Origin of the sequence: Crossiella sp. CA198 (assembly GCF_052078295.1) — a bacterium.
Classification (GTDB): Bacteria; Actinomycetota; Actinomycetes; order Mycobacteriales; family Pseudonocardiaceae; genus Crossiella.
In genome coordinates, this window is the sequence record NZ_JBQJIM010000005.1 from 1 (window position 1) to 109251 (window position 109251).

The following is a 109251-nucleotide window of genomic DNA, read 5'->3' on the forward strand; positions in this document are numbered from 1 at the left end:
GGCCACTGGCACGCCAGCGTCGATCATCCTCAGCAGCGTGTCACGGTGCTGGTGAAGGTCCTCCGAAAACGACATGGTCGTTGCAACCCCTCAGATCGAGGTGTTGCAACGACCACGTGAACCCGCCAACGTTCCCCGGGGCCTTCTTCATGTCACTGCTTGTCGGGATCGATCACCGGCTCGAACAGCGACCGGGACCGCTCACCCTGCGGCGGCGCGGGCGGTTCGGCAGGCGCCACCGGGGGCGGCGGCTGCTCGGCCGGGGTCACCGGCCGCGGCGGCGCGGGCGGCACCGGCGGCATCTGACGCGGTGGTGCGGGCACCGAGGGCGGCACCGGCTGCGGGTTGCCGGGCCCGCCTGCTGCGGCCAGGTGCTGGAAGTAGGCGGTGTCCCTGGCCTTGAGGTCCTGCGGCGGCAACGGCCGCGGCGGGAACTGCGGCGGCGCCACCCGCTGGGCAGGCCGCGGCGGCCGGGCCGGCCGGTGATCGGCCAGCTCGGTGTCGGTGACGTCCAGCTCCGGCGGCGCGCTCACCTGCGGCGCGGGCGGAGCCGGCGCCGGGACCGGGCGCTGCGCCTGGCGGGGTTCCGGGTCCTCGTCCAGGGCGTTGAGGATCTCGTTCTGCGGGATGCCGTAGGCCGGAGTCTCGGCCTCGAAGAAGAGCGGGCGGTCGTCCTGCTCCGGCTGGGACTCGGATTCGGCGGGCCGGGCTTCGGCGGCGGGCTCGCCGACCGGGGCGAAGAGCGCGGTGGTCGGCTGGTCCGCGCCGCGGGTGACCGGGGCCGGGGGTTCGGGGTGGGAGACGGACCAGGGCTGCTGGTCGTCAGCCTCCAGGTGGGACGGGGCGGGCTCGTCGGCCGGGGGCTGGGCGGACCACTGCTGGGTGGGCGCGGGCTCGGACCGGCGGAAGTCCTCATCAGCGCGCTGGGCCGGCCACTGCTGGGTGGCGGCCGGTTCCGGGCGGCGGGAGTCCTCGGCGCGATCCGCGGACAACTGCTGGGTGGGTGCGGGCTCCGCGTGACGGGAATCGTCGGCGCGATCGACGGACCACGCCTGCGTCGGCGCGGGCTCCGCGCGGCGGGAGTCCTCGACCTGGTCGGCGGACCACTGCTGCGTGGCGGCGGACTCCGCGCGGCGGGAATCCTCGGCGCGCTCGGCCGTCCACGCCTGGGTCGGTGCGGGCTCGGACCGACGGGAGTCCTCCGCGGACCGCTGCGGGGCGGGCTCCGCGCGGCGGGAGGAGGTGTCCTCGTGCCACTGCAGGGCGGGTTCCTCGTCCTCGGCAGGCGGGGCCGACCACTGCTGGGTGGGGGCCGCCGGTTCCGGGCGGCGGGAGTCTTCCGGGCGCGGAGCGGACCACTGCTGCGTTGGCGCGGGTTCGGCGGGCTGGGACCAGGTGGGTTCGCGGCGGCGTTCCCACGGGGCCTCGGCCTGGGTGGTGGGCTCGTCGGCCGGGGTGAAGATCGAGGTGCGGGGTTCCGGGGTGGACACGGGGGTGAACAGGGCGGTCTTGGGCTGCTCCGCCTTGGGCTGGGCAGGCAGGACCGTGGTCTCCTCGCCGGTGGCGATGGGGCGGACCGGCTTCGGAGCGGGGAGGGGCTCGAAGACGATCTCGTCGTCCTCGTCGTGGCGGATCACGGTCGGGGCGACCGGGTCCGGGCGGCGGGTGGCGCGCTCGTCCTCCAGCGCGGCCAGCTCACGGCGGGCCGGGGTGACGAAGAGCACCCAGGTGGCCAGGCCACCGATCACGAATGCGAGCAGGCTCCACAGCCAGACCTGCCCGAACAACGACGACACCGCGACATCCCTCCGGCCTTTTCCACTTTCTTTGGCGCTTTCCGCGCGCAGGTGAAACCTTGCCGAACCCTAACCCGCAGGGCCGTCCGCCGCGTCCGGTTGACGAGGTAGCGGAAGTTGATGTGACGAAGTTACTTGTCGAGCCGACAATGCCGCGGCGTAGGCTCGATCCGTGCCGTCGTCGCCTTCCTCCTCGGCCGGCGCGGCCGGCCTGGCGTGCGGGGCGGGCGCGTACGTGCTCTGGGGTTTCTTCCCTGCCTTCTGGCCCCTGCTGGCACCCGCCGGTCCACTGGAGATCCTGGCACATCGCCTGGTCTGGACCCTGGCGGTGATGGCGTTGGTCACCCTCGTGCTCCGCCGGGGCAAGATCCTCTGGCGGCTCTCCCCCGGCGGCTGGCTGATGGCCGGGACCGGGGCGGTGCTCATCGCGATCAACTGGGGCGTCTACATCTACGGGGTGACCAGCGGGCAGGTGGTGGAAACCTCGCTCGGCTACTTCATCAACCCGCTGGTCTCGGTGCTCTTCGGGGTGCTGGTGTTCAACGAAGGCCTGCGCCGGGCGCAGTGGGCCGCGGTGGCCGTTGGCGGCGCCGCGGTGTGCGTGCTGACCTTCGAGCACGGCAACGTGCCGGTGATCGCGCTGGTGCTGGCCGCCAGCTTCGGCACCTACGGGCTGATCAAGAAGACCTCGAAGCTGGCCGCGGTGGACTCGCTGACCGCGGAAAGCCTGGTGCTGGGCCTGCCCGCGATCGGGTTCCTGCTCTGGCTGGGCGGGCAGGGCACCTTCAGCACCGGGCTCACCGGCCACGACCTGCTGCTGATGGCCTCCGGGCCGATCACCGCGCTGCCCTTGCTGCTGTTCGGGATCGCCGCGCGGCGGGTGTCCATGACCACACTGGGGATCCTGCAGTACCTCGCGCCGATCCTGCAGTTCGCCTGGGGCGTGCTGGTGCTGCACGAGCCGATGTCGCCTGCCCGCTGGGCCGGGTTCGCGCTGGTCTGGGTGGCCGTGATGGTCTTCACCGTGGACGGCGTGCTGGCCGCCCGGCGGGTGCTGCGGAGCCGGGCCGGGCCGGCTCCGCAGGTCATCGCGGGCTCCTGAGCTACTGGGAGCGGGCCACCACGAAGTTCGCCAGTGCGGACAGCGCGGCCCGGGCCGGGCAGTCCGGCAGGTCCACCAGGGCGGCGTGCGCGCGCTCGGAGTACTCGCTGAGGGTCTTGCGCGCCTCTTCCAGGCCCGAGGACGCCCGGAGCAGTTCCAGCGCCTCCTCGACCTCGGTGTCGGTGTCCAGCGGCCGGGACAGCAGCTCACGCAGCCGGGCGCCGGAGACGTGGCCCTCGGCCAGCGCGTAGAGCATCGGCAGCGTGCGCACGCCCTCACGCAGGTCGGTGCCGGGGGTCTTGCCGGACTCCACCGCAGGTGAGGCGATGTCGATGATGTCGTCGGAGATCTGGAAGGCCGCGCCGATCACGTCGCCGTACCGGCACAGCGCCTCGACCTGCTCAGCGGGCACCCCGGCGAACATGCCGCCGAAGCGGCCCGCGGTGGCGATCAGCGAACCGGTCTTCTCGTCGATCACCGACAGGTAGTGCGTGACCGGGTCCGCGCCCTCGGCCGGGCCCACGGTCTCCCGCATCTGCCCGGTGACCAGTTCGGCGAAGGTGTTGGCGATGATCCGGGCCGCGTCCGTGCCCAGATCGGCCACCAGCCTGGAGGCGTGCGCGAACAGGAAGTCGCCGGTGAGGATGGCCACCGAGTTGCTCCAGCGGGCGTTCGCGCTGAGCGCGCCGCGCCGCATCGGGGCCTCGTCCATCACATCGTCGTGGTAGAGCGTGGCCAGGTGGATCAGCTCCACCACGACGGCGGAGGTGAGGACCTCCTTGCGCCCAGGGTCGCCGAAGTGGGCGGCCAGGAGGGCGAAGAGCGGGCGGATTCGTTTTCCGCCCGCCTCCATCAGGTGCAGGGATGCCTCGGTCGCGAAGTCGAGGTCGCTGCGGACCGAGTCCTGCAGCAGCTCCTCGACCGCGGCCAGCCCGGCCAGAACCGTGGCCTCCAGGTCGGGGTCTGCCAGCACGATGCCGGCGCCCCGACCGGCCTGCTCACTCGTCGTCACACTTGCAGCCTACGTAGCACTCAGAAGGCGAACACTCCGAGGTCCGCCCAGTCGAGGGCGAACTGCGGCACGACTCCGAGCAGCAAGGTCACGGTCACACCGAGTGTGATGGCCATGACCGTGAACGCCCCCGGCACGGTGACCGTGGGACCGTCCTCCGCGGGCTCCTGGAAGTACATCAGCACGATGATCCGCAGGTAGAAGAACGCCGCGATCGCGCTGGTGACCAGGCCGACCACGACCAGCGGGGCGGCCCCGTCCTCGATCGCCGCCGCGAACACCACGAACTTGCCGATGAACCCGCTGGTGAGCGGGATGCCGGCCAGTGCGAGCAGCAGGAAGGAGAACACCGCGGCCACCAGTGGCGACCGCTTGGCCAGACCGGCCCACTGGGAGATGTCGGTGGCTTCCCCGTGTGAATCCCGGACCAGGCTGATCACGCCGAAGACCGCCAGCGTGGTGAAGCCGTAGGCCAGCAGGTAGAACATCGTGCCGGACAGGCCCTGCGGGGTGAGCGCGATCGAGCCGACGAGCAGGAAGCCCGCGTGCGCCACCGAGGAGTAGGCGATCATCCGCTTGATGTCGCTCTGCGTGAGACCGAGCACAGCGCCGATGACCATGGACACGATGGCCACCGCCCACAGCACGTACTGCCATTCCCAGCTGCTGGACTTCAGCGCCACCTGGAACACCCGCAGGATCGCGCCGAAGGCCGCCACCTTGGTGCAGGCGGCCATGAACGCGGTCACCGGGGTGGGCGCACCCTGGTAGACGTCCGGACTCCAGGTGTGGAACGGGCCGACCGCGGCCTTGAACAGCAGGCCGACCACCAGCAGGCCGACCCCGGCGAAGAGCAGGGTGTCGGAACGGTCGTTGCCAGCGGCCGCGTTGGCGATCGCGGCCAGGTTGACCGAACCCGCGTAGCCGTAGAGCAGCGCCAGTCCGTAGAGGAAGAAGGCCGAGGCGAACGCGCCCAGCAGGAAGTACTTGACCGCGGCTTCCTGCGAGATCAGCCTGCGACGGCGGGCCAGCGCGCACAGCAGGTACAGCGGGAGGCTGAGCACCTCCAGCGCGATGAACATGGTCAGCAGGTCATTCGCCGCGACGAAGGTCATCATGCCGCCGAGGGCGAACAGCGCCAGCGGGAAGACCTCGGTCTGCATGCCGGTGGTGGCCGCCTGCGCCCGGTCCTGGATGGTGCCGGGGCGGATCGCGGCGTGCGCCACGAAGTAGCCGCCGCGTTCCACCGAGCGGTCCGCGATCAGCAGGATCGAGCCGAAGCCCAGCGCCAGCAGGGTGCCCCACAGGAACAGCGTGGGGTAGTCCACCGCCAGCGCCTTGGCCATCGGCAGCACACCGGTGCCCGCCTCGCCAAGGCCCTTGGTGACCAGCACCGCACCGGCCGCGGCGATCGCGAACAGGCTCAGGAACACCTGTACCGACCAGCGCAGATGCCGAGGCAGCAGCGCCTCGAAGAGCACCGAGACACAGGCCGCGCCGAGGATGATCAGCACCGGCACCATGTGCTCGAGCAGGAAGTCCGGCAGTTCCAGCAGCGGTTGTTGCTGCGGCTGCGCCAGGTGAATCAGGGACACCACGTCACTTGCCTTCCTTCACCAGGTCCTGCTGCCCGGCCTCGGTCATCGTCGCCGTGACGGACGGGTTGATCACGTCGAGCACCGGCTTGGGGTAGACCCCGAGCGCGATGATCAGCACCACCAGCGGAGTCAGCACCGCCAGCTCGCGCTTGGACAGGTCGGCCACCTTGGTCTTGGCCGTCTCCGAGGCGGGATCCACCGCGGAGCCGGGACCACCGGCCAGGCCCACCAGCGCGTTGCCGCGCACCGGGCCCTGCATGACCCGCTGGTAGGCCCACAGCACGTACAGCGCGGCCAGCACCATGCCGACGGTGGCGATGATGGTGAACACCGGCTCCCTCGGGAACGACCCGATCAGCACCAGGAACTCGCTGACGAAGGAGTTGGTGCCGGGCAGGGCCAGCGAGGAGAGCCCGGCGATGAAGAACATGCCGCCGAGCACCGGGGTGAGCTTGGCCATACCGCCGTAGTCGCTGAACAGGCGGGACCCACCACGCGCCATGACCATGCCGACCACCAGGAACAGCATGCCGGTGGAGAGGCCGTGGTTGACCATGTACAGCACCGCGCCAGAGATCGACTGGGTGCTGAAGGCGAAGATGCCCAGCGCGATGAAGCCGAAGTGCGCGATCGAGGTGTAGGTGACGAACCGCTTCATGTCGGTCTGTCCCGCGGCCAGGATCGCGCCGTAGATCACGCCGATCACCGCGAAGGTGAGCACCCAGGGCGCCAGGATCCGGCTGGCGTCGGGGAACATCGACAGGCCGTAGCGCAGGAACCCGAAGGTGCCGACCTTGTCGAGCACGCCGACCAGCAGCACGCCGACGCCCACCGGGGCCTCGCCACCGGCATCGGGCAGCCAGGTGTGCAGCGGCACCAGCGGCGCCTTGATCGCGAAGGCGATCAGGAAGCCGAGGAACAGCCAGATCTGGGTGCCCTGCGGGATGTCCTTGGCGATGCTGACCAGGGTCGCCCAGTCGAAGGTACCCTTGCCCAGCTTGCCGCTGGCCACCACGTACACCCCGATCACCGAGGCCAGCATGACCAGGCCGCCGAAGAGGGAGTACAGGAAGAACTTGACCGCCGCGTACTGCCTGCGCGGTCCGCCGAAGCGGCCGATCAGGAAGTAGGCGGGCACCAGCATCGCCTCGAAGAAGACGTAGAACAGGAACACGTCGGTGGCGGCGAAGACCCCGATCATGAAGGTCTGCATCACCAGCAACAGCGAGAAGAACCCGGCGACCGTGCGGCCCTCGGGCAGCTTCTCCTCCCAGGAGGCGCCGATCACGATCGGCACCAGCACCGCGATCAGCGCGATCATCACCAGCGCGATGCCGTCCACGCCGAGGGCGAAGCGCACCCCGAAGGCCGGGATCCAGTCCACCCCGAAGGCGAGCTGGATCCGGTCGCCGCCGGGGGTGAACCCGGCCCAGGCCACCGCGGCGAGCACCAGCTCGGCCAGGGCGAACCCGAGCGCGGTCAGCTTCGCCGCGCGGTCGTTGCCACGCAGGAACGCCACCACCAGGCCGCCGAGAAGCGGCAGCAGCAGAAGTGCGAGCAGCACGAGGCCGTTCATCCCGCCAACCTCACCATCAGCAGGGCGGCGATCAGCAGAACCGAACCGCCCAGCATGCTCAGCGCGTAGGAGCGCACGAAACCGGTCTGGAGCCGGCGGACCCGGCTGGAGACGCCCTGGAGCAGCACGGCCGTGCCGTTGACCACCCCGTCGACGCCCTTTTTGTCGAAGAAGAGCAGGAACCTGGTGAGCAGGAAGCCCGGGTTCGCGATGAGCCCCTCGTTGATCGCGTTGGCGTAAAGGTCCTTGCGCGCGGCCCGCACCGGGAAGGAGACCTTCTCCGGGCGTTCCACCGGGACCGGCTTGCGGCCGAAGATCAGCCAGGCGGTGAGCGCGCCGAGCGCGGCCAGTGCCACGGTGAGGATCGGCACCAGCGAGTGCGGCAGCACGCCGTGCTCGGACTCGACCAGCTTGCCCAGCGAGGGCTCCAGCCATTCCGCGAGCCGGTGGCCCTGGCTGAAGAAGAAGCCCGCCCCGACCGAACCGACCGCCAGCACGATCATCGGCACCGTCATGCTGGCCGGGGACTCGTGCGGGTGGTAGTCGCGACCGTCGGCCGACTTGAGCTTCTGCCAGCGCTTCTCACCGAAGAAGACCAGCAGCATCAACCGGGTCATGTAGAACGCGGTCAGCCCGGCGCCCAGCAGGGCCGCGCCGCCGAAGACCCAGCCGCGCCAGCCGCCCTGGCCCAGCGCCGCCTCGATGATGGCGTCCTTGGAGTAGAAGCCGGACAGCAGCGGGAAGCCGATCAGGGCCAGGTAGCCAAGGCCCCAGGTGACGAAGGTGACCGGCATGTGCCTGGCCAGGCCGCCCATCCGGCGGATGTTGCCCTCGTCGTTCATCCCGTGCATCACCGAACCGGCCCCGAGGAAGAGCCCGGCCTTGAAGAAGCCGTGGGTGAGCAGGTGCATGATGCCGATCGCGTACCCGGCCGGGCCGAGGCCGACGGCCAGGATCATGTAACCGATCTGGCTGACCGTGGAGTAGGCCAGCACCTTCTTGAAGTCGTCGTAGGCGCAACCGATGATGCACCCGATCACCAGCGTGATGGCGCCGATGATGACCACGACCAGGCGGCCGTCCTCGGTCAGGTTGTAGATCGGGTTGGACCGGGCCACCAGGTAGACACCGGCGGTGACCATGGTCGCGGCGTGGATGAGCGCGGAGACCGGGGTCGGGCCCTCCATCGCGTCCGGCAACCAGGCCTGCAGCGGGAACTGGCCGGACTTGCCGCAGGCGCCCAGCAGGAGCAGCACCGCGATCGCGGTGACCACACCAGGGGACAGCTCGCCCGCGCGGGCGAAGACCTCGGTGTACTGGGTGGTGCCCAGGTCCCGGAACATCAGGAAGATGGCCAGCGCCAGGCCGACGTCGCCGACCCGGTTCATCAGGAAGGCCTTCTTCGCCGCGGTGGCCGCGGCCGGCTTGTGCTGCCAGAAGGCGATCAGCAGGTAGGAGGCCAGACCGACGCCCTCCCAGCCCAGGTACAGCGTCACGAAGCTGTTGCCCAGCACCAGGACCAGCATCGCCGCGACGAAGAGGTTCAGGTAGGCGAAGAACTTCCGCCGGTCCGCGTCATGGCTCATGTAGCCGATCGAGTAGATGTGGATCAGCGAGCCCACACCGGTGATCAGCAGCACGAAGGTCATCGACAGCGGGTCGATGCGCAGGCCGAACTCGACCTTGAGCGCGGCCACGTTGAACCACTCGAACACCGGCAGGTCGGCGACTCGCGAGCCCGCGTCCTTGCCGATGGTCTGCACGAACAGCACCGCGCCGTAGACGAAGGACAGGATCGCCACCGCCGAGCCGAGCAGGTGACCCCACCCGTTGACGCGCTTCCCGCCGACCAGCAGCACGGTGGCGCCGATCAGCGGGAGCAGGATCAGCAGCCAGGCGTACTGGGCCGCGCCGGTAGCCTCCACCACCTCGGCGGCGGCCATTACATTTCCCTTCACCGTCTGCACCTCAGTACTTGAGCAGGTTGGCGTCGTCGACCGAGGCCGAGCGGCGGGTGCGGAAGATCGACATGATGATCGCGAGTCCGACGACCACCTCGGCCGCCGCGACGACCATCACGAAGAAGGCCATCACCTGGCCGTCCAGCGCGCCGTTGATCCGGGAGAAGGTCACCAGGGTCAGGTTCACCGCGTTGAGCATCAGCTCGATGCACATGAACACGACGATGGCGTTCCGCCGGACCAGCACGCCCACCGCGCCGATGGAGAACAGCAGCGCGGACAGCAGCAGATAGTAGGTGGGGGTCATGCCTTCCCCTCCTCAGCACCGGGCTTGGTGTCGTCCTTGTCGGACTGCCCGGTGAGCGCGTGCGCGTCCGGCTGGGCGCCGGTGCCCGCGACCTCGGTGATGTCGTCGGCGAGGCGCTCACGCGAGGTGGCCTCGATGATCTTGGACAGCGATTCCGGCGCGACCGAACCGTCCGGCAGCAGTGCCGGGGTGGCCACCGAGTTGGCGGTGGCGAACACACCGGGACCGGGCAGCGGCGAGGGGCGGTCGTGCTCGCCGCGCAGGCGGGCGCCGACCAGCTCGCGCTGGCTGCGCTTGGTGGAGTGTTCCTTGTCCACGAAGGCCAGCAGCATCGCGCCGAGCGCGGCGGTGATCAGCAGCGCCGAGGTCAGCTCGAAGGCGAAGACGTAGTCGGTGAACAGCTTCTGCCCAATGCCGACCACGTTGCCGGGGCCGCCCTCGCCGTTGACCTTGCTCAGGCCGACCGAGGGCACCGAGGTCAGCGCGCGGGCCAGCGCGGAGACGATCAGCGCGGCGAAGCCGAGGCCGAGGAAGGTGGCCGCGAGCCGTTGCCCGCGCAGCACCTCCACCACCGAGTCCGAACTGTCCCTGCCGACCAGCATCAGCACGAACAGGAACAGCATCATGATCGCGCCGGTGTAGACGATGATCTGCACCACGCCCAGGAACGGCGCCTGCTGCGCGATGTAGAGCACGCCGAGGCTGAGCATGGTCAGCACCAGGAACAGCGCCGAATGCACGGCGTTGCGGGCGAAGAGCATGCCCAGCGCGCCGGCCAGGGCGACCGGCCCGAGCACCCAGAACAGGATCTGCTCACCGAGGAACATGGTGTCCGGCGCCGCCGGCGGGGCCTGGGCGAGGAAGGCGATGACGGAACTCAACGCACGGCCCCCTCGGCGGGCTTCTCGGCGGGCTTCTCGCCGCGAGCCAACTGGGGCCCGTTGACGTAGTAGTCCTGCTCGTTCTCACCAAGGCGCATCGGGTGCGGCGGCTGCTCCATGCCTTCCAGCAGCGGCGCCATCAGCTGTTCCTTGGTGTAGATCAGGTTCTGCCGGTTGTCGTCGGCCAGCTCGAACTCGTTCGTCATGGTCAGCGAACGGGTCGGGCAGGCCTCGATGCAGAGACCGCAGCCGATGCAGCGCAGGTAGTTGATCTGGTAGATCGCCCCAAAGCGCTCGCCCGGCGAGAAGCGGGCCTCCTCGGTGTTGTCACCGCCCTCGACGAAGATCGCGTCCGCCGGACAGGCCCAGGCGCACAGCTCGCAGCCGACGCACTTCTCCAGGCCGTCCGGGTGCCGGTTGAGCTGGTGGCGACCGTGGTACCGCGGCGCGGTGACCTTCATGACCTCGGGATATTCCTCGGTGACGACCTTCCGGAACATGGTCGAGAAGGTGACGCCGAAGCCCTTGATGGGATCAAACAGTCCCATCGCCAGCCTCCTTTCCGCCTTCGGTGCCGATCGCGGCCGGCGTGGAACTCTGCTGCGCGGCGGCCACGGGGGTCCGGCGCTTGGGGGGCTTGGGCACCGCGAGGTCCAGCGGCGGGATCGGGTAGCCGCTGCCGGCCACCTGGATCCGTTCCTCCGGCACCTCGCGCTCCGGGATCAGGAAGACCAGCAGGATCAGCACTGCCAGGCCGGCCCCACCGAAGATCAGGTACTGGGTGGTCGAGATGTCCGGGGTGGTGTTGATGTACTTCACCACGGTGACCGCGACGAACCAGACCAGCGCGCTGGGGACCAGCACCTTCCAGCCCAGCTGCATGAACTGGTCGTAGCGCAGCCGGGGCAGGGTGGCGCGCAGCCACACGAAGAAGAACAGGAACGCCAGCATCTTGCCGAGGAACCACAGCACCGGCCACCAGCCGGTGTTGAGGAACCCGTCGCCGATGAGGTGCAGCCCGAACGGCGCCTGCCAGCCACCGAGGAACAACGTGGTGGCCAGCGCCGAGACGGTGGCCATGTTGATGTACTCGGCGAGGAAGAACATGGCGAACTTCAGCGAGGTCGAGTACTCGGTGTGGAAGCCACCGACCAGCTCCGACTCGGCCTCTGGCAGGTCGAACGGGGCCCGGTTGGTCTCACCGACCATGGAGATCACGTAGATCACGAAGCTGGGCAGCAGGGTGATCACGAACCAGACGCCGTGGGACTGCGCGGCCACGATGTCGGCGGTGGACAGCGATCCGGCGAACAGGATCACCGAGACGATGGACAGGCCCATCGCGATCTCGTAGGAGATCACCTGCGCGGCCGAGCGCAGCGAGCCGAGCAGCGGGTACGGCGAGCCGGAGGCCCAGCCGGAGAGCACGATGCCGTAGACGCCGACCGAGGCGCAGGCCAGCACCACCAGGATGCCCACCGGCACGTCCGCGATCTGCAGCGCGGTCTCGTAGCCGAACATCTCGACCTTCGGCCCGAACGGGATCACCGAGAAGGCCAGGAAGGCGGGCACCGCGGACAGGATCGGGGCCAGGAAGTAGACCCACTTGTCCGCCATTACCGGCCGGATGTCCTCCTTGAAGGCCATCTTCAGCGCGTCGGCCAGGGACTGCAGCATGCCGAAGGGGCCTGCCCGGTTGGGGCCGGGCCGCTGCTGCATGAACCCGACCACCCGGCGCTCGCCCCAGACCAGGCCGATCACCAGGACGACCAGGAAGATGAAGACGGCGAGCACCTTGATCAGGCTCAGCCACCACGGATCGTCGGCGAGCAGCCGTCCGACTTCGCCCGGGTTCATGCGTTTCCTCCGTCGGTGACGGTGACGAGAGCGCCGTGACCGGCGCCAAGGGTGCGGCGCACGGTGGCGGTGCCCGAGTTGCCGGGCAGCCACACGACCTGCTCGGGCAGATCGGCCAGTTCCAGCGGCAGCGTGATCGAACCGGTTTCGGTGGCCACGCTGACCGGGGCGCCCTCGGTCAGGCCGAGCTTGTCCGCGGTGGCCGGGGCCAGCCGGGCCACCACCGGACGGGCGGTGCCCGCCAGCGCGGGTTCGCCGTCCTGCAGCGAGGAGTTGCCCAGCATCTGGGTCCAGCTCGCCAGCACCAGGTGACCGTTGCCCAGCACCGGGGCGCCGGGGTCGGCGGCCGGGGTGAACACCGGGCGGGCGCCGCGGTGCGTGCCCAGCCGGGCCAGGTCCGCGGCCGCGGCGGCCGGGGTCTGGGTGAACAGGTCGGAGTCCATCTCGATCGCCAGGGTGTCCAGCACCCGGCAGTCCGGGACCACGCCGGCCACGTCCAGCGCCGCCTTGAACTCGCGGCGGCGGCCCTCCCAGTTGAGGTAGCTGCCCGCGCGCTCGACCGAGGCGGCCACCGGCAGCACCACATCGGCGTGCTCGGTCACCGCGGAGTGCCGAAGCTCAAGGGAGACAACAAATCCGGCTGCCTTGACGCCGGCCAGCGCGGCGGCCGGGTCACCGAAGTCACCCGGGTCGACGCCACCGACGAGCAGCGCGTCCAGCGCACCGTCGGCCGCGGCGGCGAGGATGCCCGCCGCGTCCCGGCCCGCGGTCGCGGGCAGCGAACCCGCGTCCACGCCCCAGGCCAGCTCGATCTCGGCGCGGGCGTCCGCGTCGGTGACCGGGCGGCCGCCGGGCAGCAGGGTGGGCAGCGCACCGGCCTCGACCGCGCCGCGCTCACCGGCGCGACGGGGGATCCAGGCCAGCGTGGCGCCGGTGGCGGTGGCCAGCTCGACCGCGGCCGAGATCAGGCCGGGCACCTCGACCGCGCGGGCGCCGAGCAGCAGCACCGCGCCCTTGTTGCGCAGCGAGGTGTCCGCGTCGGCGGGCAGCGAGCGCAGCGCGGCGGGTTCGCCGCCGGGCACGGCGGGGATCAGCGTGCCGAAGGTCTTGCGCACCGCGGGGGTCGTGTACTGGCCGAGGTGGAAGACCTTGGTCCGGCCCGTGCGCGCCGCCTTGCGCAGGCGCAGGAACAGGATCCCGGCTTCCTCCTCGGGCTCCAGGCCGACGCAGAGCACCGTGGGCGCGGCCTCGACCACGCTGTAGGTGACCCCGGTCTCCGGGGTGACACCCACGATCGAGGAGGACAGCAGCGCCAGTTCCTCATCGGAGTGCGGCCGGGACCGGAAGTCGATGTCGTTGGTGCGCGCGGCGACCCTGGCGAACTTGCTGTAGGCGTAGGCGTCCTCGACGGTCAGCCTGCCGCCGGGCAGCACGCCGACGCCCTTGCCGTCCCTGGCCTTGGCCAGGCCGTCGGCCGCCACCCGCAGCGCCTCGGTCCAGGACGCCTCGACCAGCTCGCCGCTCTCATCGCGGACGAGCGGGCGGCGGATCCGGTCGGGCAGGGTCGGGTAGACGAAGGCGAAGCGACCCTTGTCGCACAGCCATTCCTCGTTGACCTCGGGGTCGTCCCCGGCCAGCCGGCGCATGACCTTGCCGCGCCGGGTGTCCACCCTGGTCGCGCAGCCACCGGCGCAGTGCTCGCACACGCCGGGGGTGGAGACCAGGTCGAACGGCCGGGAGCGGAACCGGTAGGCCGCGCTGGTGAGCGCGCCGACCGGGCAGATCTGGATGGTGTTGCCGGAGAAGTAGCTCTGGAACGGCTTGCCCTCGGCGATGCCGATCTGCTGCTGCGCGCCGCGTTCGAGCAGTTCGATGAACGGGTCGCCGGCGATCTGGTCGGAGAAGCGGGTGCAGCGCTGGCAGAGCACGCAGCGCTCGCGGTCCAGCAGCACCTGGGTGGAGATCGGGATCGGCTTGGGGAAGGTGCGCTTGGTCTCGACGAAGCGGGACTCGGTGCGACCGTGCTTGAGCGCCTGGTTCTGCAGCGGGCACTCGCCGCCCTTGTCGCAGATCGGGCAGTCCAGCGGGTGGTTGATGAGCAGCAGCTCCATCACGCCCTGCTGGGCCTTGTCGGCCACCGGCGAGGTGTGCTGGGTGCGGACCACCATGCCGTCGGCCACCGTGAGCGTGCAGGAGGCCTGCGGCTTCGGCATCGGTCGGCCGCCCATCTCCACGTCCACCAGGCACTGGCGGCAGGCGCCTGCCGGCTCCAGCAGCGGGTGGTCGCAGAAGCGCGGCACCACGATGCCCAGCCGTTCGGCGGCGCGGATGACCAGCTCGCCCTTGGGCGCGATGACCTCGCGCTCGTCGATGGTGAGCCGGACGTGCCCGGCTGGCACCGGGGTGGTCTCGGAGTTCTTCTCGGGTGCGACGGTCATGTCAGTGCGCTCCTGCTCCGGCCAGTGCGGCCTGCGCGTTGCCTGCGTTGCTCGCACACAGTTCGAGGAACTCGTGCCGGAAGTACTTGATGGCGCTGGTGATCGGGCTGGTCGCGCCGTCACCAAGGGCACAGAAGGACCGGCCGAGGATGTTGTCGCAGATGTCCAGCAGGGTCTCCACGTCGGCGGGGGTGCCCTCGCCGCGGACCATCCGCTGCAGGATCTGCACCAGCCAGTAGGTGCCCTCCCGGCAGGGGGTGCACTTGCCGCAGGACTCGTGCTTGTAGAACTCGGTCCACTTCATCACGGCCCAGGGCACGGACACGGTCTCGTTGAAGATCTGCAGCGCCTTGGTGCCCAGCATCGAACCGGCCTCGGCCGCGCCCTCGAAGTCCAGCGGCACATCGAGGTGCTCGGTGGTGAACAGCGGGGTGGAGGAACCACCCGGCGTCCAGAACTTCAGCGGGATGCCGTCCTTCATGCCACCGGCCAGCTCCAGCAGCTCGCGCAGCGTGGTGCCCATCGGCGCCTCGTACTGGCCGGGGTTGGTGACGTGCCCGGACAGCGAGTAGATGGTCGGCCCTGGAGAACGCTCGCGGCCCATCTCGCGGAACCAGCCGGAGCCGCCGTTGACGATGTAGGGAACCGAAGCGATGGTCTCGACGTTGTTCACCACGGTGGGCGAGGCGTACAGACCCGCGGTGGCCGGGAAGGGCGGCTTGAGCCGGGGCTGGCCGCGCTTGCCCTCCAGCGAGTCCAGCAGGGCGGTCTCCTCACCGCAGATGTACGCGCCCGCGCCCGCGTGCACCACGATGTCGAGGTCGAACCCGCTGCCCAGGATGTTCTTGCCGAGGTACCCGGCGGCGTAGGCCTCCTGCACCGCGGCGTTGAGCCTGCGGATGCAGTGCAGGACCTCGCCGCGCACGTAGATCGCGCAGAAGTTGGCCCGGATCGCGTAGGAGGTGATGATGCAGCCCTCGATCAGCGAGTGCGGATCGGCCATCATCAGCGGGATGTCCTTGCAGGTGCCCGGTTCGCCCTCATCGGCGTTGATCACCAGGTAGTGCGGCTTGCCATCGCCCTGCGGGATGAAGCCCCACTTGAGGCCGGTGGGGAAGCCGGCGCCACCGCGACCGCGGAGACCGGAGTCCTTGCACAGCTGGATGAGCTGGTCCGGGTGCGCGGTGAGCGACTTGCGGAGGGCGGTGTAGCCCTCCAGCTGCTCGTAGGTGCGCAGCGTCCAGGATGTCGGCGAGAGCCAGCGCTTGGTGAGCACCGGCGTCAACGGCTCGGGCATGCCACCCTCACTTCTTCTCTGGGACGGCAGGCAGCGGGACGTCCTCCGGCATGACCGGAGCGGTCCAGCCGCGCTCGTGGGCGATCTTGGCTCCGCGCAGGGTCTCCACCGCGGCCGACGGGCCTGCCACGTCGGGCTCGCGGCCCTCGAAGAACCCGGCGAGCTGGAGTTCGGCCTGCTTGAAGTCGGTCAGCGGGGCGCCGCGGGTGGGGTTGGGCTTCTCCCCGCGCTGCAACGCCTTGACGAGTTCCAGTGCCGTTTCGGGCGTCTGGTTGTCGTAGAACTCGTAGTTGACCTGGAGCACCGGGCCGAGGTCGCAGGCGGCCAGGCATTCGGCGTGCTCGATGGTGACCGAGCCGGGAGTGCCGGGTTCACCGGCGGTCTCCTCGTGGCCGACGCCGAGGTGCTCGCGCAGCTTGCCGTAGATCGCGTCGCCGCCAAGGGCCGCGCACAGGGTGTTGGTGCACACACTCACCAGGTGCTCGCCGCAGGGCTTGCGCTTGTACATGGTGTAGAAGGTCGCGACCGCGCTGACCTCGGCCTTGGCCAGGTCGAGCTGCTCGGCGCAGAAGGCGATGCCAGCCTGGCTGACGAAGCCCTCCACCGACTGCACCAGGTGCAGCATGGGCAGCAGCGCGGACCGGCTCTGCGGGTAGCGCGCCACGATCTGCTGAGCCTTGTCAACGATGTCCGCGAACAGCGAGGTATCAGCACTGTCCACTTCGGACACTCGTTCCGGGGTTGTCGTCATCGGTCCACACCACCCATCACCGGGTCGATCGAGGCCACCGCGGCGATCACGTCGGCGACCAGGCTGCCCTCGCTCATCGCGGGCATCGACTGCAGGTTCACGAAGCTGGGTTCGCGCACGTGCACGCGCAGCGGGCGGGTGCCGCCGTCGGAGACCAGGTGGTAGCCCAGTTCGCCGCGCGGGGACTCCACCGGCACGTACACCTGCCCGGCTGGCACGTCGAAGCCTTCGGTCACCAGCTTGAAGTGGTGGATGAGGGATTCCATCGACTGGCCCATGATCTTGCGCACGTGTTCGAGGGAGTTGCCCATGCCGTCGGAGCCGATGGTCAGCTGCGCGGGCCAGGCGATCTTGCCGTCCGCGACCATCACCGGGCCGGGCTCCAGCTTCGCCAGGCACTGCTTGACGATCTTGAGCGACTGATGGATCTCCTCCACCCGCAGCAGGTAGCGGGCGAAGCAGTCGGCCTCGGTGGCGGTGGGGACCTCGAAGTCGTATTCCTCGTAGCCGCAGTAGGGCTCGACCTTGCGCAGGTCCCATGGCAGCCCGGCCGAGCGCAGGATCGGCCCGGTGATGCCCAGCTGCATGCAGCCGTCCAGGGGCAGGTAGCCGACGCCTTCGAGGCGGCGGCGCCAGATCGGCTGGCCGGTGAGCAGCTTGTCGTACTGGGGCAGCCGGGAGTCCATCACCTTGAGGAAGTCGGTGATCTTCTCGTGGTAGTCATCCGGCAGGTCCTGGGACAGCCCGCCTGGCCGGATGAACGCGTGGTTCATCCGCAGGCCGGTGAGGTGTTCCAGCAGGTGCAGGACTTCCTCGCGCTCGCGGAAGCCCGCGGTCATCGCGGTCAGCGCACCCAGTTCCATGCCGCCGGTGGCCAGCGCGACCAGGTGCGAGCTGACCCGGTTGAGTTCCATCAGCAGCACGCGGATGGTCTGCGCGCGCCGGGGCGCCTCGACGCCGAGCAGCTTCTCGATGGCCAGGCAGTAGGCGGTCTCGTTGTGCAGCGGGGCCAGGTAGTCCATCCGGGTCACGAAGGTGACGCCCTGGGTCCAGTTGCGGTACTCGACGTTCTTCTCGATGCCGGTGTGCAGGTAGCCGATCACCGAGCGGGCCTGGGTGACGGTCTCGCCCTCCAGTTCCAGCACCAGGCGGAGCACGCCGTGGGTGGAGGGGTGCTGCGGACCCAGGTTGATGACGATGCGCTCGTCGTGGGTGGCGTCTTCGAGCACCTCGTCCCAGTCACCGCCGCTGACGGTGTAGACCGGGCCTTCGGTGGTGAGACGGCTGTCCGCGGCGTACGGATCGTTTGCACCGGCCTTGGTGTCGGCGCTGTCGCTGCCTGCGGGGCTGGTGTCGGTGCCGTCGGTGACGTCGGCGAGACGTTCGTGGCTCATGAGTAAGACCGCCTCTGGTCCGGCGGAGGAATTTCCGCGCCCTTGTACTCGACCGGGATCCCGCCGAGCGGGTAGTCCTTGCGCTGGGGGTGGCCGTCCCAGTCGTCCGGCATGAGGATCCGGGTCAGCGCGGGGTGGCCGTCGTAGACGATGCCGAACATGTCCCAGGCCTCGCGCTCCTGCCAGTCCGCGGTCGGGTAGACCTCGACCACGCTGGGCAGGTGCGGGTCCTCGATGTCCATCGCCACTTCGAGCCGGATCCGGCGGCGGTAGGTCATCGAGGTCAGGTGGTAGACCGAGTGCAGCCGCTGTGGCACGTCCACGCCGTAGTCCACGCCCGAGACCGAGCTGCACAGCTCGAAGCGCAGCGCCTGGTCGTCGCGGAGCAGCCTGCACAGTTCGAGCAGGTGCTCGCGGCGGATGTAGAAGGTGATCTCGCCGCGGTCGACGGTGATCTGCTGCACCGCGTCGGCCGGGATGCCCTTCTCCGCCATGGCCATGGACAGCTCGTCGACGAACTCGTCGAACCAGCCGCCGTAGGGCCGCTCGCTGGGCGCGGGCGCGTAGGCGGGCAGGACGAGACCACCGAAACCGGAGGTGTCGCCCGAGCCGCTGACGTTGAACATGCCCTTGCGGTTCTTGCCGGCCACGACACCGCCTGCGGCCAGGTGCTCCTCGTGCTCGGCCTGGGTCATGTCCGCCGAGCTGTGGGCGCTGCCCTTGGGCTCGGGAAGATTCGCGTCAGTCACTGCCGATCACTTCTTCTTGGCGTACCGGACGGAGGACGGGATCATCTCGGTGCGCGCGCCGCTGGCGGCACGCAGCGCGGCCCGTTTGGGCCCGAGCGGCTCGTCCATGATCTTGGCGTGGATCTTCAGGATCGCGTCCAGCAGCATCTCCGGCCGCGGCGGACAGCCCGGCAGGTACATGTCCACCGGCACGATGTGGTCGACGCCCTGGACCACGGCGTAGTTGTTGAACATGCCGCCGGAGGAGGCGCACACGCCCATCGCCAGCACCCAGCGCGGTTCGGGCATCTGGTCGTAGATCTGGCGCAGCACCGGCGCCATCTTGTTGGTGACCCGGCCCGCGACGATCATCAGGTCGGCCTGGCGCGGGGAGGCGCGGAAGGCCTCCATGCCGAAGCGGCCGAGGTCGTAGCGCGGGGCGCCGGTGGTCATCATCTCGATCGCGCAGCAGGCCAGGCCGAAGGTGGCGGGCCACAGTGAGGACTTGCGCGACCAGTTGACCAGTTTCTCCACGCTGGCCAACAGGATTCCGTTGGGCAGCTTCTCCTCAAGACCCATGACTCAGCTCCAGTCCAGGCCGCCGCGCCGCCACACGTAGACGTAGGCGAAGCCGACCGTGCCGATGAAGAGGGCGATCTCTACCAGGCCGAACAGACCGAGCTGGCCCGCGGTCACCGCGAAGGGGTAGAGGAACACCATTTCGATGTCGAACAGGATGAACAGCATCGCCGTCAGGTAATAGGCGACTGGCATCCGCCCACCGCCGACCACTGGCTGGGGCGAGGGCTCGATTCCGCACTCGTACGCGTCGAGCTTGGCCTTGTTGTACCGACGGGGCCCGATGTAGGGCGCCACGGTCACCGAGCCCAGGGCGAAGACCAAGGCCAGCAAGAACATCAGCACGAGGGGGAGGTATGGGTGGAGCACTGTCCCGCCGCCGTCCTTTCCACATCCGCGCTCGTCAGCAGCCTTCACGGCCGCCGTCCGATGGCACCCTAGGCACCCGGTGCGGCACCCCTTGTAGTAAGGTTCACCTAACTACTTCGGGAGCCGCTGCCGGAGCTTGTGAACTCGTTCACTAACTCCAATGGGCAAGTGTATGACCTGTCCCACCGCTCTCGCGCGCCGGGACCACGCCGTCAACCCCGCTCGCCAGGCCTACTCCGTCAAGATCAGTAGGTACCACCGAACGGCCCACCCCGCAGCGCAAGTTGGCCCAACTCGTACGGCCACTTGGGCACAGTGGGCGTACGAGTTGGGCCAACTCGGCGGGTGGGTCAGGCGCTGGGCGCCAGCTTGGTGGCGGCGTTGATCACGCGGTCCATCGCGTCGCCGTCCTTGGGGTCGTACAGGCCGGCCAGCAGCTTGAGCACGAAGCGCATCAGCGGCTTGATCGGCATGCCGTACTTGGTGGCGGTGCGCATGATCGTCGGGTTGCCGATGAGCTTGCTGAAGATGTTGCCGAGCCGGTAGTAGCCGCCAAGGGCCTCGGAGACGGCCACCGGGTAGCGGTGCAGGGCCCGCTCGCGGCTGAGCCCCTCCGGCCGGGCCAGGGCGTGCACCACGCATTCGGCGGCCAGCCGGGCGCTTTCCATGGCGTAGCCGATGCCCTCGCCGTTGAACGGGTTGACCATGCCGCCGGCATCGCCCACCAGCAGCAGGCCGTTGCGGTAGTGCGGGGTGCGGTTGAAGCCCATCGGCAGTGCGGCGCCGCCGACCTTGCCGATCGCGTTGGCCTCGCGCAGGCCCCACTCCTCGGGGGTGCCGTCCAGCCAGGAGCGCAGCAGCTGGCGGTAGTCGACCTTGCCGTAGGCCTTGGAGGTGGACAGGATGCCCAGCCCCACGTTCACCGTGCCATCGCCCATGCCGAAGATCCAGCCGTAGCCGGGCAGCAGCTTGGGCTCGCCGGGCGTGGCCTTGTCCCACAGCTCCAGGTGCGATTCGAGGTAGTCGTCCTTGCTGCGCGGGGAGTCGTAGTAGCGGCGGACCGCGATGCCCATCGGGCGGTCGTCCCGCTTCTCCAGGCCGACCGAGAGGGCCAGCCGGGCGGAGACGCCGTCGCAGGCCAGCACCAGCGGAGCGCGGTAGGTGACCGGGGTCTTCTCCTTGCCCGCGTTGGCGGTCACGCCGATCACCCGGCCGGTGCGCTCATCGGTCACCGCGCCGGTCACGTGCGTGTTCTGCACCAGCCGGGCGCCGGCCAGCTGCGCGGTCTGGGCCAGCATCTCGTCGAAGTCCTGGCGCGGGCGGACCACGCCGTAGGGCGGGAAGGTGGCCAGGTCCGGCCAGTCCAGCTCCATGGTGACGCCGCCGCCGACCACCCGCAGGCCGCGGTTGTGCAGCCAGCCTGCCTCTTCCCTGGTGTCGATGCCCAGGTCGATGAGCTGCTTCACGCCACGCGGGGTGAGGCCGTCGCCGCAGACCTTCTCGCGCGGGAATTCGCTCTTCTCCAGCAGCAGCACGTCCAGGCCCGCACGGGCCAGGTAGGTGGCCGCGGTGGAGCCGGCGGGACCGGCGCCGACCACGATGACCTCGGCGTCCTCATGGGGCTGACGTCGGCTGGTCGCGGTGGTCATCGAGGCTCCTCAGTCATTCGGGGCAAGCTTGTGAACTTCTTCACGAAGTCCTGATCGGAGTGTAGTCGGTGGTCAGGGCTTGACCGCGCGGTGCAGTGCGACCACCCCGCCGGTGAGGTTGCGCCAGGCCACGTCCTCCCAGCCCGCCGCCGAGATCAGCTCGGCCAGCGCGCGCTGCTCCGGCCAGTCCTTGATGGACTCGGCCAGGTAGGAGTACGCGGTGGAGTTGGAGGAGAACCGGCGCGCGATCACCGGGAAGGTGCGCAGGTAGGTGTGGTAGCCCAGCCGCATCGGCGCCCAGGTCGGCCGGGAGAACTCGCAGATCACCATTCGCCCGCCGGAGCGGGTGACCCTGGCCAGCTCGGCCAGCGCGGTGGCGGTGTCCTGCATGTTCCGCAGCCCGAAGGAGACGGTGACCGCGTCGAAGACCCCGTCGGCGAAGGGCAGCCGCAGGCCGTCGGCGGCCACCATCGGCAGCCCGCGCCGCTTGCCGCGCTGCAGCATGCCGAGGGAGAAGTCCGCGGCCACGCACCAGGCCCCGGTGCTGGCCAGGTCCGCGGTGGAGGTCGCGGTCCCGGCCGCGAGGTCCAGCACCCGGTCGCCCGGCTGGAGATCCAGCGCGCGGGTGGTCTTGACCCGCCAGCGCCGGTCCATGCCCATGGCGAGCACGGTGTTGGTGATGTCGTAGCGCCGCGCGACGCCGTCGAACATCTCGGCTACTTCGCGCGGGTTCTTGTCCAAACCAGCCCTGACCATGAGGGCAGCCTAGGGCCTGTCCGCGGAGCCCCGTCTGTGAGAGTCGGGATCGAGGTGGTTCCTGGTGGCGCGGCCGGGCCGCCCCCATACCGGGCGTATTCGGGCGGTCCGGCCGTGTCACCAGGGGCCGCCTCGGCGCGGCTATCGCGGGCGGGGCTTTGCGGACAGGTCCTCGCTTACGGGCTTACCTGCATCGCCGCCAGCATCCCGTCGACCGCCCTGGGCCAGGGGAACTGCTCGGCTCGGGCGCGGGCGGCGGCGCGGCGGCCGTCCTCTGGCTTGTCCAGCAGTTCGGTGACCGCGCCGGCGAAGGCGCGGGCGTAGTCGGGCACGGCCGCGCCGCAGTTCGGGCGGACGATCTCGCGCAGCGCGGAGGACTGGGAGACCACCACCGGGGTGCCGGAGGCCAGCGCCTCCAGGGCGGCCAGGCCGAAGGTCTCGTGCGGGCCGGGGGCCAGCGAGACGTCCGCGGTGGCCAGCAGGTCGGCCACGTCGGTGCGCGAGTTCACAAAACCCAGGAAGGTCACCGGCAGGCCGGCCGCCCTGCGTTCCAGGGACTCCCGGCGCGGGCCGTCCCCGGCGATCACCAGGCGCACGTCGTGGCCGGACTCGTGCAGCTCGGCCAGGGTGTCCACGCTGCGCTCCACGTGCTTCTCCACCGACAACCGTCCACAGTGGACCAGCAGGCTCTCCGCGCCGCCCGCCAGCTCGGTGCGCAGCGCGGCGTCGTGCCGGGCCGGGGTGAAGGTCTCCAGGTCCACGCCCAGCGGCACCCGCAGCACGTTGTCCGCGCCGATCCGGTCGAACTCCTCGCGGGCGAACTCGGTGGTGCACACCACGGTCTCGTAGCCCGCGGCCATCCGGGTGTTGGCCCAGTCGGCGACCCGGCGGGCGGCCGGTCCCGGCAGGAAGAACTGCTCCAGCAGCCGGTCGAAGCGCTCGTGCGAGATCACCACGTTGGGCACCCCGCGCTTGCTGGCCCAGCGGCCCATGCCGCGCAGGGTGATCCGGTCGGAGACCTCCAGCCGGTCCGGCCGCAGCCTGCTCAGCAGCGACTGCACCCGGACCGGGTCGACCACCCGGTAGCCGCCCATGAACGGCACCTTCGGCGCGGGCAGGGTGATCCTGCGCACGCCGGAGGCCAGCAGCTCGTCGTCCCGGCGCGGGCCCGGCACGATCAGCACCACCTCGTGCCCCGCGGCCACGTACCCGGCGCCCAGGTGGTTCAGCGCGGTGCGCAGGCCGCCCGAACGCGGGCCGTAGAAGTTCGCGAGCTGCACGATCCGCATCGGGCACCGGTCCTTGTTAGTCGGGAGCTGAACCCCTCCAGGGTGCCCTACGCGGCGTGGCTGTCCGCCGCCGGCAGGGATGTGACCTCGGCGTAATGGCCGAGGAGTTCGTCACACACGGCCGGCCAGGTGCGCCGGAGCACCGATTTCCGGGCCTCCGCGCCGTACTTGGCGCGCAGCACCGGGTCCCGCAGGGTGTTGATCGCGGCGCACATCGCCTCGGCGTGCGCGTCGGCGTCGAAGGGCGGCAGCAGGAAGCCGGTGCGGCCGGGGGTGACCAGGTCGCGCGGTCCGCCCGCGTCCGGCGCCAGTGCGGGCACGCCGGAGGCCAGCGCCTCCTGCACGGCCTGGCAGAAGGTCTCATACGGTCCGGTGTGCACGAACACGTCCAGGCTGGCGTAGGCGGTGGCCAGTTCGTCGCCGCCGCGGAAGCCGAGGAAGTGCGCGTCCGGCAGCAGCTTGCGCATGTGTCCCAGTTCGGGACCGTCGCCGACCACCACCACCTGCACACCCGGCATGTCGTGCAGCGGGCCCAGCCGGTCAACGCACTTCTCCAGCGCGACCCGGCCGACGTAGCCGACCAGCAGCTCGCCGTTGGGGGCCAGCCGCGCGCGCAGGGCGTCATCGCGCTTGCCGGGGTTGAACCGGACCGTGTCCACGCCGCGGGCCCAGCGGTGCACCCGGGGGATGCCGTGTTCCTCCAGGGCCTGCACGGCCCAGGTGGAGGGGGCCAGCGTGCGGTCGGCCATGGTGTGCAGCCACTTCGTCCACTTCCAGGCGGCGCGGGCGGTGAGCCCGAGGCCGTAGGAGGAGGCGAAGCCTGCCACGTCGGTCTGGTAGACCGCGACCGCCGGGATGCCCAGCTTGCGCGCGGCCACCAGGCCGCGGGCGCCGACCACGAACGGCGAGGCCAGGTGCACGACATCCGGCCGGAAGTCCTGCAACGCCTTGAGGATCTTGCGGCTGGGCCAGCCGATGGGCTGGGCCTTCAGCACGGGCAGCTGTAGTTCGGGCACCCGCACGACCGGGTAGCCGCAGTATTCGGTGACGCCGTTGCCGGGCGCGATGACCAGCGCCTCATGCCCCGACCGACGCAGATGTTCCAGTACCCGCATGACGGAGTTCGTCACGCCGTTCACCTGCGGCAGAAAGCTCTCGGTCACGATCGCGACTCGCACGGGACTCACGGTGCCGCCAGCTCCGGCCCATGGGCCGACACCGGCATGACGCCCCGCGGAACTGTTGTCGAACTCCTCGTTGTCCTGCTCGCTCACGGTGCCGCCACCTCGCCTGCTCAGTCCCTTCCGAACTACCCGCCGGCAGAAGGCCGAATCGCAGTCTTGACCTGGTGATCCCCGACACGTCACCTTCGCTTCGCGTCACTGACACCGTACGCGGTCAGGCTAGGTCGGCATGACCGTCGTGCCCCCAGCGCCACCACACCCCGTCGAACCAGGGCTTTTGTCCCGGGCGCTGGAGGTGGCGGGCCGGCTGGCCAATGACGCGGCCGACGTGATCACCGCCACCGCGGGCCGCGGCGCGCATCCGGAGACCCTGGCGAATCCATTCGACTGGGTGACCGACACGGATCACACCCTGGAGCGGCACACCCGCCGGGTGCTGGCCAAGGAGTTCCCCGGCATCCCGGTGATCGCCGAGGAGTTCGGCGCCGAGGCGCACCCGCCCGGCGCGGAGTACCGCTGGCTGGTCGACCCGGTGGACGGCACCGCCAACTATGTGGCTGGCATCCCCTGGTGCGCTTACAGCCTGGCGCTGATGGACAGCGCGGGCCCGGTGGTCGGCGTGGTGGCCGATCCGTACCGGGGCCAGATCTACGCGGCGGCCAGGGGCCGGGGCATCCGGGCCAACGGCGCGCCGGTGCGGCTGGACCCGCACGCCGGGGTGGCAGGCGGGATCGTCTGCGCCGAACTCACCCGCGCGGGCCCCTGGCCGGGCATGGGCGAGTTCATCACCGCCGCGGCCCAGGCGCACACCGGGGTGCGGGTGCTGGGCTCGGCCGCGCTCGCGGTGGCCCAGGTCGCGCTCGGGCACGCGGTGGCCGCGGTGCTGGACAGCTACCGCGAGTGGGACGTGGCAGGCTCGATCGCGCTGGCGCTGGAGTCGGGGGCGGTGATCCTGGACCGGCACGGGCGGCGGCGCTCGCTGCCAGCGGACGGGATGCTGGTGGCCACCCCGGCCGCGGCCGCCGAGGTGCTGTCCTGGTGGCAGGCGGGTGTCAGTCCTTCGAGCCGCCCTGGCTGACGCCGCCGCCGACGTCCCTGGCCTGCACCGACTTGCCGTCCACGTTGCCGCCGACGAAGTTGAAGCTGCCGCCGGTGTTGTCGATGTGGTTGTTGATCACCTGGTTGGCCCTGGCCTGGAACTCGACCACGGACAGGCCGCGGGCGGTGAGGAACTCGCCGACGGCGCGGAAGGCGCGGCCCTCCAGCAGTTGGAGGTAGCGCTCCAGGTCCTTGCGCTGGAAGTAGTTGGCCAGGTCCTCATCGGCGGTGAGTTCGCGCAGGCTGGCCGCGGCGCCATACTTGTCCGGCACCAGCATGCCGTGTGGTTGCGGCAGTGGGCGCAGGGTGCGGAACAGGGCCTGGACCCGGCGCGGGGCGGTCACCGGCAGGCTGAGCAGGCTGCCGATGGCGTGCCGGATCGGGGCCCACGGGGTGGCCGGGCGGCGGTCGGCGATCCGGTAGTGCTCGGCCACCGGGCGCAGCACGCACGGGGTCCACTCCAGGTAGAGCATCCGGTCGTCCGCGCCCAGGTGCAGGTAGATGGAGACGACCAGGTTGCGGTCCCAGGTCTCGACCTGGAAGCAGCGGTAGTAGCGCATCCACTCCAGTGGGCGTTCGCGTAGTTCGGCGACCTCCTCGGCGGTCAGCGTCCGCTTCGGGGCGGCGTCCACATCGGGCAACACCCAGCCAGCGCGCTCGTCGTGCAGGTGGTCCAGGAGGGTTTCCGCGGAGACCACGACCTGGTGCCGGGGGGTGAGGCCGCCGAGGCGGCGTTCCGGGGACAGCGAGGCCGAGCCGCCGAGTTTGCCCAGTTCGGTGGTGACGTGCTCGTACAGCTCGGTGAGGGTGAACGCGGCGGGCACGGTCTGGCCTGCCGGGTCCAGCGGCAGCGCGATGGACCAGGGCTGGAACGGGACGCCGCTGCCGACGAAGGGGTGGTAGTCCCGGTACACCAGCACATCGCTGTCCTGCTCGGCCTGCTCGAACCTGGCCAGTTCCCGGCGCATCCGGCGCGAGCCGAGGCCGCGGAACAGCTTCTCCCCCGCCCAGGTGTCCCGGCTGGGGCTGGCCTGGAAACCAGGTCCGGCGCGGAAGCTACGGCTGAGCAGCGCGGCCAGCACGAACTCGTCGGCGAGCACCACCAGCAGGCCGGTCAGCACGAAGAACCAGGGCAGCAGGCCACCGTCGAGAAGCTCCGGGGTGGCCGCGGCCCGGCGGGTCTGCGTGGAGGCGAACTGGTTGGCCGCCAGCAGCGCGGCCAGCACCAGGAACAGGATCAGCACCCAGCGCCGGGTCCGGCGCACCACCTCCAGCTTGACCACCCCGCTCCACTCGCGCAGCAGGGTGGAGCGCTGGCCTGCGGCGTGCCGGGGCGCGAGGTAACTCCAGGCGATGGCGTAGAGCAGCCACAGCACGAACAGGTAGGTGCCGGTGTAGAGCACGCCGAGCAGGCAGATCAACAGGATGGCGTCCCGGATCCGGCGGCGCATCCTGGCCGCCACCGCCTCGCGCAGCACCGCGCCGAGGTTGACCCCTGGGGTCGGCGGCACCGCGCGCAGCGGCTCCACCAGCGTCTCCCGGATGGCCTGATCGGCGAACTCCTGGTCCAGGTGGGCGGCCGAGCACAGGTAGCGGGTGGTCTCGTCGGCCCGCCGCCAGGGCGCCCGGTCCGCGTGGCGGGTGGCGGCACTGGCCCAGGGCAGCACGCTCTCGGTCACCGCTGACCTCCGAATCCACCGAACGGGCCGGTGGTCGTGGTGGGCTCACCCGAGGTGGTGCTGAACCAGCCGGGGGTGGTGGGCGTCGTGCGGCGGGTGGTGGTCCGGCTGGTGGTGCGGAAGGTGGTCGGGAACGGTTCGGTGGTCCGCACCGAGGTCTCCACCGGATACTCCTCGTAGCTGTCGCCGGTCAGCGTGACCAGCGCGATCGCCGCACCGCTCGCGGTGAGCCAGCCGAGCGCGAGTAACGCGCCCAGCGCCAAGGAACTGAGCTGCCTGGGCTTGCCGTCTGGAGGCACTCGTGGAAGCTAGCCCCGGCGGAGCAGCCCCACTGCGTCATAGGTCACAGAACATTCGACCGTTATCGCGACACTTCACCCATGACCACCGAAGTCCAGGCGGACCGGCTGCGGACCATCGTGCACAGCAAGTGGCGACCGGGCGGGTCAGCTGACTCGCCCGCGCGGGAGCAGGTGCTGGCGGCCGACGAACTGGCCATGGCCGGGGACCACGAGGGCGCGCTGACCGGCTACCGCACCGCGCTCGCCCAGGACCCGGGCAGCGAGGTCGCGGCGCTGGGCGAGGTGGTGGCGCTGCTGGCCACCGGCGCCACCCAGCCAGCGCTGTCCATCATGGAGTCCCGTTTCGCCCAGCAGCACGGCGATCCGGTGACCCGCTTCCATCTCGGCCTGGCGTTGTGGGCGCACAGTCTTGATGTCCGGGCGCACACCCGCGGCGGCGCGCCGATGATCATCTCCCGGTCGCAGGCGGCCACCTGCCGGGCACTGGCCGACCGGATCCTCGGGCTGGGCCTGGCGGACGCGCCGCTCACCGAGGCCGCCACCGCCCTGCGTGCCGAGGCCGAGGCCGGCGAGTCCTGGGTGTGGAGCCCCGGCGTGCGCTACGCCCCGGTGGTGCTCGGACTCGGGGTGAGCCTGCTGTTGCTGGCGCTGGGCAGCTGGGCCGAGGCGGTCGGCCCGATGGTGCTCGCCGGAGTGCTCGGCGCGGTCACGCTGTTCCTGCACGTGCTGCTGAACCGGCGGCAGCGCCTGGAATTGCGCGGCCGCCGGTACGCACGTCTGCTGACGCACAAGGGGACCTAGATCCCGGAGAGCACCAGCTCGGTCGCCTGGTTGACCGGTCCGCACGGGGCAGGCGGCACCGGTTTGCCGGTGGCAGGCTTGCTGAAGTCGATGGTCAGGTCGGCCTCCACCTGGACCAGGTGGGCGCTGAACTTCACGTCCTTCTCGCCCGGCTTCACCGTGAGCGAGGTGAAGCAGCTGCCGCCCCGGCCCACATCGGCGGAGGTCCGCCGGATCCCGGACAGGCCGCCCATCTCGATCTTCTCCACACGCTGGCTGCCAAAACTGGTCAGGCTGGGCTCGTCGTCCCGGTCCCAGCTCACGCTGACCAGCAGCTTCAGCGGTTCATCGCCCTTGACGAAGCGGATCCGGCAGTCGTAGGGGCTGACGTACTCCACGGCCTGCAGCTGATACTCCGGGTACAGGCCGACGATCTGGTCCTTCTTCGCGCACGGGTCCTTGCCCAGCAGCCTGCCGTCCGCGGCCGCGGTGCGCGCGGGCGGGGACTCCAGCTTCGGCGCGAGCAGGGCCAGGTAGGCGCCTGCCTGCTGGCAGCGCTCCGGCCAGGGCGCGGGCTTGCCGGTGTTGGGCACCATCCGGGCGCGCAGGGTGGCGCCGAAGTCGGTCTGGCCGAGCTGGATCTTGGCGTGGCAGGTGTCGTCGTTGGTGCCGCTGATGGTCGGGAAGTAGATCTTGCGGCCGCCGACGTCCTCGGACTTGTCCTTGTTCCGGTCCTTCGGCTCATACGGTGCGCCGAGCACCAGCTCGAACAGCCAGAAGTGCTCGGCGTTGGGCGTGCCGCCGATCCCGGCGCAGCCGTTGAAGCCAGGCCCATTGGTGCTGACCACCTTGGGCCCGAACTTCTTCAGGAACTCCTGGTCGTGCAGGGCGCAGATGTCGGTTTCCTGGATCTTCTTCATCAGCGCGACCACGGTTTCGGAGGACTTGTCCGCCTCCGGGGGCGCGCCCGGCCGACCGGTGCTGCTGGGCCGGGCGGCGCTGGTGGGCGCCTGCGCACCCGCCGTCGGGGTGCCGGAGACGGTGGTGGTGCACCCGGCCGCGAGCACGGCTAGTGCGAGCACTCCGGTGAGCAGGCGAAACTTGGCTGACATGAGGTCCTCTGACGCACTCGGTCCGGTCCTCCCCCCATTCGGCCGAACCGTAACAGCGGGACCGGGCCTTGCGCCGGGAAACGAACTGATCAGGCGACGCCTGCTCAGTCGGCCGGACGCAGGTGCGGGAGCTGCTGCTCCAGCAGCTGGAGCTGGTTGTCCACCCGCTTGAGGTCGGGCTGGGCGAGGAGCTGGGTGATCACCTCGCCGATCCGCCGCTCGGTGGCGGCGAACTCCTGGGTCGCGGCGTAGAGCCTGCGGTAGAGCGGGTGCTCGTTCAGCCGGGGCTGCCGGTCCGGGTGCAGCCTGCGGCCGGTCTCGGCCAGGCCACGCGCGGTGGGCAGCTCGGCCCGCATGGTGGCCACGATCTGGCCAAGCCAGTCCTTGGCCGGTGACGGCGGCACCGCGGCCAGTGCCTGGTCACAGCGTTGCACCGGCTGCTCGCAGGCCTCCAGCAGCCGGGACCAGGCGTCGTTGACCCGCGGCGGCGGCAGCGGCATCCGGTAGGGCTGCTGCGGCGGCGGGGGCAGTGCCGGACGGTTGCGGTCGGAGATCGAGGTGACGCCCATGACCACGCCGCCGATGAGCAGCCCGGGCAGCCCGCCGACCAGGGCCGGGCCGAACAGCAGCGACAGCACCGCGATGACCGCCGTGCCGCCCGCGAAGGACCCGCTGACCACCAGCAGCAACAGGAACGGCAGGAACACCACGCCGTAGCCGATGAGGAATCCGATCAGGACCGGATTGCTCGGCCGGCGATTCCGGTCAGTCATGGTGGTTCTGACGCAGCAGCGGGAGCTGTTGTTCCAGCATGCGCAGCTCATCACCCACCCGATGTAGCTCGGGTGCTCCGGCCAGTTTCACGATGATCTCCCCCAACTGCCGTTCGGCGGCGGCGAACTCCTCGACCGCCGTGGCCAGCCGCACCCTGGCCGGATGGTCCTCGCCTGCGTGCAGCCGCCGCCCGGTCTCAGCCTGGGCGCGGGCATCGGTTCGAGTTCGGGTTCCGCTTCGAGTCCGGGTTCGGCCGGGCCCACCGGGACCGGGCCGGTCAGGCCGAGCAGACCCAGCGTGGCCCCCGCCAGCATGCCAGCCCCCGCGCCGATCAGCCCGGCCAGGAACAGCATCGCCAGCACCGAATCCCCGACCACCGAGACGGGCATCAGCAGCACCGTGGCCAGCACGCAGATCAGGGCGCCGCCGCCCGCGCCGAGCAGCATCGGGGACCGCAGCCGCGGGTCCCGCGCCTGGGCCAGCGGACTCGGCGAGACGCGCTCGGGCAGCCCCGGGATGCCGGGCAGTGTGCTCACCCTGCCAATTTACGGCCGCGCGCAACCCGGTCAGGCGTCGAAGTCCACCGTCACCTGATCGGTCACCGGCAGCGCCTGGCAGGTCAGCACGAACCCGGCCTCGACCTCGTGCCGCTCCAGCGCGAAGTTGCGCCGCATCCGGACCTCGCCGACGGTGACCTTGGCCCGGCAGGTGCCGCACACCCCGCCCTTGCAGGCGAAGGGCAGATCGGCCCGCACCCGCTGCGCGGCGTCCAGGATCGGGGTGTCGCGGGGCAGCGCGAGCACCGTCTCCCTGCCGTCCAGCAACACCACCACCTCGGCCGCGTCACCGTCCACAATGGACTCTTCCACCCGGTTCAGCTCGGGCGGCGGCTCGTCGACGTAGAACAGCTCCTGGTGCACCCGCTCGGCGGGCACCGCCCGGTCGAGCAGCACCTGCTGGGCCGCGGTGACCATGCCGTAGGGCCCGCACAACCACCAGTGCGCGATCTCGGCCACCGGCACCAGCAGGTCCAGCAGCTTGCCGATCCGCCCGGCGTCCAGCCGCCCGGCGAACAGCTCCACATCGCCGCGCTCCCGGCTGAGCACGTGCACCAGCTGCAGGCGGCCGCGGTAGGCGTCCTTGAGGTCGGCCAGTTCCTCGGCGAACATCACCGTGTCGCTGCGCCGGTTGCCGTAGAAGAGGGTGACCCGGCTGTCCGGGCAGTCGGCCAGCAGGGTGGCCGCGATGGAGAGCACCGGGGTGATGCCCGAGCCCGCGGCCAGCAGCACGTGATGGCCGCCGAGTTCGGTCGGGCTGAACCCGCCGGAGGGCGGCAGCACGTCGATCCGGTCGCCCGCGCGCAGTTCGTCCACCAGCCAGGAGGAGAACAGCCCACCGTCGACCCGGCGCACGCCGATCTGCGGGGCCCGGCCACGCGGGGCGCAGATCGAGTAGGAGCGCCGTTCCTCCACGCCGTCCTGGCTGATCCGGCGCAGGGTCAGGTACTGGCCGGGCCGGAAGGCGAACTCGGCGCGCAGGTCATCGGGCACCACCAGGGTGACCGCGACCGCGTCCGCGCAGAGCTGGTCAACCCTGGCCACCTCCAGGGTGTGGAAGGCCGCGCGAGGGCGCGACATCGCCGGAGCGGCCATCAGATCTCCTTGACGTGCTCGAAGGGTTCGGCACAGGCCGAGCAGCTGCGCAGGGCCTTGCACGCGGTGGAGGAGAACCGGGACAGCTCCACCGTGTCCCGCGATCCACAGCGCGGGCAGGGCACCACCGTGCTGGGCGGATCCAGCCGCAGCGGCACCGGTCCGGCCAGCCGGGGGCCGATCCGCTGCGGCGGGGCGATGCCGTGTTCGGCCAGCTTGCGGCGGCCGTCCTCGCTGATCCAGTCGGTGGTCCAGGCCGGGCTCAGCACGGTGCGCACCTCGACCCGCTCGAACCCGGCCGCCCGCAGGCCCTTGCGCAGGTCGGCGCGCATCTCGTCCAGGGCAGGGCAGCCGGAGTAGGTGGGCGTGATGGTGACCAGCACGGTGTCCCCGGCCAGCTCGACCGCGCGCAGCACACCCAGTTCGGCCAGGGTCAGCACGGGCAGCTCCGGGTCGAGCACCTGCTCGGCCACCTGGCGTGCGTAGTCCACTGTGGACGGTGCCATCGCGGTCACCAGACCGCGTCCGGCTGGGAGCGGGCGATGTGCTGCAGTTCGGCCAGTAGGAAGCCCATCGGCCGGGAGTGCACGCCATCCCGCCCGGCCCGGCCGCTCACGGTGGCCATCGGTGCGACGTCGGGGCGGGTCAGGGTGGCGGCGGTGAGGACCTGGTCCAGCACCGCGTCCACCTCGGCGCGTAGTTCACCGGGGTCCACCGCGACGCCCACGGCGGCCAGCCGCTGCTCCACCGGATGCGCGGTGAACAGTTCTTCCAGGTAGGGCCAGACCCGGTCCAGCCCGGCCTGCATCCGCCGGTGCGATTCCGCGGTGCCGTCGCCGAGCCGGAGGGTCCACTGCGCCGCGTGATCGCGGTGGTAGGCCAGTTCCTTGACGCCCTTGGCCGCGACCGCCGCGAGCACCGGATCGGCGGAGGCGGAGAGCCGGACGAACAAGGCCAGCCGGGCGCTGGAGAACAGCAGCAGCCGGGCGATGGTCTGCGCGAAGTCGCCGTTGTCCTGTTCGACCAGGCGCACGTTGCGGAAGTCGATCTCGTCCCGGAAGTAGGCCAGCCGGTCCTCGTCCCGCCCCTCGCCCTCGACCTCGCCCGCCCTGGTGAGCAGCAGCCGGGCCTGGCCGAGCAGGTCGAGCGCGATGTTGGCCAGCGCCACGTCCTCCTCCAGCTCCGGGCCGTTGGCGCACCATTCGGCGGTGCGCTGGGACAGGATCAGCGCGTCGTCGCCGAGCATCAGCGCGTACGCGGCCAGATCCGCGCGATCCACCGCCTGCGGGATCGCTCTGTCCACAGTGGACATCTCGTCGTGGAAGCCGGAACCGTAGGCCCACCGGGCGTCGTCGTGCTCCTCGGCGAGCCCCTCATAGGCGTTGTCGAAGGACATCAGAGCCTCACAGGTGCGGAACGCCGTCGGGGATGTCGTAGAAGGTCGGGTGCCGGTAGACCTTGTCCCCGGCGGGGGCGAAGAACGGGTCCTTCTCGTCCGGGCTGGAGGCGGTGATCGCCTCGGCCTGGACCACCCAGATGCTCACGCCCTCGTTGCGCCGGGTGTACAGGTCGCGCGCGTTGCGCACGGCCATGTCGGCGTCCGGGGCGTGCAGGGAGCCGACGTGCACGTGGTTGAGGCCACGGCGCCCGCGCACGAAGACCTCCCACAGCGGCCAGGACGAACGCACCTCGGCCATCACGCAACACCCTTCGCTCGCGCCGCCCGCTTGGCCGCGTAGGCCGCGGCCGCCTCCCGCACCCAGTCGCCGTCCTCATGCGCCCGCCGCCGGTGCTCGATCCGCTCGGCGTTGCACGGCCCGTTGCCCTTGACCACCCGCATCAGCTCGGCGAAGTCCGGCGTGCCGAAGTCGTGCTGCCCGCGCTCGTCGTTCCAGCGCAGTTCCGGGTCGGGGAAGGTGACCCCGAGCGCCTCGGCCTGCGGCACGGACATGTCCACGAACTTCTGCCGCAGCTCGTCGTTGGTGTGCCGCTTGATCCGCCAGGCCATGGACCGCTCGGTGTTGGGCGAGCTGTCATCCGGCGGCCCGAACATCATCAGCGACGGCCACCACCAGCGATCCACCGACTCCTGCACCATCCGCCGCTGGTTGTCGCTGCCGCGCATCATGGTCATCAGCAACTCGTAGCCCTGCCGCTGATGGAAGGACTCCTCCTTGCAGACCCGGATCATCGCGCGGGCATAGGGCCCGTAACTGGTGCGGCACAACGGGACCTGGTTGCAGATCGCGGCGCCGTCGACCAGCCAGCCGATCACGCCGACATCGGCGAAGGTCAGCGTGGGGTAGTTGAAGATCGAGGAGTACTTCTGCCGCCCGCTGATCAGCTTCTCGGTCAGGTCGGTGCGATCCGCGCCCAGCGTGGCCGCCGCGGCGTAGAGGTAGAGCCCGTGCCCGGCCTCGTCCTGCACCTTGGCCAGCAGGATCGCCTTGCGCCGCAGACTGGGCGCCCGGCTGATCCAGTTGCCCTCCGGCTGCATGCCGATGATCTCCGAGTGCGCGTGCTGGGCGATCTGCCGGATCAGGGTGGCCCGGTAGGCATCGGGCATCCAGTCCCGCGGCTCGATCCGGCCGTCCGCGGTGACGGTGGCGGTGAACTCGGCTTCCAGCTCGGGCGATTCGGTTTCGAGCACGGCAGACACCTCCGGCCGGTTCGGGAACAGGGTCGATGTTACACCGAATTGCCAGAGTTGGGAGAAAGTGTCACATGGCGGAGTCGGACCCACCCGGAACAGGAGAGAGTGGTCAATCACTCACTCCGGCGGCCGAGGGCTCGGGCTGGATGCGCGGACGGGGCGGGGCGGCGAAGGGGCGGCGTCCCGGGTGCGGCGGGCCGGTCAGGCGCGGCGTTTCTCCAGCCGGCGGACCAGCGGGTAGGCGATCACCCAGGCCCCGGCGATGACCGCGACCACCGGCCAGATGTTCATCCAGGCGTTGCGGCCCTCGACCCGGACCAGCTCGTCCGGGAAGTACAGGTCGTACTCGACCTTGACCAGGTTGCCCTCGGCCAGACCGGCGGGGTACAGGATGCCGCGGGTGGGGCTGTGGATGGCGCCGTCGGGGGTGTTGTAGCGGACGATGGTGCGGGCGAAGGTGACGGCCTGGACCTCGGCCACCGCGGTGCCGGTGCGCTTGCCGATCTTGTAGTCGTTGACCAGCATGGCGCCGAAGAGCACCACGCACATCAGCGTGAGCAGGCTCGCCACCGCCAGCACCGCCACGGACGTGCGGCGCAGCCTGCGCGGCTTGGGCAGTGCCGCCACGCGCCGGCGCAGCCGGTCCAGTAGTCCTGCGTTCTCCGCCACAGCACGAACTGTAGTGCGCGCGTTCCGGCGGGCGCGGGCCATACGCTGCTGGGGTGACCTTCGCACCGTCTCGCAGCAGTGCGCGCGCCGTGCGGGTGCGCACCCGGGAACTGCCCGCCGGGGTTGACCTGCTGGCACAGCTCCCCTCCTCCCACGATGTGCTCGCCTGGGTGCGCGACGGCGACGGGCTGGTCGGGTGGGGGGTGGCGGCGGAGTTCCGCTGTGCCGGGCCGGATCGGTTCGCGGCGGCGGATGCCTGGTGGCGGGAGTTGCAGGGCACCCTCGACGTCGAGGACGAGGTGGGGCTGCCGGGCACCGGCGCGGTGGCCTTCGTGAGCATGACCTTCGCCGACGGGCCCGCGGAATCCGTGCTGGTGGTGCCGCGGGTGATCCTCGGGCAGCGGGACGGGCGGGTGTGGCGGACCGAGGTCGGCGGGCCCGATGCGACCGCGATGCAGGCGGTGCGTGGGCCGGGGCTGGTGCGTTACGCCGAGGGGCGGCATTCGGTGACCCGGTACCGGGAAGCGGTGCGGACCGCGGTGCGCCGGATGCGCGGCGGGGAGCTGGCCAAGGTGGTGCTCGCGCACGATCTGCTGGCCAGTGCGGCCGAACCGTTCGACCCGCGGTTCCTGCTGGCCGGACTTGCCAGGCGGTACCCGAGTTGCTGGGCCTACGCGGTGGCCGGGCTGGTTGGGGCGACGCCGGAATTGTTGTTGCGGCGCGACGGGTCTGACTTCTCCTCCCGGGTGCTGGCCGGGACCATGTGGCCGCGGCCGGGGATCACCGAGGACGAACTGGCCGCGGAACTGCTGGCCTCGGCCAAGAACCGGGAGGAACACGCCTACGCGGTGCGTTCCTTCGTGGACCGGCTGGGCCCGCTGTGCGCCGCGCTGGACGCGCCCGAGACGCCGGAGGTGTTGCGGCTGCGCAATGTGCTGCACCTGTCCACCGACGTGCGCGGGCGGTTGCACGATGGCGGCTCGCTGTTGCGGCTGGCCGAGGCGGTGCACCCGACCGCGGCCGTCGGCGGCACGCCCACCCCGGACGCGGTGCGGCTGATCGCCGAGCTGGAGGGCATGGACCGCGGGCGCTACGCCGGACCGGTCGGCTGGATCGACGGCGCGGGTGACGGGGAACTGGGCGTTGCGTTGCGGTGCGCGCAGCTGGCGGGCAACACGGCGCGGTTGTTCGCCGGGTGCGGGATCGTGGCCGATTCGGATCCGGACACCGAGGTGGCCGAGGCGGGGGCGAAGATGATCCCGGTGCGAGACGCGCTCGAAGGAGCGTAAAGAAAGGCGGGATCCCCTTCGCGCAGAAGGGAATCCCGCCGTCCTTTGTGGACTTACTTGCCCGCGCGAGCGGACAGGTCGTGCAGGATCTGCTGGTTCTCGATCGCCTTCTTGGCGTTCTTCGGCTCCTTCACCTTGGCCGAGCGCTCGGTGCCCTGGGTGGAGACCTCAGCGGCGAGCTTCGGCTTGCCCTTGGTGAACAGCCAGGTGTTGAAGACCTCGTCCAGCTTCTTGCCGGAGAGCACCTCGGCCAGCGCCTTGAACTCCTCGATGGTGGCGTTGCCGTACTTCTTGTTCTCGGTCCAGGTCTTCACCGTCTGGAAGAAGACCTTGTCGCCGACGGTCTTGCGGATCGCGTGCAGGGCCATCGCGCCCCGGTCGTAGACCGCGCCGTGGAACTCGTTGCCCGAACCCGGCGCACCGATGACGACCTGCCAGAACGGGTCGTTCTCGGCGTAGCGGGCGTAGGTGAAGTCGAACCACTCCTGCGCGGTGCCCTCACCGGCGTGCTCGGACCACAGCCACGGGGCGTAGGTCGCGAAGCCCTCGTTCAGCCAGATGTTGCGCCACTTGGCCACCGACACCGAGTCGCCGAACCACTGGTGCGCCAGCTCGTGCACCACGACGTTGATGTTGTTGCCGTTGCGGAAGAACCCGGGCGCGTAGGTCGGCCGGGTCTGGTTCTCCAGCGCGAAGGTCAGGCCCTCCTTGGGCACCACCCCGCCCTGGGCCTCGAACGGCCACTCGCCGAAGACGGTCTCCAGGAACTCGATCACCTCGGGGGTGCGCTCCAGGGAGGCCTTGGCCGGGCCCTCGATCTCGCCGAGGCCCTCGGAGTAGGCCGTGATGAACGGCTGCCCCTTGTGCCCGGTGCTCTGGTGGATCTCGAACTGGCCGATGGTCAGGAAGGCCAGGTAGGTCGCCTGCGGCTTGGTGGAGCGCCAGTTCCAGCGGGTCCAGCCGCCCGGCTGCACCGCGCGGCTCTTCAGCGCGCCGTTGGAGATCACCTCGACGCCGGTGGGCACCGCGACGCTGACGTCGAAGGTCGCCTTGTCGGTCGGGTGGTCGTTGCTCGGGAACCACCAGCGCGCGATGTGCGGCTCGTTGATCGCGACCGCGCCGTCGGAGGTCTTCTTCCACAGCGTCTGGCCGTTGACCTTGGTCTGCGAGGGGATGCCCTCGTACTCGACCACCACGGTCAGCAGCGAGCCCTTGGCCGCGGTGCGCGCCGGGGTCACCACGACCTCGGCGTCCGCGGTCTGGGTGAAGCTCGCCTTGGCGCCGTTGACCCGCACCGACTTCACCGGCAGCGCGAAGTCCAGGTTGAACCGGCTCAGCTCCTGGGTGGGCGCGGCCACGATGGTCGTGGTGCCGGACAGCGTGTCGCTGGCGGGCTGGTACTTCAGGCGGATGTCGTAGTGCGAGACGTCGTATCCGCCGTTGCCGTCGTTCGGGTAGTACTCATCACCAATCCCCGGAGCCCCGGTCGAATTGGTGCCAGCCGACGCCGGCCACGCGAGCAGGGCCACGACCGCCGCCGCTGCCGCCGCCACGCGGAAGCTGTGTCGTCGAAGCACGGTTGTCCCCTCCTGTTGAGAGCGACCATGCAGGCGGTCGCGCTGGCAGGGAACATAGCCACGTGCGCAGGTCAGCACCAGGGTGTTACAGGTATGCCCACGGCTTGGGATCAGGCGAAATGGAAAAACTGAACAGCGTCAGGGCGCGGTGATCACCTGGCGCACCCTGGTTCGCAACTGCTCGTGCACGGTGCGCAGCCGCTGCCGGTCCGCGCGCACCTCCACCACCCGGATCCCGGGCGCCGGGCGCAGCGCCGCCCGGAAATCCGCCCCGTCCCTCGCCAGGTGGTACGGCACCCGGTATCCGGCGCAGAGCGCGCCGAGGTCGGAGCCGTGCGGGGTGCCGAAGACCCGCTCGAAGGAGGCCGAGTGGTCCGGCGCGCCCTGTTCCAGCAACGAGAAGATGCCGCCGCCGTCGTCGTTGAGCACCACGATGGTCAGGTCCGGCCTGGCCTCCAGCGGGCCCAGCAGCAGGCCGTTGAGGTCGTGCAGGAAGGTCAGGTCGCCCAGCAGCGCGTAGCCCTGGCCGACCCGGCTGTCCGCGCTGACCGCGCCGAGCACCGCGCCGATCGCGCTGGACACGCTGCCGTCGATCCCGGCCACGCCCCGGTTGGAGATCACCACCGGCCCGGCCCGGCGGGCGCCGACCAGGTCGATATCGCGCACCGGGTTGGAACTGCCCAGGAACAGCACCGAGTCCTCGGGCAGCTCGGTCATCAGCGCGCGGGCCACGTGCAGGCCGGTCGGCCAGGCCTCGGCGGCCAGCAGCGAACCCACCGCGGCCGAGGCGAGCGCGTCCGCGCGCTGCCAGTCGGTGAGCCAGGCCGGGTCGCCGGGGAAGGTCTCCGCCCAGCTCCGGCTCTCCAGCTCGGCGTCGGTGGCCAGGTAGTTCAGGTCGTCCAGGCCGAGGTAGCCGGTGACGTGCGTGGCCACGTGCTGCGGATCAGCCCAGGCCTGCCCGCTGCGCACCACGTGCACCACCGGCGACTGCTTGAGCAGCTTCTGCACCCCGCGGGACAGCGTCGGCCGCCCGATCACCACCACCGAGTCCGGCCGCAGCCGCTCGGGCAGCGCACCGGCGTTGAGCAGCAGCGAACCGTGTTGCAGCACCACCGCGCCGGAGGCCACCGGGCCGCCCATCGCGGTGGGTTCGGTGACCACCGGCCAGCCGAGTTTGGCCGCCACCTCGCAGGCCGAGGCGGCCGAGGCCGCGTCGGTGTCGCCGACCACGACCAGGGTGCGCGGCCGCAGATGGAAGATCGGGCCGCCGCCGATCGGATCACTGCCGACGAAGCCGGAGCTGACCGAGGTCCAGCGCTCCTGCTCGGGCCGTCCGTCCAGGGATTCCGGCCAGTCGGTCTCGTCCCCGTCCGGCACCAGCGGCTCCCGGAACGGGATGTTGACGTGCACCGGGGCGCCCGCGTCGGCCCGCACCACGGCACGGCAGACCAGCCCGCGCCACACGCCGTTCTGCCCGGCGCGGCGCTCGGCCACCGGGAAGTCCACCGTGGCGGCCGCGCCGCCGTAGACCCCGCTCTGCTGGATGGTCTGGTTCGCGCCGGTGCCGTAGACCTCCGGCGGCCGGTCCGCGGTGACCACCAGCAGCGCGGCGCCCGAATGGTACGCCTCCAGCACCGCCGGGTGCAGGTTGGCCACCGCGGTGCCGGAGGTGCACACCACGGCGGCGAACCCGCGCCGGTGTGGCCGGTGCGCCAGTCCCTTGGCCAGGCCGAGGGCGAGGAAGCCCGCACTGCGCTCGTCGATGCGCACGTGCAGGGTGAGCCTGCCTGCCGTCGCGGCCTCGTAGAGGGCGAAGGACAGCGGAGCGTTGCGCGAGCCAGGGCAGAGCACGACATGACGCACGTCGTTGCGGATCAACTCGTCAACGACGACCCTGGCCTGCGCTGTGGAAGGGTTCACGGTCGCTTCGGGAACTTCCCGAAGTCGGGCTTGCGCCGCTCGGTGTAGGCGTTGCGGCCTTCCTGCGCCTCTTCGGACAGGTAGAAGAGCAGGGTGGCGTCACCGGCGAGTTGCTGGATGCCTGCCAGGCCGTCGTCGGCGGCGTTGTGCGAGGCCTTGAGCATGCGCAGGGCCAGCGGCGAGTGCTGGAGCATCTCGCGGCACCACTGCACGGTTTCCTTCTCCAGGTCCTTCAGCGGCACGACGGTGTTGACCAGGCCCATCGCCTCGGCCTGCGCCGCGTCGTACTGCCGGCACAGGTACCAGATCTCGCGGGCCTTCTTCTGCCCGACCATCCTGGCCAGCAGACCCGAGCCGTAGCCACCGTCGAAGGATCCGACCTTGGGTCCGGTCTGGCCGAACTTGGCGTTGTCCGCGGCGATGGTCAGGTCGCACACGATGTGCAGCACGTGGCCACCGCCGATGGCGTACCCGGCGACCATCGCGATCACCGGCTTGGGCGTGCGCCGGATCTGGATCTGCAGGTCGAGCACGTTGAGGCGGCCGATGCCCTTCTGCGCGACCTCGTCCTCGCCGATGTAGCCGTCGTTGCCGCGGATGCGCTGGTCACCGCCGGAGCAGAAGGCCAGATCGCCCTGCCCGGTCAGGATGATGACGCCGACCTGGTCGTCGTCGCGCGCCCGGTTGAAGGCGTCGGCAAGCTCGAAGAGGGTCTGCGGCCGGAAGGCGTTGCGCACCTCCGGCCGATTGATCGTGATCTTGGCGATGCCCTCGGCGGTCTCGTACCGGATGTCGCGGTAGTCGCCGTCGGACTTCCAGTCGGCGGCAAGCTCGATCGAGGAGTGGGCGGGGTCGGTCGCGGTCACAAGATTAGGCTAACCCTGATGCGCCCCCGTCCGATTCTGACCCTGACCTGCGACAACAGCGTGGCTTGTGCACGTGATGCTCACCACGCCCTGCGCGCCGCGCTGGAAGGCGGTCCAGCGCTGTTGCCGCTGGCCCCGGGCTTGGCCGGCGAACGGGTGGCCGCCGCGCTGCGCCCGGGGCAGGGTGAGCAAGACCTCGATGTGGCACTGATCGTGCCCACCTCCGGTTCCACCGGGACCCCCAAGGGCGTGCTGCTGACCGAGGCCGCGCTGCGTGCTTCGGCCGCGGCCACGCACGAACGGCTGGGCGGTCCAGGCCACTGGCTGCTCGCGCTGCCGGTGCACCACATCGCCGGGATCCAGGTGCTCACCCGGTCGCTACTGGCCGGTTTCGACCCCTGCGTGCTCGACTCGGCGACCGGCTTCCGGCCGGAAACCTTCGCCGCCGCGGCCGGGCCGGTGCTCGCGGCCGGACGGGCCTACACCGCACTGGTGCCGACCCAGCTCTCCCGGCTGATCGCCGAGGCCGGTTCCGGACTCGCCGCGCTGCGCGAGTTCGCCGCGGTGATCGTCGGCGGCGCGGCCACTCCCCCGGCCCTGTTGCGGGCGGCCAGGGACGCCGGGGTGGCGGTGAGCACCACCTACGGCATGAGCGAGACCGCGGGCGGCTGCGTATACGACGGGCGGCCGCTGACCGGGGCGCGGGTCCGGCTGGGCCAGGGCGGCGCGGTGGAACTGGGCGGGCCGATGCTGGCCAGGGGCTATCGGCTGGCACCAGAAGCCACCGCGGCGGTCTTCACCGAGGGCTGGTTCCGCACCGGTGACCTGGGCCGGTTCACCGCGGACGGGCGGCTGGAGATCCTCGGCCGGGCCGATGACGTGATCATCACCGGTGGCGAGAAGGTGCCACCCGCGCTGGTCGAGCGCGCGCTCACCGACTGCCCAGGCGTGCGGGAGGCCTGCGTGGTCGGCGTGCCGGATCCGGAGTGGGGCCAGGCGGTCGCGGCCGTGGTGGTGCCTGCCGAGTGGACCGCGCCGCCGGCCGCGGAGCAGCTCCGCGAGGCCGTCCGGAGTGTCGCCGGGCGGGCCTGCGCGCCGCGCCGGGTGCTGTTCCTGCCCGAACTGCCGCTGCGCGGACCGGGCAAGGTGGACCGGCGCGCGGTGGCCGAACTCCTGGCCGAGGACGACTGACTACTCCAAACTGGTTACCAAATTTCAACTAGTTCATGTGATTCGTTGACAGATCACCGCAGAGCCGGTTTCCCTGTTCGAGCGATCCGGACATGCGGCCCCTGCTGCGGTTGATCCGCTCCGCGTGCTCCGGGGAACGGAGCGATCATGCGCGCCCCGAACAAGGCCGGCACCCGATTACTCGGCCTCGCAATGCCAACGATTGCCCTGCTCGCCCTGCTCAGCACCCCCGCCGTCGGCACCCCCACCGGACCACCGACCTGGACTCCTGATCTGACCGTCATCGACGAGGACGACAGCAACGTCCGCAGCACCGGCGGCGCGGTCACCCTGGGCGGCACCGCGGCCGAACACGCCAGTGCCCGCACCGGCCTGGCCACCGGTTTCCTCCAGCTCACCCCGCACCAGCTCGACCAGCCGGTCAACCGCGTCGCGGCCGCCGTCCGCAGCGAGGTCCCGGCAGGCACCGAACTGGCCATCGACGTCCGCGGCCAGCTTGGCGAGGACGAGTGGACCGAATGGGCCGAGGCCAAGCCCGGTGAACCGGCGGTGATCTCCGCGCCCGCCAAGGTGATCCAGATCCGGGTGGCGCTCACCGCGCCCAAGGGCCAGACCCCGAAACTCACCGCGCTCACCCTCAACGCCGACCTCGCACCGAGCGCGCCGTCCGCCCAGGGCGTGGCGGGCCTGAGCTACCGGGTGTTCGCCACCAGGGAGGGCCTGGTCGGCGGCACCACCGCGAACGGGCACGTGATCGTGGCCAGGGACCACTTCGTCGCGCTGCCCTCCCGGCGCGGGCTGGCCAGCAAGGGCACCGGCACCTACAGCGTGAAGGTGTGCGCGGCCAACGGGCGCTGCGAGTGGGCGCCGGTGTGGGACGTGGGTCCGTGGAACATCAAGGACGACTACTGGAACCCCTCGGCCACCAGGGAGATGTGGAAGAACCTGCCGCAGGGCAAGCCGCAGGCCCAGGCCGCCTACCAGGACGGCTACAACGGCGGCAAGGACGGCTTCGGTCGGACCGTGGCCAACCCGGCCGGGATCGACCTGGCCGACGGCACCTTCTGGGACGGGCTCAAGCTCACCGACAACTCCTGGGTGACCGTGGAGTACCTGTGGACCGGCGGCGGGACCTTCGGCACTGTCCGCACCGCGGGCGACACGCTTAACGTGCGCACCGGCGCGAGTTCGGCCAACGCGCAGGTCGGGTTGGCCGCCAACTTCGCCAGGGTCAAGGTGGAGTGCCAGGTGACCGGGGAGAACGTGACCGGGACCCAGGGCACCAGCAATGTCTGGTTCCGGATCAGCGCCGGGAAGTTCGTGGCCAAGGCGTATATCGCCGGGGTGGGCACGGTCGGTCGCTGCTGACCGGCCGACGCGTGCCCGCCCGCGCGGGGGCGGGCACGCGTTCCCCGCCGGTCGTGTTGCAGGATGGCGGCATGCCGACAGTCGCCCAGTGGGTTGAAGGTGCTCGTCTGCGGACCCTGCCGAACGCGGTCGCGCCGGTGGTGGTCGGCACCGGGGCCGCGTACGCGGTGGACGGGTTCAACGCCTTGCAGGCCGGACTCTGCCTGCTGGTGGCGCTGAGCCTGGTGATCGGGGTGAACTTCGCCAACGACTACTCCGACGGCATCCGCGGCACCGACGACAACCGGGTCGGCCCGCTGCGACTGGTCGGCTCCGGCGCGGCGCAGCCGAAAACGGTGCTGCGCGCGGCGCTGGCCTGTTTCGGCCTGGCCGCGGTCACCGGCCTGGCGATCGCGGTGACCTCGGGCCACTGGTGGTTCATCCCGGTCGGCGCGATCTGCATCGCGGCGGCCTGGTTCTACACCGGCGGCAAGCGCCCCTACGGCTACGCGGCCATGGGCGAGATCGCGGTGTTCCTCTTCTTCGGGCCGGTCGCGGTGCTCGGCACGCTCTACATCCAGGCCGGCGAGATCAGCGGCGCGGGCATCGGCGGCGCGGTGGGCGCGGGCCTGTTCTCCGCCTCGGTGCTGGTCTCGAACAACCTGCGGGACATCCCCTCGGACCGGGAGACCGGCAAGCGCACCCTGGCCGTGCTGCTCGGCGACCGGGACACCCGAGGGCTCTACACGGCGCTGGTGGTGGTGCCGTTCCTGCTGACCACGCTGGTCGGCTTCCGGCAGCCGTGGGCGCTGCTCGGCTTCCTGGCCGCGCCGCTGGTGTTCTTCTCGCTGCGCCGGGTGCTGCGCGGCGACACCGGGATGAAGCTGATCCCGGTGCTCAAGGACACCGCACTGGCCATGCTGGTGTGGTCCCTTGGCACCGGGATCGGGCTCACGCTCGGCTGATCACCAGGAGTCGTGCCGCAGCACGATGTTCTCGCCGCCGTCATCGTCATCGTCGTTGTTCCGGCGCTGGGACTGGCGGTGCGCCTCCAGCACCTCATCCAGGGTGTGGCCGTCCTGGAAGAGCTGGTAGGTCGTGCCCATCCGGCCCAGATTGGGCTCCAGCGCGGCGCGCACCTCCGGATCGTCGTAGGCCCGGCCCTCCAGCACGTCCCGCCAGCTGAGGTCACCCGCCTCGACCTTGGCCCGCAGCGCGCGCAGTTCGGCTGGCGCGTCCGGTTTGGCGGCCTCGCGCTCGATCGCCCGGATGTCCTCCTCGGTGGCGGCGATCTCGGCCGGGCGCAGGCTGTCCTGCAGTTCCTGGGCCGAGCGCAGCACCTCCTCCATGGCATCCATCGAGGCGTCCAGCTCGGCCTCGGCCCGCCGGACCTCCGGGGTGCGCCAGTCCTGGTCGGGAATGCTCATCGCGGGGTCGCTCCAGCCGGTTTCCGCAGGTGGTCGTTGAGATCCTTGGCGTCCTTGCCGGTCTCCCGCCCGGCCGCGCGGGCTTCCTTGGCCGAATCGCCGATGCCGCGAGCGTCATCGCGGATGCTGGTGGCGCCGTCCTTGATGTCGGTGGCGCTCTGCTTGAGGTCCTTGCCGACCTCGATCGCGTCCTCGACGCTGCGCACGTCCTTGATCTTGCCGAGTTGCGAGGGCACCTGGGAGATCGTGTCGTGCAGCTGCTTGGCGGTCTCGATGATCCGCTTCACCGCCTCGACGATGTCCATGATCTTGCGGTAGATCTGGTAGGCGTCCCAGACCAGCTCGGCCGCCTTGATCCAGCCGTAGGCCGGGATCCACGCCTTCTTGATCGCGTCAATCAGCTTGTTGACCAGGAACTTGATCAGGTCCAGGGCCTTCTGGCAGAGCTTCTTGGCGCCCTCGGCGACCTTGTCGAAGCCCTTGGCGATCAGCTTGGCGACCTGGGCCTCGGCCAGCAGCCCCGCCTTCCACACCGCCTTGACGAACACCTCGTGCGCGAGCGCGGCCGTGCCTTCCCAGGACTCCCGGACCTGGTCCACGCCCGCGTTGAGGTTGGCGGACATGACGTCCATCGCCTCGGCCCCGGTGCGCCAGGCGTCGCCGTTCATCTGGATGCGGGTGTAGTCCCCGGTGATCGGCATGATCACCTTCTGCACGATGCTCTCGCCGGTGACCTTGGTGAAGGCCCAGTCCACGGCCTGCACCTGCCAGCCCTGCTCCTTGATCAGCTCCTCGATCTTGGCGCCCGAGGTGTCCTCTGGCGCCTTGAGCACGCTGCCCAGGTCGGTCTTGTCCGCGTACCCGGTGGCCATCAGACCTGCACCTGCCCGAGCTGGTCGTTGATCCGGACGAAGGCCTGCGCGACCTGCCGGTCGGTGCGCTCATAGCCCGCCGCGATCTGGGCCATCCGCTCGGCCGAACCGTGCATCCGGTCCTGCCCGAAGTCCAGCGCCAGGTCGTAGGCGCCGCGGACCAGGTCCACGCCCGGCTGCAGGATGGTGAGCAGGCCGGTGAAGCCGCTCTTGTCGCAACCGTGCTGGTGCAGGTAGTTCTTGACCTGGTCGAACTGACCGGCCACGGTGCCGAGGTAGGCCGCGTAGGCCTTCAGCTCCTCGGTGTTGTGCCGCTGGACCATGTGCTGGACCCCCGATGCGCGCCGTCACTGACCGCCGTTGGACGGCGCGAGGCTACCGAGGGTTCCCGATCAGTCGCGGACGGCCCACTCACCGGTGCGGTGGAACTCGGCCACCCGCGCCCTCGGCCCGGTCAGGTCGAGTTCCTGGGCGGCCAGCCACTCGTCGTTGTAGTAGGTCGGCGCGTACCGCTCGCCGCCGTCGCACAGCAGCGTGACCACGCTGCCCGCCCTGCCCTGCGCACGCATCTCGGCCACCAGCTGGAAAGCACCCCACAGGTTGGTGCCGGTCGACCCGCCGACCCGCCGCCCGAGCAGCTCCTCGGCGTGCCGGATCACCGCGATCGAGGCCGCGTCCGGCACCTTGATCATCCGGTCGATGACCTGCCCGACGAAGGAGGGCTCCACCCTGGGCCTGCCGATGCCCTCGATCCGGGAGCCACGCATCCCGGTCAGCTCCGGATCGCTGTCCCGCCAGGCGTCGTAGAAGACGGAGAACTCCGGGTCCACCACGGCCAGCCTGGTGCGCAGCTGCCGGTAGCGCACGTACCGCCCGATGGTCGCCCCGGTGCCGCCGGTGCCGGCGCCGACCACCACCCACTCCGGCTCCGGGTGCCGCTCCAGCCGCATCTGCTCGAAGATCGACTCGGCGATGTTGTTGTTGCCGCGCCAGTCGGTGGCCCGCTCGGCGTGGGTGAACTGGTCCATGAAGTGCCCATCCAGCTCCGCGGCCAGCCTGCGCGACTCGTCGTAGATCGCACCCGGCGAGTCGACGAAGTGGCAGCGCCCGCCCTCCCGCTCGATCAGCGCGATCTTCTCCGCCGAGGTGGACCGCGGCATGACCGCGATGAAGGGCAGGCCGAGCAGCCGGGCGAAGTAGGCCTCGGAGACCGCGGTGGAGCCGGAGGACGCCTCGATCACCGGGGTGCCGCCGACCACCCAGCCGTTGCAGATGGCGTAGAGGAACAGCGACCGGGCCAGCCGGTGCTTGAGCGAGCCGGTGGGGTGGGTGGACTCGTCCTTGAGGTAGAGGTCGATGCCCCACTCCGGCGGCAGCGGGTAGGCGAGCAGATGGGTGTCCGCACTGCGGTTGGCGTCCGCCTCGATGATCCGGACTGCCTCGTTGACCCAGCTCCGGGTCTTGTCACAACAACGATCCACCACGGCCATGCCCGCAGCTTAAGCGGCCATGGTGAACGGCTGGGTCAGCCCTCGCCGCGGAGCTGGGCGCGCAGCCGGGCGCGCTCGTCCTTGCGCTGCTCACCACGTGCGGCCAGGCCCTTGGCCACCCGCTGGCGCAGGCCGGCGAAGAGCACGAAGGACAGCGGCAGCGCGGTCACGAAGGCGACCGCCATGGCGACCAGCAGCGGCACGCCGACGGCGGCCAGGATCGCGGCGAACAGGACGACCAGGCCGAGGCGGGCGACGGTGTAGAGCGCCAGGTCTCGGTTCAGGGTGCCGTTGGTGTCCGGCGTGTCGGTGACCTCCACGGGAGTGAGGCTACGCGCCGCGGTTCGGGCTGTCGCCGGGTGGCGGGTCGGCGATGGAGCCCGGGGTGTTCGGCCTGCCCTCGAACCGGGTGCTGAGCACCACCGTGGTCCGGGTGCGGGCCACCCCGTCGATGCGGCGCAGCCGGACCAGCGAACGCTCCAGATCGTCCACGGTGGACACCCGGATCTTGACCACGAACGCCTCATCGCCCGCCACCGCGTAGCAGGACTCGACCTCGGGCAGGGCGGCCAGGCTGGCCGCGATCCGGTCCTCGTCACCGGTGTCGGAGGGGTGGATGCCGACCAGCGCGGTCACGCCGAGGCCGACCGCCATCGGGTCCACCATGGCGTGATAACCGGTGATGACGCCGGAGTTCTCCAGCTTGCCCACCCGCTCGTGCACCGCCGAGGCGGACAGCCCCACCTGTCGGCCCAGGTCGGCGTAGGTCGCCCGCCCGTTGGCCCGAAGCGCCGCGATGATCTGCCGATCCACGAGATCCATCAGCAAACCCTATGTGCTCCCATGATGGGCCGTTCGAGTGACCGATTCGTCCCTTACCTGCCCATTACCTACAGACAAACGTTCGAGTACCTGACGGGTGAAATGCCACCATTCTTCCGAGTACGGACCCGAGGATCTCGGGCCCGTGGTGAGGAGGGAAAAGTGACCACCATGCGTCCGGCGCCCCGTCCCGCGGGAGCGGAGCGTCTGCTTACGCCAGGTGAGGTCGCCGGTCTGTTCCGGGTGGACCCCAAGACCGTGACCCGATGGGCCACCGCAGGCCGCATCGGTTCGATCCGCACCCCTGGCGGCCACCGTCGTTTCCGGGAGTCCGAGGTCAACGCGCTGCTGGCGGAACTCACCACGCCGGGACCAGCACTGGGCTGAGCCGCCATCGGTGACCAGGATCACCTCGGCGAGAACGGCCGGAAACGGCCCGTTCTCGCCGATCGGCTTTTAGCTCTCTTTACCTTTCGGGTGCACCTCGGGGTGCGCCGCCCACCACGCGGCATAGCTCGGGTTGGCCCCCACCAGGCCCAGGTAGGCGTCCACCGCGGCCTCCCGCGCCAGCGGCTCGTCCACCGGGCCGGTCTCGCTCCAGGCCACGTCCAGCCGCCGCACCAGCGGGTCGCCGCGCAGTGGCCGGATCACCAGGCCGAGCCCTTCCCTGGCGGTGGCCTGGGCCAGGCTCACGCACAGGCCGCTGGAGACCGCGCCGCGGGCCGCGCTGGTCTCGGTGGCGTGGTGCCTGATCAGCGGCTCGAATCCGGCCTCCTGGCAGCGTCGGCGCAGGTGCGCGGTCTCGCCGGAGTCCATCAGCGGGTCCACGATCCAGGGCTCCTTGGCCAGATCGGCCAGGTCGATCACGGCCTCACCGGCCAGCGAGTGGGTTTCGGCCAGCGCGACGAAGACCGGTTCCACCGCCACCAGCGGAGCCCGGCGCACCCCGGCCACCGAGGGCAGATCGTGGCCGCTGAACTCCTCCACCACGGCCACATCCATCCGCCGCCCGCCGAGCAGGCCCAGCATGGCGAAGGAGGATTGCTCAGCCAGGCTGTGCACCTCGATCTCGCCTGGGTAAAGACGTTGCAATGACAGCGCGAGCCGGGCGGCGATCGGTCCGGGCACACTGCCCACCTGGACCTTGGTCACCCCGGCCGCACTGCCCGCCTTCCCGGCCCATGAGCGCAGCTCGTCCAGTTCGGCCAGCACGGTGCGCGCCTTGGCCAGCACGAACCGGCCGACCGCGGTGGGTTGCACACCCTCGGCCGAGCGGTCGAACAGCGGCGCGCCCATGCTGGTCTCGATCCGCCTGAGCTGGGCGGACAGACTCGGCTGGGACAGCCCGAGGGTGGCGGCGGCCTTCGAGACACTGCCGGCATCGGCGACGGCGAGCAGCACCCGGAGGTGACGGACCTCCAGTTCCATAACCCGCATGCTATGGCCAGCCGGGATGTGTGCAAGGTCATTCCGGGCTGCCAAGGTGGAGTCACAGCGGCAGGCAGAACCTCAAGAGCAGCCTGGGAACCAAGGTGGCCTGGAACTCACGGCGCCCCTGCCGCAGGACCCCGGCGGGGCCGGTTGGATCACTAAGGGCGATCCGCCGGCCTCACCGGGGTCTTCTTCTTGTCCTTACGACGCTCTTTCGCCGCCAACCCCTCCTCGCCGCCTTCGGTTAACCTCGGAGTGGGCTTGTGATCGGAGCCAGAGGTGAGAGGAGGCAGCGTTGCTGTACCTGTACCTGCTCGCGGTCATCGGGGCGGTCACCGTTGGCGCGCTGATGTGGCGGGCCTTCGGTCCGGAGAAGCGCCCGCGCAGCTACCGCGCGGCGGGTGGTCCGCTCGCTCCGGATGACGACCCGGACTTCCTGCGCAGGCTGGATGAGAACCGCCGGGACCAGAAGCGCAAGGACACCGACGAATGAGGTGAGACCAGCCGGGGCGACTGCCAGCCGCCCCGGCGCGGGTCAACGGGTGCGCAGGATCAGCGGGCCCGGGAGCGGGCGACCGCGTGCGGGAAGTCATCGGCCACCGTGGCGGCCAGTTCCAGCATGGCGATCCGGGTGTTCGGCGCGAGGCGTTCCAGCTCGATCTCCGCGCCCTCTTCCAGGTGCGGGTCGAACGGGATCCGGCAGACCGCGCGGCAGCGGGCCGCGAAGTGCTCGCTGAGCCGGTCGAGATCGACCTTGCCGGAGCCGGGCCGGACCGAGTTGATCACGGCCACCGAGCGGGAGACCAGTTCGCGGTAGCCGTGCGCGTCCAGCCAGTCCAGGGTGGCCGAGGCGCTGCGGGCGCCGTCCACCGAACCGGAGGAGACGATCACCAGCGAGTCGGCCAGTTCCAGCACGCCCTTCATCGCGGAGTGCATCAGGCCGGTGCCGCAGTCGGTGAGCACGATGTTGTAGAAGACCTCGAGCAGCGCGACCGTGCGGCGGTAGTCGTCCTCGCTGAACGCCTCGGACACCGCCGGGTCCTGCTCGCTGGCCAGCACCTCAAGGCGGCTGGGGCCCTGGGAGGTGTAGGCGCGCACATCGCTGTAGCGGCGGATCCGCTGCGCGTCCCTGAGCAGGTGCCGCACGGTGGCGGTGGTCTCCAGGGGGATCTTCTGCGCCAGGGTGCCGCGGTCGGGGTTGGCGTCCACCGCGACCACCCGGTCCCCGCGCAGCGAGGAGAAGGTGGAGCCGAGGCTGGCCGTGGTGGTGGTCTTGCCGACCCCGCCCTTGAGGCTCAGCATGGCGATCTTGTAGCAGCCGTGCACCGGCTGGTTGACCCGGGTGATCAGGTCCCGGCGCTGGATGTCGGCCGGGCTCTCACCGAGGTTGAGCAGGTGGCCGGAGGCCTTGTAGACCGCGCGCCGCCAGCCTGCCGAGGGCGGCCGCTTGGTCTGCCGGAGCAGCTGCTGGGAGGACAGGTCCTGCTGGCCGGGATGCTGCGGGCGCGGCTGGGCCTGCGCCTGCTGCGGGTAGCCGGGCGGCGGGGCCTGCTGCGGCTGGTACTGCTGCTGGGGCTGGTATGCCTGCTGCGGCTGCGGGCCGGAGGCGGTCTGCTCGACGTAGTAGGCGCCCGAGGAGTTCGGGTCGACCTGGTGCGGGCCGGAAGGGCCACCGCTGACCGGGTAGGGACCGGAGGGTCCGCCGCCGACGGAGTACGGACCGGACTGGCCACCGCTGACCGGGTACGGGCCGGAGGCGCCGCCACCGACCTGGTACGCGCCGGACGGGCCGCCGCCGACCTGGTTCGGGCCGGAGGTGGACGGGTCCACCCGGTACGGGCCAGACTGACCGCCGCCCACCTGGTAGGCGCCGGAGGTGGACGGGTCCACGTACAGCGGTTCCTGCTGTTGCGCGTGCTGGCCCTGCTGCTGTTTTTCCGGCGGCACCCACTGGACGTTCTGGGTCTCGGGCTCCTCGTACCGTCCGGTCACCGTTGGAGTCCTCCATCGCCGGCGTCGCGTTTGTCAACTCCTGCGACGGTAGCCGCCAGGGCCGGGAGCGTGCGAGCCGGGGTGGCGGTGTGTCGGGTCAGACTCCCGCGTAGGAGTGCAGGCCTGCCACCACCATGTTGATGAAGAACAGGTTGAACACCACGGTGGCCCAGCCGAAGATGTTGATCCAGGCGGCGGGCTTGCCGCGCCAGCCGGCGGTGGCCCTGGCGTGCAGGTAGGCGGCGTAGACCACCCAGGAGACGAACGCGACGGTCTCCTTCGGGTCCCAGCCCCAGTAGCGGCCCCAGGCGGATTCGGCCCAGATCGCCCCGGCGATGATGCCGAAGGTGAGCAACGGGAAGGCGAACACCGTCACCCGATAGGAGATCAGGTCCAGGGTGTCGGCCCCTGGCAGCTTGGTGGCGACCCGCGCGAAGCGGGCCGGGTTGGCGTCGTTGGCCTTGCGCACCAGGTACAGCATGCTGGTCACGCCGGGCAGGATCAGCAGCCCGCTGCCGATGACGATCACCGAGACGTGGATGACGATCCAGTACGAGCGCAGCGCGGGCACCAGCGGCGCGGCCTTGGCGTACAGCACCGCCCAGGCCAGGAACAGCAGGATCACCAGTGGCAGCAACACGAACAGCCCGAGCCTGCGGATGTTGTGCCTGCGCAGCAACACCAGCCAGGCCACCACGCCGACCAGGGCCACCGCGGAGACGTACTCGTACATGTTGCCCAGCGGCATCCGGCCGGTGGCGAACCCGCGCAGCAGCAGCGAGGCGAAGTGGAACACCGCGCCCAGCCCGGTCAGCAGCACGGCGATCCGGCCTGCCCGCTCGGGCACGGTGGCCCGCGGCGACTCCATGATCACACCCGGCCGCGGCGGCTCTGGCACGACCGGCGCGCCCGCCCCGACCAGCTGACCAGCCTCGGCCCGCTCCGGCTTGCGCCCGAAGGCGTACTCCGCGGCGTAGGCGCCCATGGCCAGCACGTACACGGCCAGGCCACTGGCGTAGGACCAGTCGCTGTAGGTGGACAGGGTCTCGTTGACCGCCATCACTTGTCCTTTCCACGTGCCGCGAACAGCTCGGTGGCCACTCTGGTGAACTCCTCGCCGTACCCGGCCTGGTCAGTACGCGCGAGCCCACCGACCTCAATCAAAGTACGACCATCTCCGGCCGGGCTCAGCCGGACCCACAGCCGCCGCCGCTTGATGATCAGCGACAACGCGAGTCCGACCAGCACCGCCAGCCCGGCCAGCAGCACCGCGAACTGGGCCGGGTCCGAGGAGACCTGCAGCGAGACCCACTGCTCGACCCCGTCGAAGCGGACCTTGGTGCCGTCGTCGAGGGTGGCCTCCTCGCCAAGGGCGAGGTTCTTGCGCAGCACCTTGGTCAGCCTGCCGGAGTCCACCATGGACTTGTCGATCTCGAAGATGGACTGGCCGCGGCCGGACTCGTTGCCCAGGTCGCCGCGGTAGATGTCCACCGCCACCGCCGGATCGCTGGCCGCCGGGAAGATCGAGGTGAGCACCGAGCCGTGGTAGCCGGCGGTGGGCGCGAACAATCCGGTGATCGCGAGCTGCTTCTTGCGCCGTTCCTCGGAGTCGGTGACCCCCGGCGGGTCGAACTTGGTCGCGCCCTCCGACAGCAGGGTGACCATGTCCATCGGCTTCCACTGCACCAGCCCGGTGCGCTGCTCGCCGCCGGGGAAGGTCACCACGAAGCGGGGCGCGTAGCCGGTGCCGAGCAGGTAGACCCGGTCGCCGGAGAGGCGCACCGGGGAGTTGACCTCCAGCTCGGCGGTGCGCCAGTTCGTGCCGGACAGCTCGTGCGCGTCCTGGTAGGCGACCTTGGCCCGGTACACATCGGGCTGCAGGTCGTCGAAGTAGCGGCTCTCCATGCTGTCCACCCGCACGCAGAACGGGTTCAGCTCGGTGCCGTCCACGGTCAGGCCCGGCCGGAAGGAGTCGTAGGCGTAGATGCCGGAGTTGCAGAACTGGGAGCCGTTGGCCAGCACGATGACCTGGCCCTCGTAGCCGAACAGCTTGCCTGCCGCCATCCCGAGCAGCAGCGCGACCAGTGCGAAATGGAAGACCAGGTTGCCCGCCTCGCGGGTGAACCCGCGTTCGGCGCTGACCGTGGCCACGCCCTCGTCCTCGGTGCGCTCGACCTTGCGCCAGCCACGCAGGGTGCCCTTGGTCGCGGCGAGCACCTGCTCGACCGAACCGTCCACGGTGGTGCTGCCGTGATGCGGCATCCGGGAGAGGTTGCGCGGCACCAGCACCGGCTGCTGACGCAGCTGGCGGGCGTACTCCACCGTGCGCGGCAGCAGGCAGCCGATCAGCGAGACGAACAGCAGCACGTAGATCGAGGCGAACCAGGGCGAGCCGTACACGGCGAAGAAGCCGAGGTCGTCCAGGATCGGGCCGAGGGTGGGGTACTGCTTGACGTACTCGGCGACCTTGACCGCGTTCAGCGAGTACTGCGGCAGCAGCGCGCCGGGCAGCGCGGCCACCGCGAGCAGGAACAGCAGGATCAGCGCGGTGCGCATGCTGGTCAGCCCGCGCCAGGTGTTGCGGCCGAAGGCGAGCACGGCGGCGGCGCGGCCCTGCCGCTGAGGGGTGCTGGACTCGGTCATCTCTTCGCTCACAACGGCAGGGTGAAGTCGGCGACAAGGCTGATCTGGATCCAGGACACCAGCTGCCCCCACAACCCGGTGACCAGCAGCACGCCCACCAGCACGAGCATCCCGCCGCCGAAGAGCTGCACGCCGCGGGTGTGCCCGCGCAGCCAGCCGGTGGCCCGCACCGCCCAGCGCGCGCCGAGCGCGAGCACCAGGAACGGCAGGCCGAGGCCGAGGCAGTAGGCCAGGATCAGCACGATCCCGCGCAGGCTGCCGCCGCCGGTGCCCGCGGCCACGGTGACCACGCCGGTGAGCATCGGGCCCATGCACGGCACCCAGCCCAGTCCGAACAACGCGCCCAGCACCGGCGCGCCCGCCAGGCCCAGCCGCGGCACGTGGTGCGAGCGCACATCGCGTTGCAGCATCGGCACCAGGCCCATGAAGACCAGGCCCATGAAGATGGTGACCACCCCGCCGACGCGTTGCAGCAGTGGGCCGTTCTCGATCAGCGCGTCGGCCAGGCCGAGCACGCCGAGCATGCCGATGGCGAAGACCACGGTGAACCCGGCCACGAACAGCAGGGCAGCGCCTGCCACCCGCCAGCGGCCGCGGCGGGCCTCGGCCGCCTCGTCGGCGTTGATCGGCGGCTGGTCCGCGCCGACGAGTCCGGCGAGGTAGGAGAGGTAACCGGGGACCAGCGGCACCACGCACGGGGAGGCGAAGGACAGCGTCCCGGCGAGCACAGCCACGAGGGCCGCGAGGAAGAGCGGCCCCGAGATGGCGAGCTGAGTGGCGGGGTCCACGAGTAGCCAGAGTACGTAACCCGACCGAGGACCTGCTTGCCAGGGTCCGGCCATGGCCGCGGCGGTTCACTCCGGCGGGTGCCCGCATGACCCTTGACACACTGTCCAGTTGGGACAAACGGAGTCTGGTTCCGGCGCGCTCGGGCACCTAGCGTCTACCCGTGCTTCGCCCTCTCGCCGCACTCGCCGGCGCGCTTTCCTCCGCCGCTCTGCTGCTCTCGCTGACCCAGCCGGTGGCCGCCGCCCCGCAACAGTTCGAGCTACGCGAGGTCTTCTCCCCGGACGGGACCATCAGCAAGGTCCGGGTGCCGGTCGCGCCGAACCAGCCCGAGGTCGCGGACGAGATCCTCGCCCAGATCGGCATCGTGCATAACTCGGGACCCTCTGACCAGCGCTTTGACCTGGTCTTCGTCGGCGACGGCTACACCATGGCCGACTTACCCGCCTACGAGCAGCACGTGCGGGAGAAGTGGGCCGAGCTGGCCCAGGTGGAGCCGTTCAAGTCGCTGACCGGGCATCTCAACGTGTGGCGGGTGGACGTGGTGTCCACCGACTCCGGTGTGGACCACGACCCGGCCCAGGGCGTGCTCAGGGAGACCGCGCTGGACATGGGCTTCTGGTGCCAGGGCCGCAGCACGACCGAGCGGCTGCTCTGCGTGAACGAGGGCGCGGCCCAGCAGTACGCCGCGCTCGCCCCGCAGGCCGACCAGGTGATCGCGCTGGGCAACACCGCCAAGTACGGCGGCGCGGGCGGTCCGGTGGCCACCGCGGCAGGCGGCAACCCGCAGGCCGGACAGATCGCCATCCACGAGCTGGGCCACTCCATGGGCGGGCTGGCCGATGAGTACTTCTCCCCCGGCGACCCCTACGCCGGACCGGAGCTGGCCGAGCCGAACGCCTCGGTGCTGACCGAGGCGCAGATGCGCGAGCAGCGGGTGAAATGGCATGCGCTGATCGGCCAGCCGACCCCGGACGGCGGCGTGATCGGGGTCATCGAGGGCGGGCGCTACCAGGAACGCGGCATCTTCCGGCCCAGCCAGGACTCGATCATGCGCACCCTCGGCCGGGAGTTCAACCTGATCGGCCGCAAGGCGATGACCGACGCCATCCTGGCCAAGTCGCAGCCGCCGGCAGACCCGCTGGCCCTGCTCCGGCAGCTGCGACTGCTGCCCAGCTAGTCACTTCTCGGCGGCGATCTCCTGGACCACCGGCAGCAGCTCGCTGTCGGTGAGCTTGCTCAGGAACACCGCGGCCACCCGGTGCTGCCGATCCAGCACCAGGGTGGACGGCACCGCGTTGCGCGGGTAGCCACGCAGGCCCAGCAGCGACCGGCCCGGCGGGTCGTAGATCGACGGGTAGGTCTGCTTGTGGTCGCGCACGAAGTCGGCCGGGGCGCTGCGGATCTCATCGCGCACGTCGATGCCGAGGAACTGCACGCCGGAGTCCTTGGTCTGCTCGTAGACCCGCTCCAGGTCGTCCACCTCGTCCCGGCAGGGCGCACACCAGCTGCCCCACAGGTTGAGCACCACGACCTTGCCGCCGAAGTCCGATACCTTGATCGTCTTGCCCTGCTCCAGCAGGCTGTCCCCGCCGATCTCGGGCGCCTTCTGCCGCTGCGCTGGCTCGTACCGGATCCGGGACTGACCGCCGGGGGCGACGAACTGGAACTCGCCGCCGCCGGCCACCACCGCGTCGGTGCCGGTGGCGCACCCGGTGAGCAGCAGTGCCGCGAGCACGGCAGGGAGCAGCCGCCTCATGCCCCGGTCACCCGGGGATCGGTGCGGCCGACCGGTTCGCTGTAGGCGATCCGGACCAGCTCCTCGTCCTGGAAGACCAGGCTGGTCAGCGAGGCCAGCGAGCACTGGCGGCGACGCGGGTCGTGCCACATCCGGCGCCCTTCCAGGAACCGGCGCACGGTCCAGATCGGCAGCTGGTGGGACACGCAGACCGCCTCGTGCCCGGCCGCGGCCACCCTGGCCCGGTGCACCGCGCCGAGCATCCGGTGCGCGATGTGCAGGTAGGCCTCGCCCCAGGACGGGCGGAGCGGGTTGTACAGCTTGGGCCAGTGCCGCGGTGAGCGCAGCGCGCCGTCGCCGACGGAGACCTTGAGGCCCTCGAACTTGTTGCTGGACTCGATCAGCCGGTCGTCCACCGCGACCTCCAGCTGATGCGAGTCAGCCAGCGGCCGGGCGGTCTGCTGCGCGCGCTCCAGCGGCGAGGCGACCACGTGCGTGATGTCCCGCTCGTTGAGGTGCTCGGCGACCAGCTTGGCCTGCTGTTGCCCCGCGCCGGAGAGCCGGAACCCTGGCAGACGGCCGTAGAGGATGCCGTTGGGGTTGTAGACCTCGCCGTGCCGGAGCAGGTGGACCACGGTGCGTGTCACGAGTTCTCCTTGGCTGCCGCCGCGGCCGCCGCTGCGTGCGGCAGGGCCTCGGTGATCCGCTCGAAGGCCGCGTCATCCAGCGCCGCGGAGACGAACCACGCCTCGAAGGCGCTGGGCGGGGCGTACACGCCACGAGCCAGCAGCTCGTGGAAGAACGGGGCGAACCGCCAGGTCTGGGCCGCCTTGGCGCCCGCGTAGTCGCGGACCGGGTCCTCGGTGAAGAACACGCTGACCAGGTTGCCCGCGTACTGCACCCGGTGCGGCACGCCCTCGGCGCTGAGCGCGTCGCCCAGCAGCGAGCCGAGCTTGCGCGCGTTGGTGTCCAGCGCGGTGTAGACCTCGGCGGTGGCGTTGCGCAGCGTGGCCAGCCCAGCCGCGACCGCGACCGGGTTACCGGAGAGCGTGCCAGCCTGGTAGACCGGACCGGCCGGGGCCAGCTTCGCCATCACGTCCGCGCGCCCGCCGAAGGCCGCCGCGGGCAGCCCGCCGGACATGACCTTGCCGAAGGTGTAGAGATCGCCCGCGACCCCTTCCACGCCGAACCAGCCTGCCGCGGAGACCCGGAACCCGGTCATCACCTCGTCCATCACCAGCAGCGCGCCATTGGCCGTGCACAGTTCCTTGAGCAGCGCGTTGAAACCCAGTTCCGGCGCGATCGCGCCCATGTTGCCCGCGGCCGCCTCGGTGATCACACAGGCGATGTCCGCGCCGTGCGTCGCGAAGACGGTCCGCACCGCGTCGAAGTCGTTGTAGGGCAGCACCAGGGTGTCCTCGGCGGTGGCCCCGGTGACGCCCGGCGTGGTGGGCAGGCCCAGCGTGGCCACCCCGGACCCGGCCTCGGCCAGCAGCGCGTCCACGTGCCCGTGGTAGCACCCAGCGAACTTGACCACCTTGCGCCGCCCGGTGAACCCGCGGGCCAGCCGGATCGCGCTCATGGTGGCCTCGGTGCCGGAGTTGACCAGCCGCACCTGCTGCACCGGCGCCACCCTGGAGATGATCTCCTCGGCCAGCTCGATCTCACCCTCGGTCGGCGTCCCGAAGGACAACCCGCTGGTCGCGGCCGTGCGCACGGCTTCGACCACCGCGGGATGCGCGTGCCCGAGGATCATCGGCCCCCAGGAGGACACCAGGTCGACATACTCGAAGCCGTCGGCGTCGGTGAGGTAGGCGCCCTGGCCGGACACCATGAACCGCGGCGTGCCGCCCACCGCGTGGAAGGCCCGGACCGGCGAGTTCACCCCGCCCGGCGTGACCTTGGCCGCGCGGTCGAATAGCGCGCGGGAGGTGGCGACGGAGGCTTCGTCACTGCGTTTGCTCACTGGCGTCGACGTCACTTGTCCAGTGTCGCAACCCCCGGTCGGGTGGTGTCGTGGGGGCTGTCAGCACTCGACCGCCAAGATCACGATGACGTGGACCGACTCGGTCCGGTGCTCCACCCTGGCGAACGCGTTCCCGCCCGGCACGTCGATCCGGTGTTTGGTGTGGTTCCCGGACGGCGGCGGATTCCGCGCCCACACCGAGATGGCGCCCCGGATCTGCTCACGACGCGGGGCACTCAGCATCTCTAGGGTTTTCCGGGCTCGTTCTTCGTACTCGACTCGGTAGCCAGCCATGACCATTGCCCCCTGTCTTCGGGCGTGACGCCCTCTTCAAACCATTCCGGCGCGGGATTCATCCTTGACGCGACGGTGTCGTCGTCGCCGTCCTCGATTGCCTCCAGGATTTCCTGGGTCGAGGCGTCATGCAGGATTACCGCGGTTTCTCCCCATTCGGCGGCGAGATCCGCCAGCCGGTGGAATGGGACCTCAAGCATCTCCTGGCGGAACTTGGAGGCGAGGCCGGGCGGCAGCAGGGCGAGGGTGTCGCTGATCGTGGTCGGGTAGGTGTGGAACTGGAGGTCGGGCGGGGTCGGCGGCAGGGGCTCCGACAGGTCGCGGCGCAGCTGGGAGCGCTCGGCGTACTTCGAGACCCAGCCGTTCTTCTCCCGGACCTCCGGGGGATGCCACTCGAATGCTCCGGCCATGTCCGCCATGGTGGCACCCGGCTTTCATGAACGCCAGGCCCCGGTAATCACTCCACTACTGTGGGTGACTGCCGGGGCCTGGCGTCACGGAATGTCACTCGTGGCGCAAAGCCTGGATCGGGTGCAATTTGCTGGCCCGGTTGGCCGGTAGCGCACCGAAGAACAGGCCGATCAACGCCGACACCGCGAATGCCAGCAATACCGACTCCGGCACCACGACCAATTGCAGGCCGCGAATGCTGAACTGCCCGGCGATGACGCCGACCACCACACCCAGGAATCCGCCGAACATGCTCAGCATGGTGGCCTCGGCCAGGAACTGGCCCATGATGGCGCCCCTGGTGGCGCCGATGGCCTTGCGGATGCCGATCTCGCGGGTCCGCTCGGTGACCGTGACCAGCATGATGTTGGTGATGCCGACCCCGCCGATGAGCAGCGCGATGCCGCCGATGGCCAGGATCAGGTAGGTCAGCACCGTGTCGATCTGCCTGCTGCTGCGGGTCAGCTCGCGCGGGTCGCTCACCTCGAAGTCGGCAGGCTTGTCCGCGTCGATCCGGTGCTTGGCGCGCAGCACCTGGTTGATCGCGGCCCTGGCCGCGTCCATCTTCTCCACCGAGTGCGCCTGCACCATGAACTGGCTCAGCGGCTGCTGCGGCCCGGTCAGGGTGTTCTGCAGGGTGGACAGCGGCATGGCCAGCATCTCGTCGGTGGAGCGGCCGCGGCCACCCTCACCGGCCTCCTCCAGCACGCCGACCACGACGAACTGCATGCCGCTGATGATCACCTGGCGGTTGACCGGATCGGCGCCGTTGAACAGTTCCCTGGCCAGCTTGCCGCCCATCACGATGACCTTGCGGGACTCGGTGACGTCGGTCTTGCTGAAGTAGGTGCCCTTGGCCAGCAGGGCGTTGTTGAGCTGGAAGTAGTCCGGGTGGGTGCCCAGCACCTGGGCGTTGTCCTTGGTGCGCACCCCGTCGTTGACCGACCCCGAGGACCACACCCCCGGCACCACGGCCTTGATCTTGTCGGCCAGCTCGGGCGCGGCCAGCGCCTCGGCGTCCTCCAGGGTCAGCGGCCTGCCGGGGCCGGCTTCGGAGTAGCGCTGGTAGACGCTCAAGGTGTGCGCGCCCAGGCTGTTGATGCTGTTCATGATCATGTTGGAGGCGCCCTGGCCGACCGCCACGATCGCGATCACCGAGGCCACCCCGATGAGAATGCCCAGGGTGGTCAGGATGGAGCGGAGCTTGTTGGCCAGCAGGCCGCGCACCGCGGAGAAAAGGACCTCGCCCATCCTCATCGGGCCACCCCCACCGCGTGCCGGGCCGAGTTGTTGTGTTCCTCGTGCACGATCTTCCCGTCCACCATGTGCAGCACCCGGCGGGCGTGCTCGGCCACATCACGCTCGTGCGTGATGACCACGATCGTCCGGCCGGCGGCGTTGAGGTTGTCCAGGATCGCCAGCACCTCGGCGGTGCTCTTGGAGTCCAGGTTGCCGGTGGGCTCATCAGCGAGCAGCAGCGCCGGTTCGGTGACCAGCGCGCGGGCGATGGCCACCCGCTGCTGCTGACCGCCGGACAACTCGGTCGGCAGGTGCTTGACCCGGTCCGCCAGGCCGACCGTGGCCAGCGCGGACAGTGCCCGGCGGCGGCGTTCGCCCTTGCGCAGCCCCGCGTAACTCATCGGCAGCTCCACATTGGACAGTGCGTTGAACCGGGGGATCAGGTTGAACGACTGGAACACGAACCCGATCTTGTGGTTGCGCACCCTGGCCAGTTGCTTGGGCTTCTGCTCGGCCACGTTCACACCGTCGAGGAAGTACTCGCCCTCGGTGGCCGGGTCCAGGCAGCCCACGATGTTGAGCAGGGTGGACTTGCCGGAGCCGGAGGCGCCCATGATCGCCACGTAGTCACCGGTGGGCACGATGAGGTCGACCCCGGCCAGCGCGTGCACGGTGGCCTCGCCCTTGCCGTAGATCTTGCGCACCCCGCGCAGCTCGATGACCGGGCGGATCCCGGACGCGGGCTGGGTCACCGGGCCACCCGCACCGGCGCGGACTTGCCGGGGAACCCGCCCTCGGGGAAGCGGCCGGGGCCACCGGAGTCGCCCAGCAGCACCACATCGCCCTCGCTCAGCCCGGAGGTGATCTCGATGATGTGGTCGCTGCGCACGCCCAGCTGCACCGGGGTCGGCTTGGGCTGGCCGTTGACCATCACGGTGACCGTGCTCTTGCCGTCCACGGTCTGCACCGCGCCGGAGGGCACCTGCAGCACCGAGTCCGCCTTGGCGGTGGTGACCACCACGTTGGCCGACTGACCGGGCTTGAGTTCGGCTGAGGTCTCGTCCAGCTCCAGCAGCACGCCGTACTGGACCACGCCGGAGGAGCTGGCGGGCATCAGGTCGACCTGCACCACCTTGGCCGGGAACTTCTTGCCGCCCAACGCGTTCACCGCGACCTGGGCGGCCTGGCCGACCTTGACCTTGACGATGTCGATCTCGGAGAAGGTGGCCGCGATCTGGTAGCCGGTGAGGTCGGTGACGGTCAGGAAGCCGCTGCCGGAGGAACTCTGGTTGGGCACCGACGGGACGTCCGGGATGCCGCTGGGGCCGCCGCGGCCACCGCCGCCGGACCCGCCCTGGCCGCCCGCGCCGCCACTGGACCCCGAGCCGCCGCCGGTGTTGCCCGCGGAGGTGCCGCCACCGCCGGAACGCTGGCCGACCGCGCCGTTCATCGCGGTGACCGTGCCGGCGAACGGGGCGTAGATGATGGTGGAGCGCACGGCGTCCTGCGCCGTCTCCACCTGTAGCTCAGCCTGCTTGACCTGGGCGTTGGGCCCGGTGGTCGGCTGCTTGGCCTCCTTGGCCGCGGTCACCGCGGCCTTGGCCGACTCCAGCTGCGCTTTGGCCGCGTCCAGCTGCGCCTTGGCCTGCCGGTCGTCCACGGTGGCCAGCTTCTGGCTCTTGCTGACCTTGTCGCCGAGCTTGACGAAGACCTTGTTCACGATGGCGCTGGTGCCGAAGTCGACGTTGGCCGACCGGGACGCGCGCAGGCTCGCCGCCGCCGACACACTGTCGACGACCGAACCCCGGCTGACGGTGGCCGTCGGCGGACCCGATGGACCGCGCTCGGCGGCCGAGGTCGGCGACAGCATGCGGTACCCCAGGTATCCGCCACCGGCAACAACGATCAGAGCGACGACGCCGACAATGATCCACCTACGGCGTCGTGGACGTGGTGACATTTCGCCACCCTATCCACACAGTTCATAGCCGGATCAGGGGAATACCCTGATTCCCGTCTTCTGTGACGTGGCTATTACACAGCGGCGGAAATCGCGCGCTCAGGCGCGGCGGCGGCCACCGGCGCGCAGGGCCAGCATCAGCTGCCGGATCGCGTCCAGCACGGCCACCAGGGCCAGCATGCCCAGCAGCGCGGAGAGCCCGAGCCAGGGGCCGACGTACCTGGTCAGCTCGTACGGCGGGCCGCCGGGTTTGGCGTTGGGCAGGGTCATCGGCACCAGGCCGCGCTGCCAGGCCCAGAGCGCGCCGAGCACCAGCAGCACCGCGAGCAGGAGTTCTCCCAGCACGATCAGCGCCCGCCAGGGCTGGTGCAGCCGGGGCTGGACGGGCGCGGCCTGCGGCTGGCTCGCGATCTCGGGAGAACTCACGCCGGACAGCTTCTCACGACCGCGCGTCCAACCGCCGTCGCAGTGCGTCACGCAGCCCCTCGGCATCCCGGGCCCAGGCCAGCAGCACCGAGCCGTCGGCCAGCCGCACCGGCAGTTCGTGGCAGCCCTTGGGCGCGCTCCACCCGCCGCCGAGCACTCTGGCGCCCGCCGGCACGCCCACCTCGCCGACCTCGGCCACCTGCTCGACCGCGATCAGCTCGCGGCCGCAGCGCAGGTGGTACGGGGTCAGCGAGACCGAGCACAGCCGCCGCCTGGCCTGGATCCAGACCAGCGCGGCGACCGCGAATCCGCCGCCGACGAGCAGCCAGGCCGCCCAGTTCACCCGGCCGCCGGTGAGCAGTTCCACCCCCAGCGCGACCGCGGCGAACCCCGGTCCCCAGAGCACCGGCCAGTAGCTGGAGCCTGGCTCGGCGAAGAGGACCGGGGCCGGTTCGTCGGGCTGGATCACCGGGCGGTCTTCACCGCCAGCAGCCAGTCGGTGCTGGTCCGCCACCAGGAGGTGAGCAACGCCCCGGCGAGCAGGACCGCGATCAGCAGTCCCTCGGCGGTCAGGCCCTGGCGCAGGGTGAAGATGAGGTGCAGCACGGCGGTGACGGTCAGCGCCACCCGCGCCCAGTTCCGGCCCTGCCGCAGCAGCAGCCCGAAGGCCACGTAGAGGATGCCGAAGAACACCATCGTGGTGCTGTGGAAGGTGAGCAGGGTCGTGGCGACCTTCTCCGCCTCCGGCACCTTCTCCCGGATCAGCGCGTCCCGCACGGTGTCGTACTGGGTCCAGTAGAAGATCGTGTTCAGCACGCCGAAGGTCGCGGTGGCCAGCCAGAGGCCCACCGCGACCCTGATCGAGGCCGGGTGCGGGATCCCAGCCGCCATCAGCTCTGCTTGAAGTAGTAGTTGGCGTTGCGGTGGAACATGAACACGATGCCCGCGATCGCGCACAGCGGCGGAATGAAGCCCAGGTACGAGCCGATCGAGGTCATCCCGGACGCCTGGATCGGCCCGTCGGCGGGCAGGCTGGCCAGGAAGCCGATGCCGGCGAGGCCGATCAGTCCGTTCACAATGCCGATACCGCCGAGCACGGTCAGCACGACCCGCGCCCAGTTCCGGCCGTTGCGCATGAAGATGCTGAACATCACGAACAGGCCTGCCATGATGATGCCGACGACGAGCCCGACGATGAGGGCCGTGCCGCCGATTGATTCCGCGGTCTGCTGGATCCGCTGCTGGAGTTCCGGCGGCAGGTCAGGGTTCACCGAGCGCTGGGTGTCCATGATCCCGGCGATCTGCTGCCGGGCGCCGATGAAGCCGAGGACCGAGCCGATCACGCTGACCACGGCGCCGGCGATCCAGATCCAGAAGGCCAGCTCGACCTGCTGCGGCCGGGCGATCGGGCCGCCACCGCCGGGCATGCCGGGCGGCAGGTGCTGGCCACCGGGCTGCTGGCCGTACTGCGGCTGCCCGTACTGGGGCTGGCCGTAACCGGGCTGCGGCGGCTGGCCGTAGCCCGGCTGCTGCTGGGGGAAGCCTTGCGGAGTGGAGGGGTACCCCGGCTGCTGGGGGTACTGCGGTTGACCCTGGCTGGGGTCGTACGGGTTGCTCACGCGCTCACGCTAGGGCCGACCACCGACCCTGTCCAACGGCTATGCCGGTGTGTTACCTGGTCGGGTCCTGCGCACGCCGATGAAGTACGCCCTGGAGTTCGGGTGGAACATCATCGCCAGCGCGGCCACGTCCAGTCCGAAGACCACCACGGACAGCGTGACCTGGATGATCCCGAGCTGAGCCACCACCGCCGAGGCGGAGCCCGCCACCAGTCCGAGCACCCCGAGCAAACCCAGGCCCACACTCATCCCGCCGAGCACGGTGAGCACCACGCGGGCCCATTCCACGCCCTGCACGGTCCGGGTGGACAGCCACCAGAACAGCGCGATGACGCCGAGCCGCAGCGCCACCGTCATGACCACCGCGAGGTTCACCGCGCCGTAGACCTGGCCGAGGGTGAGCTGCGGGGCGAGCTGGCCGAGCATGTCGTTGAGCCCGCGCCGGTCGGCGAGCCGGAAGATCACCGCGACCAGCCCGGCCACACAGCTGGCGATCCAGAGCCGCCGGGACAGCAGCAGCTGGCGGGGCGGGATGAGCACCTCGGTCATCCGCGGTCCAGCCACTGCGCGGCCTCGGTGGCCCAGTAGGTCAGCACGATGTCCGCGCCGGCCCGCCGGATCGAGGTGAGGGTCTCCAGCACGGTGCGGTCCCGGTCGATCCAGCCGTTGGCCGCGGCCGCCTCGACCATCGCGTACTCACCGGAGATCTGGTAGGCCGCGACCGGCACATCACTGATCTTGGCGACCTCGCTGAGCACGTCCAGGTAGGGCAGCGCGGGCTTGACCATGACCAGGTCGGCGCCCTCGGCCAGGTCCAGGGCCAGTTCGCGCAGGGACTCGCGCAGGTTGGCCGGGTCCTGCTGGTAGGTCTTGCGGTCGCCGACCAGCTGGGACTCCACCGCCTCGCGGAACGGGCCGAAGAGCGCGGAGGCGTACTTGACGGTGTAGGCCAGGATGCCGGTGTCGGTGAGCCCGGCGGCGTCGAGCGCCTCGCGGATGAAGCCGACCTGGCCGTCCATCATGCCGCTGGGCCCGACCAGGTGCGCCCCGGCCTTGGCCTGGGCGATCGCCATCTCGCCGTAGAGGGTCAGGGTGGCGTCGTTGTCCACCGAGCCGTCCGGGGCGAGCACGCCGCAGTGGCCGTGATCGGTGAACTCGTCCAGGCAGCAGTCCGACATGAGCACGGTCGCGTCGCCGAGTTCGCCACGCAGTTCCCGCAGCGCGACGTTGAGGATGCCGTCCGGGTCCACCCCGCCGGAGCCGGTGGCGTCCTTGGTCGTGGGCACGCCGAAGAGCATGATGCCGCCGACCCCGGCCTGCACGGCCTCCACCGCGGCTTTGCGCAGCGAGTCCATGGAGTGCTGGTACACCCCGGGCATGGAGCGGATCGCGTTCGGTTCGGTCGCGCCTTCCTTGACGAACATGGGCAGCACCAGGTGCTGCGGGCGCACGGTGGTCTCGGCGACCAGGCGGCGCAGCGCCGGGGTGGTGCGCAGGCGACGGGGACGGTGGGACGGGAACACTGCCGGTACTCCCTTGCGAATACGAGTCCGAAAAGGACAGTGGCGCTCCCCGGTCAACGCGGGAGCGCCACTGCTTACCTCACTGCTTCAGCTTCAGCGCCGCGCACGCTTGGTCTTGCGGGGCGGCGGCAGCGCGCCCTCGGCGCGCAGCCGGGCGGCGTGATCGGCCAGCGCGTCGACCAGGGCGGGGACCTGGGCGAGTTCGGGCTGCACGTCCACGCGCAGGCCGAACTCGATCGCGGTCTCCGCGGTCTGCGGGCCGATGCAGGCCACGATGGTGCGGGTGTGCGGCTTGCCCGCGATGCCGACCAGGTTCCGCACGGTGGAAGACGAGGTGAAGCACACCGCGTCGAACCCGCCGGTCTTGATCATCTCGCGGGTGTCCGCGGGCGGCGGCGCGGCGCGCACCGTGCGGTACGCGGTCACGTCGTCGGGCTCCCAGCCCCGCTCACGCAGGCCTGCGGCCAGCGTCTCGGTGGCGATGTCCGCGCGCGGCAACAGGATCCGGTCCACCGGGTCGAAGATGTCGTCGTGCGGCGGGAAGTCGGCGAGCAGGCCCTCGCTGGACTGGTCGCCGGAGGGCACCAGTTCCGGGGTGATGCCGAAGGAGCGCACCTTCGCCGCGGTCGCCTCGCCGATACAGGCGATCTTGACGCCGGAGAACGCGCGGGCGTCCAGGCCGAACTCCTCGAACTTCTCCCACACCGCGCGGACCGCGTTGGTGGAGGTGAAGATCACCCACTGGTAGCGGCCGTCGACCAGGCCCTTGACCGCGCGCTCCATCTGCGCGGGGCTGCGCGGCGGCTCCACCGAGATGGTGGGCACCTCGACCGGGATGGCGCCGTGCGCGCGCAGCCGGTCGCTCATCTCGCCTGCCTGCTCCTTGGTGCGCGGCACCAGCACCCGCCAGCCGTAGAGGGCGCGGGACTCCCACCAGGAGAGCTTGTTCCGGTTGCCCACCGAGCTGCCCACGGTGACCACCAGCGGACCGGTCAGGTCACCGGCGTCGGCGGCCAGCGCGGCCAGTGTGGAGTCGATGGTGCGCTGAGCGCAGCTGGTGCCCTCGGTGGTGACCGCGGCCGGGGTCTGCGGCGCCAGGCCGTATTCCACCAGCGAGGAGGCCGCCTCGGCGAGGTGGCTGGCCGAGGCGTGCAGCACCAGGGTGCCGGGGGCGCCGGCGAGTGCGGCCCAGTCCACGCTGCCGCGGACATCGGCCTCGGTGTGCACCGCGCCGAGCGCGACACCCGCGTAGGCGGGCACCGCGGTGCCGGCGGCGACACCGGGGATGACGTCGAAGGCGACGTTCGTCTTGGCCACGGCCTGGGCCTCGGCCACCACCGCGTCGGCGGTCAGCGGGTCACCCGCGACCAGGCGGATCACCGAACGGCCGTTGCGGGCCTCGGTGGCCAGGTCCTTGGCGACATCGGCCGGGTCACCCACGGCCGGGCGGACCTCGATGCCCTCGGGGGCCAGCGCCAGCACTTCGGCAGGCACGTCGGGGTCGGTCACCACCAGCTCGGCGGTGGTGAGCAACTGCTGCGCCCGGACGGTGAGCAGGCCCAGGTCGCCGGGACCGGAGCCCACGAAGGCGATCCGTCCGGGGGTCTTGCGTGCGCGGGTCATCAGGCACTCCCCATTTCGTTCACTCCCCTGGGGCCGCTGAGCGCGGCGGCGCCAAGGTCGAGCAGCTCAGCGGCCAATGCCTTGCCGAGCTGCTCTGCTGCGGTCATCTCTCCGATGGCGGATGCGCGCAGCAAATCGTTCTGCGGCGTCGCGGCTACCCCACGCAGGGACAGCCGCTCAACCACGCGACCGTCCTCGTCCAGGTCCTCCACCACGTCGGCCAGCGCGCCGATCGGCGCGCTACAGCCCGCTTCCAGAGCAGCGAGCATCGCTCGCTCCGCGGTGACCGCGGCGCGACTGGCCTGATCGTCCAACGTGGCCCGGAGCAGGTGCTCGGTGTCCACGTCGGCAACGCGGCATTCCACCGCGAGGGCGCCCTGTGCGGGCGCTGGCAACATCTGCAACGGGTCGAGCGATTCGGTGATCGCGTCCAGCCTGCCGAGCCGGGCGAGCCCGGCCCTGGCCAGCACCACCGCGTCCAGCTCGCCGTTGACGACCTTCTTCAGCCGGGTGTCCACGTTGCCGCGGATCGGCTTGATCTCCCAGCCCAGGCCCAGCGCGTTGAGCTGCGCGGTCCGCCGCGGCGAACCGGTGCCGATGACCGCGCCGGCGGGCAGTTCGCCCAGCGTGAGCCCGTCCCTGGCGCAGAGCGCGTCCCTGGGGTCCTCGCGCCGGGGCACCGCGGCCAGGGACAGCCGGGGGTCGGGCGCGGTGGGCAGGTCCTTGTAGGAGTGCACGGCGACGTCGATCTCGCCCGCGGCCAGCGCGTCGCGCAGGGCCGAGGTGAACACCCCGATGCCGATCTCCGGGATGGGCGCGGAGGAGCGGTCACCGGGGGTGGACACGGTGACTATCTCCACGGTCGCGCCCGCCTGCTCCAGAGCCTGCGCGACAGTGCCGGTCTGGGCGAGGGCGAGGGCGCTGCCCCGCGTGCCGATGCGCAAGGTCCGCTTCACCGGGCCTCACCGTCCACTGTGGACATTGCGATGTGGTGGTTGGTCACACTCTCTGCTTCCGTTGCAGGCGTTGCAGGCGTAGCGCTCACGGCGGCGGCGGACTGCGGGTCCAGGGCGAAGAGTTCGCGGAGGGCGTCCGCGTAGCTCGATCCACCCGGCGCGGCGGCCAGTTGCTTGACCCGCACGGTCGGCATGTGCAGCAGCTTGTCGACGACCCGGCGCACGGTGCGGGACAGCTCGTCCCGGACGGCGGAGTCGAGTTCGGGCAGCCGGGAGTCCAGCCGCAGCAGTTCGCTGTCGACCACCTCGGCGGCGCGGCGGCGCAGCGCGGTCACCGTCGGGGTCACCTCGGCCGAACGCTGCGCGGCCAGGTAGGCCTGCACCTCTTCGGCGACCAGCTCACCGGCCCGCCGGGTGTCCAGGCCGCTGGGGGCCTCGCGCAGCCGCTGCTGCATGGTTTCCAGGTCGACCACGTGCACGCCGGGCAGGTCCGCGACCGCGGCTTCGACATCGCGCGGCAGACCGAGGTCGCACACCACCAGGGCGCCCGGCTCAGTGCGCGCGGCGCGCACGGTCGCCGCGTCCAGCACGGGGCTGTTCGCGCCGGTGCAGGCGACCACGACATCGGCCAGGGCCAGCTCGGCCACCAGCGATTCCAGGCCGATGGCCACCGCGGGGGTGCCGTCGGCGGCCAGTGCATTGGCCAGCCGTTCGCCGTTGGCCGCGGTGCGGTTGGCCACCGCGATCCGGCCGATGCCCGCCCGGCGGAGCTGGGCGGCGGCCAGGCCGCCCATCGACCCGGCGCCGATGACCAGCGCGCGGCGGCCGGTGAGGCCGCCGAGCACCCGCTCGGCGTCGGCCAGGGCCTCGGTCACCACCGAGGGACCGGCGTGGTCGATGCCGGTCTCGGTGTGCACGCGCTTTCCGACCCGCAGGCCGTGCTGGATCAGCTCGTGCAGGGTGCGGCCGACCGTGCCGGCCTCGGTGGCGGTGGTGTAGGCCGAGCGCAGCTGGCCGAGGATCTGGGCCTCGCCCACGACCATCGAGTCCAGGCCCGAGGAGACCCGGAACAGGTGGTCCACCGCGCCGGCGGCGTAGTGCACGTAGAGGTGGTTGCACAGGGTGGGCACGTCCACGCCGGACTGGCGGGAGAGCACCCCGGAGATGTCGGCCAGGCCACCGTGGAAGGTCTCCACCACGGTGTAGACCTCGACCCGGTTGCAGCTGGAGACGAGCACGGCCTCGGAGACGTTCGGGCACTCCAGCAGCTCGGCGAGCAGCTTGGTGACGTCGTCACCGCTGACCACGGCGCGCTCCAGCAGCGACACCGGCGCGGTGCGATGGGAAAGGCCGACCACAAGCAGGCTCACGGACGCACCCCCACCTGGTCGGCGGCTGCGACCCGGGCCCCGTTGGCCCTGGTGGCGGCGCCGGCGGACGCCTCGTGCTCCGTCGCCTCATCGGCGCGACGGGCCACGTGGAAGGACAGGATCTGCATCTCCACCGCCAAGTCGACCTTGCGCACCTCGATGTCGTCCGGGACCTGGAGCACGACCGGTGCGAAGTTCAGGATGCATTGCACACCGGCGGAGACCAAACGGTCACAGACAAGCTGTGCTGCCGCCGGCGGCGTGGCGATGACCCCGATGGTCACCTCGCGCTCGGCGCAGACGGTCGGGATGTCGTCCACGTGCTCGACCGGGATGCCGCCCACCGGGACGCCCATCAGGTCAGGGTCGACGTCGAAGAGGGCGGCCACCGGGAACCCCCGGCCGGGGAATCCGCCGTAGTTGGCCAGCGCGTGGCCCAGGTTGCCGATGCCGACCACCGCGACGCTGTGCTTGCGGGTCAGGCCGAGGATGCGCTCGATCTGGTCGACCAGCACCTCCACCTCGTAGCCGACGCCGCGGGTGCCGTAGGAGCCGATGTAGGAGAGGTCCTTGCGCAGCTTGGCCGAGTTCACCCCGGCCGCCGCGGCCAGCTCCTCGCTGGAGATGGTGGTCACACCCTGTTCGGCCATGGTGGAGAGCACGCGCAGGTAGACCGCGAGCCGGGCGACGGCCGCCTCCGGGATGGCCCTGGCGCGTTCACGGGCGCTGGGCACCTCGGGGGCGAGCGAGTCCTGAGCGACCGTCTCGGAGCTGCCGGCCGGGGCCGTTCGCCCCTCGTTCCGCTGCGCCGTCACGCGTTAACTCCCTCACCGAACACACTGAGGTCACCGACACAGGTGCCTGAGCGCGCTGAGCCCCGAACTCGCACGTCCACCCGGGTGACTGCTTATACGGTAGCCACTTGTGAACACATGCACAAAGTCGCCGAACAAGGGCGTGACCAGCGTCCTTCGGAGTTGTGCTATAGGGGCCCGCGCGCGCTGAGGCGGATGTGCTCTCGCTCACGGCGCCGACCCGTCTACCTGGGCTGTCAAGCCCCCGGCCGGGTGGCCGGCGAAGCCGGGCGCCCGAAGGTGGGCGGAGCCGTCCGCGCCGACGGCCGGGATGCCGCCGTCCGGCTGTCACCGGATCCGGTGATCTGCGCCTTTGCCCGATTTATCACGATCAGGTCACGGTGAAGAATTTCGAATGCCACCCGGTCGCCCCGTCCGGCACCACATCGGCCCGCTGGGCGGTCTGGACGTAGCCGGAGCGATCGGCGGCCCGGCATTCCACCGTGTGCCCGCCGGGCGCGAGGTCGAACTCGGTCCGCCACATCCGCCAGGTGTCCACAGTGGACTCAACGCTCAATGTGGCCGCGCGCCAAGGACCGCCGTCCACCCGAACCTCCACAGTGGACACTCCGGTGTGCTGGGCCCAGGCCGTGCCCGCCACCACCACCCGGCCGGCGGGCACCTTGGCGAACCCGGTGGGCCGGTCCACCCTGGACTGGGTCTTGACCGGTCCGAGCCGGGCCCAGCCGCGGCGGATCCAGTACGGGTCGAAGTCGGCGAAGGTGGTCACCTCGGCCTCGGTGATCCACTTGGTCGCGCCCACGTACCCGTACAGCCCCGGTGTGACCATCCGCACCGGGAAGCCGTGCTCGGCGGGCAACGGCTGCCCGTTCATGCCGATGGCCAGCAGCGCGCCCCGGTCCGGCTCCAGCAGCACCGAGAGCGGGGTGCCGCAGGTCCAGCCGTCCGAACTGGTGGTGGCCAGCTGGTCCGCGCCGGGCCGGACCCCGGCCTCCAGCAGCAGTTCGCGCAGGTCGACGCCGGTGAAGGTGGCGGTGGACACGTAGGGCCCGCCGACCTCGTTGGACACGCAGGTCATGGTGATCGTGCGTTCGACAAGTGGCCGGTTGACCAGGTCGGCGAAGGAGATCCGCAGTTCCCGCTCGACCATGCCGTGGACGCGCAGCTCCCAGTCCTCGGCGCGCAGCCGGGGCACCGAGAAGGCGGTGTCGATCCGGTAGAAGTCGGCGTTGGGAGTGAGGAAGGACGGCGTGCCGTCCGCGGCGAAGTCCGCGCCGGGCGGGATCGGCGCCGCCTTGGCCGCCCGCGGCAGCACCGGGGCGACGGCGTTCTGCGAGGCGGCCAGGTCGACCCGGCGACCCAGCAGTTGCCCGGCCAGGCCGCTCAGACCGGCCCCGGCGGCGAGGGCGACCGACCCCAGCAGGAACCGGCGGCGGTCTTCGGCCAGCCCGTCAGCGGCCCGCACAGCCAGCGCGCGGCCGTGTAACCAGGTGAAGGCGCCCAGTCCGGCGAACAGGCTCGCCGCGGGCGCCAGCAGGGCGAACTGACCGAGGTCGGGCCGGGTGTACACGGCGAGCATCGCCAGCGCGCCCAGCGCCACCGCGAGCGACTGACCGGCCCTCGGCGCCCGCCGGGACAGCAATCCGGCCAGCACACCCAGCCCGGCCAGCACCACGGCCATGCCCGCCAGCAGCACCAGCTTGTCCGCGGTGCCGAAGGCACGCACCGCGAAGTCCTTGACCACCGCCGGGGTCAGGTCGATGGCGGCGTTGCCCACGGCCACCAGCGGCGAGGCGCCCGGCTCCAGCACCCCGGCGACCAGGTGGCCCGCGCCCAGCGCGACGAGCACGCCGAGCAGACCGATCAGGGCGGCGGCGGGCGCCGGGATGCGCGGGGTGTCCATGTCCTCCATTCGACGCCTGCCGCGACCCGGTTCACATCAGGTAACGGCGGACCGTCAGAAACCGGTAAGCATTGCGAAGGCACCATTCTCGGGGGGAACCACCATGGACCAGCAGGAACCGGCCGTCACGCTGCCGCCGTCACCCGTCTTCGGCGCGAGCATGAACCCACTGCCGCCGGAGTACCAGGCCGCAGGCCCGGCCAGGAAGGGCAGGCTGCTGCTCGTCTCGCTGATCGTGGCCTGCGCGCTGCTGCTCACCGGCACCACCACGATGGCGATCATGCTGACCCAGGCGGAGAGCAGGGCCGAGATGCTCGGCCTGCAGGCCGAGCAGAACCAGCGCCGGATCAAGGACGCCGACAAGCGGATCAGCGCCGCCCGCGCGGAGGCCGACACCGCCCGCGACGAGGCCAGCGCCGCCCGCCGCGAGGTGCTGGAAATGCACATGAAGCGCCTGCGGACCGGCGAATGCGAGATCGCCGCCAGCGTGGTCAAGGACGCCATGACCCGCGGCGACCGGCTCTACCTGGACGCCACCCTCAAACAACTCGCCGAGAAGTGCAAGCGATAGCCACCGGTCACCAACTCGTCGCGGAAGGCGCCGCCCACTTGTCGCGAAACAGGCGTGGCGCGCAGCGACACGGCGGGCTCTTCACCAGCGGCGGGGTACCGATTTTTCGCGTTGCCTTGTCGTGGTCTCGACGCATCCGAAGCTTGCTTCGCGTGCGGCGAGGCCACGACGAGGCGACTTAGAGCGAAAAATCCCGCGTGCGGAGCACGCCAATCGATACAGCACGCCAATCCAACACAGCTATCCCCAGCTTCTGAGGGCTGCCCGGAAGCGTTCTTCCTCGACCTTCCAGTACCCGTGTTCCTCGCCGTTGATCAGGATCACCGGCACCATGTCGCCGTACTCGGCGCGTAGTTCGGTGTCGGTGTCCACGTCGACCACGGTCAGCTCGATGCCGATCTCGCCGCAGATGCGTTCGAGATCGGCCTTGGCGACCTCGCAGGCGTGGCAGTCGACCCTGCCGAGCAGGGTCACCTGATGCTCGCTCACCGCTGCTTGACCAGCGCGCGGCCGATGAGCATGCGCTGGATCTGGTTTGTGCCTTCCACGATCTGCAAGACCTTCGCCTCCCGCATGTACCGCTCCACCGGGTAGTCCTCGACGTACCCGGCGCCACCGAGCACCTGCACCATGTCCGTGGTGACCTTCATACAGGTGTCGGTCGCGATGAGCTTGGCCATGGCCGCCTGGGTGGCGAAGGGCAGGCCCGCGTCCTTGCGGCGGGCGGCGGCCAGGTAGAGCTGGCGGGAGGCCTCGATGCCCGCGGCGGCGTCGGCGAGCAGGAACGAGACGCCCTGGAACTCCGCGATCGGCTGGCCGAAGGCGGTGCGTTCCCTGGCGTAGTCCACGGCCACGTCCAGCGCGGACTGGGCCACGCCGACCGCGGCGGCGGCGATGCCGAGGCGGCCGGAGTTGAGCGCGTCCATGGCGATGGCGAAGCCCTGGCCCTCGGCGCCCAGGCGGCGATCGGCGGGGACGAGCGCGGCGTCGAAGATCACCTGGGCGGTGGTGGAGGCCTTCATGCCCATCTTGCGTTCCGGCGGCGCGGCGGTGACGCCGGGGGTGTCCGCGTCGACCAGGAAGGCGGAGATGCCCCTGGGGCCGTCCTCGCCGGTGCGCGCGAGCAGGGTGTAGAAGTCGGCGACCCCGCCGTGGGTGATCCAGGCCTTGGTGCCGGAGACGGTGTAGTCGCCGTTCTCCCCGGTCTTGGCGGTGGTGCGCAGCGCGGCCGCGTCCGATCCGCAGTGCGCCTCGGACAGGCAGTACGCGCCGAGCAGCTCACCGCCGATCAGCTCGCCCAGCCAGCGCTCCCGCTGCTCGGCGGTGCCGTAGCCGGCCAGCGCGTGGCAGGACAGGGTGTGCACGCTGACCCCGAGGCCGACCGCCAGCCAGGCCCTGGACAGCTCCTCCACGACCTGCAGGTAGACCTCGTAGGGCTGACCGCCGCCGCCGAACTCCTCGGGGTAGGGCAGGCCCAGCAGACCGGCGCGGCCGAGAGTGCGGAAGGCAGCGCGCGGGAACTCGCCGCTCGACTCCGCGGCGGCGGCCCGGGGCGCGAGTTCCTTGTCCGCGATCTCCCTGGTCAGCTCAAGCAGCGCGGTCGCCTCGTCGCCCGGGAGCTGTCGATCGATCACGGGAGCACCCATGTGTTGCCACCTCCGAGTGTCGGCACGACGGTGTGCCAGGGGCTTTCCACCCTGCGAGACCAATTGTGGGGTCTCCGACACTCGGAAGTCCAACTAACAGATCAGTGACCGCCACCACGCCTGAACGGGCTAGTTCAGCGCAGCGAACGCCTGGCGAGTTTGCCGGTGACCGAGTGCGGCAGGGTCGCCACGAACTCGACCTTGGTCGGCACCTTGAACTTGGCCAGCAGGCTCGCGCAGTGCTCGACCACGTCCGCCTCGGTCAGCTCCGCGCCCTCGTCCCGGACCACCACGACCTTGACCGTCTCGCCGGTGCCCGGGTCCGGCACGCCGACCGCGGCGGCCTCGACCACCCCGGGCAGCAGGCCCAGCACGTGCTCGACCTCGTGCGGGTAGACGTTGAAGCCGTTGACGATGATCAGGTCGTTGGCCCGGTCGACCAGGTGCAGGTCGCCGCCCTCGTCCAGGTAGCCGACGTCGCCGGTGCGGAACCAGCCTTCGGCGTCCGGACCGTGCGCGCCGTCCGGCCAGTAACCGCTGAACAGGTTCGGACCGCGGACCGACACCAGGCCTGCGCCGCCCTCGTCCTCCTCCTCCAGCGGGGTGCCGTCGGAGTCGACCAGTCGCAGTTCCACCTCGGGCAGCGGCTGGCCGACCGAACCGGGCTTGGGCAGGCCGGTGACCAGGGTGGAGGTCAGCACCGGGCCGGTCTCGGTGAGGCCGTAGCCCTCGAAGACGTCCAGGCCGGTGGCCGCCTTGACCCGGCGCAGCACCTCGCCGTCCAGCGGGGCCGCGCCCGAGGTGAGCAGCCGCAGCGTGGCCAGGCCCTCGCGCAGCTCGTCCTCGGGCAGGCCGAGCAGGGCGGTGTACATCGGCGGCACGCCGACGAAGGTGGTCACCCGGTGCCTGCGGATGGCGGCCAGCGCACCCTCGGCGTCGAAGCGCTCCAGCAGCACGCCGGTGGCGCCCGCCGCCGCGGTCTGCAGCAGGCCGGGGCCAAGGCCGTAGGCGTGGAAGAGCGGGATGGCCAGCAGCACCCGGTCGGCCGCGGTGACCGGGGCCGGGCGCAGCCGGGCGCACTGGCGGGTGTTGGACACCAGGGCGCGGTGGGAGAGCATCACGCCGCGCGGCACCCCGGAGGTGCCCGAGGTGTAGGCCAGCACGGCCAGGTCCTCATCGCCGCCCGCGGTCTCGAACGGCTCGGCCTCGGCCAGCGCGGGCGCTGGCAGCACCTTCACGTTCCCGGCGATCCCCGGCACCTCGCCCTCGGCGACGAGCAGCCGCGCGCCCGAGTCGGTGAGCACCCTGGCCAGCTCCGGTCCCGGCAGGCCGGGCGCCAGCGGCACCACCACGCAACCGGCGCGCAGCGCGCCGAAGAGGGCGACACAGAACTCGATCCCGGTGGGCAGCCGGATGGCCACCCGGTCCCCGGCCAGCGCACCTGCCATCCGCAGCCGGTGCGCCTGCGCGTCCACCGCGGAATCCAGCCTGCCCCAGCTCACCTGGCTGCCATCGGCGGCATCCAGCAACGCGGGGTGGTCGGCTTCCCGGTGCGCCGCTGACCTGATCAGGTCCGCGACGTTGCCGACGGCGGTCATCTGTCCTCCCGGTGTGGCCAAGGCGAACGGACCCGAAGTCTGACACGGGTGATGTTCGTCATGCATCCGCCTGCGGGGCGTCTGGGAGAAGGACCGGGAAATACCGACGACCAACGCTACCTACTTTGGAGTAACAAAAGGTATGGTTCGGTCAATCCCCGGTCCGACCGCCGCCAGGACCGGGAACCGCGAGCAAGGGAGCCGCGCATGCCCCCACCGATGGGTTGGCCCTGCTCACCGGGGCGCCCTTCGCAGGCCGAGGTCGTGCAGCCGCCGCCTCCGGCCGGGGAAGCATGGGCATTGGTACAGGCGGCCCAGGCCGGGGACAGCGACGCCTTCGGCCGGCTCTACGACCAGTACGTGGACGTGGTGTTCCGCTACGTGCTCTTCCGGGTGGGCGACCGCAGCCTGGCCGAGGACTTCACCAGTGAGACCTTCCTGCGTGCGCTGCGCCGGATCAGCTCGGTCAGCTACCAGGGCCGGGACGTGGGCGCCTGGTTCGTCACCATCGCCAGGAACCTGATCCTGGACCACGTGAAGTCCAGCCGGTACCGCTTCGAGGTGCCCACCGCCGAGCTGTCGGACAACTCCGAGCCGCTGGCCGGGCCCGAACAGGCGGTGCTGGCCGAGGCCACCAACGCCGAGCTGCTCAAATGCGTCGGCCAGCTCAACACCGACCAGCGGGAGTGCATTGTGCTGCGCTTCCTGCAGGGCCTGTCGGTGGCCGAGACCGCCGAGGTGATGGGGCGCAACGAGGGCGCGATCAAGGCCCTGCAGCACCGCGCGGTACGCCGATTGGCCCAGCTCCTGCCTGCCGGCCTGCGTTAACCCGTACGGACGTACGCGTAACTCATCGGGTCACTGCTTCGTTGTTGTGCTGAGAGTGCGGGCCTGCCGGGGCCCGTGCCACCGGCCAGCCGAAGGACACACGTGAGCACGGATGAACCGCCCTCGGGGCCATCCGAAGGACCTGCGCAGTTCGCGCGCGTGCTGCCCGCGCTGGCCGCCTACGAACAACACCTGAACCCGGACGCGGCGGCCAGAGATCGGATGCGCGCCCGCCTGCTGGCCGATTTCCCGGCCGCGGTGCGCCAGGCCCAGTCCCGCCCTGATCCCACGGCCAGGCGGCGGCGCTTCGCCGTCGCGCTGGTCGCCTGCGTGGCCCTGATCGCCTCGGTGACCGGGATGTCGGTGCTGCTCAGCCGGGACGCGGTGCCAGGGGACGCGCTGTACGCGGTCAAGCGCAGCGCGGAGAGCGCCGAGCTGGGCCTGATCTTCCGCGAGCACCCCAGGGCGTTCAAGCACCTGGAGTTCGCCGACTCCAGGGTGACCGAACTGGGCGCGCTGCTGGACCGGCCGGGCGCCCCGGTGGCGGATTTCGCCAGGGCGCTGGCCGACTTCGAGTCCGACGCGGCGGCCGGGTCCCGGCTGCTCACCGAACTGGGCGCGGACTCCGACGACCAGCTCTTCGCCGCGCTGGCCGACTGGACCACCAGGGAGATCGGCCGGTTACGGACCGCCTCGGTCGCGCTGCCGCCCGCCGCCCGGCAGCGGCTGGAGGTGACCATGGCGCTGCTGGAGCGGATCCGGCAGCGGGCCAGCGAGCTGCGTCAGCGCGCGGGCTGCCTGACCATCACCTCCGGCGCGGCCGACGACATCGGCGCGCTGCCGGCCACCGAACGCTGCGTGCCCGTCCCGGCCAGGGAGGTGAGCCCGCTGCCGAGCACCGGGGCGAGCGGGCGGGCCGTGGTGAGTTCCCCCACGTCCGCCCCCTCGGTCGCGGACGCCCCGGCGCGCACCCCGTCCCCGCACCTCCCGGCCCCGCCGCCGATCCCGCTGCCGCAGCCCAGCCTGCCCCAGGTCAGCACGCCGCCACCGGTGGAGGCGCCCGCGCCGCCGACCGGGTTGCTGCCGGGTCTCCTCGATCTTCTGAAACTCCCCTTCGGCCTGCTCGGTCCGAACCGGTAACGTGCGGCGATCGCTACCCTGGGGCGGGTGAACCCGCTGACGCAGGAGGACGTGGAGGGGACCGCGGTGGCCAACCGGCGGGCGAACGAGGACCGGCCCGAGCACAAGAGCAGCGCGGCCCTGGCCGGGGAGGCATCCGCCGAGGCCGCGGTGGCCGCGGCGGCGGAGTACGACGCGGCGGTGCCGCAGGATCTCACCGCGGCCGCGTTCTTCGACGTGGACAACACCATGATGATGGGCGCGTCGATCTTCCACTTCGCCCGTGGCCTGGCCGCCCGCAAGTACTTCGCCAGCTCCGACCTGCTCGGTTTCGCCTGGCAGCAGCTCAAGTTCCGGATCGGCGGCAAGGAGAGCCCGGAGGGCATCCGGTCCAGCCGGGAGCAGGCACTCTCCTTCGTGGCCGGGCGCGAGGTCAGCGAGCTGGTCACGCTCGGCGAGGAGATCTACGACGAGCTGATGGCGGACCGGATCTGGGACGGTGCCAGGGCGCTGGCCCAGATGCACCTGGACGCCGGTCAGCGGGTCTGGCTGGTCACCGCGACCCCGGTGGAGCTGGCCACCATCATCGCCCGCCGACTGGGCCTCACCGGCGCCCTGGGCACGGTTTCCGAGCACGTGGACGGCGTCTACACCGGTCGCCTGGTCGGCGATCTGCTGCACGGCCCGGCCAAGGCGCACGCGGTGCGCGCGCTGGCCGCCCGCGAGGGCCTGGACCTGCGCCGGTGCACCGCCTACTCGGACTCCTCCAACGACGTGCCGATGCTATCGGTGGTGGGCACCTCGGTGGCGGTCAACCCGGACCAGCGGCTGCGCGATATCGCCAGGGCCCGTGGCTGGGAGGTGCGCGACTTCCGCACCGGCCGCAAGGCGATGAAGATCGGCATCCCGGCACTGCTCGGCGCCGGCGCGCTGGCCGCGGCCTTCGCCGCCGGCGTGGCCTACCGGCGCAAGCGCATCGGTTAAGGCTCGTCCTCGACCCATTCCAGCAGGTCGCCGGGCTGGCACTCCAGCACCCGGCACATGGCCTCCAGGGTGCTGAAGCGCACCGCCTTGGCCCGGCCGTTCTTCAGCACGGCCACGTTGGCCGGGGTGAGCCCGACCCGTTCGGCGAACTCGCCGACGCTCATCTTGCGCCTGGCCAGCTCGACGTCGATGCGCACCACGATCGGCATCAGATCACCGCGTCCAGGTCCGAGCGCAGCGCGGTGGCCTGACGGAGCAGCTCGCGCAGCACGAGCACCACCAGCCCCAGCACCGCGACCCCGATGGAGAGCAGGAACAGCACCATCGGCAATCCAGGGTCATCGGCGTTGAGCACCACCACGGCCGCGATGCTCACCAGCACCAGCCAGCCCGCGAAGATCGCCCACACAATGGCGTCCACCCACTTCAGCGACGCCGTGGTGAAGATCCGGTCGGTGCGGACCAGGGTGAGCAGCTGCCAGGTGGCCACGATCACCACCTGCACGCACAGGATCATCAGCGCCGCCACCGCGGTCAGCGGCCAGCGCAGGTACGCCTCCTCCGGCCGGACCTGCGCCATGTAGGCGAACTTGCCGGGGAAGGACAGGGTCTGGAACACCAGCAGGATCCCGAAGAACAGCACCAGGAACACCCGGAGCGGCAACACCACTCGCTGCATCGTCAGCATGCGCCGAGTATCGCCAGCTACCTATCGAAAGTCAATCGGTAGCTATCGCTTCGTGATCGACCTTGCGGGCCAGCAGGTAGGCCTGCGGGGTCCGCTCCCCCGGATCGCGCGCCCGTTCCAGCACCGCGCGCACCTCGAACCCGGCCGCGGTCAGCAGTTCGCCGATCCGATCCGGTTCACCGCGGTGGAAGTCCAGGCCGACCTGCTTGCCCAGCGCCTCGGCCAGGTGCAGGGTGCCCTCGCCGACCTGGAAGGCCAGCTGCAGGTGCCCGCCTGGCCGCAGCACCCGGTGCAGCTCGGCGAAGACCGCTGGCAGCTCGGCAGGCGGGATGTGGATGATCGAGTACCAGGCCACGATGCCGCCGAGTGCGCCGTCGGGCAGGTCCAGGGCGGTCATGGTGCCCACCTCGAACCGCAGGCCGGGGTGCTCGCGCCGGGCGATCTCGATCATGGCCGGGGACAGGTCGACGCCGAAGACATCCAGGCCCAGCCCGTGCAGGAAGGCCGAGACCATGCCGGGGCCGCAGCCGATCTCGGCCACCGGCCCCTCGGTCAGCCCGGCGAAGGCGGTCAGCATGGCCCGGTCGAAGGGTTTCCGCGCCAGCTCGACGCGGGCCAGCTCGGTGTACTCGGCGGCCACCGCGTCGTACCCGGCGCGGGTGGCCGCCTGATAAACCGGTTCGATCACTGCTGGGGCTGCTGCTGCTCGGGGACGATGAACACGGCGGTGCCGTAGGCGGCGATCTCGGTGCTGCCGGGCACCACCTCTCCGCTCTCGAAGCGCATCGCGATCACCGCGTTCGCGCCGCGCTGGGCGGCCTCGGCGCGCATCCGGTTGATCGCCTCCCAGCGGGAGTCGCTGAGCAGCTTGGTGTAGCCGACCTGCTCACCGCCGAACATGCCCTTGAAGCTGGCGCCGATGTCGGAGAAGGCGTTCCGGCTGCGCACGGTGAGGCCGAAGACCTCGCCGAAGACCTGGACGATCCGGTAACCCGGGACGTCGTTCATCGTGCTGACCAGGATCGGCGGCGGCTGCTGCGGCTGCATTGGGTGTCCCACGCGGCGCAGATTAGCCGAGGAAGACGTTCCTCCGCTGGGTCAGCAGGCGATAGAGGGTCTGCTGGATGGTTTCCCGGACCTGGTCGGTCAGGTTGAACACCAGCATCGGGTCCTCGGCGGCCTGCTGGTCGAACCCGTCGGTGCGGATCGGCTCGCCGAACTCGATGTGCCACTTGGTCGGCAGCGGCACCAGGCCGAGCGGGCCCAGCCAGGGGAAGGTCGGGGTGAGCGGGAAGTAGGGCAGGCCGAGCAACCGGGCCAGCGGGCGCAGATCGCCCAGCATCGGGTAGATCTCCTCGGCGCCCACGATCGAGCAAGGCACGATCGGCGCCCCGGTGCGCAGCGCGGCCGAGACGAACCCGCCGCGGCCGAAGCGCTGCAGCTTGTACCGGTCCCGGAACGGCTTGCCGATGCCCTTGAAGCCCTCCGGCCAGACGCCGACCAGCTCGCCGTTGCGCAGCAGCCGTTCCGCGTCCGGGTTGCAGGCCAGGGTGTGCCCGGCCTTGCGGGCCATGGTGCCCAGCACCGGCAGCTTGAAGACCAGGTCCGCGCCGAGCATGCGCAGGTGCCGCTTGCCGGGGTGGTGGTCGTGCACGGCCACACCAGTCATCAGCGCGTCCATCGGGAACATGGTCCCGGAGTGGTTGGCCACGATCAGCGCGCCGCCCGCGCTGGGCAGGTTGGACAGCCCGTGAGCCTCCACCCGGAACCACTTCTCATACAGCGGGCGCAGCGGGGTCATCAGCAGGTTGTCGGTGAGGTCGGCGTCGAAGCCGAACTCGTCCACCTCGTACTCGCCGGTGAGCCTGCGGCGCAGGAAGGCCATCGCGTCGGCCAGCCGCTGCTCAAGCACCGAGGGGTCGGCCTGGGTGACCGGGACCGGCCCCCGGATGCTGCCGTTGTTGCCGCGCGGCTCGGCGGTCCGCTCGCGTCCGCCGCCCCTGATCGGGATCACCCGTGCCTCTGCCACCGCTTCGCTCACCTCATCCTCGCTCGCTACGGGAGAACATCGACTTCAGTGTCCGCTCCACGCCGGTGATCATCTCCGGGTCCAGCACCGGCCGCAGACCGCGGCCGCGCACGTAGTCGTCGAAGGCCTGCTGGGTGGTCCAGCGCGGCTGGAAGCCGAACTCGGTGACCAGCCTGCCGGTGTCCACCACCCGGCCGAAGTTCAGGAAGCGCATCTGCTCGGGGGAGAAGTCCACCAGCCGCGCGCCGCGCACCAGCTGGCCGAAGGAGGGCACCAGCGCGCTGGGCACCGGCAGCGGCACCCGGCCCGCCCGGCGGATGGCCTGGGAGAGCATCAGCACGCCGTCCCCGCCCACGTTGTAGACCCCGGGCAGGTCGTGCAGGGTGGCCCGCTCCAGCACGGCCAGCGCGTCCTCGGAGTGCAGCAACTGCATCCTGGCGTCGAAGCCGAACACGGTCGGGATCACCGGCAGGGCGAAGTAGCGGGTCAGCACGGTGTCGATGCGCGGACCGATGAAGTTGGTGAAACGCAGCGTGGTGACGTCCACGTCGGGGCGGCGCCTGCCGAAGCCGCGCACGTAGCCCTCGATTTCCACCGCGTCCTTGGCGTAGCCGCTGGATGGCAGGTCCTTGGGGCCCATGTCCTCGCTGAAGACCGCGGGGTCGCGGGAGCTGGCGCCGTAGACCGCGCTGGTGGACTTGACCACCAGCTTGCGCATCGACACCGACTTCTGGCACGCGGCCAGCAGCTGCATGGTGCCGATGACGTTCATCTCCTTCATCGCGGTGCGCCCGGTGGAGCCCGGGTTCGCGCTCACCGAGGCGTGCACCACGGTGTCCACCTTCGCGGTGGCGATGACCTTGGAGATGAGCGGGTTGCGGATGTCGGCGCGCACGAACTCGGCCCGGCCCATCCGGCGCAGCAGGTCGCGCGGCGGCGGCACGGTGTCGACGCCGAGGACCCGTTCGATGGACGGGTCGGCGGCGAGGCGGGCGGCGAGGTGTCCGCCGAGGAAACGGCTTACCCCGGTGACGAGAACGATGTTGGGCGCCATGCGACTCCCTGGGCACGGGCGGTGACGGAAGGCGATGCTACCCGCGCCACCGGCTCCGGCATGCCGCCTTGCGGGGCGTTCCTGGTGAAGTTCCCAGGTCAGCCCGGTAACGCGAACCGCCGCCGGTATCCAGGCTCACACCTTGGACGCGGCGGCGGTTCGTTCGGTCTCAGGCCATCATCAGCACAACGAGCGAGAAGCGACCTCAGACCCGAAGGTCACTTGCCCTGCTTGCGACGCGCGTGACGCGTCTTGCGGAGCAACTTGCGGTGCTTCTTCTTCGACATGCGCTTGCGGCGCTTCTTGATGACCGAGCCCATACGGGTTCCTCTTCACTATCGATGTTGGTGTGCTGAGCTTTCGCGTGTCGTCAGCGCGCGCTGCGGCCGCCGGCCGGGCGGCCGAATGACACGAACGGTCTACCAGGGTACCCGGGGGGTGAAACCGCCCCTCAGCCCGCGTTGTAGTACGCGTTCTCCAGGTAGGCGTGCACCTCGTTCTCGGGCACCCGGAAGGACCTCCCGACCCGGACCGCGGGCAGTTCGCCCGAGTGCACGAGCCGGTAGACCGTCATCTTGGAGACACGGATGAGCCCGGCCACTTCGGCAACCGTGAGAAACCGAACCTGACCGAGTCCAGCGTGATCCGTCTCCTTCTTCGCCGGCATGAGTCACCGTGTCTTTCGGCACGTGGCGCGCCGCCGGCTTCCCCACCGACGGAATCGACACGCACGTGCTGCCTACGAGGGTAGCCGCCCTGCCCGCACGCTGCGAGGACTCGACTTCCGATACCGTTCCGTGATAACGCGCTCACTTCTCGTGCGCCTTGCCAAGCTCGATCGAGCGGTCCCTGGCCGCCTCGATGGCCGCGATCAGGGCCGCCCGCACCCCGTGCTTCTCCAGTTCCACGATGGCCGAGATGGTGGTGCCCGCAGGCGAGGTGACCGCCTCGCGCAGCGCCACCGGGTGCTCCCCGGAGTCCCGCAGCATCGCCGCCGAACCGACCGCGGACTGGATGATCAGATCCGCCGCCACCGCCCTGGGCAGCCCGAGCAGGATGCCCGCGTCGATCATGGCCTCGACCAGGAAGAAGAAGTAGGCCGGACCGGACCCGGACAGCGCGGTGACCGCGTCCTGCTGCGCCTCGGGCACCCGGACCACCTTGCCGACCGCGGCCAGCATGGCCTCGGCCAGCGCCAGGTGCTCCGCCTTGGCGTGCCTGCCGCCGGAGATGGCGCTCATCGCCTCGCCAACCACCATCGGGGTGTTCGGCATGACCCGGACCACCGGGACGCCCTCGGGCAGCCTGCGCTCGAACAGGGCGGTCGGCAGCCCGGCGCACAGCGACACGATCAGCGTGCCCGGCCGCAGCACCGCGCCCAGCTCGTCCAGCAGTGGCTCGATGTCCTGCGGCTTGACCGCGACCACGAGCACATCGGCCAGCGCGGCCGCGGTCGGCACGTCGACGCCGCGCACGCCATAACGCTTGGTCAGCTCGGCACTGCGTTCCGGATAGCGCTCGGTGAACAGCAAATCCTCCGGGCTGCGGCCGGACTGGAGCAGCCCGGACAGCAGCGCCTCGCCGATCTTGCCCGCGCCAAGCACAGCGGTGGTCGTCATGCCCGAAAGCTTAGGACGGCCGCGGACAGCCCCCGGAGCAGGCACGGCCCGCCACCCCCGCCCACTTGACCCAACCGGTACGCCCGGTTTGCCCAACTGGGCGTACCAGTTGGGCCAAGTGGTGCGGGAGAGGGGGCTAGTCGAGGGGGGTCAGGGCGAGTTGGCGGGTTTGGCAGACGAGGCGGCCGGTGGAGTCGATGACGGTGGTGTCCTCGTCGAACCACTGGCCGTAGACGGCCTTGGATTCCACGGAGAGGCGCAACCAGCCCGGGGCCGGGCGGGAGCGCAGCAACGCGGTCAGTTGCACGGTGGGCGACCAGGACAGGCGGCCCAGGTTGAAGGTGACCGGCATCGAGATGTCGCCGGCGACCAGGGCGAAGAGGGGGTCCGGCTGCCCCTCGCGCGGCCGGACCCACAGGCGCAGGCGCAGTGGGCTGGTGTGGTTGTCGGTGAGGAAACCGGCGCCGTCGGGGTCCAGCATGAGCTGGCAGGCCTTGGCCACCCGGAAGACCTTGGCGGCCTGGGTGGCGCCGACCTCGATCGCCCTGGCCGGCGGTTCGGCTGGCAGTTCGGGCAGGTCGGTCCAGGCGGCGGGTTCCTCGGGCAGGCGGCCGGTGGTGACCATGGCGTGCACGCACACCCGGCCGCGCTGTTCCAGTTCGGTCTTGACCACGGTGACCGTGCGGCCGGACTTGAGCACGCTGGTGCGCAGCAGCACCGGGCCCAGTTCCGGCGGGTGCAGGAACTCCGCGCTCACGCTGAGTGGGTCGGGTGCGGCGCCGTTGCCGGTACCGCCGGTCTCCGCGGTGGTGATCGCGGCCCTGGCCAGCAGGGCCAGCAGGTAGCCGCCGTGCGGCTTGCCCGCGATGGTCCAGTCCGCGGCCAGCTCGGCGGTGAAGCTGCCATCCCCCATCGGGCGGACCGCGGTGGCCAGCCCGAACGGGGTGATGCGCAGTGGATCCGTCCGGACCCTCACCGCTTGCTTGCCAGAGCCCGCAGGAAGAACGCGGTGTTCGCCGGTCGTTCGGCCAGTCGTCGCATCAGGTATCCGTACCACTCCTGGCCGTACGGGATATAGACCCGGACGGTCTCGCCCGCCTGAGCGAGACGAAGTTGTTCTTCCGGCCGGATGCCGTAGAGCATCTGGTATTCGTAGGTGCCCGGCTTGCGATCGTGCCAGCGGGCGCGCTCGTCGATGATGCCCACCAGCCGCGGGTCGTGGGTGGCGAACATCGGGTAGCCATCGCCCTGCAGCAGCGTGTTGGCGCAGCGCACATAGCTCAGGTCCACCTCGTGCGGGGCCTGGTAGGCCACCGATTCGGGCTCCTTGTACGCGCCCTTGCACAGCCGCACCCGGGAACCGGCGCCCGCCAGTTCACGGCAGTCGTCCAGGGTCCGGCGCAGGTATGCCTGCAGCACCGCGCCCACCCACGGCCAGCTCCGGCGCAGTTCGCCGAGCACGCGCAGGGTGGAGTCGGTGGTGGTGTGGTCCTCCATGTCCAGGGTGACCGTGGTGCCGCACTGCTCGGCGGCGGCGCAGATCCGGGAGGCGTTGTCCAGCGCGAGCCGCTCGTCCAGCGCCTGGCCGACCGCGGACAGCTTCACGCTGACCTCGGCCGAGCCGGACAGGCCCGCGGAGTGCAGCTGGTCGAGCAGCTCCAGGTAGGACTGCACGGTGACCTCGGCCAGCTCCCGGTCAGTGGTGTCCTCGCCGAGGTAGTCCAGGGTCACGGTCAGCCCGTCGTCGACCAGGGCACTGGTCGCGGCGACGGCCTCCGCGGTGGACTCCCCGGCCACGAAACGGCGCACCACGTCCCTGGACACGGGAGCGGTGCCGACCAGTCGCCGGATGCCGTTGTTGCCGGCGGCGGCGAGGATCAAGGCGCGCAACGGGTTCACAGGGCGGAACTGTACGTGAACCACCCGGATGGGTCAGGCCCTGAACCGGCTGTTCACGGCTCCGATATGACCGAACACACGTTCCGTGACATACACCGTTTTACCGGCCAAGGTGCAGCCGGGCGAACAGCAGTGCCTCGGCCAGGTCGGCCACCCGGTCTTCCCTGGTCCTGGCCTTGCGGGTGCTGACCTCCAGCACCACCGTGCCGGTGAACTGGTTGGCCACCAGCTCCTCGCACAACTTGGCGCAGGGCTGGTCGCCGCGGCCGGGCACCAGGTGCTCGTCCACCGGGGCGCCGGTGCCGTCGGCCAGGTGCACGTGCCGCAGGCCGGGGCCCATCCGCTTGGCCAGTTCGAGCGCGTCCATGTGCGCGGCCGAGGTGTGCGAGGTGTCCAGGGTGTAGTTGCGGTAGCCCACGTCGGTGGGGTCAGGGGACGGCCGGAAGCCGGAGACCCGGACCTGGCGTTTCCGGCCGAGCGGGCGCAGCGGGAACATGTTCTCCACCGCCACCGCGATGCCGCTGACCTCCTCCAGCTCGCTCACCAGCGCGCTGAAGGTCTCGGCGTAGCGGCGCTGCCAGCGAAACGGCGGGTGCACCACCACGGTGTCCGCGCCCAGCGCGCCAGCCGCGGCCACCGAGCGGCGCAGCCGGACCTCCGGATCGGCCGACCAGACCCGCTGGGTGATCAGCAGGCAGGGCGAGTGGATGGCCAGGATGGGCACCTTGTACGCGGCGGAGAGCTTCTCCAGCGCGCCGATGTCCTGGCTGACCGGATCGGCCCAGACCATGACCTCGACGCCGTCGTAGCCCAGTTCGGCGGCCAGCTGGAAGGCGGTGGCCGCGGGCTGCGGCCAGACCGCGGCGGTGGACAGCCCGATCGGGATCTCCGGGCGCCACTGGCCTGCCGGATGCGCGCGAGCCGGGCTCACTTGCCGACTAGCAGCAACGCGGCCGGGGACACCGTGACCACCAGGCCGACCAGCACGGCGAGCAGGATGGTCTGCAGGTCGTCCGCCTTGCGGATCTTGCGGACCAGCCAGACCATGCCGCCGATCACGGCCAGCGCGAGGAAGAGCGTGATGGACGGGATGGCCCGCCACAGCCACTGGAAGCCCAGCCACAGCCCGGCGCCGCCGATGACGCCGCCGCCCAGCTGGACGACCATCATCAGCCATTCCTTGGCCGGTGAACGCGGTTCCTCGTCCTCATCCTCGTCGTAGTCGTCCGGGACCTCGGCGTCCTCGTCCAGTCCGGCCGGACCGCGGGCGGGACGCGGTTGCTCGTCCTCGTCCTCGGTCTCCGGGTCCGCCTTGGGCGCGGAGGCGCGCAAGGCCTGGTACTGGGTGGTGTGCTCGGCCTCGTCCTCGACGTAGCGCTCCTGGTACCCGGTGTCGGTGAACCAGTCCTCGCCCTCGCGCGGCGGCGCGTCCGGATCGGCCTGCGGCGCGTCCGCGATCACCGGGAGCACCTCGGTGACCGGGTCCGGCTGCACCCTCGGCTTGCTGCGCGGGGCCGGTTTCGGCGGCACCGGCGGCGCGTCAGGGCGCGGCAGGCGGCCGCTGGTGGCGGTGCCCGGCGCGACCGGCGGGTCGGCGATGGCCGGGTACGCGTCGGTGATCGCCGGGACCTCGGTGGTCAGCTCGGCGGCGGCCGGGTCGGCCACCGGCGGCGGCGGTGGCGGCGGCACCGGCCGGGTCGGCGTGGCGGGCCGGGCGAACCGGCCGCTGGGTGTGTCGTAACTAGGCAGGTCGCGCCGGGAGGGAGTGTCCAGACCCGCCGCGCGCGGTGGCGCGGCCGGTGGCTCCTCGACCAGCGCCTGCTCGTCCCGCAGCGCACGCAGCTGTCCCGAATCGGAGTTGATCCGGTCGATGATCTGCTGCGGTGCGGTCTCGTTCGCGTCCTCGGCACGACGACGGCGGCGCCTGGGCGCGGCGTTGCCCGACCCCTCGCCGTACTGCGCGAGGAGATCCGCAACGGTGCGCTGGCTGTCGCGCTCCGACTCGTTGTCCCGGTTCATTGATTCCACCGTGCCCCGTGCTGGCCCATCCGTCCAGTGTTGTGACCTTGCTCCTGCCCAGCGTCAGGCCCGGAGCCGTTGGTCGCAGCGGCTCCGCCAGGGTCGGACACAGTGTGGTCGTCGCCGTCCGTCTGGTCCAGCCGCCGGAGAATGACACCCTCACGGAGGGCCCACGGGCAAATCTCCAGCTGCGGGAGTGACAACGCTCGCATCGCGGCCTCGGCCACCAGCGCCCCGGCCACCAGCTGGTGCGAGCGGCTGGCGCTGACGCCCTCCAGCTCGGCCAGATCGGCCGCGGACATCCGCGAGATGAACGCGGTGAGCTGGCGCAGGCCGCTGTCGGTGAGCACCCGGCTGGCCCTGGGCCCGGCCGAGGAGGGCGCGGCCCCGGTGAGCCTGGCCAGGGTGCGGAAGGTCTTGGAGCTGGCCACCGCCCGGTCGGGGGCGCCGCTCTTGCGCAGCACGCGGGCCACCTCGGCCAGCTCCTCGGTCAGCCAGTCCCTGGTCGCCTTGATCTCGCGCTGGGTGGGCGGGTCGTGCCGGAACCGGGTGCGGGTGAGCCGCCCGGCGCCCAGCGGCACCGAGAAGGCCAGTTCCGGGTCCTCGTCCATGCCGGTGGCCAGTTCCAGCGAGCCGCCGCCGATGTCGACCACCAGCAGCCTGCCGGCGGACCAGCCGAACCAGCGGCGCACCGCGAGGAAGGTGTAGCGGGCCTCGTCCGAGCCGGCGAGCACCTTGAGGTCGACCCCGGTCTCCTTGCGCACCCGCTGCAGCACCGCGGCGGAGTTGCCAGCCTCACGCACCGCCGAGGTGGCGAAGGCCATCAGGTCGTCACAGCCCAGCTTGGCCGCCTCGCGCTTGGCCGCGGCCACGGTGCGGACCAGGTTGTCCGAGCCTGCCCTGGTCAGGCGGCCGTTGCGATCGAGCTGCTCGGCCAGCCGGAGCATGGTCTTGATCGAACTCATCGGGGTCGGATGGGCACCCCGATGCGCGTCCACCACAAGGAGATGGACGGTGTTCGAACCCACGTCGAGCACCCCGAGCCGCACCAGAGCACGGTACCTGGCGGGATCGGCAGGTTCACCGGCACCGGTCGGATCTGCACCGATCTCGGGAAAATGCACGGCTAGCAAGATCACTAAGCGTGCATTTTCCCATGATCATTAGACCGTTCGGCTCAGCTCTCGAACTTATAGCCAAGGCCGCGCACGGTGACCAGGTGCCGAGGGGCGCCAGGGTCGGGTTCGATCTTGGAGCGCAGCCGCTTGACGTGCACGTCCAGTGTCTTGGTGTCGCCGACGTAGTCCGCGCCCCAGACCCGGTCGATCAGCTGGCCGCGGGTGAGCACCCGGCCGACGTTGCGGAGCAGGTACTCCAGCAGGTCGAACTCCTTGAGCGGCAGGCTGACCTCGCCGCCGGAGACGGTCACCACGTGCCGTTCCACGTCCATCCGCACCGGCCCTGCCTCCAGCACCTGGGGCAGCAGCTCCTCGGACTCGCCGCCGCGGCGCAGCACCGCCCGGATCCGGGCGATCAGCTCGCGCGCGGAGTAGGGCTTGGTGACGTAGTCGTCGGCGCCCAGTTCCAGCCCGACCACCTTGTCGATCTCGCTGTCCCGCGCGGTCACCATGATCACCGGCACCGCGGAGCGCTGCCGCAGGGCCTTGCAGACGTCGGTGCCGCTCATGCCGGGCAGCATGAGGTCCAGCAGCACGATGTCCGCGCCGTTGCGGTCGAACTCCTCCAGCGCCTCCTGCCCGGTGGCCGCGACCGCGGTCGCGAAACCCTCCTTGCGGAGCAGGAACGCCAGCGGGTCGGCGAAGGACTCCTCGTCCTCCACGATCAGCACCCTGGTCACTGAACTCCTCCATGCTCGACGCTGCCCGCGTTGACGGGGCGCGGCTGCTCCGCGTCCCGTACGTCCACTGTGGACGGATTCGGGGTTCCGCCACCATGGTCGGCCCGGTGTGCCGGGATGCGCATGGTGAACGTGGAACCGGTGCCGGGGCGGCTCCACAGCCGCACCTCACCGGCGTGGTTGGCGGCCACGTGTTTGACGATGGCCAGCCCCAGTCCAGTGCCGCCGGTGGCCCGGGAACGCGCGGGGTCGATGCGGAAGAACCGCTCGAAGACCCGGCCCTGCAACTCGGCGGGGATGCCGATGCCCCGGTCGGTGACCGAGATCTCGACGAAGTTGTCGACCAGCCGCCTGCTGATGGAGACCGGGCTGTCCGGCGGGGAGTAGGCCACGGCGTTGTCGATCAGGTTGGCCAGCGCGGTCACCAGCAGGGTCCGGTCGCCGTCCATGAGCAGGCCGCTGCCCTCGTCCACCGCGATCTCGATGCCGAGGGACTCCGCGGCCAGCCTGCACCGGCCCAGCGCCTCGGTGACCACCGAGTCCAGTTCGACCGGGGTCAGCTCGGGCAGCCGTTCGGCGCCCTGCAGCCGGGACAGCGCGATCAGCTCGGTGACCAGGGTGCCCAGCCGGTTGGCCTCGTGCAGGATCTTGCTGGCGAAGCGGCGGACCTCGTCCTCGTCGTCCACCGCGTCCAGCACCGCCTCGGCCAGCAGCGCGAGCGCGCCAACCGGGGTCTTCAGCTCGTGGCTGACGTTGGCCACGAAGTCCCGCCGGATCGCTTCGAGCCGGACCGCGTCGGACTCGTCGGAGGCGTCCACCACCACGAAGCCGTCGCCGAGCAGCCTGGCCTCGCCGAGCACCGCGGCGGGCTGGCGGCTGGACAGCGTGGCGCGCTCCAGCGGGGAGAGGTCGACCTCGAGCACCTCGCCGGTCTCCAGCACCACCTCGGCGGCCTTGCGGGCACGCGGGTCGGCCCGGCCGTCCTGCACCACGCCCAGCTCCTCCGCGCGCGGGTTGTGCAGCACCACGTCGCCGAAGCGGTTGAGCACCGCGACCGCGTTGTGCGAGGCGTGCACCACCCGTTGCATCAGGTCGGCCACGGTCAGGCCGGGTGGTCTGCGGGTGGCCCTGGCGGTGACGGAGCGGCCGAGGAAAAAGCCGAGGACCGCGGCGACGACGGCCGCGCAGATCGACAGGGCGAGCAGGCCCGTTGCGGTCACGGCCGCATGGTAAGCAGCCGAACGGCCTCCCGGCCTACTCTCGGAGGGCTATACGTGACCGTGGTGACACCAGAATGGTGTGACGTACACCGCACGTTGGGCAGGGTGTCATCCGGTGTTCATCCAAGCCACTCCAACGAGCGAAATCCGGCCCCAAATGAAGAACGCGCCCGGACCTGGTCCGAGCGCGTTCTGCCGGTTGTCGGAGGGGGTCAGCGGCCCTGGTTGGCCACGGCCTTGATGGCGTCCTCGGCCGCGGACGGGTCGAGGTACTCGCCACCGGCCTTGACCGGCCGGAGGTCCGCGTCCAGCTCGTAGCGCAGCGGGATGCCGGTGGGGATGTTCAGCCCGGCGATGTCCTCGTCGCTGATCCCGTCGAGGTGCTTGACCAGCGCGCGCAGCGAGTTGCCGTGCGCGGCGACCAGCACGGTCTGGCCCGCGCGCAGGTCGGGCACGATCTCGCCGTCCCAGTACGGGAGCACTCTGGCGAGCACGTCCTTGAGGCATTCGGTGCGCGGCAGCGCGGCGCCGATGCCCGCGTAGCGCGGGTCGCCGTCCTGGCTGTAGGTGCTGCCCAGCTCGATCTCGGGCGGCGGCGTGTCGTAGGAACGGCGCCAGAGCTTGAACTGCTCCTCGCCGTAGGTCTCCAGGGTCTGCTTTTTGTCCTTGCCCTGCAGCGCGCCGTAGTGGCGCTCGTTGAGCCGCCAGTCCCGCTTGACCGGGATCCAGTGCCGGTCGGCGGAGTCCAGCGCGAGGTTCGCGGTGGAGATCGCCCGGCGCAGCAGCGACGTGTGCAGGATGTCCGGCCGCAGTCCGGCGTCCCTGAGCAGTTCACCGCCCCGGCGCGCCTCGCCCTCCCCCTGCTCCGACAGCGGGACGTCCACCCATCCGGTGAACAGGTTCTCGGCGTTCCAGACGCTCTGGCCGTGACGGAGCAACACCAACGTGCCTGTCATGGGCCACAGCCTGCCAGATCACCGTTCGTGGTGACGTCGCCACCGACTGCCGGTTCCAGCCCGCAGGCCAGCCGCCGCAGCAGGTCACGGGACTGCTCGGCACCCAGGCTGAGCCGCCGGAGAGTGTCGAGGACGGTCTCGTAACGATCAAGCGAACTCGGGTGCTCGAGGAACAGGCTGGCCGTCTCCAGCTCCACGTGCACCACCGGGCGGTGATCGCGGAAGGTCAGCCGGGTGAAGGCGTTCACGCTGGTCCGGGCGGCCGAGACGGTCAGCGGCAGCACCCGGATCCGGCAGCGCGCCCACTCCACCCTGCGGGCCAGCAGTTCGAGCTGGTTGCGCATCACCAGCGGGCTGCCGACCTGGGCGCGCAGCGCGGCCTCGTGGATGTAGAAGGTGGCCATGGCCAGGCTGGGCAGGATCGCCTGGCGGGCCAGCCGCGGCTTCGGATCGGCCTCCGGGCCGAGCAGCGCCCTGGCGTAGGACTCGGTCTGCAACAGCGGCGGCACCACCGCGAGGTCGTAGCTGGCCAGTGTGCAGGCGGTGGTCTCGTGCAGCAGCAGGGTGCGCAGGCTGTCGGCGAACCGGCCGGAATGCGGGCGGGCCCAGTAACCGGTGTCGGGTTCGCGGAGAATGCCGAGCAGGCGGTCGACCTCGTCGTTGGGCGTCCGGCAGTAACCGAGGAATCGGGTCACATCGCTTTCCGAGATACCGCGTTTCCCGGCCTCCAGCCGGGAGAACTTGCTGGCCGACCAATCGAAGTGGGCGATCAGCTCGCCGCGGGTGATCCCAGCCAGTTCCCGCTGGATCCGCAGGGCTTCCCCCAGTTCGCGCCGCTGCGCGGTGCTGTCCTCCTCCACCACGTGGGCAAGATATCCACACCGGAGCCGATTTCCGGCCGATTTCCGGAAAGAGTCACCCCATAGCGGAATTTCGATCTGTTTTATTGCCCAGCCGGTCTGAATTTTGCCATAGAAACCCCGATTTAAACGGATTTCCACCAGTCACGGAGGGATTCGACGGCCATTCGGTATTCCGCCGCGCGGGCCGTCATTCTGGCCACCCCGGCCGGGTCGGGCTGGTGTGCGCGGACCACCTCGGCGGTGGCCGCGGCCTCGGTCAGCCCGGCGAAGCGGCGCAGGCCGATACCGGCCAGCAGCGCCGCGCCGCGGGCCCCCGGTTCGGCGCCCGCGGTGACCTCCAGGGGCAGGTCGACCGCGTCGGCGAGCAGCTGGCTCCAGGCCGGGCTGCGCGCGCCGCCGCCGGCCAGCCGGGCCGCGCCGGTGATCGGGAAGGCCGAGCGCAGCGCGCTCAGGTGGGTGCGGTGGTTGAGCGCCACGCCCTCGCACAGCGCGCGCAGCAGGTCACCGCGGGTGTGCCAGCCGCGCAGGCCGAGGAATCCGGCGGAGGCGGCTGGCCCGTGCTCGACCGGCGCGCCGAACAGGAACGGCAGGTAGAGCGGCAGGTCGGGCCGGGTGCTGGCGGCGATCTCGGCCGCGACGAACTCGAACGGGTCCGCGCTGCCCGTCGCGGCCTCCGGGCAGAGGGTGCGGACGAACCACTCCAGGTTCGAGGAGGAGGCCGGGCTGGTGGACATGGCCAGCCAGTGGCCGGGTCGCAGGAAGGCGCGGGCCTGCCAGCGGTGGTCGAGCCGGATCTCGTCGGTGACCACCTGGTTGATGCTGAAGGTGCCCATCACGATCGACGCCGCGCCGGGGGTGACCGCGCCCATGCCGAGCGCGCCCGCGTCCACGTCGTGCGCGCCGGTGACCACCGGGGTGCCCGCGCGCAGCCCGGTCAGCCCGGCCGCGGTGGCGGTGACCCGGCCGGCGATCTCGGTGCTGCCCAGGATCGGCGGCTGTTTCCCGGCCAGTCCGGTCAGGCCGTACAGCTCGAAGGCGGCCGGGCTGTACCGGTGGGTGCGCACGTCGGTGAAGGAGGCGGATGCCTCGGTGGGGTCGGTGGCCACCTCGCCGGTCAGGCCGAGCCGGAGCCAGTCCTTGCAGAAGAGCAGCCAGCGGGTCCGGTCCAGCGCCTCGGGTTCGTTGGCCAGCAGCCAGGCCTGCACCGCGGCCGGGCTGGCCGCGAACGGGGACTGGCCGGTCAGCGGCAGCGCGGCGGCGGCCGCCCCGGAGTCCTGGTAGCCGCGGACCTGCTCGTGCGCGCGGGAGTCCATGGCCAGGATGGCCGGCCGGACCGGGCGCAGGCCGGCGTCCACCGGGTAGCAGCCGTCGTTGTGCCCGCACAGCCCGATCGCGGCGATCCGGCCGCCGTCGACGCCGGTCAGCACGGCCCGGATGGCCCGCACGCAGCCGTCCCAGACCTGGTCCAGGTCCCGTTCCACCCAGCGCGGGTGCGGGGTGGACACCGGCACCCTGGCCTGGCCGACCGCGATCTCCCGCCCGGTGTCCGCGGCCACCAGCACCGCCTTGGTGACGGTCTGCCCGGCGTCGATGCCGAGCAGCAGATCGGTCATCGCCAGCCCAGCAGGTCCGCGTTGGCCGCGCCGCGCACCCGGCCGGTCTCGGCGAACTCGGCCACCGCCTCGGCGACCAGGGCGGCGGAGGTGCGGTTGGTCTGCTCGGTGTCGCCGCCGAAGTGGGTGGTCAGGGTGACGTTGTCCAGCCGCCGCCATGGCGAGTCCGCTGGCAGCGGCTCCTCGTCGAAGACGTCCAGGCCCGCACCCGCGATCCGGCCGCCGGCCAGCGCGTCGTAGAGCGCCGCGGTGTCCACCACCCGGCTGCGGGCCACGTTGACGAAGTAGGCGCCCGGCTTGAGCAGGGCCAGTTCGCGGGCGCCGATGAACCGGTCGGTCTCCTTGTTGTGCCTGGCCTGCACCACCACGAAGTCCGCGCCAAGGAGCAGGTCGTCCAGGCTGGTCGCCCGGCGCACCCCGGATTCGGCCAGTGCCTGATCCGGCGCGTAGGGGTCGTAGGCGAGGAGTGTGCAGCCGAACCCGCCGAGCTTGCGGGCGAAGTGGCGGCCGACGTGCCCGAAGCCGATCATGCCGACCGTGCTGCCGCCCAGTTCGACCCGGCGGCCGGGGAACTCCTTGCGCCAGCCGCCGTTCTTCACCGAGGCGTCCGCGCGGGCGATGTCCCTGGATTCGGACAGGATCAGCCCGATCTGGAGTTCGGCCACCGCGGAGGCGTTGCGGCCGAAGACCGGCACCACGCCGATGCCGCGGGCGCCCGCGGCGTCCAGGTCCACGTTCTCCAGTCCGGTGCGGGCCACCGCGATCAGCCGCAGGTCCTGCGCGGCGGCCAGCAGGTCCGGGCCGACCGGGGCGAAGTGCACGCACAGCACCTCGGCCCCCGGCACCGCGGCGAGCAGCTCGGGCGGAGCGGGCACCGCGGCCGCGCCGCGCACCTCCATCAGCTGCTGGGCCTCGTGCTGATCGGCCTTGGCCCCGGCCCAGTCCGCCACCGTGACCGGGCTGCCGGGCAGCCGGGCCTCGATCTCCTCGGCGAAGGTGCCGCCGGGGATGAAGCGATCGCCCGCGATGAGGACCTTCATCGGCGCTCCTGTAGTTCGGTGGTGGTGACCAGCTCCGGTGCGACCGGGTGGTCCGGGAGTTCGGCGGTGCCCGCGGCCAGGCAGGCGCTCGCGCCCCAGGCGACCGCGCGGGCCAGCCGGGCGGCGGCCGGGCCTTCGGCGGCCAGCCAGCCCGCCAGCAGCGCGTCCCCGGCCCCGGCGGTGTTGACCACGGTGATCGGCGGGGGCACGGCGTGCATGGCGGTGCCGTCCGGCCGGACGAGCACCGCGCCCAGCTCGCCGAGGCTGATCAGCGCGGTGCCGGGGCACAGGTCCGCGGCCACCTCCGCGGCGTGATCCGGGCTGGTGACCGGTTGTCCGGCGAGTTCGGCCAGTTCCTCGGCGTTGGGTGCGACCAGGTCAGCGCCCGCGCGCACCGCCTCGGCCAGCCCTGCCCCTGAGCTGTCCACCGCGACCGCGGCTCCGGCGGCGTGCCCGGCCGCGACCAGCCGGGTGACCAGGCCCGGTGGGACGCCCGGCGGCAGCGAGCCGCAGATGGCCAGCCAGCGGGCCCGGTGTTCCCGGACGGCCTTGCCGGTGGCGGCGACGAGTTCGTCCAGTTCCCTGGCGGTCAGTTCGGGGCCGGGTTCGTTGAGCTTGGTGGTGCCCGAGCGCGAGCCGAGCACGGTGATGTTGCCGCGGATCCGTCCGGCGATGGGCACCGCGGTGAACGGCACCCGCTCGGCGAGCAGCAGCGCACGCAGCTCGGCCCCGCTCGCGCCGCCCAGCGGCAGCACCGCGGTGGAGTCGATCCCGTTGGCGCGCAGCACCCTGGTCACGTTGACGCCCTTGCCGCTGGCCTCGGTGCTGCTACCGGTGGCCCGGTGCACCTTGCCCGGCCGCAACGGGCCGGGTAACCGCAGGGTGCGGTCCAGGCTGGGGTTCGGGGTGACCGTGACGATCATGGACGCACCGCCTTCCGCAGGCTTGCGAATCTGCCCGCTCCGGCCCGGCTCGACAACTCGAACCCACCGGGTGGATCAACCGGGTGCGCCCGCCCTGGCCTTCGCGGGCGCCCGGCCGGGCAGCAGCAGCGCGGTGAGCACGGCGCCGAGCAGGGCGGCGACCGCGGCCGTCCACACCGCGGCGGCCATGCCCTCGGCGAAGGCGCGTCCGGCGGCCTCGACCAGCTCACCGGCGCGGTCCCCGGCCTGGGCGCGCACCGCCAGGGTGGCGCCGAGGGAGTCGGCCGCCTCGGCGCGCATCGCCGAGGGCAGCAGTTCGGCCGCGGAGCCCATGCCGTTGCGGTAGCCGACCGAGAGCACCGAGCCGACCAGCGCGATGCCCAGTGCCGCGCCAAGCTGCCGGACGGTGCTGTTCACCGCGGACCCGGCGGCCGCCTTGGCCGGGGGCACCACGCTCATCGCGGCCGCGGTGGCCGGGCCGAGCACACACCCGAAGGCCAGGCCGAACACGCCGAAACCCAGTTCCAGCAACCAGACCGGGGTCGACGGGGTCCAGAACGCGCTACCGGCGAAGAACAGCCCGGACACCGCGAGGCCGCCGCCGACCACCACGTTCGCGCCGAAACGCTGGGCCAGCGCGGCACTGCGGGTGGCGGCGATCACGGTGCCGACCGCGACCGGCAGGAACAGCAGACCGGTCTCCAGCGGCGAGTTGGCCCGGACCAGCTGCAGGTAGAAGACCAGCGCGAAGAAGCCGCCGGACTGCACGAAGAAGCCGATGGCCACCGCGCTGGACCCGGCGGTGAACACCGGGCTGCGGAACAGGCTCAGGTCGATGGCCGGATCCGCGATCCGCCGCTCGGCCAGCACGAACAGCACCAGCAGCAGGACCGCGCCACCCAGTGGCAGCAGCACGCCCGCGCCGAGCCAGTTCCCGGCCTCGCCGCCGTGGATGATCGCGTAGACCAGCAGGCCGATGCCGCCGATGGAGCACAGGGTGCCCAGCGGGTCGATCGCCCGGCGGCCGGGGCTGCGCGATTCCGGCACCAGCCAGGCGATCAGCGCCAGCCCGGCCAGCACCACCGGCACGTTGACCAGGAACACCGAGCCCCACCAGAAGTACTCCAGCAGCACCCCGCCGACCACCGGCCCCAGTGCCACGCCGAGCCCGGACACCCCGGACCAGATGCCGATGGCCCGCGCCCGCTCCTCCGCCGGGAACACGTGGGTGAGGATGGCCAGGCTGGTCGCGGGCATCGCGGCCGCGCCGATGCCCTTGATCGCCCGGAACAGCACCAGCTCGCCGGGACTGCTCGCGAAGGCGCACAGCGCGGAGGCGATGCCGAAGGCGAGCAGGCCGAGCAGCAGGATCCGCTTGCGCCCGAAGGCATCGGCCAGCGCGCCGGTGGCGAACAGCAGCGCGGCGAAGACCAGCGTGTAGGCGTCCACCGCCCATTGCAGCTCGGACTGGGTGGCGCCCAGCTCGGCCTGGATCCGCTGCAGCGCGACCTGGAGGATCATGGTGTCCAGCACCGGGATGAGCAGACAGATGCTCAGCACGGCGAGAATGCCCCACCGCCGCCGGTGCGTCAGCTCGTCCATGGCTGCCAGTGGGCCAGTGCGCCCGCCGCGGCACAAGGCAGCCCTCGGACTTTTGATATGCCGCCCCAAAGGGCAGGCGGATGAGCGCCGTTCAGCCCACGCGGGCCCGGCCAGTCGGGCCCTAGCTTCGAGGCAGGGGTAAGTCGTCTTCCACAGGGGGTTCCATGGCTGTGTCCACGTTCACCCGCGTCTGCGCTCCGGCGCTGGCGCTGTCCCTGCTACTGCCCGCCACACCGGCCGCCGCCGCGCCCGCGCCGGAGTCCGTGGCCTCCTTCCAGGCTTCGCACGAGGTGGGCGGCTATGAGCTGCACCGCTACGACGGCGGCTGGGTGGAGGAGATGGCGAACCCGAAGTCGCGCAATTTCAACGGTGTGGCAGGCGAGTCCCGGTTCATCGGGGCCTCGCTCGGTGGCCGCCAGGCACTGTTCCAGGTCGAGGCCCCGGCCGGGGAGACCACCCTGACGCTGGGCATCGGCGCGCCGGGGGCCACCGAACTGCGTTCCTGGCGGCAACGTTTCGGCGCGGGCGAGACACCGTTCGACCTGACCCCGGAGGGCGCGGGTGTTCTCACCGCCCAGCCGGTCGGTGAGAACCAGACCGTGCTGCGGCGTTATCCGGCGGGCCGCGCCGGGCACGGGATCGTGCTGGCCACCATGCCCAGGGCCAACACCTGGGCGGATGGGGTGACCTACCAGTACAGCGGCAACTACTACGGGCCGGGCTTCAAGCACGTCAACATCGACCTCGGGTACGGCCAGGACCGGCTCTACGGCGGCCTCGACGGCGCTCCGGCGTGGGCCCGCTACGGCGGCGCCTTCGGTCCGATCGTCACCCCGGACGGCGCGACCGCGGACCGGATCCTGTTGAGTTCCAGCGGAATCGCGGTCGTGCGCACGCCCAAGAGCTTCTGGCGGATCAGCGCGGGCCGGGTGGAACCGTTGGCGGCGGAGCTGTTCGGCCCGGATCGCGGCAGCCGGGTCTTCGGCGAGCAGTTCCACGGCAACCACCACTACTCGGCGCTGTCCGTCCGGGGCGACAAGATCGCCTACGCCACGCCCCCGGACACCATGCCGGGTTACGAGGCGCTCGGCGTGCTGGATCTGCGCTCCGGCAAGCACTCCCGGTTCATCCTGCCGCCCAACGCCGAGACCTTCCCCTTCGCCCCGGTCATCCTGGGCTCGGTGGCCTGGTCCTGGCGGGATGACTCGGTCTATGTGATGCGGCACAACCAGTTCCTGAGCCCGCACCAGCCGCGGATGCTGACCGTGCAGTCGGTGCGGATCGACGACGGCTCGGTGCGGACCCAGTGGCCCATCGGCGGACGCAGCGTGGCCGGCTGGGGCGGTCCTCGGCTGCTCGGTTCCGACGTGCACCCCTGATGGGCCGGGGCTGACCCCGGCCCGTCAGGGTCGGCGTCAGCCCCGCTCGCGGGCGCGCAGGTCCTTGCGCAGGTACTTCGCAAATCGGACCGATACCGTCATGAGCTGCACAGATAGGCCCATCCGGATGGTTCGGACTGGAGGCTGTTCCGTGTCTGTTCCGTACTCGCCCCCTAGGACGTCAAGGGCGTGCGCTCCCTGGGGCAGGCCCCCGGCCTGACCGCGCATGCCCGTTTAGAGGTCGCAGAGGCTCCGGAGTCCAGGGTGGATCTCCGATCCATCGGCAGGGCCGACGCGTCAGCGCCCTTGACTCTGGAGGGGCGGCCTCGCAGGATGCACGCCCTTGACGTCCCCCAAGACCGGTGCCCTCAACCACTCGGCTACGGAACCCGGCTTCCCGTTGGCAAGCCTGTGGTCAACCCGTGTGCGAAGCATTGGGTTGTCCATGGGCGCGGCAGCCGAGCGCCCCAGCCCCGAGATATGCCGGCCGCCCTCGCGCTCGTACCGACTTCACCACCGCGGTTCCCTGTGGGGGACGCTCGGCCTCCTCCCTGCCGCGGGACGGTGCCCCATGCCTCGGCGGAGCGCCCGCGGACCGTTAGGTCCGCTTGGGCGCTCCGCACAACATCGGGGGCTCCGTCTTCCGCGGCAGGATGAGCACCAGGCCGAGCGGCCCCCGCAGGGGGCCGCCTTGAACAAGAAAAGAAACTCTGAACGCGGCGGCACCGTGGCCCCGTGTCGTGGTCCGGCGGGGCCGTTGGTGGCAGACTGGGTGGTAAGGGATGGAGGTGGTGAGGATGGCCAGTGCCGAGTTCGCTTCGCATGAGGGCCTGGAAGGGCCTGCCCTGCTTGACGCGCTGTTCCGGGAGAAGGACGTTCAGCCAATCCGTTCCGTTGACGACCTGGCGTGCGAGGGCATCTTCGAGACGGACGCGGAGTTGGCCGAGTTCCTGACCTGGATCCGGGCCGAGCGGAACGCGAATCTCGCCTGATCATGGACGCGGTCGTTCTCGACACTGATGTCGCATCGTTGATCTTCAAACGTGAGCTGTCGGCCGCGACGGCTGCGGGGCTTGCTGGCTACCGGCCGTGCATCACGTTCGTGACCCTGGCCGAACTGACCAAGTGGGTTGAGCTGCGCTCATGGGGGCCACGGCGACGTGATCAGCTGGCGCTCTGGCTGAAGCCGATGGTGGTCCTTCCGGGTACCCCGCTGGTCGCGCGGAAGTGGGGCGAGATCTCGGCTGCCGCGGTGAAGCGCGGTCGGCCTCGGCCGCAGAACGACACCTGGATCGCGGCGGCCTGCCTGGCCTACGAGGTGCCGTTGGCGACGTTGAACGTGAAGGACTTCGCCGACTTCGTCGAGCACGAAGGGCTTGAGCTGGTCGGCCGCTGAAGACCGCGACCGACCAGCAGCCGGTTCAGGTCCGGGAACTCATCGCTGGCATGAGTGCGCCGGAGACGTCCAGGAACTCCCGGACAGACGGTGATCCGCTGTGGTCCCGCATCCGCACCCGCAGATCGGTGACCGCCTCGACGGACCGGGACGACTTCACCGTGGCGGCCAGCTTCGCGGCAGCCAGGCCGGCGGACGCGGCTGCGGTCAGGTCGTGATCGTCCAGAGCGGCACGAGCAAGGGCGGCCTGGGCGAGCGACCCGCGGCGAGCACGGTTCTGCCGCTCCGAATCGGCGACGGACAGGCGGGCGCACTGGGCGGCTTCGTTGGGCTGCTGAAGGTCCCGGAAGGCGTGCGCGTACTCACCGTTGAGGTAGGCGACGTCGATGAAGCGCGCCCACTCGGGCTCGTTGTCGGGGTCGATGTTCTCGAACGCCTTCTCCGACAGGTGCACGTTGAGCACGGCGGCCTTCCCATCGCCCATGGCCGCCTCGGCTCGGGCCTGGAGGGCGTAGAGGTCGGCGAGGCAGGCCGGTGAGTACCCGTTCTGCAACCCGGCGCGGCCAGCTCGGGCGAGCTGCACACCTTGGTCCGGGTGGCCGGTCAGCGTGGCCTGGTCGGAGAGACCGGCCAACACGTGGGCGCCCAACTCCGTGTTCTTGGCGGCTTGGGCAAGCCGGAGCGACTGGATGAGGTACCGCTGTGCGATGGCGTGTTCGCCGTTGTCGAAAGCCATCCAGCCCAGCAAGTAGAGCTGTTCTGCTGCGGCCTCGAACAGGGCGCGTCCGGCCTCGGTGTCCGGGTCGTTCGACCGGAGCAGCGGGACAACGTGTTCGGTCAGGTAGGCGGCGAGTTGGGCACGGGCGTGGCCCCCGCCACGCATGACGTCCAACTCCTGGAAGACGCTGAAGGTCCTGCGGATCGCGTCAACCTGCTCGGTGCTGATCATGCCGGTACCGGTCCGGCCGCGGGCCGCGTCGATCTCGTCCAACGTGGCCAGCAGCCAGTCACGGCTAGGTGCGACTGATGCCGCGACGGCGAACGCAGCGCTGGTGAGAAACCGCCTTCGCTCCATGTCGTGCCTCCCTAGCTCGGCTACCACATCCACGGTAGTAGGCAGAGAGGCCGCATAGGTAAGTCCAAGCTGGGCAAGAGTTTTCTGTTGATCGTCAACGGCGTCATCGGTGGCGTCGCCGCTCGTCGGACCTCGGAACCAACGCAGCCGCACCGGCATGTGCAGTGCGTCACACCATCGTTCAAGCCGATCTAGGTCGGTCTCTGGCTGGGCATTTCGCTCGACCACGCTCAGGTGCCCCTGGGTCAGACCCAGCCATCCGGCAACTGTCGCCTGGGTCAGCACAGGCTGGTGCGCCTGCCGGTAGGCGTGGATGAGCTGGCCGATATGCCGCGCGTGCGCCGCGTCCTGGATAGCTGGCTGATTCCAGAACTCGGCGGGCATCGTGGGCGCGGTTCCACGCTGGATCGCGGCCGAAGCACACGGGCTGCACTGCGTTCCCCGGTGATCTCGCGCAAGCAGAGCCGTACAAGTCCGGCAACGCTTGCGAACGGTGCTCACCCGGCCCCCTCGACGTTTCCCGTCTGACCTGATCAAACCCAGTGTAGCTGCTCCACTACCGGCTGATCTGCGGGTATTGGTGGCACCAATACCCGCATCGCAAGTTGATATTGGTTGGCCCCCATTTCGCCGTCACCGTGGTTGTTGGTGAGACCGCTGTTGATCGGAGGACGGGATGGGGTTCTACGTACTGGTTCAGCCGGAGGAGGATGCTTCGGCCGAGATGGTCGAACACGCGACTGGACATCCATCGCTGGTCGCCGATGACGGACATTCTCGGATCGCGATTCAGGTCGCCGGTCGTGCGGGCGGCCTTGAACTAGCCGCCAACTTCGCGCGGCAGCTCGCCGTTGCCGCAGCCGCGTTTGCGGATCGCTGCGACTCGTTGGCGAGCCGGGCTCTCCCCGCTGGACCGCGGCACGCGATCCGCGAGACCTCGGAGCGGGGTGACCAGCAGTGACTGGAGACTTCCTCAAGGGGCCAGATCAGCCGATCCGCGTTGTCCGGCTGACCGCGAGTGCGCACGTAACTGCTTGGGGCGACACCGATACCCGGCATGTCATGGTCGAGGTCGGCACCGCGCAAGGGCCGGTGCTGTTCTGCCTGACAGTGGCTGGCCTGGCTCGCTTCCGGGATGTCGTGGCCAGGGCGGAACGAGAACTCACGCCGGCCTCCGACCCAGCGGCGGAGCCACAGGCAAATCAGCCCAGGGGAACGGGCGAGAACTCCGCGGGCGGCGCAAGGCCCCACGAAGTGTGACAGGCGCATTGGAGGTGCCAGATGTACCAAATCGTCTTCGAAGTGCTCATTGGTGCCGCAGTCGGCCTGCTGCTCGCGTGGGCCTGGTCGGCGCTGTGGGACCGCCTATGAGACGCGAAGTAGGACACCGGACCACATCGATTCGCACCGCACATAAGAGGGGAGCCTGAGACATGCGGGACAACACGGCGCTTACCCCTGCGGAGTGGCGAGAACTGTACGCACTGGCGAAGGGCCTGTCAGAGAAGATCGCCGCTGTCGAGGACCGGTTGATCAAGGTCGAGCAGCGGCTCACTTCTCGTCGGCCAACTGCTCCTCGACGGCGGCAAGCCGGTCACTGAGGGCGTCCACCGTTCCCTTGAGAGAACGGAACAACTCCAGAACGTCACGGCCGGACGGATCGTCGACAACGTCAGCAGCGCCATCCAGAACGAAGGCTCCCTGCCCCTGGCGGACGACGATCCGTCCTTCCTCTGTTAGCACCCCAAGCGCCTGACGGGCGGTGTTGCCCGCGATGTCGTACTTGGTCATGAGCTGGCTCAGCGAGGGAAGCTGATCACCGGCCTTGAGCACCCCGGCAGTGATCTTTTGGCGCAGATCATCTGCAACCTGACGGTAGGCAGGCCGCGGGTCTGACCGGTCGATCGACATGCCGAAACTCTATCGCTACAGCAGCAATAGCTGAAAGTCACCCGTTCGGACTTGACACTGTCTCAGCTCTATCAGCTACAGTAGTATCAGTTGATAGAGCTGGGGCCCTCCCGGGCCGGACCCAAGGAGACGACATGGCACTTCAGGACCTGCCCGTGAACTTCGGCGGCCACCGCCTGATGATCACCGAGTCCCCCACCGTGAAGATGAAGGAACTCGACAACGGCGTCATGACCCCCGTGGTCGACCGCCGGACCGGGATCGAGCAGTACACCGTGATCCTGTTCGCCAAGCCCCGCCCGGCCGAGGGCCGCCGCACCGCCAAGGGCGAAGAGATCAAGGTCAACCTCCCCGGTGACCCCGGTCCCGGGTTCGAGGAAGGCTCCTACGTCGAGCTGGTCAACGCCGTGGTCAACACCTACGAGATGCGCAACGAGAACGGCGCGATCACCGCCTCCGGCCTGTGGTTCAAGGCCGACGGCCTCAAGCCGGTCAGCCGCTCCGGCGAACTCCCCACCGCGGCCTGATCCACCCCCTGCCCAACCTCCTGCAGATTTCTAGTTTCTAAGCCGAGCACGCGGGCTGTTCGTTCTTTGAGAATTACACAGTGAGTCGAGCCATGCCTAAATCCGGTGCCAATAGGTGCACCGGAAATGTAGGTGATCCCCGGTTTGGCAGCCATCCTGACCGGGGTTCGCCTAGGTTTCCGCATCACAGACAGGAACACTGCCATGAACACAGACACTCGACCTTCAGTGGAACCCGTGGACGCTGATTACGCAATGGCATACGCACACGGGGTCCTTTCAGCCGGGCTGTCGCACCTTGCCCGAGACTGGAAAACACTGTCGGATGCCGCCAGTAGAAAGCGTTTTGAGCACAACCTCCACCGGTACAACACCATCGCATCCATGACGCTGGAAGAGCTTCAGCAATGGGTAGCCGAACACCAGGGCCCGTCATGACCGATGCCGAGGTTGACCTGTTCGGAAACCCTGTGACCAGCACATCTGCGGACAGGCCGGCGGTTGCAGAACCGGTCAATGATCTGGCTGCGGTCGTGAAGGTGCTGGACCGGGCCGCTGGCGCGCTGGGATACGCCGTGGTCGGCCGGAACAACCGGGTCCAGCGCTACTGCGGGAAGCAGCTCACCACCTGGCCGGTGACCGGCTGGGAAGCCGCGGTGATCGCGCAACTCCTCCACAGTGGCGTGCTCACCCTCGGCGCACCCCGGGTGCTGACCTGCGGCGCGGTGACCAGCAAGGGCAGTCCGGTGCTGGTCCCCGGCTCCACCCGCCGGAAGCTCACGAAATGGGAAGAAGAACTGAAACGCAACCCCCACGCACACGGTCAACACCCCACACCCGATAAACGAACGTCACGAAAGGGAAGGTCATAGTGCAGGTAGCAGCAGTCAACGCCCACGCACGTAAGCGCTACGGCGAGTTCGTCCAGGCACTCGATTTCGCATTCGAGCAACTCGGCGAACTGAAGAAGATGATTGACAAGATGCGCCCCCGAACCAGAGTCCAGGGCGCATGGCGTAACGCAACCCCGGACGAACTCAAGGGAATGTACAAGAAAGCGTGCGCCGACCTGGAAGCACTGCGGGCACACGCCATGCAGTACGAGTCGGAACTGATCTCCCGCGATTGGAGGGTCTAGCCCATGTCCCACCAGCTTGACATCCGACTCGGAGACGTCGACAAGGCAATGAAGACGCTGCGGAACGCGATCACCGGCATTCCGGTGCGGCGAGCGAAGTTCAAGGCGCTCCACGATGACTTCGCCCGCGCGGTGGCCACGCTGACCGTGTCCACCTCCTACGCGCGCAGCCAACTCCCCAAGTAGCACCCACCTTTTCCCGGTAGCGGCCGATCGTCACGGAATTCCCGTGGTGGTCGGCCGCTGTCTTTCCCCCACCCAGAAAGGGCACACGTCATGTTCGGTGAGCGGACCGCCGTCGCGGCCGGTCTCTTCGTGCTGTTCGCGGTGCTGTCCGCATCGCTGTTCTCCCCCACCCTCGCCCCCGTGTTGGGCCTGGTGGTCCTGCTGTTGATCGCCGCGGGAACCACCCGCGCCCGGAAGGTCAGGTGACCCATGAGAAAGAAGACCGAGAACACCAAACGCGCCCCCGGCAAGGAGTTTCAGGGGCTGGTGTGGCTGGCCCGTCACCCGGGCATGCTGGCCGCCCCGAGTGCGGCCGTGGCCTCCTGCGCCCACTTCGGCTATACCCCCACCGGCATCGCCGCGGGCGCCCTCATCCTGGGCACCACCGGGTGGTGCCGAGCACACCCCGGCTCCTTCGACGCCTACGCCGCGCCGGTGCTGCGGGCCTGGCGGCGTCGCTGGCTCGGACCGTTCCTGGGTCGGCGGTGGCGGGATCTGATGGATGCCTGTGACCTGTCCAAGGAGCACCGCCGGACCGGCGCGACCCTCTACCCGCGCATCGTCCGGGTGCGCTCCTACACCGCCTCGGTCGACACCGCCTACGTGCGGATCGTCAAGGGCCAGGCCCCCAGTGACTTCAAGGCCAAGTTGGAGCACCTGGCCGAGGGCCTCAAAGCGGTGCGAGTGGCGCTGCAGCACGTCGAACCTGGCCTGCTGGCGCTGATCATCCAGCGCAACGAACCCTTCACCCACCCGATCCCGGCCCCGGACATGCCCCGGGACTCCGCGGATGTGGACCTGGCCGCGTTGCTGGTCGGGGAGGATGAGTTCGGGGAGGACTTCTACCAGCCGGTGGACGGCACGCACTCCCTCAACGGCGGTGCGACCGGCGCGGGCAAGAACAGCATTGCCGCGGCGAAGCTGCGGTCCATGGCCCCGATGATCCGGGACGGCCTGGTCCGGCTGTGGGTGTGTGACCCGAAGCAGCTGGAGTTCGCCTGGTTGCGGGAACTGGTCGGCCCCGGCCGCTACGCCGACAACCCCGATGACTGCGCCGACCTGTTGGAAGCCTTCGTCAAGGATATGGAGAAGGCCCAGGCCCGGATGCAGCGCGGGAAGCTGCGTTCGGTGCCGGTCAGCGCGGAGTTCCCGCTCAACTACCTCATCGTGGATGAGATCGGGACCCTGATCGCCTACAACCCGTCCCGGGCAAGGGAGATCACCGGCTACCTGGCCCAGATCACTTCCATGGGCAGGGCCACCCACCACTCCGTGGACGCCTTCGTCCAGGAACCCTCCAAGGACGTGGTCGAGATCCGGGACCTGTTCCCCAACCGGGTCTGTCTGCGGGTGACCTCCGAGACCCACCCGGACATGCTCCTTGGTTCGGATGCCCGTGCCCGCGGTGCCATCGCCGACGCCATCCCGGCGTTGAAGGAGTACGCGGGGATCGGCTTCTACGTCGATGAGCGCACCCGCACCCCGATCCGGGTGCGCTTCGCCTACACCTCCGATGCCGAGCTTGACGAGCTGGTGGCCTTCATCCGCTCCGGCACCCAGCTCCGGGCGGTGTCCTGATGACCGGCGGCCTGTGCCCGTGGTGCGGGAACCCGTTGCCGGACAACGTCTCGGTCTGCCCTAGCTGCACCGCCCGCCTGACCCGCTGACCCGCGCACCCGCCCCAACCCCGCATGCCCTCTCTGGGAGGTTTCCTATGTCTGCCAACACTTCTACCCCAACGGTGGGGCTGGACCGGCTGATGCGACAGGTCCGGTCCCTGCTGCGGTCCCACTGGCTGCCCAAGCCCAGTCACCTGTGGCTGTCCACCCGGACCCGGACGGCCTCGCTGGGCTTCACCACCGGTCCGGCCGCCGACCGGCTGACCGCGGTCCTGTTGTGGTCGATGCGCCTGGACGGGGTCACCATCACCTGGAAGCACACCATTCCCGGTGAGCTGACGGTGACCATGACCGGCCGCACTTCCTCCGGTATCGCCATCAACACCGGCACCACGGCCGGCGTGGCCGAACTCGGCGGACGGCTGCGCAACCGGACCGTGGCCGAGGTTGCCCGCTCCTTCCGGCTGGACCTCGACGCCGCCGAGACTCTCACCGTGGAAGAGCTGTGCAAGCTCATCCGGGCCGCCCGCGACACCGGGACCGGCCGCGGCATGAACGGTGCGGCGGCATGAACGGCCAGGCACAATCGAGCGGCTACCACTTCGGCTACAAGATGCTCATGCTGGCGCTGTTCGCCGGTGGCCGCCCGCCGGACTGGCGCGAAGACGCCGCCTGCCGCGGAGTCCCGCCGGAAACCTTCGTCTCGGTGCAGAACATGGCCAAGGCCAAGGAGTTGTGTGCGGGCTGTCCGGTGCTGGCGGCCTGCCGCGCCGATCAGCTCGCCTGGGAGAAACGCAACTCCCCCACCCGAAGCCACCCCGTCGGCGTGGTCGGCGGATTGACCGGGGCCGAACGCCGGGACGTGCACTACCCGCCCGCCGAACCGCCCCCGCCTACAGCCCGGTTGGCGCTCTGGTTGAGGGGGACGGGCTGATGCGACCGCTTCTCTTGCTCCCGCTGAGCCTGCGGGCGCTGGGCTGGCTGCTCGTGGCCCTGCTGGTGCTGGTGGCCTCGGTCGCCGGGATGTACTTCGCCTTCGGCCCCTCCACCGCGGTGGTCATGGGCCTGCTGGTC

At 70.6% G+C, this 109251-nt stretch carries 119 protein-coding genes (1 of these 119 only partly in view); 28 read left to right on the plus strand and 91 right to left on the minus strand.

Features of this window, described 5'->3' with window-relative positions:
* Positions 1–152: 152 nt before the first annotated feature.
* Positions 153–1796, minus strand: a complete 1644-nt coding sequence (locus ACTOWY_RS08885; RefSeq protein ID WP_441309135.1) for a hypothetical protein — start codon at positions 1794–1796, stop codon at positions 153–155.
* A gap of 172 nt (positions 1797–1968) precedes the next feature.
* Between ACTOWY_RS08885 and rarD the strand changes: the two genes are divergently transcribed.
* Positions 1969–2898: an EamA family transporter RarD gene (gene rarD, locus ACTOWY_RS08890; protein ID WP_441309136.1), complete on the plus strand. Its 930-nt coding sequence runs from the start codon at positions 1969–1971 to the stop codon at positions 2896–2898.
* Position 2899: 1 nt separating this feature from the next.
* On the opposite strand, the gene ACTOWY_RS08895 is transcribed toward rarD, so the two are convergent.
* The 19 genes from ACTOWY_RS08895 to ACTOWY_RS08985 all read right to left on the minus strand — a co-directional run bounded on the left by ACTOWY_RS08895 (position 2900) and on the right by ACTOWY_RS08985 (position 24518).
* Entirely contained in the window at positions 2900–3910 is a 1011-nt protein-coding gene (locus ACTOWY_RS08895; RefSeq protein WP_441309137.1) for a polyprenyl synthetase family protein, read from the minus strand.
* Between the two features lie 20 nt (positions 3911–3930).
* Positions 3931–5433: an NADH-quinone oxidoreductase subunit NuoN gene (nuoN, locus tag ACTOWY_RS08900; RefSeq protein WP_441309524.1), complete on the minus strand. Its 1503-nt coding sequence runs from the start codon at positions 5431–5433 to the stop codon at positions 3931–3933.
* Positions 5434–5509: 76 nt separating this feature from the next.
* The gene (locus ACTOWY_RS08905) at positions 5510–7084 is read right to left on the minus strand and encodes an NADH-quinone oxidoreductase subunit M (protein WP_247755510.1); all 1575 of its coding nucleotides are present in this window, start codon (positions 7082–7084) and stop codon (positions 5510–5512) included.
* Complete coding sequence (gene nuoL / locus ACTOWY_RS08910) at positions 7081–9027, minus strand: NADH-quinone oxidoreductase subunit L (RefSeq protein WP_441309525.1); 1947 nt, start codon at positions 9025–9027, stop codon at positions 7081–7083. Before nuoL ends, ACTOWY_RS08905 begins: the two co-directional genes overlap by 4 nt.
* Positions 9028–9052: 25 nt before the next feature.
* The gene (gene nuoK, locus ACTOWY_RS08915) at positions 9053–9352 is read right to left on the minus strand and encodes an NADH-quinone oxidoreductase subunit NuoK (protein ID WP_185000548.1); all 300 of its coding nucleotides are present in this window, start codon (positions 9350–9352) and stop codon (positions 9053–9055) included.
* Positions 9349–10179, minus strand: a complete 831-nt coding sequence (locus tag ACTOWY_RS08920; protein WP_441309526.1) for an NADH-quinone oxidoreductase subunit J — start codon at positions 10177–10179, stop codon at positions 9349–9351. Before ACTOWY_RS08920 ends, nuoK begins: the two co-directional genes overlap by 4 nt.
* Positions 10180–10229: 50 nt before the next feature.
* The gene (gene nuoI / locus ACTOWY_RS08925) at positions 10230–10781 is read right to left on the minus strand and encodes an NADH-quinone oxidoreductase subunit NuoI (protein WP_441309138.1); all 552 of its coding nucleotides are present in this window, start codon (positions 10779–10781) and stop codon (positions 10230–10232) included.
* A complete protein-coding gene (gene nuoH / locus ACTOWY_RS08930) occupies positions 10768–12090 on the minus strand; it encodes an NADH-quinone oxidoreductase subunit NuoH (RefSeq protein WP_441309139.1) in 1323 nt (440 codons plus the stop codon). Before nuoH ends, nuoI begins: the two co-directional genes overlap by 14 nt.
* Complete coding sequence (locus tag ACTOWY_RS08935) at positions 12087–14528, minus strand: NADH-quinone oxidoreductase subunit G (protein WP_441309140.1); 2442 nt, start codon at positions 14526–14528, stop codon at positions 12087–12089. The genes nuoH and ACTOWY_RS08935 overlap by 4 nt, the downstream gene beginning before the upstream one ends.
* Before the next feature lies 1 nt (position 14529).
* Positions 14530–15825: an NADH-quinone oxidoreductase subunit NuoF gene (nuoF, locus tag ACTOWY_RS08940; RefSeq protein WP_247755506.1), complete on the minus strand. Its 1296-nt coding sequence runs from the start codon at positions 15823–15825 to the stop codon at positions 14530–14532.
* A gap of 7 nt (positions 15826–15832) precedes the next feature.
* Positions 15833–16576, minus strand: coding sequence for an NADH-quinone oxidoreductase subunit NuoE (gene nuoE, locus ACTOWY_RS08945; protein WP_441309141.1), 744 nt, complete (start codon positions 16574–16576; stop codon positions 15833–15835).
* Positions 16573–17970 carry an NADH-quinone oxidoreductase subunit D gene (locus ACTOWY_RS08950; RefSeq protein WP_441309142.1) on the minus strand — a complete coding sequence of 466 codons (1398 nt, stop codon included), beginning with the start codon at positions 17968–17970 and terminating at the stop codon, positions 16573–16575. The genes nuoE and ACTOWY_RS08950 overlap by 4 nt, the downstream gene beginning before the upstream one ends.
* On the minus strand, positions 17967–18665 hold the full coding sequence (locus tag ACTOWY_RS08955) for an NADH-quinone oxidoreductase subunit C (RefSeq protein WP_441309527.1): 699 nt from the start codon (positions 18663–18665) through the stop codon (positions 17967–17969). Before ACTOWY_RS08955 ends, ACTOWY_RS08950 begins: the two co-directional genes overlap by 4 nt.
* 60 nt (positions 18666–18725) lie before the next feature.
* Positions 18726–19277 carry a NuoB/complex I 20 kDa subunit family protein gene (locus ACTOWY_RS08960; RefSeq protein ID WP_185000556.1) on the minus strand — a complete coding sequence of 184 codons (552 nt, stop codon included), beginning with the start codon at positions 19275–19277 and terminating at the stop codon, positions 18726–18728.
* Between the two features lie 3 nt (positions 19278–19280).
* The gene (locus ACTOWY_RS08965) at positions 19281–19646 is read right to left on the minus strand and encodes an NADH-quinone oxidoreductase subunit A (RefSeq protein WP_185010054.1); all 366 of its coding nucleotides are present in this window, start codon (positions 19644–19646) and stop codon (positions 19281–19283) included.
* Positions 19647–19996: 350 nt separating this feature from the next.
* Complete coding sequence (locus ACTOWY_RS08970) at positions 19997–21295, minus strand: geranylgeranyl reductase family protein (RefSeq protein WP_247755503.1); 1299 nt, start codon at positions 21293–21295, stop codon at positions 19997–19999.
* 72 nt (positions 21296–21367) lie between these two features.
* Positions 21368–22051, minus strand: a complete 684-nt coding sequence (locus ACTOWY_RS08975; protein WP_441309143.1) for a demethylmenaquinone methyltransferase — start codon at positions 22049–22051, stop codon at positions 21368–21370.
* Between the two features lie 176 nt (positions 22052–22227).
* Complete coding sequence (locus tag ACTOWY_RS08980) at positions 22228–23340, minus strand: glycosyltransferase (protein ID WP_441309144.1); 1113 nt, start codon at positions 23338–23340, stop codon at positions 22228–22230.
* A 47-nt stretch (positions 23341–23387) separates the two neighbouring features.
* A complete protein-coding gene (locus tag ACTOWY_RS08985) occupies positions 23388–24518 on the minus strand; it encodes a glycosyltransferase family 4 protein (RefSeq protein WP_247756228.1) in 1131 nt (376 codons plus the stop codon).
* A gap of 235 nt (positions 24519–24753) precedes the next feature.
* Here ACTOWY_RS08985 and ACTOWY_RS08990 point away from each other — a divergent pair, with 235 nt between their 5' ends.
* Entirely contained in the window at positions 24754–25602 is an 849-nt protein-coding gene (locus ACTOWY_RS08990; protein WP_441309145.1) for an inositol monophosphatase family protein, read from the plus strand.
* On the opposite strand, the gene ACTOWY_RS08995 is transcribed toward ACTOWY_RS08990, so the two are convergent.
* Together ACTOWY_RS08995 and ACTOWY_RS09000 are read right to left on the minus strand one after the other, a co-directional pair.
* Positions 25577–27301, minus strand: coding sequence for a hypothetical protein (locus tag ACTOWY_RS08995; RefSeq protein WP_441309146.1), 1725 nt, complete (start codon positions 27299–27301; stop codon positions 25577–25579). The genes ACTOWY_RS08990 and ACTOWY_RS08995 overlap by 26 nt on opposite strands.
* Complete coding sequence (locus tag ACTOWY_RS09000) at positions 27298–27600, minus strand: hypothetical protein (protein ID WP_441309147.1); 303 nt, start codon at positions 27598–27600, stop codon at positions 27298–27300. Before ACTOWY_RS09000 ends, ACTOWY_RS08995 begins: the two co-directional genes overlap by 4 nt.
* Positions 27601–27681: 81 nt before the next feature.
* Between ACTOWY_RS09000 and ACTOWY_RS09005 the strand changes: the two genes are divergently transcribed.
* Positions 27682–28404, plus strand: a complete 723-nt coding sequence (locus ACTOWY_RS09005; protein ID WP_441309148.1) for a tetratricopeptide repeat protein — start codon at positions 27682–27684, stop codon at positions 28402–28404.
* Here the strand turns inward: ACTOWY_RS09005 and ACTOWY_RS09010 are convergent.
* From ACTOWY_RS09010 to ACTOWY_RS09050, 9 genes are all read right to left on the minus strand, one after another.
* Positions 28401–29495: a hypothetical protein gene (locus ACTOWY_RS09010; protein ID WP_441309149.1), complete on the minus strand. Its 1095-nt coding sequence runs from the start codon at positions 29493–29495 to the stop codon at positions 28401–28403. The two genes, ACTOWY_RS09005 and ACTOWY_RS09010, sit on opposite strands and share 4 nt — an antisense overlap.
* A gap of 104 nt (positions 29496–29599) precedes the next feature.
* The gene (locus ACTOWY_RS09015; protein ID WP_441309150.1) at positions 29600–30268 is read right to left on the minus strand and encodes a hypothetical protein; all 669 of its coding nucleotides are present in this window, start codon (positions 30266–30268) and stop codon (positions 29600–29602) included.
* An 87-nt stretch (positions 30269–30355) separates the two neighbouring features.
* On the minus strand, positions 30356–30805 hold the full coding sequence (locus ACTOWY_RS09020; RefSeq protein ID WP_441309151.1) for a hypothetical protein: 450 nt from the start codon (positions 30803–30805) through the stop codon (positions 30356–30358).
* Between the two features lie 30 nt (positions 30806–30835).
* Positions 30836–31921 carry a 1,2-phenylacetyl-CoA epoxidase subunit PaaE gene (gene paaE / locus ACTOWY_RS09025; protein ID WP_441309152.1) on the minus strand — a complete coding sequence of 362 codons (1086 nt, stop codon included), beginning with the start codon at positions 31919–31921 and terminating at the stop codon, positions 30836–30838.
* Entirely contained in the window at positions 31921–32427 is a 507-nt protein-coding gene (gene paaD / locus ACTOWY_RS09030; RefSeq protein ID WP_441309528.1) for a 1,2-phenylacetyl-CoA epoxidase subunit PaaD, read from the minus strand. Before paaD ends, paaE begins: the two co-directional genes overlap by 1 nt.
* Before the next feature lie 5 nt (positions 32428–32432).
* On the minus strand, positions 32433–33317 hold the full coding sequence (gene paaC, locus ACTOWY_RS09035) for a 1,2-phenylacetyl-CoA epoxidase subunit PaaC (RefSeq protein WP_441309153.1): 885 nt from the start codon (positions 33315–33317) through the stop codon (positions 32433–32435).
* Between the two features lie 7 nt (positions 33318–33324).
* Positions 33325–33618 (minus strand): 1,2-phenylacetyl-CoA epoxidase subunit PaaB, encoded by a 294-nt coding sequence (gene paaB / locus ACTOWY_RS09040; RefSeq protein ID WP_185000572.1) that lies wholly within the window; start codon positions 33616–33618, stop codon positions 33325–33327.
* On the minus strand, positions 33618–34571 hold the full coding sequence (gene paaA, locus ACTOWY_RS09045) for a 1,2-phenylacetyl-CoA epoxidase subunit PaaA (RefSeq protein WP_441309154.1): 954 nt from the start codon (positions 34569–34571) through the stop codon (positions 33618–33620). Before paaA ends, paaB begins: the two co-directional genes overlap by 1 nt.
* Positions 34572–34775: 204 nt before the next feature.
* Entirely contained in the window at positions 34776–35243 is a 468-nt protein-coding gene (locus tag ACTOWY_RS09050) for a DUF3592 domain-containing protein (RefSeq protein WP_441309155.1), read from the minus strand.
* 53 nt (positions 35244–35296) lie between these two features.
* On the opposite strand from ACTOWY_RS09050, the gene ACTOWY_RS09055 reads away from it, so the two are divergent.
* A complete protein-coding gene (locus ACTOWY_RS09055; protein WP_441309156.1) occupies positions 35297–36532 on the plus strand; it encodes an isochorismate synthase in 1236 nt (411 codons plus the stop codon).
* Positions 36533–36585: 53 nt separating this feature from the next.
* On the opposite strand, the gene ACTOWY_RS09060 is transcribed toward ACTOWY_RS09055, so the two are convergent.
* The 3 genes from ACTOWY_RS09060 to menB form a co-directional block, all read right to left on the minus strand.
* Positions 36586–38109 (minus strand): M1 family metallopeptidase, encoded by a 1524-nt coding sequence (locus tag ACTOWY_RS09060; protein WP_441309157.1) that lies wholly within the window; start codon positions 38107–38109, stop codon positions 36586–36588.
* A 138-nt stretch (positions 38110–38247) separates the two neighbouring features.
* Positions 38248–40029: a 2-succinyl-5-enolpyruvyl-6-hydroxy-3-cyclohexene-1-carboxylic-acid synthase gene (gene menD, locus ACTOWY_RS09065; RefSeq protein ID WP_441309158.1), complete on the minus strand. Its 1782-nt coding sequence runs from the start codon at positions 40027–40029 to the stop codon at positions 38248–38250.
* Positions 40026–40895 (minus strand): 1,4-dihydroxy-2-naphthoyl-CoA synthase, encoded by an 870-nt coding sequence (gene menB, locus ACTOWY_RS09070; protein ID WP_441309159.1) that lies wholly within the window; start codon positions 40893–40895, stop codon positions 40026–40028. Before menB ends, menD begins: the two co-directional genes overlap by 4 nt.
* A gap of 18 nt (positions 40896–40913) precedes the next feature.
* Here menB and menE point away from each other — a divergent pair, with 18 nt between their 5' ends.
* The 3 genes from menE to ACTOWY_RS09085 all read left to right on the plus strand — a co-directional run bounded on the left by menE (position 40914) and on the right by ACTOWY_RS09085 (position 44398).
* Complete coding sequence (menE, locus tag ACTOWY_RS09075; RefSeq protein WP_441309160.1) at positions 40914–42086, plus strand: o-succinylbenzoate--CoA ligase; 1173 nt, start codon at positions 40914–40916, stop codon at positions 42084–42086.
* Positions 42087–42233: 147 nt separating this feature from the next.
* The gene (locus ACTOWY_RS09080) at positions 42234–43454 is read left to right on the plus strand and encodes a hypothetical protein (RefSeq protein ID WP_441309161.1); all 1221 of its coding nucleotides are present in this window, start codon (positions 42234–42236) and stop codon (positions 43452–43454) included.
* 71 nt (positions 43455–43525) lie between these two features.
* Positions 43526–44398 (plus strand): 1,4-dihydroxy-2-naphthoate polyprenyltransferase, encoded by an 873-nt coding sequence (locus tag ACTOWY_RS09085; protein ID WP_441309162.1) that lies wholly within the window; start codon positions 43526–43528, stop codon positions 44396–44398.
* Here the strand turns inward: ACTOWY_RS09085 and ACTOWY_RS09090 are convergent, their stop codons facing one another.
* The 6 genes from ACTOWY_RS09090 to ACTOWY_RS09115 form a co-directional block, all read right to left on the minus strand.
* The gene (locus ACTOWY_RS09090) at positions 44399–44860 is read right to left on the minus strand and encodes a hypothetical protein (protein ID WP_441309163.1); all 462 of its coding nucleotides are present in this window, start codon (positions 44858–44860) and stop codon (positions 44399–44401) included.
* Positions 44857–45732 carry a hypothetical protein gene (locus ACTOWY_RS09095; protein ID WP_441309164.1) on the minus strand — a complete coding sequence of 292 codons (876 nt, stop codon included), beginning with the start codon at positions 45730–45732 and terminating at the stop codon, positions 44857–44859. Before ACTOWY_RS09095 ends, ACTOWY_RS09090 begins: the two co-directional genes overlap by 4 nt.
* A complete protein-coding gene (locus tag ACTOWY_RS09100) occupies positions 45732–46055 on the minus strand; it encodes a hypothetical protein (RefSeq protein ID WP_441309165.1) in 324 nt (107 codons plus the stop codon). Before ACTOWY_RS09100 ends, ACTOWY_RS09095 begins: the two co-directional genes overlap by 1 nt.
* A 69-nt stretch (positions 46056–46124) precedes the next feature.
* A complete protein-coding gene (locus tag ACTOWY_RS09105; protein WP_441309166.1) occupies positions 46125–47222 on the minus strand; it encodes a PLP-dependent cysteine synthase family protein in 1098 nt (365 codons plus the stop codon).
* 35 nt (positions 47223–47257) lie between these two features.
* The gene (locus tag ACTOWY_RS09110; protein WP_441309167.1) at positions 47258–47542 is read right to left on the minus strand and encodes a DUF4229 domain-containing protein; all 285 of its coding nucleotides are present in this window, start codon (positions 47540–47542) and stop codon (positions 47258–47260) included.
* Between the two features lie 10 nt (positions 47543–47552).
* Positions 47553–48044 (minus strand): Lrp/AsnC family transcriptional regulator, encoded by a 492-nt coding sequence (locus ACTOWY_RS09115; protein ID WP_185000585.1) that lies wholly within the window; start codon positions 48042–48044, stop codon positions 47553–47555.
* A 171-nt stretch (positions 48045–48215) separates the two neighbouring features.
* On the opposite strand from ACTOWY_RS09115, the gene ACTOWY_RS09120 reads away from it, so the two are divergent.
* Positions 48216–48431 (plus strand): BldC family transcriptional regulator, encoded by a 216-nt coding sequence (locus ACTOWY_RS09120; RefSeq protein ID WP_185010062.1) that lies wholly within the window; start codon positions 48216–48218, stop codon positions 48429–48431.
* A 69-nt stretch (positions 48432–48500) separates the two neighbouring features.
* Here ACTOWY_RS09120 and ACTOWY_RS09125 read toward each other — a convergent pair whose 3' ends face one another.
* On the minus strand, positions 48501–49472 hold the full coding sequence (locus ACTOWY_RS09125; RefSeq protein WP_441309168.1) for a LysR family transcriptional regulator: 972 nt from the start codon (positions 49470–49472) through the stop codon (positions 48501–48503).
* Between the two features lie 298 nt (positions 49473–49770).
* Between ACTOWY_RS09125 and ACTOWY_RS09130 the strand changes: the two genes are divergently transcribed.
* Positions 49771–49968 (plus strand): hypothetical protein, encoded by a 198-nt coding sequence (locus ACTOWY_RS09130; RefSeq protein ID WP_185011798.1) that lies wholly within the window; start codon positions 49771–49773, stop codon positions 49966–49968.
* A 59-nt stretch (positions 49969–50027) separates the two neighbouring features.
* On the opposite strand, the gene ACTOWY_RS09135 is transcribed toward ACTOWY_RS09130, so the two are convergent.
* The 4 genes from ACTOWY_RS09135 to ACTOWY_RS09150 form a co-directional block, all read right to left on the minus strand.
* A complete protein-coding gene (locus ACTOWY_RS09135) occupies positions 50028–51467 on the minus strand; it encodes a MinD/ParA family ATP-binding protein (protein WP_441309169.1) in 1440 nt (479 codons plus the stop codon).
* Between the two features lie 97 nt (positions 51468–51564).
* A complete protein-coding gene (ccsB, locus tag ACTOWY_RS09140; protein WP_441309170.1) occupies positions 51565–52527 on the minus strand; it encodes a c-type cytochrome biogenesis protein CcsB in 963 nt (320 codons plus the stop codon).
* Complete coding sequence (resB, locus tag ACTOWY_RS09145) at positions 52527–54110, minus strand: cytochrome c biogenesis protein ResB (RefSeq protein ID WP_441309529.1); 1584 nt, start codon at positions 54108–54110, stop codon at positions 52527–52529. The genes ccsB and resB overlap by 1 nt, the downstream gene beginning before the upstream one ends.
* 8 nt (positions 54111–54118) lie before the next feature.
* Entirely contained in the window at positions 54119–54898 is a 780-nt protein-coding gene (locus ACTOWY_RS09150; RefSeq protein ID WP_441309171.1) for a cytochrome c biogenesis CcdA family protein, read from the minus strand.
* A gap of 161 nt (positions 54899–55059) precedes the next feature.
* On the opposite strand from ACTOWY_RS09150, the gene ACTOWY_RS09155 reads away from it, so the two are divergent.
* Positions 55060–56076 (plus strand): M64 family metallopeptidase, encoded by a 1017-nt coding sequence (locus ACTOWY_RS09155; RefSeq protein WP_441309172.1) that lies wholly within the window; start codon positions 55060–55062, stop codon positions 56074–56076.
* Here the strand turns inward: ACTOWY_RS09155 and ACTOWY_RS09160 are convergent, their stop codons facing one another.
* The 19 genes from ACTOWY_RS09160 to ACTOWY_RS09250 form a co-directional block, all read right to left on the minus strand.
* Positions 56077–56655: a TlpA disulfide reductase family protein gene (locus ACTOWY_RS09160; RefSeq protein ID WP_441309173.1), complete on the minus strand. Its 579-nt coding sequence runs from the start codon at positions 56653–56655 to the stop codon at positions 56077–56079. It lies immediately after the preceding gene.
* The gene (locus tag ACTOWY_RS09165) at positions 56652–57281 is read right to left on the minus strand and encodes a histidine phosphatase family protein (protein WP_441309174.1); all 630 of its coding nucleotides are present in this window, start codon (positions 57279–57281) and stop codon (positions 56652–56654) included. Before ACTOWY_RS09165 ends, ACTOWY_RS09160 begins: the two co-directional genes overlap by 4 nt.
* Positions 57278–58600: a glutamate-1-semialdehyde 2,1-aminomutase gene (hemL, locus tag ACTOWY_RS09170; protein WP_441309175.1), complete on the minus strand. Its 1323-nt coding sequence runs from the start codon at positions 58598–58600 to the stop codon at positions 57278–57280. The genes ACTOWY_RS09165 and hemL overlap by 4 nt, the downstream gene beginning before the upstream one ends.
* Positions 58601–58660: 60 nt before the next feature.
* Entirely contained in the window at positions 58661–58843 is a 183-nt protein-coding gene (locus ACTOWY_RS09175; RefSeq protein ID WP_441309176.1) for a hypothetical protein, read from the minus strand.
* Positions 58844–58845: 2 nt separating this feature from the next.
* Positions 58846–59304: a hypothetical protein gene (locus ACTOWY_RS09180; RefSeq protein WP_441309177.1), complete on the minus strand. Its 459-nt coding sequence runs from the start codon at positions 59302–59304 to the stop codon at positions 58846–58848.
* A gap of 94 nt (positions 59305–59398) precedes the next feature.
* Positions 59399–60595 (minus strand): ABC transporter permease, encoded by a 1197-nt coding sequence (locus tag ACTOWY_RS09185; protein ID WP_441309178.1) that lies wholly within the window; start codon positions 60593–60595, stop codon positions 59399–59401.
* Between the two features lie 2 nt (positions 60596–60597).
* The gene (locus ACTOWY_RS09190) at positions 60598–61314 is read right to left on the minus strand and encodes an ABC transporter ATP-binding protein (RefSeq protein WP_441309530.1); all 717 of its coding nucleotides are present in this window, start codon (positions 61312–61314) and stop codon (positions 60598–60600) included.
* A gap of 17 nt (positions 61315–61331) precedes the next feature.
* A complete protein-coding gene (locus ACTOWY_RS09195) occupies positions 61332–62453 on the minus strand; it encodes an efflux RND transporter periplasmic adaptor subunit (protein ID WP_441309179.1) in 1122 nt (373 codons plus the stop codon).
* Positions 62454–62642: 189 nt separating this feature from the next.
* Positions 62643–62969, minus strand: a complete 327-nt coding sequence (locus tag ACTOWY_RS09200) for a hypothetical protein (RefSeq protein WP_247755465.1) — start codon at positions 62967–62969, stop codon at positions 62643–62645.
* Between the two features lie 13 nt (positions 62970–62982).
* Positions 62983–63438, minus strand: coding sequence for a hypothetical protein (locus ACTOWY_RS09205; RefSeq protein ID WP_441309180.1), 456 nt, complete (start codon positions 63436–63438; stop codon positions 62983–62985).
* Positions 63435–63860 (minus strand): hypothetical protein, encoded by a 426-nt coding sequence (locus tag ACTOWY_RS09210; RefSeq protein WP_441309181.1) that lies wholly within the window; start codon positions 63858–63860, stop codon positions 63435–63437. Before ACTOWY_RS09210 ends, ACTOWY_RS09205 begins: the two co-directional genes overlap by 4 nt.
* Positions 63860–64588, minus strand: coding sequence for a hypothetical protein (locus ACTOWY_RS09215; RefSeq protein WP_441309182.1), 729 nt, complete (start codon positions 64586–64588; stop codon positions 63860–63862). The genes ACTOWY_RS09210 and ACTOWY_RS09215 overlap by 1 nt, the downstream gene beginning before the upstream one ends.
* Before the next feature lie 39 nt (positions 64589–64627).
* Entirely contained in the window at positions 64628–65137 is a 510-nt protein-coding gene (locus ACTOWY_RS09220) for a hypothetical protein (RefSeq protein WP_441309183.1), read from the minus strand.
* Positions 65134–66111, minus strand: coding sequence for a porphobilinogen synthase (gene hemB, locus ACTOWY_RS09225; RefSeq protein ID WP_441309184.1), 978 nt, complete (start codon positions 66109–66111; stop codon positions 65134–65136). Before hemB ends, ACTOWY_RS09220 begins: the two co-directional genes overlap by 4 nt.
* 93 nt (positions 66112–66204) lie before the next feature.
* Positions 66205–67734 carry a uroporphyrinogen-III synthase gene (locus ACTOWY_RS09230; RefSeq protein WP_441309185.1) on the minus strand — a complete coding sequence of 510 codons (1530 nt, stop codon included), beginning with the start codon at positions 67732–67734 and terminating at the stop codon, positions 66205–66207.
* On the minus strand, positions 67734–68690 hold the full coding sequence (gene hemC, locus ACTOWY_RS09235) for a hydroxymethylbilane synthase (RefSeq protein WP_247755458.1): 957 nt from the start codon (positions 68688–68690) through the stop codon (positions 67734–67736). The genes ACTOWY_RS09230 and hemC overlap by 1 nt, the downstream gene beginning before the upstream one ends.
* Positions 68687–70060 carry a glutamyl-tRNA reductase gene (locus tag ACTOWY_RS09240; protein ID WP_441309186.1) on the minus strand — a complete coding sequence of 458 codons (1374 nt, stop codon included), beginning with the start codon at positions 70058–70060 and terminating at the stop codon, positions 68687–68689. The genes hemC and ACTOWY_RS09240 overlap by 4 nt, the downstream gene beginning before the upstream one ends.
* Positions 70057–70794: a redox-sensing transcriptional repressor Rex gene (locus ACTOWY_RS09245; RefSeq protein ID WP_441309531.1), complete on the minus strand. Its 738-nt coding sequence runs from the start codon at positions 70792–70794 to the stop codon at positions 70057–70059. Before ACTOWY_RS09245 ends, ACTOWY_RS09240 begins: the two co-directional genes overlap by 4 nt.
* 451 nt (positions 70795–71245) lie before the next feature.
* On the minus strand, positions 71246–72778 hold the full coding sequence (locus ACTOWY_RS09250) for a molybdopterin-dependent oxidoreductase (protein WP_441309187.1): 1533 nt from the start codon (positions 72776–72778) through the stop codon (positions 71246–71248).
* 103 nt (positions 72779–72881) lie between these two features.
* Between ACTOWY_RS09250 and ACTOWY_RS09255 the strand changes: the two genes are divergently transcribed.
* The gene (locus ACTOWY_RS09255) at positions 72882–73349 is read left to right on the plus strand and encodes a hypothetical protein (RefSeq protein WP_441309188.1); all 468 of its coding nucleotides are present in this window, start codon (positions 72882–72884) and stop codon (positions 73347–73349) included.
* Between the two features lie 240 nt (positions 73350–73589).
* On the opposite strand, the gene ACTOWY_RS09260 is transcribed toward ACTOWY_RS09255, so the two are convergent.
* The 3 genes from ACTOWY_RS09260 to ACTOWY_RS09270 all read right to left on the minus strand — a co-directional run bounded on the left by ACTOWY_RS09260 (position 73590) and on the right by ACTOWY_RS09270 (position 76593).
* The gene (locus tag ACTOWY_RS09260; RefSeq protein WP_441309189.1) at positions 73590–73838 is read right to left on the minus strand and encodes a glutaredoxin family protein; all 249 of its coding nucleotides are present in this window, start codon (positions 73836–73838) and stop codon (positions 73590–73592) included.
* Entirely contained in the window at positions 73835–74995 is a 1161-nt protein-coding gene (locus ACTOWY_RS09265) for an acyl-CoA dehydrogenase family protein (protein WP_441309190.1), read from the minus strand. Before ACTOWY_RS09265 ends, ACTOWY_RS09260 begins: the two co-directional genes overlap by 4 nt.
* 134 nt (positions 74996–75129) lie before the next feature.
* On the minus strand, positions 75130–76593 hold the full coding sequence (locus ACTOWY_RS09270) for an AMP-binding protein (protein WP_441309191.1): 1464 nt from the start codon (positions 76591–76593) through the stop codon (positions 75130–75132).
* A 207-nt stretch (positions 76594–76800) separates the two neighbouring features.
* Between ACTOWY_RS09270 and ACTOWY_RS09275 the strand changes: the two genes are divergently transcribed.
* The 3 genes from ACTOWY_RS09275 to ACTOWY_RS09285 all read left to right on the plus strand — a co-directional run bounded on the left by ACTOWY_RS09275 (position 76801) and on the right by ACTOWY_RS09285 (position 79524).
* Entirely contained in the window at positions 76801–77421 is a 621-nt protein-coding gene (locus tag ACTOWY_RS09275; RefSeq protein ID WP_441309192.1) for a sigma-70 family RNA polymerase sigma factor, read from the plus strand.
* 102 nt (positions 77422–77523) lie between these two features.
* Positions 77524–78561, plus strand: coding sequence for a DUF5667 domain-containing protein (locus ACTOWY_RS09280; RefSeq protein WP_441309193.1), 1038 nt, complete (start codon positions 77524–77526; stop codon positions 78559–78561).
* Positions 78562–78627: 66 nt separating this feature from the next.
* Complete coding sequence (locus ACTOWY_RS09285) at positions 78628–79524, plus strand: HAD family hydrolase (protein ID WP_247756218.1); 897 nt, start codon at positions 78628–78630, stop codon at positions 79522–79524.
* Here the strand turns inward: ACTOWY_RS09285 and ACTOWY_RS09290 are convergent.
* The 22 genes from ACTOWY_RS09290 to ACTOWY_RS09395 form a co-directional block, all read right to left on the minus strand.
* Positions 79521–79733, minus strand: coding sequence for a helix-turn-helix domain-containing protein (locus tag ACTOWY_RS09290; protein WP_441309194.1), 213 nt, complete (start codon positions 79731–79733; stop codon positions 79521–79523). The two genes, ACTOWY_RS09285 and ACTOWY_RS09290, sit on opposite strands and share 4 nt — an antisense overlap.
* Entirely contained in the window at positions 79733–80212 is a 480-nt protein-coding gene (locus ACTOWY_RS09295; RefSeq protein ID WP_247755448.1) for a DUF2975 domain-containing protein, read from the minus strand. The genes ACTOWY_RS09290 and ACTOWY_RS09295 overlap by 1 nt, the downstream gene beginning before the upstream one ends.
* A 31-nt stretch (positions 80213–80243) precedes the next feature.
* A complete protein-coding gene (locus tag ACTOWY_RS09300) occupies positions 80244–80900 on the minus strand; it encodes a class I SAM-dependent DNA methyltransferase (RefSeq protein WP_441309195.1) in 657 nt (218 codons plus the stop codon).
* Positions 80897–81271: a YbjQ family protein gene (locus ACTOWY_RS09305; RefSeq protein ID WP_441309196.1), complete on the minus strand. Its 375-nt coding sequence runs from the start codon at positions 81269–81271 to the stop codon at positions 80897–80899. The genes ACTOWY_RS09300 and ACTOWY_RS09305 overlap by 4 nt, the downstream gene beginning before the upstream one ends.
* 10 nt (positions 81272–81281) lie before the next feature.
* The gene (locus ACTOWY_RS09310) at positions 81282–82241 is read right to left on the minus strand and encodes a lysophospholipid acyltransferase family protein (RefSeq protein ID WP_441309197.1); all 960 of its coding nucleotides are present in this window, start codon (positions 82239–82241) and stop codon (positions 81282–81284) included.
* A 13-nt stretch (positions 82242–82254) separates the two neighbouring features.
* On the minus strand, positions 82255–83295 hold the full coding sequence (locus ACTOWY_RS09315; protein WP_441309198.1) for an NAD-dependent epimerase/dehydratase family protein: 1041 nt from the start codon (positions 83293–83295) through the stop codon (positions 82255–82257).
* 218 nt (positions 83296–83513) lie between these two features.
* Complete coding sequence (locus tag ACTOWY_RS09320; RefSeq protein ID WP_076993459.1) at positions 83514–83615, minus strand: 30S ribosomal protein bS22; 102 nt, start codon at positions 83613–83615, stop codon at positions 83514–83516.
* Positions 83616–83746: 131 nt separating this feature from the next.
* Positions 83747–83962: a helix-turn-helix domain-containing protein gene (locus ACTOWY_RS09325; RefSeq protein ID WP_185000615.1), complete on the minus strand. Its 216-nt coding sequence runs from the start codon at positions 83960–83962 to the stop codon at positions 83747–83749.
* A 142-nt stretch (positions 83963–84104) separates the two neighbouring features.
* Positions 84105–84914 (minus strand): pyrroline-5-carboxylate reductase, encoded by an 810-nt coding sequence (proC, locus tag ACTOWY_RS09330; RefSeq protein WP_441309199.1) that lies wholly within the window; start codon positions 84912–84914, stop codon positions 84105–84107.
* A gap of 136 nt (positions 84915–85050) precedes the next feature.
* A complete protein-coding gene (locus ACTOWY_RS09335) occupies positions 85051–85827 on the minus strand; it encodes a thioesterase family protein (protein WP_247756216.1) in 777 nt (258 codons plus the stop codon).
* 59 nt (positions 85828–85886) lie between these two features.
* Positions 85887–86813, minus strand: coding sequence for a proline dehydrogenase family protein (locus ACTOWY_RS09340; RefSeq protein ID WP_441309200.1), 927 nt, complete (start codon positions 86811–86813; stop codon positions 85887–85889).
* Between the two features lie 100 nt (positions 86814–86913).
* A complete protein-coding gene (locus tag ACTOWY_RS09345) occupies positions 86914–87744 on the minus strand; it encodes a sugar phosphate isomerase/epimerase family protein (protein ID WP_441309201.1) in 831 nt (276 codons plus the stop codon).
* Complete coding sequence (locus ACTOWY_RS09350) at positions 87741–88832, minus strand: hypothetical protein (RefSeq protein WP_441309202.1); 1092 nt, start codon at positions 88830–88832, stop codon at positions 87741–87743. Before ACTOWY_RS09350 ends, ACTOWY_RS09345 begins: the two co-directional genes overlap by 4 nt.
* Positions 88829–89881 carry a Ppx/GppA phosphatase family protein gene (locus ACTOWY_RS09355; protein ID WP_441309203.1) on the minus strand — a complete coding sequence of 351 codons (1053 nt, stop codon included), beginning with the start codon at positions 89879–89881 and terminating at the stop codon, positions 88829–88831. Before ACTOWY_RS09355 ends, ACTOWY_RS09350 begins: the two co-directional genes overlap by 4 nt.
* 128 nt (positions 89882–90009) lie before the next feature.
* Positions 90010–90690 (minus strand): response regulator transcription factor, encoded by a 681-nt coding sequence (locus ACTOWY_RS09360; RefSeq protein ID WP_086784276.1) that lies wholly within the window; start codon positions 90688–90690, stop codon positions 90010–90012.
* Positions 90687–91910: a sensor histidine kinase gene (locus tag ACTOWY_RS09365; RefSeq protein ID WP_441309204.1), complete on the minus strand. Its 1224-nt coding sequence runs from the start codon at positions 91908–91910 to the stop codon at positions 90687–90689. Before ACTOWY_RS09365 ends, ACTOWY_RS09360 begins: the two co-directional genes overlap by 4 nt.
* A 212-nt stretch (positions 91911–92122) precedes the next feature.
* Positions 92123–92866, minus strand: a complete 744-nt coding sequence (locus ACTOWY_RS09370; RefSeq protein ID WP_441309205.1) for a phosphoglyceromutase — start codon at positions 92864–92866, stop codon at positions 92123–92125.
* Positions 92863–93729: a helix-turn-helix domain-containing protein gene (locus ACTOWY_RS09375; protein WP_441309206.1), complete on the minus strand. Its 867-nt coding sequence runs from the start codon at positions 93727–93729 to the stop codon at positions 92863–92865. The genes ACTOWY_RS09370 and ACTOWY_RS09375 overlap by 4 nt, the downstream gene beginning before the upstream one ends.
* A gap of 122 nt (positions 93730–93851) precedes the next feature.
* A complete protein-coding gene (locus ACTOWY_RS09380; protein WP_441309207.1) occupies positions 93852–95342 on the minus strand; it encodes an FGGY-family carbohydrate kinase in 1491 nt (496 codons plus the stop codon).
* Positions 95339–96382 (minus strand): NAD(P)-dependent oxidoreductase, encoded by a 1044-nt coding sequence (locus tag ACTOWY_RS09385; protein ID WP_441309208.1) that lies wholly within the window; start codon positions 96380–96382, stop codon positions 95339–95341. Before ACTOWY_RS09385 ends, ACTOWY_RS09380 begins: the two co-directional genes overlap by 4 nt.
* Positions 96379–97305: a 1-phosphofructokinase family hexose kinase gene (locus tag ACTOWY_RS09390; RefSeq protein ID WP_441309209.1), complete on the minus strand. Its 927-nt coding sequence runs from the start codon at positions 97303–97305 to the stop codon at positions 96379–96381. The genes ACTOWY_RS09385 and ACTOWY_RS09390 overlap by 4 nt, the downstream gene beginning before the upstream one ends.
* Positions 97306–97380: 75 nt before the next feature.
* The gene (locus ACTOWY_RS09395) at positions 97381–98907 is read right to left on the minus strand and encodes an MFS transporter (protein ID WP_441309210.1); all 1527 of its coding nucleotides are present in this window, start codon (positions 98905–98907) and stop codon (positions 97381–97383) included.
* A gap of 164 nt (positions 98908–99071) precedes the next feature.
* Here ACTOWY_RS09395 and ACTOWY_RS09400 point away from each other — a divergent pair, with 164 nt between their 5' ends.
* The 3 genes from ACTOWY_RS09400 to ACTOWY_RS09410 all read left to right on the plus strand — a co-directional run bounded on the left by ACTOWY_RS09400 (position 99072) and on the right by ACTOWY_RS09410 (position 101682).
* Positions 99072–100286, plus strand: a complete 1215-nt coding sequence (locus ACTOWY_RS09400) for a hypothetical protein (RefSeq protein WP_441309211.1) — start codon at positions 99072–99074, stop codon at positions 100284–100286.
* A 797-nt stretch (positions 100287–101083) separates the two neighbouring features.
* Positions 101084–101278 (plus strand): hypothetical protein, encoded by a 195-nt coding sequence (locus ACTOWY_RS09405; RefSeq protein WP_441309212.1) that lies wholly within the window; start codon positions 101084–101086, stop codon positions 101276–101278.
* Positions 101279–101280: 2 nt separating this feature from the next.
* Positions 101281–101682 (plus strand): type II toxin-antitoxin system VapC family toxin, encoded by a 402-nt coding sequence (locus tag ACTOWY_RS09410; protein ID WP_441309213.1) that lies wholly within the window; start codon positions 101281–101283, stop codon positions 101680–101682.
* Positions 101683–101707: 25 nt separating this feature from the next.
* On the opposite strand, the gene ACTOWY_RS09415 is transcribed toward ACTOWY_RS09410, so the two are convergent.
* Positions 101708–103141: a helix-turn-helix domain-containing protein gene (locus tag ACTOWY_RS09415; RefSeq protein ID WP_441309214.1), complete on the minus strand. Its 1434-nt coding sequence runs from the start codon at positions 103139–103141 to the stop codon at positions 101708–101710.
* Between the two features lie 292 nt (positions 103142–103433).
* On the opposite strand from ACTOWY_RS09415, the gene ACTOWY_RS09420 reads away from it, so the two are divergent.
* Positions 103434–103718 carry a hypothetical protein gene (locus tag ACTOWY_RS09420; protein WP_441309215.1) on the plus strand — a complete coding sequence of 95 codons (285 nt, stop codon included), beginning with the start codon at positions 103434–103436 and terminating at the stop codon, positions 103716–103718.
* A gap of 590 nt (positions 103719–104308) precedes the next feature.
* Here the strand turns inward: ACTOWY_RS09420 and ACTOWY_RS09425 are convergent.
* A complete protein-coding gene (locus ACTOWY_RS09425) occupies positions 104309–104668 on the minus strand; it encodes a GntR family transcriptional regulator (protein ID WP_441309216.1) in 360 nt (119 codons plus the stop codon).
* Positions 104669–104802: 134 nt separating this feature from the next.
* Between ACTOWY_RS09425 and ACTOWY_RS09430 the strand changes: the two genes are divergently transcribed.
* The 10 genes from ACTOWY_RS09430 to ACTOWY_RS09475 form a co-directional block, all read left to right on the plus strand.
* Positions 104803–105195, plus strand: a complete 393-nt coding sequence (locus ACTOWY_RS09430) for a hypothetical protein (RefSeq protein WP_441309217.1) — start codon at positions 104803–104805, stop codon at positions 105193–105195.
* Between the two features lie 434 nt (positions 105196–105629).
* Positions 105630–106067 (plus strand): hypothetical protein, encoded by a 438-nt coding sequence (locus ACTOWY_RS09435; protein WP_441309218.1) that lies wholly within the window; start codon positions 105630–105632, stop codon positions 106065–106067.
* Positions 106067–106333 carry a hypothetical protein gene (locus tag ACTOWY_RS09440; protein WP_441309219.1) on the plus strand — a complete coding sequence of 89 codons (267 nt, stop codon included), beginning with the start codon at positions 106067–106069 and terminating at the stop codon, positions 106331–106333. The genes ACTOWY_RS09435 and ACTOWY_RS09440 overlap by 1 nt, the downstream gene beginning before the upstream one ends.
* A 3-nt stretch (positions 106334–106336) precedes the next feature.
* A complete protein-coding gene (locus ACTOWY_RS09445; protein ID WP_441309220.1) occupies positions 106337–106519 on the plus strand; it encodes a hypothetical protein in 183 nt (60 codons plus the stop codon).
* A 90-nt stretch (positions 106520–106609) separates the two neighbouring features.
* Positions 106610–106765: a hypothetical protein gene (locus tag ACTOWY_RS09450; protein WP_441309221.1), complete on the plus strand. Its 156-nt coding sequence runs from the start codon at positions 106610–106612 to the stop codon at positions 106763–106765.
* Between the two features lie 3 nt (positions 106766–106768).
* Positions 106769–108136: an FtsK/SpoIIIE domain-containing protein gene (locus ACTOWY_RS09455; RefSeq protein ID WP_441309222.1), complete on the plus strand. Its 1368-nt coding sequence runs from the start codon at positions 106769–106771 to the stop codon at positions 108134–108136.
* Positions 108136–108225: a zinc-ribbon domain-containing protein gene (locus ACTOWY_RS09460; protein ID WP_441309223.1), complete on the plus strand. Its 90-nt coding sequence runs from the start codon at positions 108136–108138 to the stop codon at positions 108223–108225. Before ACTOWY_RS09455 ends, ACTOWY_RS09460 begins: the two co-directional genes overlap by 1 nt.
* A gap of 92 nt (positions 108226–108317) precedes the next feature.
* Positions 108318–108749, plus strand: coding sequence for a hypothetical protein (locus ACTOWY_RS09465; protein ID WP_441309224.1), 432 nt, complete (start codon positions 108318–108320; stop codon positions 108747–108749).
* The gene (locus ACTOWY_RS09470; protein WP_441309225.1) at positions 108746–109111 is read left to right on the plus strand and encodes a WhiB family transcriptional regulator; all 366 of its coding nucleotides are present in this window, start codon (positions 108746–108748) and stop codon (positions 109109–109111) included. Before ACTOWY_RS09465 ends, ACTOWY_RS09470 begins: the two co-directional genes overlap by 4 nt.
* Positions 109111–109251, plus strand: partial view of a hypothetical protein gene (locus ACTOWY_RS09475; RefSeq protein WP_441309226.1) — the 5' portion only. 42 nt of this gene lie beyond the right edge of the window; the window shows 141 of its 183 coding nt (coding positions 1–141); its start codon is at positions 109111–109113; its stop codon lies beyond the right edge, outside the window. The genes ACTOWY_RS09470 and ACTOWY_RS09475 overlap by 1 nt, the downstream gene beginning before the upstream one ends.

Excerpts from the sequence above, each read along its gene's own strand:
- nuoN (WP_441309524.1), bottom strand. The coding sequence starts at position 5,433 with ATGGTGCCGGTGCTGATCATCCTCGGCGCGGCCTGTGTCTCGGTGCTC.
- ACTOWY_RS08905 (WP_247755510.1), bottom strand. The coding sequence starts at position 7,084 with ATGAACGGCCTCGTGCTGCTCGCACTTCTGCTGCTGCCGCTTCTCGGC.
- nuoL (WP_441309525.1), bottom strand. The coding sequence starts at position 9,027 with ATGGCCGCCGCCGAGGTGGTGGAGGCTACCGGCGCGGCCCAGTACGCC.
- nuoK (WP_185000548.1), bottom strand. The coding sequence starts at position 9,352 with ATGACCCCCACCTACTATCTGCTGCTGTCCGCGCTGCTGTTCTCCATC.
- ACTOWY_RS08920 (WP_441309526.1), bottom strand. The coding sequence starts at position 10,179 with ATGTTCCTCGGTGAGCAGATCCTGTTCTGGGTGCTCGGGCCGGTCGCC.
- nuoI (WP_441309138.1), bottom strand. The coding sequence starts at position 10,781 with ATGGGACTGTTTGATCCCATCAAGGGCTTCGGCGTCACCTTCTCGACC.
- nuoH (WP_441309139.1), bottom strand. The coding sequence starts at position 12,090 with ATGAACCCGGGCGAAGTCGGACGGCTGCTCGCCGACGATCCGTGGTGG.
- ACTOWY_RS08935 (WP_441309140.1), bottom strand. The coding sequence starts at position 14,528 with ATGACCGTCGCACCCGAGAAGAACTCCGAGACCACCCCGGTGCCAGCC.
- nuoF (WP_247755506.1), bottom strand. The coding sequence starts at position 15,825 with ATGCCCGAGCCGTTGACGCCGGTGCTCACCAAGCGCTGGCTCTCGCCG.
- nuoE (WP_441309141.1), bottom strand. The coding sequence starts at position 16,576 with ATGACGACAACCCCGGAACGAGTGTCCGAAGTGGACAGTGCTGATACC.
- ACTOWY_RS08950 (WP_441309142.1), bottom strand. The coding sequence starts at position 17,970 with ATGAGCCACGAACGTCTCGCCGACGTCACCGACGGCACCGACACCAGC.
- ACTOWY_RS08955 (WP_441309527.1), bottom strand. The coding sequence starts at position 18,665 with ATGACCCAGGCCGAGCACGAGGAGCACCTGGCCGCAGGCGGTGTCGTG.
- ACTOWY_RS08960 (WP_185000556.1), bottom strand. The coding sequence starts at position 19,277 with ATGGGTCTTGAGGAGAAGCTGCCCAACGGAATCCTGTTGGCCAGCGTG.
- ACTOWY_RS08970 (WP_247755503.1), bottom strand. The coding sequence starts at position 21,295 with ATGACCACCGCGACCAGCCGACGTCAGCCCCATGAGGACGCCGAGGTC.
- ACTOWY_RS08975 (WP_441309143.1), bottom strand. The coding sequence starts at position 22,051 with ATGGTCAGGGCTGGTTTGGACAAGAACCCGCGCGAAGTAGCCGAGATG.
- ACTOWY_RS08980 (WP_441309144.1), bottom strand. The coding sequence starts at position 23,340 with ATGCGGATCGTGCAGCTCGCGAACTTCTACGGCCCGCGTTCGGGCGGC.
- ACTOWY_RS08990 (WP_441309145.1), top strand. The coding sequence starts at position 24,754 with ATGACCGTCGTGCCCCCAGCGCCACCACACCCCGTCGAACCAGGGCTT.
- ACTOWY_RS09005 (WP_441309148.1), top strand. The coding sequence starts at position 27,682 with ATGACCACCGAAGTCCAGGCGGACCGGCTGCGGACCATCGTGCACAGC.
- ACTOWY_RS09010 (WP_441309149.1), bottom strand. The coding sequence starts at position 29,495 with ATGTCAGCCAAGTTTCGCCTGCTCACCGGAGTGCTCGCACTAGCCGTG.
- ACTOWY_RS09015 (WP_441309150.1), bottom strand. The coding sequence starts at position 30,268 with ATGACTGACCGGAATCGCCGGCCGAGCAATCCGGTCCTGATCGGATTC.
- paaE (WP_441309152.1), bottom strand. The coding sequence starts at position 31,921 with ATGGCCGCTCCGGCGATGTCGCGCCCTCGCGCGGCCTTCCACACCCTG.
- paaD (WP_441309528.1), bottom strand. The coding sequence starts at position 32,427 with ATGGCACCGTCCACAGTGGACTACGCACGCCAGGTGGCCGAGCAGGTG.
- paaC (WP_441309153.1), bottom strand. The coding sequence starts at position 33,317 with ATGTCCTTCGACAACGCCTATGAGGGGCTCGCCGAGGAGCACGACGAC.
- paaB (WP_185000572.1), bottom strand. The coding sequence starts at position 33,618 with ATGGCCGAGGTGCGTTCGTCCTGGCCGCTGTGGGAGGTCTTCGTGCGC.
- menE (WP_441309160.1), top strand. The coding sequence starts at position 40,914 with ATGCGCCCCCGTCCGATTCTGACCCTGACCTGCGACAACAGCGTGGCT.
- ACTOWY_RS09080 (WP_441309161.1), top strand. The coding sequence starts at position 42,234 with ATGCGCGCCCCGAACAAGGCCGGCACCCGATTACTCGGCCTCGCAATG.
- ACTOWY_RS09085 (WP_441309162.1), top strand. The coding sequence starts at position 43,526 with ATGCCGACAGTCGCCCAGTGGGTTGAAGGTGCTCGTCTGCGGACCCTG.
- ACTOWY_RS09090 (WP_441309163.1), bottom strand. The coding sequence starts at position 44,860 with ATGAGCATTCCCGACCAGGACTGGCGCACCCCGGAGGTCCGGCGGGCC.
- ACTOWY_RS09095 (WP_441309164.1), bottom strand. The coding sequence starts at position 45,732 with ATGGCCACCGGGTACGCGGACAAGACCGACCTGGGCAGCGTGCTCAAG.
- ACTOWY_RS09100 (WP_441309165.1), bottom strand. The coding sequence starts at position 46,055 with ATGGTCCAGCGGCACAACACCGAGGAGCTGAAGGCCTACGCGGCCTAC.
- ACTOWY_RS09105 (WP_441309166.1), bottom strand. The coding sequence starts at position 47,222 with ATGGCCGTGGTGGATCGTTGTTGTGACAAGACCCGGAGCTGGGTCAAC.
- ACTOWY_RS09115 (WP_185000585.1), bottom strand. The coding sequence starts at position 48,044 with ATGGATCTCGTGGATCGGCAGATCATCGCGGCGCTTCGGGCCAACGGG.
- ACTOWY_RS09120 (WP_185010062.1), top strand. The coding sequence starts at position 48,216 with ATGCGTCCGGCGCCCCGTCCCGCGGGAGCGGAGCGTCTGCTTACGCCA.
- ACTOWY_RS09125 (WP_441309168.1), bottom strand. The coding sequence starts at position 49,472 with ATGGAACTGGAGGTCCGTCACCTCCGGGTGCTGCTCGCCGTCGCCGAT.
- ccsB (WP_441309170.1), bottom strand. The coding sequence starts at position 52,527 with ATGGCGGTCAACGAGACCCTGTCCACCTACAGCGACTGGTCCTACGCC.
- resB (WP_441309529.1), bottom strand. The coding sequence starts at position 54,110 with ATGACCGAGTCCAGCACCCCTCAGCGGCAGGGCCGCGCCGCCGCCGTG.
- ACTOWY_RS09160 (WP_441309173.1), bottom strand. The coding sequence starts at position 56,655 with ATGAGGCGGCTGCTCCCTGCCGTGCTCGCGGCACTGCTGCTCACCGGG.
- ACTOWY_RS09175 (WP_441309176.1), bottom strand. The coding sequence starts at position 58,843 with ATGCTGAGTGCCCCGCGTCGTGAGCAGATCCGGGGCGCCATCTCGGTG.
- ACTOWY_RS09180 (WP_441309177.1), bottom strand. The coding sequence starts at position 59,304 with ATGGCCGGAGCATTCGAGTGGCATCCCCCGGAGGTCCGGGAGAAGAAC.
- ACTOWY_RS09185 (WP_441309178.1), bottom strand. The coding sequence starts at position 60,595 with ATGGGCGAGGTCCTTTTCTCCGCGGTGCGCGGCCTGCTGGCCAACAAG.
- ACTOWY_RS09195 (WP_441309179.1), bottom strand. The coding sequence starts at position 62,453 with ATGCTGTCGCCGACCTCGGCCGCCGAGCGCGGTCCATCGGGTCCGCCG.
- ACTOWY_RS09210 (WP_441309181.1), bottom strand. The coding sequence starts at position 63,860 with ATGGCGGCTGGGATCCCGCACCCGGCCTCGATCAGGGTCGCGGTGGGC.
- ACTOWY_RS09220 (WP_441309183.1), bottom strand. The coding sequence starts at position 65,137 with ATGACCGAGGTGCTCATCCCGCCCCGCCAGCTGCTGCTGTCCCGGCGG.
- ACTOWY_RS09230 (WP_441309185.1), bottom strand. The coding sequence starts at position 67,734 with ATGACCCGCGCACGCAAGACCCCCGGACGGATCGCCTTCGTGGGCTCC.
- ACTOWY_RS09250 (WP_441309187.1), bottom strand. The coding sequence starts at position 72,778 with ATGGACACCCCGCGCATCCCGGCGCCCGCCGCCGCCCTGATCGGTCTG.
- ACTOWY_RS09255 (WP_441309188.1), top strand. The coding sequence starts at position 72,882 with ATGGACCAGCAGGAACCGGCCGTCACGCTGCCGCCGTCACCCGTCTTC.
- ACTOWY_RS09265 (WP_441309190.1), bottom strand. The coding sequence starts at position 74,995 with ATGGGTGCTCCCGTGATCGATCGACAGCTCCCGGGCGACGAGGCGACC.
- ACTOWY_RS09270 (WP_441309191.1), bottom strand. The coding sequence starts at position 76,593 with ATGACCGCCGTCGGCAACGTCGCGGACCTGATCAGGTCAGCGGCGCAC.
- ACTOWY_RS09275 (WP_441309192.1), top strand. The coding sequence starts at position 76,801 with ATGCCCCCACCGATGGGTTGGCCCTGCTCACCGGGGCGCCCTTCGCAG.
- ACTOWY_RS09290 (WP_441309194.1), bottom strand. The coding sequence starts at position 79,733 with ATGCCGATCGTGGTGCGCATCGACGTCGAGCTGGCCAGGCGCAAGATG.
- ACTOWY_RS09295 (WP_247755448.1), bottom strand. The coding sequence starts at position 80,212 with ATGCTGACGATGCAGCGAGTGGTGTTGCCGCTCCGGGTGTTCCTGGTG.
- ACTOWY_RS09315 (WP_441309198.1), bottom strand. The coding sequence starts at position 83,295 with ATGGCGCCCAACATCGTTCTCGTCACCGGGGTAAGCCGTTTCCTCGGC.
- ACTOWY_RS09320 (WP_076993459.1), bottom strand. The coding sequence starts at position 83,615 with ATGGGCTCGGTCATCAAGAAGCGCCGCAAGCGCATGTCGAAGAAGAAG.
- ACTOWY_RS09325 (WP_185000615.1), bottom strand. The coding sequence starts at position 83,962 with ATGCCGGCGAAGAAGGAGACGGATCACGCTGGACTCGGTCAGGTTCGG.
- proC (WP_441309199.1), bottom strand. The coding sequence starts at position 84,914 with ATGACGACCACCGCTGTGCTTGGCGCGGGCAAGATCGGCGAGGCGCTG.
- ACTOWY_RS09335 (WP_247756216.1), bottom strand. The coding sequence starts at position 85,827 with ATGGGGGATGGCAGCTTCACCGCCGAGCTGGCCGCGGACTGGACCATC.
- ACTOWY_RS09350 (WP_441309202.1), bottom strand. The coding sequence starts at position 88,832 with ATGAACCGGGACAACGAGTCGGAGCGCGACAGCCAGCGCACCGTTGCG.
- ACTOWY_RS09370 (WP_441309205.1), bottom strand. The coding sequence starts at position 92,866 with ATGACAGGCACGTTGGTGTTGCTCCGTCACGGCCAGAGCGTCTGGAAC.
- ACTOWY_RS09380 (WP_441309207.1), bottom strand. The coding sequence starts at position 95,342 with ATGACCGATCTGCTGCTCGGCATCGACGCCGGGCAGACCGTCACCAAG.
- ACTOWY_RS09385 (WP_441309208.1), bottom strand. The coding sequence starts at position 96,382 with ATGAAGGTCCTCATCGCGGGCGATCGCTTCATCCCCGGCGGCACCTTC.
- ACTOWY_RS09390 (WP_441309209.1), bottom strand. The coding sequence starts at position 97,305 with ATGATCGTCACGGTCACCCCGAACCCCAGCCTGGACCGCACCCTGCGG.
- ACTOWY_RS09395 (WP_441309210.1), bottom strand. The coding sequence starts at position 98,907 with ATGGACGAGCTGACGCACCGGCGGCGGTGGGGCATTCTCGCCGTGCTG.
- ACTOWY_RS09400 (WP_441309211.1), top strand. The coding sequence starts at position 99,072 with ATGGCTGTGTCCACGTTCACCCGCGTCTGCGCTCCGGCGCTGGCGCTG.
- ACTOWY_RS09405 (WP_441309212.1), top strand. The coding sequence starts at position 101,084 with ATGGCCAGTGCCGAGTTCGCTTCGCATGAGGGCCTGGAAGGGCCTGCC.
- ACTOWY_RS09410 (WP_441309213.1), top strand. The coding sequence starts at position 101,281 with ATGGACGCGGTCGTTCTCGACACTGATGTCGCATCGTTGATCTTCAAA.
- ACTOWY_RS09415 (WP_441309214.1), bottom strand. The coding sequence starts at position 103,141 with ATGCCCGCCGAGTTCTGGAATCAGCCAGCTATCCAGGACGCGGCGCAC.
- ACTOWY_RS09420 (WP_441309215.1), top strand. The coding sequence starts at position 103,434 with ATGGGGTTCTACGTACTGGTTCAGCCGGAGGAGGATGCTTCGGCCGAG.
- ACTOWY_RS09425 (WP_441309216.1), bottom strand. The coding sequence starts at position 104,668 with ATGTCGATCGACCGGTCAGACCCGCGGCCTGCCTACCGTCAGGTTGCA.
- ACTOWY_RS09430 (WP_441309217.1), top strand. The coding sequence starts at position 104,803 with ATGGCACTTCAGGACCTGCCCGTGAACTTCGGCGGCCACCGCCTGATG.
- ACTOWY_RS09435 (WP_441309218.1), top strand. The coding sequence starts at position 105,630 with ATGACCGATGCCGAGGTTGACCTGTTCGGAAACCCTGTGACCAGCACA.
- ACTOWY_RS09445 (WP_441309220.1), top strand. The coding sequence starts at position 106,337 with ATGTCCCACCAGCTTGACATCCGACTCGGAGACGTCGACAAGGCAATG.
- ACTOWY_RS09450 (WP_441309221.1), top strand. The coding sequence starts at position 106,610 with ATGTTCGGTGAGCGGACCGCCGTCGCGGCCGGTCTCTTCGTGCTGTTC.
- ACTOWY_RS09455 (WP_441309222.1), top strand. The coding sequence starts at position 106,769 with ATGAGAAAGAAGACCGAGAACACCAAACGCGCCCCCGGCAAGGAGTTT.
- ACTOWY_RS09460 (WP_441309223.1), top strand. The coding sequence starts at position 108,136 with ATGACCGGCGGCCTGTGCCCGTGGTGCGGGAACCCGTTGCCGGACAAC.
- ACTOWY_RS09465 (WP_441309224.1), top strand. The coding sequence starts at position 108,318 with ATGCGACAGGTCCGGTCCCTGCTGCGGTCCCACTGGCTGCCCAAGCCC.
- ACTOWY_RS09470 (WP_441309225.1), top strand. The coding sequence starts at position 108,746 with ATGAACGGCCAGGCACAATCGAGCGGCTACCACTTCGGCTACAAGATG.